Genomic DNA, 115,343 nt, shown 5'->3' with positions numbered 1-115,343 from the left:
ACTCCAAGGGTCTTTAAAAAATTCCCCCCTGTAGGCATAAATCCGTAGCAATAACTCCACGACAAATACACTCAGCAGCACCTTATCAAGACTCATCAACAAAGTACCGTATTGCGCCATCAGGCTGGCTGAGGTCTCCATACCTAACTGCACCGCGTTGATTAAAATCAATGTCAAAATAAAATGACCAAACCAGTTTTGCTCAACCAAGCTAATCACTCTTGCCTGCAAACCCGTTGGTGCGTTAAGTAAAGATGTACTCATGTCGACTCCTATAATCACAATTGCGGCGATTGTAGCGAGTGCGCTTTCAGATGCCCAGTTTTTACGGTGGGTTAAATAACAACAGGGTTAAATGCAGTGGATTGAGCAAGATTTGGATAATATGAACAGCAACTTTTATGAGGGGGTGGGTAAAACGTCATAACGTCCTCAGTAAACGATTAACACTCGCCAATAAATATAAATCTAAGGTATCGCTAAAAACTAATGGGTATCAATCAGCAACAACTTCGTTCTTCGCTTAATCCCCAACATCGCTAGGCCGAAAAAGACCGCAAATAAGCCCCAGAGTTGCAGCCATTTTGGCATCACACTCGCCCAACTTGCGCCCATTTGATTGAGCTCTAGCATACCCATAATCGCGGGTACGGCCGGAATAAACTGTGAGCCGAGTACTAAAGGCTCTGGGATCAGCGCTATCGGCCACACAAAACCTGACACGAATAGAATAGGCATAGAGATCAGCAGTAGCACTTGGGTGGGTAAATCGCGGCGGGTGAATAAGGTGCTCATGGCAACACCTGCGGCGGCGGTAGCCAGTAAAAACGGCAATAACCACAGCGCAACTAAGCCAAGGCTCGCTTGAATACTCACGTTATACCAGTGATAACAATAGCCCACATAAAAGCTGGTAAAGAAGATATAAATCAACATGAAAGCAAGAATACGACCACAGACTAATTGCACCGGTGACACCTGCTGCCAATACCCTTTATGCCGCCATTGCCCAGCCCCTAAAATGCCAGTACCTATGAGTAAGGTTTGGTGCAAAATCAGCAAGAACAGTCCAGGTACCACATAGGGCGTATAACCTAGGCTCTGGTTAAAGGCAGGCACACTGTTAAGATGAAGCGAGTTTAAACTCTCTTGGGCCTGCTTAGGATTTTGTCCTTGAGCAAGCATGCCAATCAATTGCACTTGCTTACCCGCATCCATTCCTGCGCTAACTAAGCCTTCAACAACCGCGGAATAAATCAAAAAGTAACTAGCATCACCGCCATAGCTTAGCGTCACACCTTTACCGAGCAATAAATCGCGGCGGAATCCTTCAGGGATCACGAGTAAGCCGTGGGCCTTACGCGTCTCAATAAATCGCTTCGCCTCGGTAATCGAACCGACTTGGCCTATGACTTGAATTTTTGCGCTGGCATCGGCATGACGGATCAATTGACGGCTTAGGGAAGAATGATCTAAGTCCACCACGATCAGTTGTTGCTCAGTCGGCACTTGATTCAGATAGGGCAAAGGATACAAAACCGAATAAAACAGTACACCGCCAAATAAGGTCACTGCGATCGCTTTATCGCTAATAATAGCCTTAAACTCAGTGAGGATCAGTCGCCACAGACTGAGCTGACGTGGTGTGTTTGCGTGTTCGCTATTGGATAAATTCATCCTATTGCCCCTTCGCAGATATAGCTGCGTCCGAGTCATAAACCGTCACTGAAGCATTGGTGTTAACTGTGATAGGCAGTAATTTACGCGACAGGAAATATATCAAAGGTATCAGACAGATAAAGCCCCAATAGCTAGTGATTTGGCTCGCAACACTTGGCCAAGTAGCGCCATAACTCACGATACTAACATGGGACTCAATATAATGGCTCGATGGCATGATAAGTCGCCACCACTGGGCTAATTGCGGCATTTCGTGAGTCGGAAAAGTAATGCCCATAAAGGCAAACGCTGGCGCAAATAAAGCGGTACAAAAGCTGATGACCCGCGCACTGTCACGCATCACTACAAATATTAATAACACTAAGCTCCAGACTGCCAATAACATGACTAATTGCGCGAGCAATAATAGGGCTAAACTCCCCCCCATCGGCAGAGCAAGATACAAATACAGCCAAGCTAAAATAAAGCCGCCCTGCAGCATCAATATCGGCGTAAACAGCACCATTTTCGCCCACACTTTAGGCCAAAAATGTTCAGTTAAGATATTCGACATGCCATCGGCCTGAGTGGTAGGCGCTAAATGCAGCTCTCGATTTAAACTGTTTGCCATCACTAACATAGATAACAACTGCCACAGCGCAATCAGCACTGGCGGTACTAAGAAACCTATGTAGTTGTTATTTCGGTTAAACAGGGCTGTAGTTTGGCTTTTGACTGGGCTTAAATTCACTGCAACTTGGGATTTTGGTGTACCATTTGCGAGCTGCTTTAAACCCGCGACTTGCTGTAATCCGTCGCCTAAACTCAGCTGAATTTGGCTTGAGAGTAACTTACCCACCAGCAAAAATTGACTGTTGTAGCGCACATCAATTGTAGGCTTATGGCCTGTAAGTAAATCCTTTTTCATATCATAGGGAAAAACCACAATCGCGTAGACTTTCGCCTGTTGCATCGCGCTTATCGCCGAGGATAAGTCGGTAAAACTTTGCGGATCGGTAACTGGGTTTGCCTTAAGCTGACGGGTCAACATGCGGCTCAATTGACTATGATCTTGGTCAACAATCGCCACGGGCAGTTGCCTTGGCAGACCTGCACTGAACAACCACCATAAGCATAAAATCCCCAGTAGTGGAATATAACTTATCAGCGCTAACTGCCAAGGGTCATGCCATAGGGCACGCAGCTCACGACGAACTAACGCTGTGAGCAACGCCATAAAGCTTATGCTCGATGGCTGTGATTCGCCCTTAATCTTGTCCGCCGCGTTGGCGTGAGGCGTACGTTCAGTCACGACTTTTACTCACTACGCAGCAGCACAGACATGCCGACACGCAGATCGGTAATCGGCTGGTTTGGACGCAATTCCACTTCAAAGGTTCGCATATCAAAATCATGGCCACTTTCGGTCGAACGCCAAGTGGCAAACTCACCCATCACACTGATATGGGACACAGTAAAATCCACATCCTGCCCAAGTGCCGGAATCGTTAATTGAATTGTTTGACCTTTTTTGAAACGTTTAAGTTGGTCTTCTCGCACTTGGAACACGGCCCAAGCATCCTGCATATCAATCAGGCTCACAATCGGAAAACCACTGGGAGCCAATTCACCCGCCTGTAACAGCACGTCGCTGATCTCACCCGATTTAGGTGCGCGCATTTGGCTATCTTCCATAATGGCGCTAACTTCTTTCACTGCACCTTCAGCCTTACGGGCATTACCTGCAGCAGCCACTTTGGTTTCCGCCCGCGCACCTTCCTCGGCCATTTGGTACATGGCTAAGGCCGCTTGTTCTGTGTATTTTGCCGCTTGCCATTGGGTAAAGGCTTCATCGCGTTTTTGTCTTGCCGCCACACCTTCGTTAAATAAGTTTTCGACTCGGGTATAGGTGGTTTTAGCGAGCGTTGCCGCCGCCTGCGCCTTGAGCCATTGCTCCTTGGCTGCCATCACTTCTTGACTGCGAGCACCGTTGTTGGCTTCTAGCTGCATCGCCTTAGCGGCATCACGGCCACCTTCGGCCTGCATTAACTTTGCATCTAGCTCAGGACTGCGGATCGCAAATAATAAATCCCCTTGGGCAACACTATCACCGCGGCGCACGAGCACTTGCTCGACTCTGCCTGGCACCTTGGACGAAACATTGTACTCACGGGCTTCAATCTGGCCCTGCAACAAACTCGGCTGCGGGCTATAAGCGAGCTTGAGTCCATAGGCTAAGATAAGGCCTAATGCGACCAACGCCACAAGGGCAAGTATTCTGTTAGCGCGCATTGTTTGTCTCCTGCACTTGGGTAGGGGCTGTGGTACGACCGATAAATTCATCTAGTTGACCACTGATGGCCATTAATCTGGCATAGGCTTGCACGTAACGATAACGGGCAGCCAATTGCTGAGTTTTCACTGCGCTCAGTTTCAGCTCCGCATCGACTCTGTCGATAGAGGTTGAAAGCCCTTGATTAAAGGCGATGTCACGTAGGCGCAGGTTTTCAATAGCAAGTTCGAGCGAAGTATCGAGCGCCGTCACTTCTTCCTCGGCCTGTAATAATTGGCGATAGCTTTGATCCACCAGCAGGCTCAAGTCTTGTTTAGTTTGTGCCTTGGTATAACGAGCTTGTAAGAGTGCACTTTTCGCCGCTTCGACCTTACCGCTACGACCATCGCGACTGATCAGTGGCACATTGACCCCAACCCCAACCATCCAGTCAGGTGTGATGCTCGTCAAGAGTGTGTCTTCTTCATACAAGGTGTAGTTACCGAAGAGGAAAACCGTTGGATGGTATTTACCTTTTTCCAACGCTATTAAACCGTTCGCTTGCGTTTCTTTCGCTTCGAGCAATTTGAGCGCCGGATGTTGGCTCAGGGTAATTTGGCTGAGTTGAGCGAATGAAGGAGCCTGTGGCAGTACAAATAAGGGAGAATTTGTGCTCACCTGACTTTGCTGTAGCATACGTGCCAGCGCAATCACTGCCATTTCGTGTTGCCGACGAGCACTGCCTAAATTGACTTTAGCATTGTCTAGGGCGACCTGCGCATTGAGGCGCTCGACCTTAGCAATTTGCCCTTCGCGCTCTAGTGCTAAAGCATGATCAACATGCTTAGCTAACGAGCCAACCAGATCAGTCTGAGTATTCACCAATGCCAACGTCACATCGACAGCGTAATATCTATCCACCAGCAGGGTAAATAAATCACGCGTTGCCAATTGTAATTCTTGTTGCTTCTCGGCCACCATAGCCGCGTGTATACCTTGAGCCGCAGTGATCTGTCCGCCCGTATAAATCGGCCACATTGCCTGTAAGCTGGCGCTAAAAATATCTTGCTCACTTAAGGGCAGCGGCGGAATACCCGCAATAATGCCGCCAAGCGATGGCGGGATAGAAACCACAGAATTTAATTCTTTCAGATCAAACTCAATCGGTTTATCCAAATGAATATAGTTACCGCGAATGTCTAATGAGGGAAAATTTAAGCTCTCGCCCGCCTCTTGTTCACCCTTAGCGCGGTTAACTTCCTGCGATTGCGCTTGCAACTTGTCGCTCACCTTCAGCACTTGCTGCCAAGCATCAGTAAAGCTAATCGGCTGGGCATAGCCAGCCAAAGGCAATGATAATAGGCACAGCCATACCACACGTGATAGTTTCATTAACACCTCTAGAGTAGTTACTCTAATTTCCTTTGCGAATGATAACATTCATGATGGGTAGCGACTAGAACCCATAGACGTAAGGTTCTAGGTTTTATGCTGTTCCGCCCACGGTGAGCTTATCGAGTTTTAGGGTCGGTTGACCCACACCCACAGGCACACTTTGACCATCTTTACCACAAACGCCCACACCTTGATCTAAAGCCATATCGTTACCGACCATAGAAATCTGGCTCATAGCCTCAGGGCCATTACCGATTAAAGTAGCACCCTTAATGGCTTGAGTAACTTCACCATTTTCAATCAAATAGGCTTCGGATGCTGAGAACACAAACTTACCCGAAGTGATATCAACTTGACCACCGCCAAAGTTAGGGGCGTAAATACCCTTCTTCACTGACTTAATAATCTCACTGGGATCTGACTCACCGGCCGTCATATAAGTATTGGTCATACGTGGCATAGGCAAATGCGCGTAGGATTCACGGCGGCCGTTACCCGTTGGCGCAACACCCATTAAGCGAGCATTGAGTTTGTCTTGGATGTAACCCTTTAAAATACCGTCTTCAATCAATACGGTTCTTTGGGTTTGTACACCTTCATCGTCGATACTCAGTGAACCACGACGATTAGGCAAGGTGCCATCGTCGACCACAGTCACTAACTTAGACGCAACTTGCTGACCAACCTTGCCGCTAAAGGCACTGCTGCCTTTACGGTTAAAGTCGCCTTCCAAACCATGTCCAACCGCTTCGTGGAGCAATACACCGGGCCAGCCATTACCTAACACCACTGGCATTTCACCCGCTGGTGCATCGATGGCGTTAAGGTTAACTTGCGCTTGACGCACGGCTTCGCGGGCAAAGGCGAAACACATAGGTAAACCCGTGTCATCGCTTGCCATTAAAACACCGTAGTCATGACGACCACCACCACCGGCGCCACCACGTTCACGTTTACCGTTTTCTTCCAAAATCACGCTACAGTTAAAACGCACCAGAGGACGGATATCGGCCGCAAGAGTGCCATCACTCGCAGCAACGAGGATTTCTTCGTGCACACCAGCAAGGCTAACCACCACTTGAATAATCCGGCTATCTAGACTGCGAATAAAAGCATCGGCTTCTTTCAGCAGGTTGATTTTTTTGACTTCTTCCATCGCCGCAATCGGATCTAAGCTGTCGTATAACGCCAATGCTTTTTGACGTTTAAAGGCTTGTACCTGAGTCTGCTCACCCGCACTAGCAATGCCACGGGCAGCCTGTACTGCAGCGCTTAAGGCGGCAGGAGTGATATCGTCGGCATAGGCAAAACCCGTTTTCTCACCGCTGATAGCCCGCACGCCCACACCGCGTTCAATATGGAAACTACCGTCTTTGATGATGCCGTCTTCCAGCACCCAAGATTCGTGGCGACTACCTTGAAAATAGAGATCGGAATAATCGATTTTGTGCTGATGTATGGTGTTTAGATAGGTTTGCAGGCCCTCTAACGCTAACCCATTCTTCAATAAACTTTGCTCTACTTGTGCTAAAAATGGCATCTATGCTCTCTTTGACCCCAAGGGATCTTGATATTCTGAGTGTAAATTCGGTGTACTAATTCTATGTGTTAATGCTGCGTATCGACTCAAGCGCAAATTCAGCATTTCAACTCGTCTGCTGGCTACTGGCTACTGGAACATTATTTCAAGCTTGGTTCAAGGAAACGATTATGCTGCATGACGGGCATTTTACTGCGAATACTGTGCAGTTCGGTTAAGTCGACCTCAGCCTGTACCCAACCTGTACCGGTTTTGAGTTCAGCCAAAATATTCCCCCAAGGACCGACTATCATGCTCTGCCCCCAGGTTTCTCGACTGCCTTCGTTATGCTGTCCCCACTGAGCTGCAGCAAGAATAACGCATTGGGTTTCAATCGCTCTGGCCTGTAGCAATACTTGCCAATGGGATTCCCCCGTCACCTTGGTGAAGGCAGAAGGGACTGCAATAATCTCGGCACCCGCAAGACGCATCGCCCTAAACAAGTCGGGAAAGCGTAAATCATAACAGACGGTTAAGCCAATTTTGCCAAAAGGTGTATCGATAACGCTAATGTGATCACCGGGGCAGAAGGTTTCGCTCTCGCGATATTGTTTTGTACCATCGGCAACATCCACATCAAAAAGGTGCAGTTTATCGTAATGCCCTAAAGTATCACCTTTATCATCAAACAGATAACTGCGACTATAGACACGACCATCCTCAGCCAACACCGGAATAGTCCCCGCGACCATAAACACCCGATACTTGGCGGCCAGTGCACTTAACGCCGATTTGAGCGGACTCTGATGAACATCGCCCGCATAGGCAAGTTGCTGACTTTCATGGCCACCAAACAGTAAGCTGCATTCGGGTAACACGACTAAATGGGGCGCATCGGCATCCCGTCTGAGTTCGTTAAGCTGCGATTCGATAAACAGCAGATTGGCGCTGACGTCGCGACTGCTCTGACATTGCAACAGGCTGATGTGCATTCTGATCTCCCTGAATTTGCTTAATCGGTTCTACTGCTGGCTGATTCTCTGGTGTGGCAGGCGTGTTCGGCGCTTCAGGCGAAGGCGTCGCTTGAGGTTGCTCCCGCTTTAAATCGGGCGCTTTAATTTGATCTGTTGCTGGCTTTAGCTCTTCTGACTTTGATTCTTCAGATCTGGCCTCTTCAGGCTTAACGTCTTGTGGCTCGAGCGCTTCTGGTTGTGTTGCTTGAAACTGTGGCTCAGATTTAGTGTTGCTTGGTTTGACTTCAGTTGACTGAGCTTCAGTTAACTTAGCTTCAGTTAACTTAGCTTCAGTTGGCTTAGCTTCTGTTAATTGAGCCTCGGTCGATTTAGTCTCTACCGGCTGAGTGATATCGGCGTTATGACTCGCGGCTTCAGTCGGCACCGCTGGGCGCTCAACGCCAACCACAGGTAAAATAGATTCTGGAATTTCAATCTCTTTACTCTTTCGCTCTAACTCTTCGACCACAGGCTCTGCCATAGTCCCAGTCACCCGAAAACGAATTTCTGAAATCACTTCAATCACAGGCTCAAGCACTTTTGTCAGGGCAAAGGCCCCCAGACCCAGTGTCCAAGCGCTGGTACTGAGCAATACGACAGTCGGCACACTTGAGGCCAACTGCGGCACAAAGCGGATATCGTAATTCAAACTTTCAGTGGTGAGATCCGTATAGCCACGCACCTTCATATTACCCGCGATGGCATCCATTTCAGTGTCAGTGGTTTTCACCACGCCATTATCAATCTGCAAATTGCCATTGAAAGAATTGAAATACATGCCCTGACCGAAGACATCGGTGAAATCCAGCGACAGTTTACGCACCAAAGAATCTAAACTGAACAGGGAGAAAATCCGCGCGCCCTTGTCACTCACCTGAGATAAGTGGCCTTTGCCTAAGTTGAATTTCACCTTGCCATTTAAGGTTTCGAGGGAGAAGGCATAGGGAGCACCTTGCCAAGATAAGTCCGCATTCACCTTCAAGGGGGCTTCATTAACGCCAGGCTCTATACCCAATTGAGCAGATAGATAACTAAACTGAGTGGCATTTAACTCAACACTGAGGTCAGTTTTATTCTGTCCAGCCTGTTGCTGCCAAATGCCACTGCCCTGCAAATTGACATTGGGCGTAGTCAAAGACAATGTTTGAATCTTATATCCTGCCGCTTGTGGGCTCGCCTGCAAAACAAGCTTTCCAAAGGATTTATCGAAGAAACGAAAATCTTCCACATTCACTGCAACTGGCGGCAAGTTAGTGAGCACTTGATCACTGGCAAAATCGGCATCCGAGTTCGGCTTTACCTCAGGTGAAAAATAGAATTTATTCGCCACAACTTTGAGACCTTGAGTTTTCCAATTTGGATAGAAATCGATCCAACCGTCAAATTCGTTGGCAACGGTATTAAAACGCCATCCCGTCTCGTTAGGCTTAGCATTAAGCCTAAGCTCCGTCAGTTCTTGCCCTAAAAGATCGAGCCGACCGATATGAGAATCGATACTCGCCACCGCGGGAAATAAACTTTTATGTGGAATATCATCAACTAAAATGCCCGTTTTCGGTATTTTCTCTTGACCAACAAAGGCATTAATCACAGGTAACCATTCGGCTAATTTGGCCTTACCGAGATCGATTTGAATATGACCTTGTTCCGTATTTCTGGCTTCATCCTCACCAAATAAACGCCCCAATAACAAGTCAAAATAACTAAAATTTGCGCCTTTATCGGCATCGAAACCACCGATAAACTCGGCATGACTGGCAAGTTTGACATCGAGCGTCGCATCATCTTGATCGCCAACAAACTCAGCGACTAAAGGTCGTGGTTCATTTTCGGGTTTAGCAAAGTATCCTGGGAGTAACAGTTGCGTCCCCAGCATATCCGAAGTTACTTTGGCTTGGATTTGATAACCTTGCTCAGTAAATAGCATAGTCATAGCACCGTCCCAACTGATTTTTCCCTGATAAAAATCACTCAAGGGATTGTGCAATTCATCGGGGAGACGGCTGAGCTCCCAACGACTTTTCAGCGAAAGATTAAGGCCAAAATCTTTACCTTTAGGCTGAGTGTCGAAAGTTAAACTGAGCGGTTGTTCGAACAAGCGCGCTTTAATGCCTTTTCCTGTCACAACCTCATTCGCAAAGTCGACTACACCAGTCACGCCATGAAGTTGAAGCCCTGGCTGAGCAATATATACCGGTGTATTATCAAAACGGATTTGACCACGAATATCTTCAGCTTCAGCTTCACCTTCATACAGTGGAATGCTGATGTCTAAAGTGCCAGTAACAGCACCTTGCACTTGCACGACATCTAAGGTTTTGCCTACTGAGCTCGCCAAAGGTGAGGCTTGTAACACCTTAGTCGCCGCACTGCCTTGAGTAGCAAGTTCGGCTTCAATCCTTAGCAGCGTCTGTTCACCAATGGCGGGAATAAATACATGGGCACCTGTGGCATCCACATTCATCAGCTTGCCTTGGTTTAACCAAAGATCCATGCGGGTATTTTCAAACAAAGCGTTAAGGGACAGATCTGTTACCGCAGGCCAGTCGGGTTGAAACTGAAATTTAGCATCTGTTAAGGTAAATGCTGCCTGAAATACGCCGCTATTATCATCGAAGGGAAAACCACTTAACGGACCACGCCAAACAACTTGCGCATCTTGGGTCTGACCCGCTTTAAGCCCAGTATCCAAATACTCGGCCAGTGATTCACCCATCGCCTTATTAGGGAAATACTTGTCGGCATTGGCCACATTGTTGATACGAACATTGGCCGCCAGCGCCATGTGTGCAGCACCGCTAAAGTCCAAATTCAATGCCGCATCAACGCCGATATCTTCGTTTTCAAACTGCAACTGAGGCACATTTAAACTCAGATGTTCAGTATCGAATTGACCATTAATTGGCGCCCCATTGAACACTAATGGCGCCGAAAATTCATCACCAAAATCGAGGGTGTACACTTGTTCAGGTAAAGAGAAATACAGCGTCTTATCTTGCCAGCGCAGGTTTACATCTACAGGATGAGTATTGGGAATACCGTCAACCTTCTGCCAATGCAACTGCTTCACTTCGGTACTGGCGAGCAAAGGCTGGTCGGCTTTTTGATACAGGCGGATTGGTCCAATACTAGCCTCGGGAGCTAACGCATGCCATTGACGTAATACGGCTCTATCGACTCCAGGAAATAGCGGCAACAGCGGCAATAGACTCTGAGTATTAACTTGATTCACATAGGCAAATAATTCATCGTTTTGACGCTTCGCGGCCAGCGTTAATGCAGGCCAATGCTCACCATTGGTGACAAAATCCAGTCCTGAACTTTGCACTTCCCAACCCGTCGCCTTTGGCTGCCAAACAATGTCACCCGCTTGAATTTCAAATCTCTGCGGCTCTTGCTTTAATGTCCATTGCAGCCAGCTCGGCTCAAAATGAACCATAGCAGAACTGATGCTGCGGTCGGCAAACGTAAGCCAAGCCTTAAGATTGACAACCCCTTCTAAGGGTAACTTTTGAGTGGAATCATAGGGATTAGGCTGACGTGAAGCCCATTCACCTAAATCCAAAGAGTTAGCCGCCAAATAAATCTGCCCAGTCAAACTGTCGGGATTTGCACCATCGCCCTTGATATCTAACTGTAATCCGAGAGACTCATGCTTAGAGGCATCACTATCAAGATACAACTCTCCCGCACCGCGGTGACGTTCACCCTGATTGCGCCAGTTCAAATGACGAATATGGATCGGGCGAAACTCTTGGCGCATGCTCAGCAATTGCACTGTGGCATTAGTTAAGGAGAATCTATCGAGTTGTTTGAGTAACAGGGCATAAAGCCAATCGAGTTGCGGGGCTTTATTAATTGTGGCGGGATCGTTTTCAGTAAGCTTATCCATGTCTAAAGCGACATGGACACCCTCAAAATTGACATCTTCGATTCGTGGGGTGAGCGTGAGCAGCGATTGCCAAAAATCTAACTTCACTTGTACGTTCTTGATCATCAAGGTCACAGGCAGTTGTTCCTGTGGCGGGATCACTAAGTCATCGATGTTAAGTGCAGGACCAAATGCCTGCCAATGGGCGGATAACTCCCCCACTTGCACATCGACTTTATATTCGCTTTTTACGTAATTCACCAGTTGCTGGCGAACTTCATCAACCTGCGGTAATAAACCACGGATCAAACTGACGGCAAGCGCAAACAAGACCAAAATAAGCGCCAGAAATTGCCAACAAAAACGGCTAAATTTTTTTGCAGTAAAAAGCGTAGCCACTACATCATCACCACATCGTATTTGTACTGTGAGTACATAGGCTCATTTTGCAAACGGATGCGCTTACCTATGTAAACCTCAAGTTCAGCAATAAGATGATTATCATCGGTATGCAGACTTTGATACACGGCAGGCGAACAATACAACAGGAACTCATCAGCATCGTAGGCACGGTTTAAACGGATTATTTCACGAAAGACCTCATAGGAAACCGTCTCGACTGTCTTCATGCTCCCCGTGCCATGACAGGCCGGACACTCGCCGCAGACGACATGCTCTAAACTTTCGCGGGTACGCTTACGGGTCATTTCGACTAGACCTAACCCCGAAAAACCACTCACATTGGTTTTCACCCTGTCTTTAGACAAAGCGCTAGTTAAGCTGCTAAGAACACGAGCCTTATGATCCGCCGTCATCATGTCGATAAAATCGATAATAATGATACCGCCGAGATTACGCAGACGTAACTGCCTCGCTATCGCTTGGGTCGCTTCGAGGTTGGTATTAAAAATGGTTTCTTCAAGATTCCTGTGCCCCACAAAGGCGCCGGTATTGATATCCACAGTCGTCATGGCTTCGGTTTGATCTATGATCAAATAGCCACCAGACTTGAGCTCGACTTTACGGCCGAGTGCACGTTGAATTTCGTTCTCCACATCGTAGAGATCAAAAATAGGCGCAGGTCCTGAATAGTGCTCAATCTTATCGGCAATCTCTGGCATAAACTCCTGCGCAAAAGACTGCAACTCGGCAAAAGTGCGGCGAGAATCCACTTGAATACGGTCCAGCTCAGTACCGACAAAATCACGCACAATGCGCACAGGTAAGGCTAAATCTTGATACAGGAGCGACACACCACCGCGTTTACGTCGCTCACTCACCTTTGACCAAACTCGGCGTAAAAATGCCGCATCTTGGGATAACTCATCTTCCCCTACGCCTTCGGCGGCAGTGCGGATAATAAAACCACCGTCATCATCAACATAGGGCAAAGTAATTTGTTTGAGGCGACTGCGTTCTTCTTCTAGTTCAATACGCTGGGAAACACCAACATGGCTAGAACCTGGCATAAAGACTAAATAACGGGAAGGCAGCGTGATATCGGTCGTTAGGCGTGCGCCCTTAGTGCCCAGCGGATCTTTAACCACTTGCACCATAATGTCTTGCCCTTGACGGACTAACTCGGCGATATCACGAACAACGAAATGACCTTTCTCAACATCGGCGACACACTCAGTGTGCGGTACTATGTCGGACGCATGTAAAAAAGCCGCTTTATCTAAGCCAATATCGACAAAGGCGGCTTGCATACCGGGTAACACACGGCTGATTTTACCTTTATAAATATTACCCACTAAACCCCGTTTCATCCGGCGTTCAATATGGACTTCTTGCAGCACACCATGCTCAACTAAAGCAACGCGCGCCTCAGATGGAGTTACGTTGATCAGTAATTCTGAACCCATCTTGCGCTGTATTTTATTTGGATTTAAGCGACTGGTATTCACGACTCACCCCATTCGGGAAACTAGATTAATTAATCGAAGTTACAAACTCTCTAAGCATGAAAACCGAATAAAGGAACAAGGTCAACGTCATTGGAGTACTCGATTCAGAGCCCTAAACGCCAATAAGGTTCATTCTAACCTCAAGCCAAAATCGCAATATAAGCAACCAGCAGCAGTTAAATAAAACCAACTTCGGCTAACAACTCACGCGTTTCAACCAGAGGTAAACCTACAACGCCAGAATAACTGCCTTCAATTGCAGCCACAAAGCAACCGCCGAGCCCTTGAATGCCATAACTGCCCGCCTTATCCATGGGCTCTTTTGAAGCCACATAAGCCTCAATGTCAGCTGTCGATAAAGCGCAAAAACGCACTTGTGTTTCGACTAAGCGCACTGAAGTTTTTAAGGTTGAGTCAGACTCGCCTGCTTTGTAGGTCAGTGCCACAGCCGTCATCACAGTATGCGTTCGGCCAGACAGTTCACTGAGCGTTTGCTTAGCATCGGCCACATCTAGCGGTTTGCCTAATATTTGATTTTCAAGCACCACGATAGTATCAGAACCTAATACAGCAGGCTGTGACATATCTGCGCATAATGCCAGTCCAGCTTGGGCTTTTTCAGCGGCTAAACGTCGTACATAATCCCTTGGTGCTTCGCCCTGTTGCACAGTTTCATCAATATCCGGTGCCACTTGCATGAAACTAAACTCAGGACGACCGAATCCAATCTGTGCCAATAATTCTTTGCGACGTGGCGAAGTTGAAGCTAAAACTAAATCCACAGTTAACGAACCTTATAATGACGTCGAACCCGACGTAAAATCCAAAATATCCAAGGCCAGATCACTAATCCTGAAATCGCAGGTAAAAATAGATCCGTTTTGAAAACAGCCTCTTGCATCACAAATTCCACCCAGTAAATCACTAAGTGATAAATACAAATCAGTAGCATGATCACTAACGACTGCTGCCATTGAGGGAAGTTTCGCAAACGCTGGCAATGCAAGATAGCGATATAAATAACCAAAGACATGGCTAAAGAGCGCACACCTAAGGTGGCTCCCAATAAAATATCTAATACTAGGCCTAAAACCCATGCGGTTAAGATGTTGTATCTGTGGGGTAATGCGATAGACCAATAGAGAACAATCATTAATAGCCAGTCTGGACGCCAAGCATCAACAGCACTTGGTAAAGGCATGATCTGGCTGATCACGCCGATAAATAATGTCACCCAAACAATAAAGCGCCCATTGGCGGCCTGAAAACTCATTAATGCACCTCAGCCACAGGAGGAGTGGTTTCCGTTGACGGTTTGGTCGCAGGCGCGGTCACAGGTTTAGAAGCCTCTGCTGGCGTGACACTTCCGCCAGCAGGAACAGCGCTATCTGCTTTTGATACATTATCGCTCGATGAATGATCCGCAGCAGGCACGGTAGGCTGACTCGGTAAAGTCACACCAGAATCGGGAGATGGCCAAATCAACAATAAATAACGAATACGATCTAACGCCGCTAAAGGCTGGGCGGTGACTCGAGCGTAACTTTGACCATCTTCAGTCAACACTTCCATAACCCGCGCGACCGGATAACCTTCCGGGAAACGATTCCCTAAACCTGAGGTGACCAGCAAATCGCCGACACGAATGTCAGTACTCTTGGCCACATGGCGCAGCTCTATTTCATCTAACTCACCCGTACCATTGGCAACAAGGCGCACATCATTACGGGTGATACGCACAGGTAATCCGTGTGATACATCGGAGAGCAATAACACCCTACTGGTCATTTCACTGACTTGTACCACTTGGCCAACAACCCCTTGGGCGTCGACCACAGGCTGCCCAACAAATACACCACTGCGTGAACCATGGTTTAACACCGCATAGTGATGGAAAGGATCGCTAGCCACCTCCAATACTTCAGCCACCATTTTGCGCGAATCAAGGTAGGCTGGTGAGCCCAACAGTGCGCGTAAACGTTCATTTTCTTGGCGTAAGTGTTCGAAACGCTGTAAGCGTTCACTCATCAGCAATTGCTGCCTGAGCAGCTCTTTATTCTGCAACGCTAACATATTGCGGGTGGCAAAACTTTCAGACGACCAGTCAAGCGCAACACCGGGCACGCTCGCTAAATACTGCAATGGACTAAAAAAAGAGGATAACGATTGCCGTACAGGATCGAGGCGATGATTAGCCACGAGCAAAGCCACCGACAAAATAATTGCCAGTGTCAGACGGAATTGGTTTGAAATACCACGAACAAAAATTGGCTTCATAGGAAAGCTAAGGCGGTGATTAACCGCCCCATACCGAAGTTAAATTAGGTTTCTTCGGAGAACAGATCGCCGCCGTGCATATCAATCATTTCGAGGGCTTTACCACCGCCACGTGCTACGCAGGTCAATGGATCGTCCGCCACCATTACAGGAATTCCGGTTTCTTGCATTAATAAACGGTCTAAATCACGCAATAAAGCGCCGCCGCCAGTTAACACCATACCGCGCTCAGAAATATCTGAAGCTAATTCTGGTGGAGATTGTTCTAACGCCACCATCACAGCACTTACGATGCCAGATAATGGCTCTTGTAAGGCTTCTAAAATTTCATTGCTGTTCAGTGTAAAGCTACGAGGTACACCTTCTGCCAAATTACGGCCGCGGACTTCGATCTCGAGCACTTCATCGCCAGGATAAGCAGTGCCGATAGTGTGCTTGATACGCTCAGCCGTAGCTTCACCAATCAAACTCCCGTAATTACGGCGGACGTAGTTGATGATCGCATCATCAAACTTATCACCGCCGATACGGACTGAAGACGAATACACTACACCATTAAGTGAAATAATCGCGACTTCAGTGGTACCACCACCGATATCCACCACCATAGAGCCGGTCGCTTCAGATACGGGTAAACCCGCACCAATCGCAGCTGCCATTGGCTCTTCAATTAAATACACTTCGCGAGCACCAGCGCCCATGGCTGATTCACGAATAGCACGGCGTTCTACTTGAGTGGCACCAACGGGCACACACACAAGCACGCGTGGACTTGGACGAAAAAAACTATTGTTGTGCACTTGTTTAATAAAGTGCTGCAACATTTTCTCCGTCACATAAAAATCTGCAATGACACCGTCCTTCATTGGGCGGATAGCTTGGATATTGCCAGGCGTTCTGCCTAGCATTTGTTTAGCTTCTGTGCCGACCGCGGCAACAGATTTCTGACCGGAGCCACTACGCTCACCACGTATAGCAACAACAGAAGGCTCATTGAGGACTATGCCTTCGCCACGAACATAAATTAATGTGTTAGCTGTACCCAAATCGATCGATAGATCATTAGAAAAAATGCCGCGTAGCTTCTTAAACATGTAACTAGCCTGTATTCTGTGGAGTCAGAAGAAAAGAAAAATCAGCTAACTTTATCAATGCCACCCTGATTCCACAAGACCGAGGAGGTTAACAATCGCTAATGAAGTGATTTTTTTTCAAATCGCCACGTAAAAAACAGTATTTAAGCGGAAAATACTGTTTATTGACGAAAATATCAGCAACAAAAAACGAGTAAACATACAATTCAGCAACAAATATCAAACTAAGGCATTGCATTTAGAATCTGTTACAAGCGTTTTCGTCGACTTCCAATAAGTAAAATGGCAGCCCATTTCAAGGGAAAGCCTGAGTTCAATTTAATAAGAGAAATAACTCAGATTAGTTTACCTCACGCCAATAGATTATTTTGTCATGCCCTCGATAACGACCAAAATACGCACTTGCCCGCGGTTCAGTGACCGCTGTTGGCGATACGCCATTCCAATTCCAGTACCATTCTAGCCATGTCGGCACATCCAAGGGCGCCGTCACTTGGCCGCGGTATGGCAACCCACTTGTTGTAACGGCTTGCCAGAGCAACTCAAATTGGCCAGCTCGGAATGCTGCAGTCCCGCCAGAACGCACAACACTTTGTCCCGCCACTAAGTCGGGATCAAAATTATAACCCAGAGCGGAATGATCAACCTGCGAACCCAAAGCATACACTGCCGTTGTGCAGTTATCGGCAGTATTTAAGGCCCAGCTGCTGCCATTCCAATATTCGGATCGAGTCGGCATACGCAGTATTTCTGTCTCAGGACCATAGGTGTTATCCATCACCACACGGCCATGACGAAGGGTTTGAGTGCTGATTTTCTTAGCATTACAGTTAGTGCAAGTGCCTGTAGATGCCGCATCCATGTCTGGTGAGGCCACATAGCTGTAAAGCCCATTCGGCCGAGGATCGTTATCCATCAATTGCACGCCAATATCGAGCAGCTCGAAGGGGCCATCCTGATACAGATTCGTCGCCACATTTGGGGTCACCCGACTAAAGTTAGCTTGGTAAGAAGCATCGACCGTCGCCACACCTTGATTCCAACTATCAGCCTTTATACGTAAGTCACTTAAGCGACTCTGTAAATCGACACCATTATTGTTGTTTTCTCCCACCAGTTTTGCCGTGGCGAGGGAAAATGGCGGGAAATAGTTTTTCGTTATATCCCCCGCGATATTTAAAGCACTGAGCTCCATCGACATAGGGAACAACTGATCCATATAGCTAAAGCCGCCGCAGGCGGGTATGACCGATACGTTACTGACTAAAAATCTATCGGGCACAAAACGGCCAATATTAGCAGAATAGCCAATTGGAATATTTAAGCTGCTTGCCGTCCCTAAATAGTTAGGACTCGCCTGCGCCGCAATTTGGAATACCCCCACTTCGCTAATCGTCTGATTAGTTAAGGTATTGAGATTATTGGCCTGTGCCGAGTGGCTATAGGATGCCACGCCTAACGCCCCATCATGGCCGCCACTGGCAATGCTTGGCGCAACGACTTTACTGGCAAGCTTCATCTGCGCATCGCTAAAGTTAGGCGTGGGTAAGTTGCCCGAACAAAAGTCCTTATCGTCGTCTTTTTCCCATGCCATTGCTTGTACTGTCATACCGAAACTTTGTCCGGCTTTACGGTAAGCATTGCAGTTCATATTCGCACTTGGGCAACTGGCACTGGCATCCATGGGTTTGACGCACAAACCCGCAGGCACACTGACAAATTGATTCGAGCCTGTCATCACTAAGCCTTGCTCGTTGCCACTGCCGATATATTGGGCATCGAGTTGTAATTTGCCCGCATCGGGGTAATTCACTGAAATACTTGCCTGTCCGTTAGTATCAAACACCAGATTCAGCGCCGTAGGCGAGTCGCTTGAAGTGCCAATGGCCGTATTGTTGATAGTGACGGCTTTTGGCGAAATAGGCGCACTCGGAGTGTGATAACTGCTCCAGAAATTCAATGTCTTGGTCTGGCTTTGGAAGCTTGGAACACACTGCTGAGTCTCATCAGATTTATTCACCGCTTTGACCAACACATTAATAGGTTTATTGGCCAATTTATCGGGCACGTCGAAGATAAAACCACTGTCGGCGAACTTGAGTGAACAGTTATTTTCACTCAGTCCCCCATTCCCAATACGGCAAAGGGTTTTACTTAAAGGTTTGGTTGTCGGGCTCGAACCTTTTACACCTAAAGTCACAGTGCCAGCAGTATTGCGCCGTAATTGTAATTGTGCAGTACCACCACTAAAGCTCACCTGATTACCGCCAACCCATATTCCTTCTGAGGCGGATTCGGGTAACAAGGTCGCCGTCAAAGGATCGGTAAAGAGCTGGCTACAACTGGCGTTGGCACAGGCTCGAATCGTCACGGTTTCAGGATTACAGGTTAATCCCTGCCCGGTATGATCAAACTCAAAATGATCGATTTGGGCGCCAATAGGGTTAGATTTCAAGGCACAAATTTGCACGTTATCGATTTCGTGGTTGTTATTTGAGCCGCCCGTTGAGCCCGTCAAAGACAATAAAAAATCACTTGGAATGGCAGCCTGACCATTTTGTGCAGCGTTAAATGCGGGAACTAAAGTCACAAACCCAGACCCCGTATTACGTTCAATCTTCACCATCGACTGGCCTGATACCTGCGAGTCAATGGTGATTTTATATTTGTGCGCGGGAGTAACATTATTGCGATCTACCGCGGGCGATAAGCAACTACCGTTCGTATTAGTAGTGCCATTACTACAAGCGCCGCGTAAATAATTATACCCTGACGTGCCGACACCCGAACCGCGAACCGCAACGGACTGGCGTCGCTGGCCGATATTGTAAGTACCGCCTTCACCGGAGAAGTTACCGAATTCATCAATACCCACCCCAAGCCAACCACCCGCAAACCCATTTATACCAGGTTTATAGCCATAACCTAACGGCCCACCGAAGGCACCGGGCTGCGGCGTTATAGAAGCATCCGATAGCACTACCGCAATGCCGTCAGCACCATTGCCACCATAGGCATAGTGATCGAACTGGATCTCTACTAGGTTAGACTTCCCAGGAAAGAGTCTTTGAAAGGTCGATGCCGTAGATTGGTTAGATCTCGCTTCAGTTAAGCGTAAACGATTACCTACAATCGATGGAGTAAAAGTGCCACTGCTTCGGGAAACGACCCAATCACTGCTTAGTGTAGTTTGGGAGAAATTGTCATTAAAACACTGTAATACCGGTACATAATCATTAATACTGCCACTATTCATCACTAAATAGCGACTAGTGACACGCCCATTGATACTAGAATTATTATTCAGAATTAATCTTGCATCGCTATACACCCGTCCATTAAGCAAGGCACCACTATTAAGCTGAATATCGCTATAACCAATAATGAGTGCTGAAGCGGTATTGCCTTCGTTAAATATACTGCCATTTAAGTCAAATTTCTGCTTAGTAAAAATACGCACGTTGCCTTGCAAAATCACCCTAGCATCTTGATTCAAAGTAAAACTATCTACCCAATAGTCCCCTTCAGGTAAAACGAGTGTCGCGCCGCCCCCAATAGCGATAGTGTTAAATCGATACTCATTTTGAGTTGCCGATAGAGTCAGAGTACAAGCAGAATAAAGCGAAACATTGCTAAACTGACTTTGCCCATTACCACCAAGCGTTAATTGCTCGCCAGTATTACAAGAACCATAACCGCCACCAGCGCCGCTACTCGATAAAAAAGCGTTGTTCCCAGTTAAATTTAACCCTCGAATATCACTGCCATCAATAGTACATTTTCGCACTCCGCCAGACCCGTTATCACAACTGTTATCAGCAAGCCCGCTGCCATCGTTACTCGAACAATAATCTAATCTAGCACCACCAGTACCATTAATGATGCCATTACCGTTTATCATCAGCTGTGCCGATGATATTTGATGGCATACATTAGAATTATCACCATGGTGCCCTTGAGCAACTTTGGCAAAAATAACACTCTGGTCAATAGGGTCGAATGCCATCACTGACGAGGGAAAACTCAAAATAAGTACTGCCAATATGGCACGATAAAAAAGATTAATTCCCACGAGCTTCTACCTCAACTTGTCGGCTAACACGGGTCTCGCCGCTTTCACATACTGCTTTACTGTTGATTCGATATTGGGTGGTGGTACCTACCGTATAGGCTTTGCATGTCAAGGTCACAGTGCAGGCATGGAAACCAGTTACATTAGGTGGATTCCAAGTGCTCGTTGCTGGGCAAATGCCAACTAAACCATTTAATGGGAATAATGTTGCCAATGCGGCATCGGCGCCACTGTTCGCGGCGGCAAAGGCACGAGTCCCCCACACCTCTTGGGTTAATCCAGTATCCCCATCCTGCACAATATTGATCAGGGCAGACGCCAGTAGAAACATCACTGTGATCACAAACACGCCAATAATCAATGCACTGCCGCGTTGACGCGCAGGTAAAGCAGTTCGTTGCAACCTTGCTAGTGATGTTCTGGGTAAGATTCGCATTACCGAGTGATGACCTGTCGATTGACGATATAAATTAAGGGACATTGATCACCTGCACTTGATGTCGATATTGGAACGTCTCACCATTAACATTAAACCGCGGTTGTAAATGCACCATGGCATTATTCACTAGGCTAGATGGCGTTAAAATCAGCGGTAAATCAGCACCATTATTTAAAACATTTGCCACACTTTGCGCCATTAGCACGCCCGTGCCCATAGTGACAGGCATAGCGGCAGGATTTGGCTGAATGGCATTAAAGCTATAACCAGCATAACGCAATAATTGTAATTCATTGCCGCTTGGCCCCTTTTCAAAGCAATAGCTCACTGGACTCGAACCAAAATAGATCCTTTGTCGTGGTGATGCTTCTGCAAAACGTGTTGGCGCAGTAAAAGTCAGCGTCACTTGATGCTCCAAAGGGGAAGGCGCAGTAGCAATCGTTTTAACCTGTGCCCGCTTTTGTCTCGCGCTGCTATACACATCGGCATCAATCAAGGGATAGATCCAAGCGAATTGATTCACACGAATCGCACTCACCGTATTATCTAGAATAACTATCCCAGTGCTCGCGGCGGCAGCTGGCACTATTGGCATGGTTAGATAAGTCGTGCTGGCTTCGATAGGCACAAACTCAATACATTGATAGGTCAGCGAATCGGTATTAACTCGCACACTATTAGGCAAAGCACTACGCAACTCACGGGTCATTCGCTCAACGGCAAAACGGCTCTGACTGAGCACTTGATCGACTGAACTCGACTCAACAAAAATCCGCGTACCAAAAATAATAAAACTACTCACCCCGACCACGAGAATCCCCAGAATCAAGATAACAGTGACCATCTCGACCAAGGTAAAACCTAGTGTGGATTTTTTATTAACCGCAGATAAAGGTGAGGCCATCAGTAATTACTCCTCACCATATTGTAAGTAATCACTTCGTTGTCGGGCGTAGTCACATTAATCGTCACTAGCTTAGTATTGGACACTGCGCCATAGGCAACTGTGACACTTAAGCGATAGTTAGGATAAGCATTTGCATAGGTTTGGGTCGAATTGAGCATAGTCGCGGTTTCATTTAAGCCGTTGTAATCATCCACATCGTTAAAGTTGTTACGACTCTCACCGAACTCAGGGCCTAATAACGTTGAACAATTACTCCCTAGCGGACTACCACAGGCTGGCGTGCCACCATTGGCATTGGTGTTTTGATCGTAACGTTTACCCCAGATTTCATTCATCACCGAATGTGCAAGCTCAGCACTGCGTACTCTATGTAAGGTACTGGCCGCACGATCAGCTTGGGGGAGTAACATGCTGGTTAGCATCACTATTGCAATGCCAATCACTAACATACCAATGACTAATTCGATAAGGGTAAAACCCTGCTGTGGTTTGGCTTTTTTGGATGCTTTTACTGATGCTTTGCCCAATAGCAACCGAGGATTAATTCGCATAAATATAGCCCTCGGAGGAGACGTTAATCATCACAGTGTCATTAGCAATCACATTAATGCATGGCCCATTACAAGCCAACGAAGTGCTACCATCAATATCGAAATCGAGGCTGAAGTTGCTGATATTAGTACTGTTAGGGCCTACTAGCACTAATTGAGCACCACCTTGAAAAGCTTGGGTATAAAGCGGGTTTGGCGATAATGCTGTACCAGAACAAACCGCCCCATTTCGGGCAGAGAATTGACTCACTTGATAACCAGTGGCTGAGACGGTTACACGAAAACACCTGTCAGTATTATTGAGCGCTTTTTGCTGTACTTGACGCAGCTCGCTAATGAACTCGTTACGTAAACTATAGGCACTGTAGGAAGACTGAGTAAACAGGCGTGGCAGTACAACCACAGCAAGAATTGAAATCAAGATGATGGTCGTTACTAATTCTACTAAAGTAAATCCGGCCTGTTTTGACATAGAGAATTTAAGCATCACTCGTGTTAATTGCTGATTTCATGTACTAGGTTCAGTTTCTGCCAACGATATGATTAACGCAAATAAATGTCGGAAAACTCTTGGCGGACTCATTTATTTAACATCATGTAAGAACCGTATTTTATCTAAAAAAAAGGCCTGCTAGGCAGGCCTTTTCACATAAATTAAATTAACAACCATTATCGGTTAGAGTAATAGTCGGCAAAGCACCTGCACTTGCTGCTTGTGTATAAACAATTTTACAACTTGCAGCTGGAGTAGCAACATCAGCTGGGGCTCCACGAGGCCAAATTGTAGCGCTATTGCCTACCACATTAATAATCCAATCATTACTGCCTGCTTCAGTAGGTGAAGTACCTGCATCAAAAGCCACATCCATTCCCGCTTCTAAAGCTGCTTCTGTCGCAGCCATATAACCAAAGACAACTGGAACATCGTCAGCAGTACCTGTCGCAGGAGTCCCTGCAACAGTATTACCGAGCACATCAACACTACCTGTTGCTGCACGTTCAATTCCGAGTAATGCAGCTTTTGAATAAATTAAGCTATTCGCTCCTTGAATAGCCCCTTTCATACCTTGAATAGTTGAAGCTCTTGCATCACCTTGCAGATTAATAAACTTAGGTGCCGCTGTGACAGCAAGAATACCTAAGATAATGATCACTACGACTAATTCAATTAAGGTAAAACCTTGTTGTCTTTTCATATAAAACTACCTTTCTTTCTAAGTGAGTACTCGTGTGAGTACTAATTAAGTTAAGTCACTTTTAGACTCTATTACTTTTAAACTAAGCTACTTAAAACATGAACAAAATAAAACTATTAATTACTGTCTATGGTACAAATGGCGTTTGGGTGAAACTTAATACTCTGCCTGTGCCTGGGTTATACACTATTCCCTTAGCACCTACCGTTGTTAAATCAGGGGCAGGAGTGGGTACACCATTCGTTTGATTTAGCACTAGTGAAGCCACTTGGTGATAAACACATAAATCTAAACCTGCAACGACTGCGCCAGTAATTGAGTTAGCACTGCCGCCTGCGGCGTTAATAACACGAGCGGTATAACGTTGATTACGTGCATCTTGGTTAAATAATACGTTACGTGGAGCACTCTGCAACACAGTGTTAAACACTTCTTGGCAACTGGCATTTGTCATAGCTGTCGCACTGGTTACTGAAGTTCCCGTTGGATAGCCAAAACGTGTATCGACATTTACTGTGTTACCGTCGAGGATAACGCTGCTATTTTGACGCCCATCGACTTCCCATTGAGAACGCACAAAGCTAACTGCAGTCGATAAACCACCCGCCACACCGTCAACACTGGCATCTTCAGCATCATCGGTGACATTTAAGAATCGTGGGATCGCCGTTGCGGCGAGTAAACCCAAAATCACAATCACAATCACAAGTTCGATTAATGAGAACCCTGTTTGCTTAGTTTTCATATATATGTCCCCAGACCTCAGAAATTTTATTCTAACAGTTAAATCAATTTTAAAAAGCCATTGAGTTAACAATATTTTACGGAGCAGTCAAAAAAATGACCCTGCCAGAGTTCAGTTGATAGCCTAAACTATCGCCATTTTTAGACCGATAGTGGCAGCTATTATCCTTAACCAAATAATCCGCCTCTAGACCTAAATTATCAGTTTCAGCGCCCATTAACTGTTGCCACAAATCTTGGCAGCCTTGATCATTTAAGTGCTTAGGTTGTGGCCATCCTAATTCATTGATATCGACAACACTCGACTCAGTTTCTGGGGAGGGATTATCAAATACCTCCCAGTTCAACTGCAATTGCGCCGGCTTACCCAAAGACAACCACTGGGAACGCACCATCACCAGCACATTTAAAAAACGAGCGTGTTCCACTTCCAATCCACGAGCCGCTATTTGCGGTAGCATAAAAAAGTACTTAGCTCCGATCACCGCCATGATAACCAACACAATTCCAATGGCGATCATACGTCCATAGATACGTAATAGATCGCTTTCAGCCTTTTGCTGAGTCTGCATTTAACCTCAGTCCCACGTATAAGATAGGAAATAAATATTATCCATATCGCTTACTTACCACCTTTGACCACATTGAGCATATCCCACATTGGCAGGTATATCCCCAAGGCCAACACTAAGACAATCACGGCCACAAAACCGATCAAAATTGGCTCCAATTTCGCGGTGAGGTTCTTTAAATCATAGTCTACTTCGCCCTCATAGAAATCTGCCGCATCATTAAGTAATTGATCGATTTGCCCCGTTTCTTCGCCCACAGCCACCATTTGCAGCACTAGTGGCGTAAATAACTTGCTCTGATTCGATACCCTCAGCATAGAGTCACCAGACTCTATGCCACGGCGCATACCGACTATCTTGTCGTGCATGTAGGCATTATCTACCGCGTCGGCCACTAAACTTAAGGCCTGCGTCATCGGCACGCCCGCGCTGAGCATCATAGAGAAACTGCGACAATAACGAGCTAACGTCGAGCGCTCGATAATCGATCCCACGGCGGGGATGTGTAACTTCCACTTATCCCACTGCTTCTCGCCCTTTTCCGTATGGTGCCAGTAACGAATGCCGATAATAGTGCCAATCAACACCACCAACATCAGCGCCCAATAATTCACAAACAGATTCGATGTACCTATCAGCACTTTTGTCGCCCAAGGTAAGTCGGCGCCAAAGCGGGAAAACATCTCGGCGAACTTAGGGATCACCATGATATTGAGGATCACCATAGCGAGCGCAATCGCAATCAATACAAACATGGGATAACGCATGGCCGATTTAATTCGTCGCCGCGTCTCTTGCTCACGCTCGATATAACCTGAAAGTTGAATGAAGGCATCTTCTAACTTACCCGTGTTCTCCCCCACGTGCACCATAGAAACAAACAAAGAATCAAACACATCGGGATGTTGATTCATGGATGATGACAAGGGTCGCCCTGCGGTGAGCTGCTCAGAAATATCATTAAGCGCATCTTTCATTCGCTGGGAATGCGCCGTTTCAGATAAGCCTGCAATCGCCCGCAAAATAGGAATGCCAGAACGGGTCAAGGAGTACATTTGTCGGGTAAAAATCTGTAATTCTTCTAACGCGACTTTGCCACCAAATAACTTAGTCAGTGAGAACGACTTAGCCACTTTGGCGACTTTGACTTCAAGGGGGATAATGCCACGCGCCAATAGCATGTCAGCAGCGGCACTTTCCGACGCGGCATCCAATTGTCCCGTAACGGATTGACCTTGACCACTGCGTCCACGGTATTGATAAATTGGCATAATTACGCCTCAGCGCCTTGTTGGCTGATAATATCCTTCGACAAAGGTATCTGAGATTCACTCACGTCTTCCACCAACTTAGCGACCTCTTCAATCGTCGTCATGCCTTCGCTCAGATATTGCAAAGCTGACTCTGCGAGTGGGGTGAAGTTAGGACTCTGCAACGCGGCTCTGGCAAAATCCTGCGGATTACCAGTACGCATAGCATCGATCATCTTTTCGTCTAGCTCGAGGATCTCAAAAATACCGATCCGACCGCGATAACCACTGCCATTACAACTCTGGCAACCTGTACCGATTCTAAAGTTTGCATGGGTAAAATCTTTGCGGCTCACACTACTCAGCCAGGCTTTTTCCTGCGGTGTCGGTTGATACTCTACCCCACAGTTATGGCAGACACGGCGCACTAAACGCTGGGCAATAATCACCCTTAAGGCACTAGCAACTAAATAACTCGCAGCGCCCATATCGAGTAAACGCAGCGCACTGGTGACCGCATCGTTAGTATGCAGGGTCGATAGCACAAAGTGACCCGTTAATGCCCCCCTAAGACCAATCTCCACGGTTTCTTGGTCACGCATTTCCCCCACCATGATGATATCGGGGTCTTGACGTAAGGTGGTGCGTAATACATTTGAAAAGTTTAAGCCAATCTTATGGTTAACTTGTACTTGGTTGATCCGCGGCAATTGATACTCAACCGGATCTTCGACCGTGATGATCTTACGGTCGGCGGTATTGAGCTCGCTCAAAATACCGTACAAGGTGGTCGTTTTGCCGCTACCCGTTGGACCTGTGACCAGTAGCATGCCGTGGGGACGTTTAATCTGTTTACGAATACGCGCCAAAATAGCAGGCGGCATACCGGTTTCGTTTAAGGTCAATAAACCCGCCGATTGATCGAGCAAACGCATCACCACAGATTCGCCGTGGTAAATCGGCATAGTCGACATACGCACATCGATATGATGACCTTTGATTTCCATATGGAAACGACCATCCTGCGGCAAACGTTTCTCGGAAATATCGAGACCCGCCATCAACTTAAGTCGTAATACTAAAGCCGCGGCAATATTAACTTCATTCAGAATCGTTTCATGTAGCTGACCATCGATACGCTGGCGAATACGTAAGGCTTTATCACCGGGTTCGATATGGATATCCGAGGCGCGCATTTGCACCGCATCTTCAAAAATCGACTGCAGCAACTTAACCACTGTGGTTTCATTGTCACTGTCACCCGACGTGAGGCTGGCTAAATCGAACATCTCATCGGCGGCGTATTCTTCTTCGAGCTTACCGGCAATCTGGGCAATTTGGTCTGTACGGCGATATAAGTTATCAAACGCTTGCAGCAGTTGCTGCTCGGGCGCTACCGCTAACTTCAAACGCTTAGGTGCGATAAGCATTTCGAGGTGATCGAGCGCCTGCAAATCCGCGGGGTCGCTCATTGCAACTAATACGCTATCGCCCCTGTCTTCAACCGCTAAAGCGCGGAAACGTCGTGCTTGCACCTCAGGAATAAGATGCACCACTTCCGCTGGGATTGGCATTTTACTGATATCCAGCAAAGGCACATTCAATTGTTGCGACAAGAACTGCAGTAACTGATGTTCAGTAATCGATTGCAAATCAATCAGAGTACGACCCAGTTTTTTGCCCGTATTGCGCTGCTCAGCCAACGCCTGTTGCAACTGCGCTTCAGTAATAATGGCTTCTTGAACTAACAGATCGCCCAAACGCATTTTTAATCTGGGTTTCATTGGCTATCTCCTAGCTGAGTCAAACGTTGTTCGATAAAGGCACTCGCTTGCGCCGATAAGCCTCTATGGCCTAAAGCAGTCCGATAGGCTTGGCGTGCTTGAGGAAATTGTTGCTGCGAATCGAGCGCATAGGCCAGCCCCATCCACCATTTAGCCTGTTGAGGTTCTTGTTGCAATAATTGTCTATAGGCTTGTTCTGACAACGAAAACTGTCCTAACTTTTGCGCCAAATCCGATTGTGCCATCCACTTTTGTCTCGCCAGTGAATGCGTGTCAGGTATGTTGGCTAACGTCACTAATGCGAGATCAGCCTGACCAGAGGCTTGCTGAACCCGAGCAAGCAATAAGGCAAAGTCTAACTGCTGTGGGAATAACAGCATGCCTTGCTGTAACACTTCACTGGCTTTGGCTAATTGACCTTGCCCATAATGCAGCGCAGCTAACTGCTTGCGCGCTTCATGCATGCTGGGATCAAAGCCTAATGTTTGCTCATAATAACTAATGGCATCTTTGAGTTTGCCATCCCTTTCAGCCTCATTCGCTAATGTGAACCGCTTCTGCGCCAACTGCTTTGGGGTCAACTTCACCTCAGTAATCGCCATTTGCCCTTGCTCTTGGGGCGTGAGTCGATTAGTGCCAGCATCAGCTTTAACTTCTTGTACTTTAAGCTCATTGCTCGCGTTAAGTTCATTATCGGCGGCAACACTAGCACGTTCTGACATCATTAATGCAGAGGGTGCGGCAGCAGTGACCTCGGCGCTTCGCACACTCGATGTCACACGATTTGACTGTGAATGGCTTGGCTCGCTTGACGTATCGACTAGGTCATCTGCGAGTGCTGAGCTCTCATCTTGTTGCCGTTGTGACTCTTGTTCAACATCATGTTCTGATTCAAATTCTTGCGGCTGATTAAGTACAACGTCGTCGACACTGGGTTCAAGCTCTTCACTCTTAGTCGTAAACTCCTGCGTAGTCGCAACGTTAAGCGGTTCTTCGACGACAACGACGCTTACTGGAGACTGCACAGGCTCGATTTGAGTCTGAGTAGATTCATTTTGCCCATTTGTTTGAGCCAAAATAGTCGCTTCTGCAGGCTTTGCTGTGAATAATTGCCAGCCATAAACCAGAGCGCCACCGAATAGCAATGACACACCACAGAGCAGCAGCCCGTTAAACGGAGTCCGCCTGCGAGCTAAATATTGCACCTGTGGCTGAGCCACGTTGCTGAGCTCATGCCCCTGCTGACGCTTGTCGAGATCCTGCAGCATCTTGTTGATCACACTCATACAACACCCCTGAAAAAGTGTTGTAATCCCAAACCGAAAGCCACTGTCATCAAAGTGAAAAAAGGCAACCATTTCCACGATAATAATCGGCGAACACTTGCATCTTCGGTGTCTTGAATTGCGGCTTTAACGTGGGAGGTTTGCACACGAGTAGCGCCTTCGCCGAAACTCAATAACAAGGCTTTATGGGCAAGAATATTGATCAATCTGGGGATCCCCCGGGACGCATAGGCTATCTGACGTGTTTCCCGTGATGTAAAGAGTGGTTCGCCCGCACGCCCAGCGATAGCTAATCGGTGGCGAAGATAAGCGTCGGTTTCATCCCATGTCAGTGGGCGAAGGTTGTAGCTAAAAGTAATCCGCTGTCTTAATTGCCTAAATTCTTGGCGTTTAAGCCTGTCATCGAGCTCGGGTTGCCCAAATAACACTACCTGTAATAATTTGCGTGTCTCGGTTTCCAGATTAGTGAATAACCGCAGCGCCTCAAGACTGTCGTCCGGCAATGCCTGCGCTTCATCGAGTACCAATACGATGGCGTGCCCGTGGACGCTCAAAGCTAAAAGCTGCTGTTGAATAAGTCCAGTGAGTTGCTGCTGGTCGATATTGCTGGTGTATTTAAGGCCCAGCTCACTCGCTACCGCCCAACGTAATTCAGTAGGAGTGAGATAAGGATTAGGCAAATATGCGCAATGAAACTGACTCGGCAATTCGTTGATAAGCTTGCGGCAAATCAACGTTTTACCAGTCCCCACCTCCCCTGTCACCTTGATAAAGCCTTCGCCCGTTTGCAGCGCGGTTTGCAACACTTGCAAGGCTTCCACATGTGGCGACAGGCCGAAAAAAAATCCGGTATTGGGTGTCAGTGAAAATGGAGGTTGGCTTAGGCCAAAATGCTTCTGATACATAGAAGCTTACTTTGTCTCCGGATACCAACGATCTAATAAGGTCTTAGAACGTTGTAGCTCAGTTTTCCAGGTATCAACACCAACTACCGTAGGTTTTAACAGAATAATAAGCTCGGTTTTCTTCTTCTGCTTACTACGGTTTTTAAACAATTCACCGAGGAAAGGAATATCACCCAACAAAGGCACTTGCGATACCACTTCAATGTTTTCACTCTTCATCAAGCCACCGATGATGACTACGTCACCGGAGGCGGCGCGGATGACAGTATCAGACTCACGAATTTCACTCTGCGCTAACGGTAGCTCCAACGAAGCGTCACTCACTTTGATGTCTTTAGTCTGCTCTTTCACATCGATAACGGATGGATGCACGTGCAATAACACATTACCGTCACTATCAATTTGCGGCGTAACGTCTAAGGCAATGCCCGAGAAAAATGGCGTAAGCTCGACTTGTGGAGTGGTCACAGGCGTTGTACCCGCAACTGTGGTCGATGAAACGTCGGTGACAAAGTACTCATCAGTACCGACTTTGATCACCGCTTTTTGGTTATTCGATGCAGTCACCCTTGGGCTAGACAATACATCCACATCGCCTTGGGTATCTAACAGATTGATCATGGTCGTAAAGTCAGAACCTTTAATACTCAGCGAGGTCACACCACCAATCGCCGAGGTGATTTTATCGTTTAAACCAGGGCCCGCTGATGTACCAAAATTCACATTAGTATTGCCAACATGTCCCAGCACATTGTCCCATTGAATACCCTGCTGATAACCATCGGATAATGTGACTTCAAGGATCTTCGCTTCTAAAATTACTTGGCGTTGCAAATGACTTTCTGCGGAATTTAAGAAAGTACGCACTTGGCGTAATTCACTAGGAAAAGCACGAATGGTCACTAAACCCGCCTGCGGCGTAACAACAACCTGACGACCGCCACCCGTTTCGCCGATTATCGAGGATAATGTCTCTTTCAACTCTCCCCAAAAATCTGTCTTAGTACGCGAACGGATAAAAGTACCGTTGCTACTATCGCTACCGCCATTACTGCTCGAGTTATTGCCATTACTGCTGTTCGAGTTATTGTTATTATTCGAGCCGCTATTGTTTGAATTGTTATTGTTCGAATTACTATTGGAATTATTGCTATCCGAAATCCGTCCTGAACTCACTGACGTCACAGATAAGCCATCGCGTTCCATGTAGAGATAATTCAGCGGAAACGTCTCGGTACGCATTCCAGCAGGAAACACTCTTAGGATGCGCCCTTCGCGACTGACTTCGTAGCCGTAGATATCTTCAACCACTTGAATTGCTTCAGTTAATGTCACACCTTTAAGGGATAATGAAATCGTACCTTGCACGTCAGGATGTACGGCAACACTCAGCGGTGTACCTTGAACTAAGCTTGGAAAAAATACTTTAGCATCAACATCGTGGGCTGATACATCGAAACGACGCTCAGTTTCCAATGTGGGGGTCAAACCTGATAGCAATGCGCCTGAATTCAATTCCCGCTGAACCGCATCCGGCATAGTCGCAGGCGGTGGCGTCGTTGATGCCGTTGCCGTCGCCATTGAGGCCGCTAATTCCGCCTTACTCGCCTCCGGCTGTGGCCTATTTGTGGTCTGACACGCCACAAGGCAAAGTGAGAGCAGAGGTGTAAAGTATTTAATCGCTTTCATCTGAGGTGTATTCCCTATCTCTCTGTTATTGCTTGAAACAATGTCAATTTCCGTCCATCGGACAGCGATACATAAGTGGGGGTGATTTTAACGATACTCAGCCCCTGAACGCTGTCGCCAACAGACAATATCTTGTTATTTATCACAGCATAAGCCGTGTTTCCTGAGCTTACTATGCTGTTAAGTACAAGCGCCTGATCCTGCATTTGACTCGCATGACTCTGCACAGCAAAGCCTTTACCGGGCAAAGTCGGGTCGCGCAGCGATTCAGCAGACACCATAGGGCTACTAACTAATAACAACACACTGATAATATAAGACTTATTTAGAAACACTGATAAAGTCCTTATTAATACTCAAGGTATAAAGTTCAATCTCAACGGTCGCTTTTGGATATTCCGCGACTTTATAGTCGAGACGTTTCCAATAAAGTTTATCTGGCATGGCCTCAACGGCTTCCACAAAGCGCAACACAGAAAAATAATCGCCCTCTAGACTTAAGCGAATACCATGGCTATATAGATTGAGTTTTTTCTCTTCACCCACAGGTAACAAAGGGATGGGCGCTATCGACATAAACTTAATTAATTTAATCCCTTGCACTTGTCCTAGTAAATTACCCAGCAACTGCGGCATATAGTCTGCCGGCACCATATCCACCATCTGCTCATCGAGCTGGGCATCTAGGGCTTGATTCTGTTGCTGCAACAGCACTAAACGCTGTTGGTAATCTTGATTGGGATCTAACGCTAAACGTTGCTGATACAAGTCAATCTGCTGAGCCGAAATCACGTTTTCCTGCTCTAAGGCTTTTAGCTGTTGTGAAACAGCCACATGGGTTTTCCACAGGGACTCTAAGGGTAAATAACTCAGCATGCCGACCACGGCCAGAATGGCGACTAAGATCAACACTCGCTCACGGCGACTTAGCGCATCAAACTGTTGTCCTAATTGGGCTAACTTTTGCTTCATTGCGCGGCTTCCTCCTTGTTATCGCTTTTCAAGGTAAAGGCCAAAGGTTTATCTTCACCGCGATCCATGCTCATCGACGAGAAAGCTTGCCCCTTTAAAGTCTGCGTAGTTTTAAGTTTGCCAATCCACTGCGGAATGCTTTGAGGATGGTCGGCAAAACCTTCGAACATAAAATCTTGCTCATTAATGACGATATGACTAAGCCAAACACTCGCATCCGACACGACGGCTAAATCTTTAAGAACTGGCGCAAAACCACGGCTGGTTAAGGAAGTCCTAAGACTCAATTCTCCCATGAGTAATTGCTTAAGCTCTAACTGTTGTTCCGCTAAATCGACTCGCGCAACAAGATCGGCATCGGGTTTACGCGCAGCAATTTGTGCTTCTAATGCCTGTTTTTGGGTATCGAATTGCTGCTTTTGTTGGGCAGCCAACTGCTGGGCCTGTTGTAACTCACTGACTTGCCAGTAGCTATAACCACCTAAAACCGCAAATAAGATCGCAAAAACCAAGGCGTAAGCACTTAAACGCGCAAAGGTTAATCTTTGCTTCGGGGGCAATAATGAAGGAGTGTAAAGATTGACTCGGTATTTAATCACTCAGTACCTCGATAAAATTCAGCAAAGGCTAATCCCGCCATTCGCGCGCCAACACAGCTTTTATCAATGACATTCACAGCTTGATTGAAGTTTGCCGAGACTAACTTAGCTAAAGTATCCACGGCACCATCGGCGAGGAGTTCGATAGAAGATACCGGAGCCTGTCTCAATTGACTTTCAAAATAATCCATAGAACGCTGAATTTCTAAGCTTAAATTGTCTGCCATGCCATAACTTAACTCATCCGCTTGAGTCTTATCCAATTGAGTAAATCCGCGCACGCGACGCTGCATATACAGCTGACCTTGCTTAACCACAGTCAGTAGCAATTCTTGACCGGGATTATGGCTTACCACCAGACGCGCTTGGTTGTCATCATTAAATAGGTTAGTCACGGCTAACTCTTCGATACTAATACCGAAAAGTTGTAAATCTTGTTCATGAATGGCCTGCACCATGCTCACTAACTTAGCTTTATCCACCACCACAACATTGATTTTATTACTCGGAATGGGTGACTCAAAGTAATCCAAATGGATTTGCGGTACAGGTAGCGTGACCATGTCTTTAATTGACCACAGCAAAGCTTGGGATAACTCGACAGTATCGACATTCGGTTTATCGGTCAGCAGTAATTGATAAAGGCCTGAAGCCAAAATCAGCTGTAAATGTGCATTGGGAAAGGATTTAGCCACAGCAGCAAACGCCAATGACCAGTGCTCATCTTTCAGCTCAAAGGGTAACCACTGCTCAGCATTTTCTTTTTGGGCAGGTGCGTAAACCCATAATTTATCGGCGCAGACATAGACACCAAGGCTAGTCGGTTCTGTTCTCTTCTGCCAAAAGGCTAATCGACCTATAAGACTTTTTTCCATAAAGATGCCTATAACCAACTGAATTTAAAAGCTTGAGTAGTCTCTTTTGCACAAACTTCCTGTCACTCCACTCTCCAGTGCTCCTTGACCTATGACCTGCTCGATACAGAATAAAAAACGCAAACGTCATCTTTTTGGCACTGGCTAGTTTAGCCGCAAATGCTCGTATTTTATAGATAAATACGTGAATAATAGGATCTATTTGTCTCTAAGACGATATTAATCACCCAAACACTGAACTTCCCTTACTTAGCCTCTATGGGTTCACTGAAATACATTCCCTGCGCTGCGCCAACACCGAGGATTTGCAGTGTCTGCCACTCTTCAAAGACTTCTACCCCTTCGGCGCAGACTTGTACTTCCGTTCGATATAAACCGCCAATCAAACTGCGGATAAATAATTGGTTTTCTGGCCGTAAATGAATATGACGCACGATGGATCTGTGTAACTTAATTAAATCAAAATGGCATTCGCGAATGTAATAAGTACCGACAACCTGCTGACCCACATGATCGACACATAATCTCGCGCCCATTTTACGGATCATATCTAATTTAGGCTGCAACTTTTCTTGATGTTGAATAACGATATCTTCAGACACTTCGAAAATCAGTCGCGTAGTTAGATGGCGATATTCTAATAGCGTCGTTTTTAGCCATTGAGTGAAGGCTCGGCTCATTAGCGAATCCAAACTCAGATTAATACTGTATATCTGCGGCGCTGATGTCTTAATTGTTTGAGCATTCGATATGCCGTCTGCTAATTCATTCGACAATAATAACAATACCCGCTCAATAATTTGCCGTTCGACCTGTGGCATTAAGCCACATTTATTCGCCATTGGAATAAACAGTGTGGCACGGATTAACGCCCCCTGATTATCCCGAGCCCGCGTAAATATCTCTTTATGGTGCTCATTACCATCAGAGTCGATTATGGGTTGGCTAAAGGGAAAAAAGCGCCGCTGCACTAACGCGTTTTCTAAAAAGCTTCGCCAACGCACTGAGCCTTTGGCAAATTCTTCATCAATCGCGCCTTTGTCGTACATAAACCAATTACTATTACCCTGTAATTGTGCCGCCCTCAAAGCCATATCGGCTTCTTCAATTAACTGAGCCGCATTATCGCCTGCGGTAAAATAAGCGCATCCGAGGTGGAAAAAGTTATCGCGATTCTCAACATCAGGCAAAGGCTGGCTTAGACATATCTTGAGTAACTTGCTGGCAAATTGATCCGCTTCAATTAAGGAAATTTGCGGCACGACTATGGCAAATTGATTATGGGAGCGACGGGCAAAAATACTATTAGCTTGAGTTTGCAGCAATTGACTTATTGCATTAACAGTCGAGTTTAATAGCTCTTTCGTCACTGCTTCACCTTGGGATTGCTGCAATAAATCCAGATCATCCATTTCTAATAAATAGATTACCCCATGGGCAAGCATAGCCTGATTATGACTAAGGGCGTCGAGACGATTATTCAAAAAGAGTCGGTTACCAATGCGCGTTTCCGCATCAAGAAAGGTATTAGAACGGATGAACTTGTCGAAACGCCCACGCTCCTTTTGTGCGTCCTGTAACTCTTCTAACAACTTAGTCAAAGCACGGTTAATCAGCCTTGGTTTACCATTTCCGGGAGTCGCGAGTGCTTGCTCATGCTTACCTTGCAGAATCAATCGACTGCGTAAGGCTAATTCTTCAATGCCATCGAGCTGCTGTGAAAACCATAAATAACCAAAACGCACTAAGGCAGCCACGGCTAAGATACCGACCAACAAAATCAGAATTTCATACCAACTGAAAGTGTAATGTTCAAAGGGCTGAGTCAAGGTTAACTGCATACGCAAGCCTGATGTCGGCTCTAGCACATGGTCATACACCATCGCATTTTGCGTAGAAAGGTTGCCTTCATAGGCAAATAACACTTCATCTTTCAAGGTCAACCGAAAATTAACGGCATTGTAAGCAAGCAGCATGGGCGGTAGCCAAGCCTCTAGCTCCCAATCAGGTTGGTGTTGGAACTGATCGACTAACATAGTTTCGAGTTCAGCTACTTTTTGCTGCTGAAATTTATAGGTCATCTGCACGAAACTCATCATAGCGCTCAGCAAAAATACGAAGGCGATAGCGGCTAATGACATTAACCAAAAGCTGGTTAATTTTGTAGTTAACATTCGGGTGAATTTCATCTATCCGCTATCCTGCAGGATTATTATAATTATTTGTGCGATTTTAACAGAAGTTCAACAAAAGTTGTCCGTTGATTATTCAGTAGCATAACCTAAAAGGCAACTAAGACGCTGTGACTTTAATGTTCACTTAAAAACAAAAAAGAGGCTAATTAGCCTCTTTTTAATGTTTTTACCACTTTTAGCCTAGTCGGCGTATTTAGGTAAAGTGGTGATCGCAGCCACACCAGAGTCGATAGCCGCTTGTGCAACAGCACGGGCAACATTTGGCAATAAACGTGGGTCCATAGGTTTTGGCAGCACGTATTCTGGGCCAAAACTCAGCGACGTCACATTAGGGTAAGCCTTCAATACACTCGCAGGCACTGACTCTTTTGCCAGTGATGCAATTGCATGAACTGCCGCAATTTTCATCTCATCATTAATGCAAGACGCACGCACATCCAATGCACCACGGAAAATAAATGGGAAACACAATACGTTATTCACTTGGTTTGGATAGTCGCTACGACCCGTACCCATGATCAAATCACTACGCGTTGCATGAGCAAGTGCAGGTTTGATTTCAGGATCTGGGTTAGAACACGCAAAAATCACTGGCTTATCGGCCATCAGCGCGACTTCTTCTGCACCAATGACGTCAGGACCTGATAGACCTAAAAATACGTCTGCGCCTTTAATAACATCAAGAAGCGTGCGTTTTTCGGTATCATTCGCAAATAGTGCTTTATATTCATTAAGATCTGTACGGCCAGAATGAATAACACCTTTAGTGTCTAGCATGTAAATGTTGGCGCGATTCGCACCGCATTTTACCAGCATAGTCATACAAGCGATGGCAGCAGCACCCGCACCCATACACACAAAAGTCGCGTCGCTTATCAACTTGCCTTGAATTTCCAGCGCATTGATCATACCCGCCGCAGTCACGATTGCGGTGCCGTGTTGATCGTCATGGAATACTGGCACTTTACAACGAGCAATCAATTCACGTTCGATAACAAAGCATTCGGGCGCTTTAATATCTTCAAGATTGATACCACCAAAGGTGTCAGCAATCGCAGCAACAGTATTGATAAATTCCTCAGGCGTATTATGCGTAATCTCAATATCTGTCGAATCGATATTCGCAAAATGCTTGAACAATAATGCTTTACCTTCCATTACAGGTTTAGAAGCCAAAGGGCCCAAATTCCCTAAACCTAAGATAGCCGTACCATTGGTAATCACGGCAACCGTATTACCTTTATTGGTATAACGATACGCATTGTCAGGATCTGCAGCGATTTCGCGTACTGGCTCAGCCACACCTGGGCTATAAGCTAGGGCGAGATCGTGACTCGTTTCGGCGGGTTTGGTAAGGCAAACTGCGGTTTTGCCTGGTATGGGAAATTCATGATAATCGAGTGCTTGTTGACGAATATCTGACATTTTAAAATCCTGAAATGCGACATTTATAATTTATGAGAGTAAGACTACCAACACACATCTAGTCTCACCAAAGGGTGATGTTAATAGTCTGGCTGGTCGGGGTAAGATACGCCAATAAGGGGAATTTATAAATAAGAGATTCATAAATTTCACTTTAGCCGCCAAATAGACCCTCTAAGCTTAGTTTTATAAACTTATCTCCTATAATAAAGCTGCATTTCTTAATATGTTTTGTAGGAAACAAACATATATTTTGTAGTTACTGCGCTAGTTGTAGCGACTTAATCTCAAAAATGTTGGTTAAATTACAATATATGGCGACTAGCATATTTATCTTATAGTTAATTGCTATAAATAAGTCGAATTATACACTTGAACTCTCAATACAGAATAAGTTGACGATTTATTGAGTGAAGTCGTACCAGCTAGATATGTAGAATAAGCGGAATAAAGAAAATTGACGAATAACAAAAAGCAAAAAGGCGCCATAGGCGCCTTTTCTAGAAACATTGCAATCGCAATTATTTCTTTGCAAGCACTGCGAAGCGCTTGTTGAATTTGTCGATACGACCGCCGGTATCAACAACTTTTTGTGTACCAGTGTAGAATGGGTGACAAGCACCACATACGTCTAAATGCAGATCTTTACCAGCAGTAGAGTTTACTTTGATAACGTTACCACAAGTACAGTTTGCAGTGATGATAGCGTATGTTGGGTGGATACCTGGTTTCATTGGGGTTACCTCAAAAGTGTAAGGCCATGTCGCTCTTCCAACCCGTAGTCGGACACCACATGCATGTTAATAACAATATGTTTAGGGCGCAGAATGGTACAGCATACCTACAAGGGATACAAGTAGATTATCTGAGCGTTTGCCGGTTAATCTGTGTCTATTTTGACTTTAGTTAAGCGGCTTATTTTCCCGCTTCTTTAGCCTCAAATACCGCCCGCGCGCCTTTAGCATCAGAATGCTGATCCAAAATCATTTTCGAAGGACAAGATAGCACCGCATTGCTCTTGAGTGCATTGATTCTATTCTTCGAGAAAGCCACAGGATTTGCCTCGTAAATCGCCAACATAGCGCCATATACACTCACATCCCAATCCTTGGCATATCGATTAGCGATACGCCACAACGTCTCGCCAGCAAGATATGTTAACTGGCAATGTTCGGGCGTCTGTGAGGCCGTTTCAGCAATATTCTGTTTTTGCTCATTATTTGCCGTTTTCACTATTTCTGGAACCACAGTTTCAGTTGCAGCGTTTTCAACGACCACTTTTTCAACAGCAATCGTCTCAGAGGTTTTAGCGAAGGCGTTTATCTCAGTAGCCGACGTATTTTGTTTATCCGCGGCTTCAGGAAATCTAAAGCCAGTCACCACTTCTACCGTTGGCACTTTGGATTGGGAATTTGCAGCAGTAGCAACAGTCACTGCGGGCATTACCTCTTCAAGTTGCTTTGATTCTGCCACCACTTTTACAGGCTTAATGCCCACTTTATCCGTACTTTTGGGGGCGCCCGCTATGATGGTATTTTTAGTGTCCGAAACCGCTTTTGTCGTTAACGCGGCAGAGGCCGGTTTAGCCGCACCGAATAAATTAATACTTTTGACGTCATACCATCGGTCAAGGCGATACTCTCTCACTAAGAGTTTAGCGCTGCTATCCTTCACATCTTCAACGCCAGTGAGTAAAACTAAAAAGCGATTAATCTCCTCAACCATTAACCTTTCTTCGCCGCTAGCTTGCTGCACGACAAACTCTAAGCGCGACATATCTTGATTGTCTGCGATCACATTCACCCTGAGTTTAGGGTAAGCGCCTAATTCAAACATCCGGCTATTAATGCTCACATGGGAGACTTGTGCCATGCTAGGTGCGCTGCACACCAAAGCAAGTAGACCTAATGATTTCACTATATTAGCCATTTATTTACTCTCAACTATCCTTGGTAAACCATCATTAGGGCTAGCCCTAGCCAGCCGCGCTGAGTACACTAAACCACATTCTTGTCTAAGACTTGCCTGCATATGTCATTGTTTGTCGAAGTTGCGTTACCTGTGCCTATGCGGCAAACCTTTAGCTACCGCGTACCCGAATCCTATCCTAGTACACCGCAAATAGGTGTGCGCGTTAAAGTTCCCTTCGGTCGTCAACAATTGATCGGGTTAGTCACAGGTATCACTGAGTCTTGCAGCTTAGCCCCAAAGCAAATTAAGTCTGTGCTCGAGTTTATCGACGATAAACCTTTACTGCCTGAATCACTTTATAAATTAACTCTTTGGGCTGCGAGATACTATTTTTGCAGCCAAGGGCAGATGCTAACCCAAGCCTTACCTGTGGCCCTGCGTAAAGGGCTAGATGCCGCGCCACAAAAGATCCAATTCTGGCAATTAACTGAAATAGGCCAAAATATTGCGCCCGAAGTGGTTAAACGCGCACCCGCACAGAAAAAACTACTCGAGTTACTCAAAACCGCCAGCTTAACCCAAGAAGAGGTTATCAGCTTAGACATCAGTAAAGCGGCGCTTAAAGCCCTAGAAGATAAAGGCTGGGTGGCACGCCATGAAAAAATTGCCGAGCTTAACCTCGACTGGCGCACCACACTCGAAATGGACGAAACGCCACATAAACTCAATAAAGAACAAGCCGTCGCCGTTGCCACTTTAAATCTGCAACAAGGATATCACTGTACTTTATTAGAAGGCATTACCGGTTCGGGTAAAACGGAAGTCTATCTTGCTGTACTCGAAGAAATCCTCAAGCAAGGCAAACAAGCGTTAATTTTAGTGCCTGAAATCGGCTTAACACCCCAGACAATCAATCGCTTTAAGCGCCGCTTCAAAGTCAATGTTGCCATTTTGCATTCAGGGTTAACCGACAATCAGAGACTCGAAGCATGGCGCCAAGCCCGCTGTGGTCAGGCTGCAATCATTATTGGCACGCGTTCAGCCTTGTTCACACCTATGGCGTATCCCGGCATCATCATACTCGATGAAGAACACGACAGTAGCTTCAAACAACAGGAAGGCGTTGGTTATCATGCCCGCGACTTGGCAGTCATGCGTGGCCATTTAGAAGCGATTCCGGTGATTTTGGGCACAGCGACGCCCTCACTCGAAAGTCTACAAAATGCCTTAAGCGGCCGTTACCATCATTTACAACTGGGTGAACGCGCAGGTGCGGCTAAAAAAGTGCGCCAAGGCATTATCGATATTAAAAATATGCCGCTGAAAGCCGGTATGTCAGTGCCGTTACTGAACGAAATCCGCCTGCATTTAGACGCAGGCAACCAAGTCTTGTTGTTTCTCAATCGCCGCGGCTTCGCACCAGCCCTGCTTTGCCACGAGTGTGGGCACTTACACGAATGCGACCGCTGCGACGCGTTTTTCACAGTACATCAATCCCTTGGCGAAATTTGCTGTCACCATTGTGGCAATCAATACGCTATCCCCAAGCAGTGTCACAAATGTGGCAGCACTATGTTGATGGGCCAAGGCATAGGCACAGAACAGCTCGCCGAAGCGCTGCAACAAGAGTTTCCTAAACATCCAGTAGTGCGCATCGACCGTGATACGACCCGCCTTAAAGGTTCATTAGAAACCCACTTAAATGCGATTCATAAGGGAGAATATAAAATCCTCGTCGGCACGCAAATGCTGGCTAAGGGCCACCACTTCCCTGATGTCACGCTTGTTGGGCTACTCGATGTCGATGGTGCTTTATTTAGCGCCGACTTCCGCGCACCTGAGCGCTTTGGGCAACTCTATACCCAAGTTGCAGGGCGCGCAGGGCGCGCCAGTAAACCCGGCACGGTATTATTGCAAACTCACCAGAGCGACAATCCCATTTTGCGGGATTTGCTGCACCGCGGTTATGGCGAGTTTGCTCGCAGCCAGCTCAAAGAACGTCAACAGGCACTGCTGCCACCAGCATGGCACATGGTGTTGGTACGCGCCGAAGCGCATTTAGCCAGTGATGCCGATAATTTTCTCAACGCCTTCGCCGCGCTCTTGCCCCAAGATAAAGAATTTGAGGTGATTGGTCCTATGCCCGCGCCCTTAGATAAAAAAGCTGGCAAGTTCCGTCGCCAACTCTTATTCCAAGCTAAAAACCGCAACCGTCTGCAGCAAGAGTTTGAACGTATTCATCCGCTTGTAGAACAACTTATCGAAGCTAAACGCTGCCGATGGAGCTTAGACAGAGATCCGCAGGATCTCCTCTGAGTCGAGTATTTGATAAGTATTTAAGCGCCATTTGATAAAAAATCATCGGGAAGATAGCAATTGTTAACCACAAACGGCTAAAATATGCGGTTATTCCCTGTATTCACTCTTAAAGTTAGTGCCGATTAGAACCCATGAAATCACATATCCAATCATTACTTGAACAAACTCTAGAATCCTTTAAACAACAAGGTATTGTGCCTGCTGACTTTGAAGCACGCATTCAGGTAGATCGAACCAAGGATAAGAGTCATGGCGACTTGGCAACCAACTTAGCCATGATGCTAACCAAGGTCGCAGGCAAGAATCCACGCGAATTAGCCCAACTGATCATAGATACCTTACCGGCTTCGGCTTTTGTGGCTAAGGTTGAAATTGCAGGACCAGGCTTTATCAATTTTTTCATCAACGACAGCGCCTTAGCAGATCAACTGCAAAATGCCGTCAACGATGAGCATTTAGGCATTAAGTTACCGACACCACAAACCGTTGTTGTCGATTACTCTTCACCCAACCTCGCCAAAGAAATGCATGTAGGCCATCTGCGTTCAACCATCATTGGTGACAGTGTTGTGCGTGCGTTAGAATTTTTAGGCCACAAGGTTATCCGTCAAAACCATGTGGGCGACTGGGGCACACAATTTGGTATGTTGCTGGCCTATATGGAAGAGCTGCGTGCCAAAAATGGTGAAGAAGCTCAACTTGAACTGTCTGATTTAGAAAACTTTTATCGTGCCGCTAAACTGCGTTTCGACGAATCAGCAGAATTCGCTACCCGCGCTCGTCAGTTAGTGGTTGAACTGCAATCTGGCGACGAGTATTGCAACAAACTGTGGCGCGAATTTAACGACATTTCGTTAAGCCACTGCCATGAAGTCTACGCCCGTTTAGGTGTGAGCCTGACCCGCGCCGATGTACACGGTGAAAGTGCTTATAACGCCGATCTCGAGCAAGTGGTTAAAGATTTAGATGCCCAAGGTTTATTAACTGAAAGTAACGGCGCTAAAGTCGTATTCCAAGAAGCCTTCCGCAACAAAGAAGGTGAGCCACTGCCTGTTATCATCCAAAAAGCCGATGGCGGCTATTTGTATGCCACCTCAGATCTTGCGGCAATGCGCTACCGCTCGAACGTGTTAAAGGCCGATCGCGTCCTGTATTTTGTTGACCTACGTCAGGCACTGCATTTCCAACAAGTCTTTAGCCTAGCGAAACTAGCTAAGTTTGTCCGTGAAGATATGTCATTAGAACACTTAGGTTTTGGCACTATGAACGGCGAAGATGGCCGTCCATTCAAAACCCGTAGCGGCGGTGTCGTTAAGTTAGTTGACCTGTTAGAAGAAGCCAATGTGCGCGCGCTAGAACTCGTTCGTAGCAAAAATCCTGATATGGATGAGGCCACGCTGACTGAAATCGCCCGTGTCGTTGGGATCAGCGCCGTTAAATATGCTGACTTGTCGAAAAACCGCACCAGCGATTACATTTTCAGCTTTGAACAAATGCTCAGCTTCGAAGGCAATACCGCACCTTACCTGCTGTACGCTTACACCCGTGTTGCGGGCATATTCAAGCGAGTAACCGATCTGGATCTCAGCCAAGCGAAAATCGTGCTTGAGCATGAAAAAGAGAAAGATCTCGGTAATAAGTTGGCGCAGTTCGGTGAGATCCTCAATCGTGTTGTCGATAAAGGTCAGCCGCACGTACTGTGTGCTTATTTATATGAATTAGCGGGTGCTTTCTCTAGCTTTTACGAAGCTTGTCCAGTGCTTGCCGCCGATAATGACGCACAAAAGAACAGCCGTTTATTACTCGCGCAACTGACGGCTCGTACGTTACAAAAAGGCCTAAATCTACTCGGTATTGAAACCTTAGAGCGGATGTAAGCCATGAGTAATCGCGATTATGCCAATAGAAGGCCGCAGTCGGGCGCTAAACCGCGCCCAATCCGCGCGACTCGCCCAACTCGAGCAAAGCCTTCACAATCTAAATCGGCGCCGCGTAAGAAGCTGCCGCTGACCTTGATAGGCTTTGTCATACTCGCTGTGGGTTGTTTCGTCTATTTCCTGTCAAGCATTAAAGATAATGCTAAGCAAGAAGTGAAGCCGATACCCGCTCCAGCCAAGAAAACGGAAGTACAAGTTAAGCCTCAAGAGACAGCAGTGCTCACTCCTAAGGTCAAAGAACCTGAACGCCAAGCGGTCGTTATCCCAGTAGAGACAACTGAAACTGCTGAGCTTATTGTTCCGCCAAAGAAAGATCCAAATGCTCTGCCACCACAACCAAAGGAAGAATGGACCTATCTCAACGAGCTTGAAAATAAGCATGTTGAGGTCGATATTCCCGATATTGTTGCGAGCAGAACACCGATGCAATATCAGTTGCAGTGTGCTTCTTTCCGCCAAGAATCACAGGCGAACGAGATGAAAGCTGTCATCGCTTTCCAAGGTTTAGAGGCGCAAGTGAGACAAGTCGAAGGTACGACTGGCGTATGGTACAAGGTTGCTTTAGGCCCCTTCGAGCGTAAACGTGATGCAGAGCGTAAACGTCATACACTGCAAAAAGCGGGGATTAATGGTTGCCAGATTCTAGCGATTCCTAAATAAGGCTTTAGCCTACTCCTGATAGACTATTAAGAATAAATAGCGGCCAGCGTTTTATCGCTCGTCGCTATTTTTTTATCCGTATAACATGACTTACTTATTGATTCTGCCTACCCATAAAAACTCAGTTTTAAACAACAACTCATTTCAAATTTTCTGATCTACTAAATTTATAACCCATTATTTGTAAACAACAAAATCCTTTATTAAGAAAGATTAATATGCAGTTTAATTGACCTAGATCAAACTTAGGCGTATCTCTTAATTAACAGCAAGACCGCTGTATCTGTGTCAAATCCAACCTCAGGGTGAAGTATTATGAATGCATTAATCGAGATAGAAGCCACCGAATTCAGCCAATTGTTCAAGAGTGGCGACATGCTGGGAATTAGGATGTTTATGGAACATGTGCGCATGCCACTGGATGTTCAAGACAAGATTTATGACGAAATTTCTGCGCTTCAGCAATTAGAACAAAACCAAATTGCCAAGCTCATTGAAACCCACGCCCATTCCCAAATTCATGAACGCCTAGCTTATTAGCCTTCCATTCAATGAAAAATTTAACTATGCCCAACTGCAGCTTCTGGCGGTTCATTCAACAGAAGCTGTCTAACCCACCCACTCTCCATCACACAGAATCAAATTTCAGCCAAAAAATAAGGCCAAACACCTGAGTATTTGACCTTAATGAACTAGCTAGTTTCAGATTTTAACCACAGCCTTAGCTCGGTTTTTCTTCCGTTAAGCCTATGCTATTCATCCAGTAATCGAAATCCACCATATTACCCGGCAATACGACTCGACTATTCTTCTGGCTTAAGCCATCGAGCTGTTTAAAGTATTGCTCACCGAGTTGCATCCGCAGGGCATTGTGACCACCCGGCGCGGCAATAACAGAGGCGAGACGTTCAATCGATTCTGCCGTTGCGCGGGAAATGGTTAAAATTTCCTCAGCCTTACCTTCGGCTTCGTTAATCCGGCGCTGCATCTCACCTTCAGAACGGTTTACCGTTTCAGCTTTAACCCCTTCAGAACGGTTAATTTTACTCTGTTTGTCACCTTCACTCTTAGCCAATAATGCACGGCGCTCACGCTCGGCATTTACTTGCATTTCCATGGCATTTTTAACGGTTTCAGGTGGTGTGATATTTTTTATTTCATAACGATGCACACGTATTCCCCACATGGCACCCGCTTGATCTAAGACTTGCACTACCTTGGCTGAAATCACATCACGCTCTTCAAACGTACGATCAAGATCAAGTGTCCCAATGACAGAGCGCGTCGTCGTTTGCGCCAACTGAATTGCTGCATAACGATAATCGGTAATACCATAGCTGGCCTTCACTGGGTCAGTCACAGAGATATAAATCACCCCATCCACTTCAACGTTTACTTCGTCGCTCGAGAAACATTCCTGCGGTGGTACGTCAATGGTTTCTTCTTTCAAATCATGAATAAAAGCCACTTTATCCACAAAGGGGATCAAAGTATGGAACCCCGCATCTAACGTACTGTGATACTTACCTAAACGCTCAACAATAAAAGCCGATTTAGTGGGTACTAGGCGGATCGATTGAAATAGTTTAATCACAAAAATGGCAAATATCAGGCCCCAAATCGCCATCACAATCAAATCTGTATCTACTGGAATATTCATTATCGCGCTCCTTTGCCAAGATTATTCTGGCCACTCATAGTCTGAGTGACTTGCTCCATGCCTTCGAAGAAACCTTCAAGTTTTGCCATTTCAGCGGGAACAACAGAGACTTGTGCATCATTGAGGATCTTACCAACTTGAGCAATAAACTGTTCTTTTAATAGCATATTCATCGCATCTGTACCGCCATTGACGGCTAATGCTTGCGAGATCATTGCCATACCTTCGGATTTTGCTTTGGCTATGATAGCGATCTCCTGACCTGTACCTTTAGCTTCATTAATCCGTTTCTGTTTTTGACCTTCTGACAGGTTAATGGCCTCTTGGCGCTCACCTTCAGACATATTGATCATCGCGGCTTTTTCGGCATTCGCTAAGGTAATTTCGGCACGTTTACGGCGTTCAGCTTCCATCTGCTTCTCAAGAGTGTGGATCACATGGCGTGAAGGCGTGATATTACGAATTTCATAGCGCAATACCTTGATTCCCCATGGCTCGGAAGCCTTATCTATTTCCCGCACTATTGATTCATTTAAGCTATCACGCTCAGAGAAAGTCTCACTCAAACTCAGCTTACCGATTTCAGATCGCATAGTGGTCTGGGCTAAATTCACCGCTGCTTTACGGTAGTTTTCAATGCCATAACTCGCCAATTTGCCATCCATCACTTTTAGGTAGACCAAGCCGTCCACTTCAAGTTGAGTGTTATCTTTGGAGATACAACTCTGTGGCGGCACATCTAATACTTGCTCACGGGTATCGTGACGGTAGGAGACGCGATCGAAAAAAGGGATCAAAAAATGAAATCCAGGGCTTAATACTGCGCGGAATTTGCCAAGACGCTCAATGACATGCACTTCACGCATCGGCACAATTAACATCAACTTATAAAGAATAAAAAAGATAAATAAAATGACTAAGGTAAATACAAACATAGATTCCATCCTTTAGTTTTTGGAAGCTTCTATTGAAATAGGCTCAACGACTAGAGCGATATTTTCACGACAAATAATTCTGACTTCGGTACCCGCCTCAATAATGCTGCCATCGCCAAGCGCTGGCCATTCACTACCTTGAAACTCCACCCGCCCGGGTATTTGCCCAGGACCTATGGTCTGCTTTACGCGAACAATTTGATTGTATAGTTCGATTGCTTCATCCGTGTTATCCACATGGGAATCACCACCAACGAGCCTCTGAGTGACTTGTCTGAAAGCCAATAACAACACAATGGCAGAGATAAACCACAGGGTCATGCTCTGCACGACACCTTCGACCAGTCCTATGCCTAACGCACCTGCCACGACTAAACAAGCCGCACCCAGCAACACTATTATGCCACCTGGAACCACTATTTCGGCGAGCATTAACACTAAACCAATCACTGCCCACACTAAAATCGGATTTGAAAACTCCATATTTCCCCCTGAAATGAGAGTGTCCTTTACTGCACTATAACAGCAGAGTTTCGGATAATCGACATAATATGTCAAAATTTACCCTGTCAAAACGCACACTCAATCACCGATGACTTAATCCTCATTCTCCCATATCCGCCCACGAAAGCCGTCAGGTTGTTTTAAAATTAAGCATAATCAATTCAAAAAGATAGCAAGCCCCAATCCACAAACAGTGCAATAACAACAAAAAACATTAAAAATCAATTATCTAAAAATAAAATTCCTCACTAATGATTATGTGATTTTGACAACAACATTCGATAAAAACTTTGAATAAATGTAAATTTTTGCATATATTGCCCCCACTTTTGAGCAAGTCCTTTGACGTACACTCGCGCTAGGTTTGAACTTACCCATCAAACCATGCCATAGGTCAGAGAGCGGATTGAGTAAGACACGAATTAACTTCGACCTATACAACAGGAAATAACAATGAAAAAAACATGCCTATGCCTAGCACTAATGCTTTCTCCTCAAGCATTTGCGGGTGACTTAGTACAGTGGTGGGATTTCAGTGCAACAGCCCTCTATGGCGAAGACTACGATTTAGCGCCATCGGATAAACAAGCCACTATCACCCTAGAAACGGCTGGCGGCTGGAAATACGGTGATTGGTTTGCCTTCCAAGATTTTATCTATTTCAAAGGTAACGATACAGGCATGGAAAGCACTACCTATGGTGAAATTTCGCCACGTTTCAGTGCCAGTAAAATTCTTGGCGAGAAAATCGCCTTTGGCCCAATAACAGACTTGTCTCTAGCGTTAACCTATGAAGAAGGTGAAGGCCCAGTCCACAGCTTACTTTACGGTTTAGGGGTTGACGTAGCAGTACCATACTTCACTTATCTTAACTTTAATACCTATCGCCGCGATGGTATGAGCACTGGTAACAATAGTGACGGCTGGCAGTTCACTCCTGTATTTCGTATCGATATCCCAGTTGGATCTGCCAACATAGTACTCGATGGCTTTATCGACTGGGTATTTGCCACCGACGATAACGGCTACGAGGAGAACTTCCACTTCAACCCACAGCTGAAATACGATCTTGGTAAGAGTCTGTTCGGGGATCATCAAGCCAATAAATTATTGGTGGGTATCGAATATGATTTGTGGACCAACAAATACGGTGTGAAAGGCGTCGATCAAGACACTTACTCTGTGATTGCCCAGTACCACTTCTAATCGGTATAGACACTATTTTGAAGTAACAAAAAAGGTGCCATTGGCACCTTTTTTAGTTTGTTCACTCACTTTGCAGGGGAGTGTCGCTTAGCGTAATAAAAATTAGGCTAACAGTTTTTTCGCTGCAGCAACCACGATAGAAACCGCGCTTACTTCGGTTTTCTTCATTGTGGCTTCATCAGGAATTTCTTGTTGGGTGCGGTTTACAATCACACCAGCAACACAGGCTGCACGCCAGCCTTGAGTGGCACACATAGTGAATAAGGTGGAAGACTCCATCTCATAGTTCAGTACGCCCATATCTTGCCATTCTTTCATTGAACCCGCGAAACGACGCGTTACACGGCCTGTGACAGTGTCATAACGCTCTTGGCCTGGGTAGAAAGTATCAGAAGAAGCTGTTACGCCAATGTGTGGCTCAACACCAGCATCGCGACACGCTGCAACCATAGCAGTGGTACATTCAAAGTTTGCAACCGCTGGATATTCCATAGGTGCAAAATGTAAGCTTGCGCCATCTAAACGCACTGAAGCTTGAGTCACAATCACATCACCCACATTAACATGAGGTTGGATTGCGCCTGTAGTCCCTACACGCAGGAAGGTATTCACACCTAATTGTGCAAGTTCTTCTACTGCGATAGAAGTAGATGGACCACCGATACCAGTTGAACACACTACTACTGGCTTGCCATCGGCATACGCTAAATAGCTTGTATACTCGCGGTGGCTAGCAAGAAACGTCGCATTATCCATTAGTTCGGCAATACGTTTTACACGCTCTGGATCACCAGGAACGATTGCTAAGGTTGCACCATCGAGCATCGCTTTGGTCAAACCTAAATGAAATACATCAGCCATTGTGAAAACCCCTTTCATTTTTGATAATTAAATTCTTATAAAATCGACTTTAACCTAGTATCGAAGCGGTGAAGGTTAACTTGATCACAGAATTATCGGCAAGAAGTAATTGTTTAGTCGTAATGAAATTACCAACTACACCAGCATCTGCTCACAAGATAGCAAATTTGCCCATATTTCGAATGTCAGTCTGATTTATACCAAACAAAGTGTGAACCAGATCCTGAACTCATGCCAGAGTCTGTGGCAACAAATGCCTAAGACACTGATTTAAAATAGATTAAAATAAATCATCCATTAGTATTAATCTAAGTGACCGCTAAAAGTGATCTAAGTCACGTTTAACGACTTGGTATAAGGTTAGGGTTAAGGCGTAACCTGAAGTGTAGTAAATGACGACAAGGAGAATGCCGATGTTTCCAGAGTACAGAGAATTAATTTCCACCCTGAAAACCCAAGATGCTCATTTTCAACGTAAGTTTAATGAGCATAATCAGTTAGACGAGGAAATCAAACAACTGGAAAAACGTGTCGCCAGTGATTTCAATCCCACTGTGAAAGAACTCAAAAGCAGAAAGTTACATTTAAAAGAGGAAATTTATCAGATCCTCAAATCCCACGAGTAATCCCGCTACTACTCTAAAGACAAATAAGGGCGCCTAAGCGCCCTTATTAATGTCACCACAATCGCTTACAGATAGTAATCCTTCAGCGGTGGGAAACCATTAAAGCATACTGCTGAATACGTCGTCGTATAAGCACCTGCGGTTAACCAATACATACGATCGCCAATGGCTAAGTCATTTGGTAAGCCATAGCTATATTGCTCATACATGATATCTGCACTGTCACAGGTTGGGCCGGCAATCACGCATTTATCCAGCTCGCCTTGACGCTCAGTATAAATCGGGAACTTAATCGCCTCGTCCATCGTTTCAATCAAGCCAGAGAATTTACCCACATCGGTAAACACCCAACGCTCTAACGCTGTGTAAGATTTTTTGCTGATCAGTACCACTTCAGACACTAAAATCCCCGCGTTAGAGATCAACGAACGACCTGGTTCCAAAATAATTTGTGGTAAATCATCACCAAAATCTTCCTTCAGGAAGTGAGTGATTTGCTCGGCATAAACACCCAATTGATTGGTTTTATCAATATAGTTAGCAGGGAAACCGCCGCCCATATTGATCATCTTCAGGGTGATATTGTGCTCATCACGCAGACGGTCAAAAATACTTTTCACTTTACCAATAGCGGAATCCCAAGCACCTATGTCACGTTGCTGAGAACCCACATGGAAAGAAATACCGAAAGGTTCTAAGCCTAATTCCTGTGCCAATACTAATAGCTCATAGGCCATTTCGTTTTGGCAGCCGAATTTACGGGATAACGGCCAATCAGCGGTATCTGTACCTTCGGTCAGAATGCGCACATAAATACGTGAACCCGGCGCTTCTTCAGCGATCATTCGCAAATCGGCTTCTGAGTCAGATGCATACATACGCACGCCACGCTCATAAAATGCACGCACATCTTGGCGCTTTTTAATGGTATTACCATAGCTGACTCGATCGGTTGTCACACCGACATTCATGACCATATCTAGCTCATAAATCGAGGCAATATCAAAGTTTGACCCTTTATCTTTTAGTAAAGATAAGATCTCGGCCGCAGGGTTTGCCTTAACTGCATAATAAACGTTGGCGTAAGGAAAACTATTAACCATGTCATCGTATTGTTTCGCTATGATACTGGTATCGATCACAACGAACGGGGTTGCTTTGTCTTTGGCAAACGCTTCAATACGCTTGAATGTGTCCATATCATAATAGTCAGCAACATCAATAGATTGAAATTGGCTCATTGGGCCAGAGTCTCCTTTGGGTCAGATAGATAACAGTAAGTGTGATGTATTAAAAACGTGCGCAGTAAACGATATTTTTTCGCTTTACGCAACGAATTTTTATGCTGAATTAATAACTTTTTATTCTCTATTTCTTTAAGGAACTGAACCATCAGAAAAAGGCGCTATAAAACAAATAATTATGCACACAAACCCTAAGGTAAATTTGTGTGCATTATCAGAATAAAAAGTGAATTATTTACGACGTTATCGGAAGGGAGATGGATAGACTGGCTGGAGCCAAAATATCCATCTAAAAACAGTTATCTTGAAGTAACAATCACACAGTGAAAAGAAGACTAATGGATGCCTTAAAATACGTCCGTTAAATCGAGTCGTTACTGCGGCTGATTGAGTTTTGCGAGAGCTTGGTTCAAGGCTTCACTGGAATCAAAATAGGCAATGTCCAAAATGTTACGCTGCTTGAGCAATATCATAGTGGCCATATCTTTGTTATCAGGTAATAAACGACTGATCTCACCATCCCTATCTAACCCAATCGCAAAAGGTAAATCTTGCATCTGTGGCACAGCCACAAATTTAGCGATCAAAGAAGGCATACCACTGATATCGGCAACATAAACTAAACCCGTTGGCATTTGAGTCGCGCTCAAGGGGGTAAGTGCATCCTTAATCACATCACCGCCTTTCATGCTGCGACTAAAGAGCAGCACTTGAGTCTCATCAGTCACATTAATGGTTTTATCATTTTGGTCGAGAAGTGAAATGGGATTTATCGCATCTCCGGCAATATAACTCGCAGCATACGCCCAGATTGGGGTTAACAGACAAGACAAACATAACAACAGCGTTTTCATAAACACTCGACTCCATTATTGGATAGGCGAACAGCATACCTGACTCCCCCTATCGACTCATTAAACCAACCACGATTACATGATACGCTTCACACATGAAGGGCGAAAAGTATTTGGTGAAATTTCTACGCTATAATCGCACAGTTAATTTTATTACAAGGATATCATAATGATAACACCTGGACTCGATCAAGAATTGCAGCAACTACAAGGCGTTTATCAACTCATCACCGAGTTTCTAGTCACCTACAGCTTTCAACTCGTAGGTGCTTTGCTGATCTTTTTGTTAGGTTTATGGGTAGCCAGTAAAGTATCACGCTTAGTCGCTAAGCAATTCGACAAACACAATATCGATATCACCCTAAGCAATTTTGTCAGCAATCTTATCCGCATTCTGATCATAGTCATGGTCGGGATTATCGCCCTCGGCAAAATCGGCATCAGTATTACCCCTATGGTTGCAGCAATTGGTGCCGCCTCCCTCGGCGCAGGTTTAGCCTTACAAGGTATGCTAGCGAACTATGCCGCAGGCGTGACTATTATCGTCACCCGCCCTTTTGTGGTAGGCAATACTATTGAAATTAAAGGGGAAAGCGGCGTTGTTAAACGTATCCACTTAGGCATGACCATACTGACCAATGAGGAAGGTGAGCAAATCAGCATTCCTAATAAGCATATCGTCGGCGAAATTCTGCACAACTCCTTCAGCAATAAGCTAGTCGAAACCCAGTTCAATCTCAGTTACAACACAGATCCCGAACGAGCCATTAGTGTGATTACTGAGTTATTGAGCAATAATCCCTATGTTTATCAAGAGACCACACCTAATATTGGCATCAATGGTTTTAATGCTAATGGAATTGAAATGGGGGTTCGTTACTGGGTGCCCACACAAAGCTATTTTCAGCATAAATATAAGGTGAACCTCGCTCTTTATAACACCCTTAAGCAGGCGGGAATCGAGATTGCCTGCCCCATTAGGGAGATCCATCTGCAAGATAAATAACGCTAATACCCATGGGATTGGTAGGCTTAGTCGATCAGCCTAGCCCAAATTGTAAACTTGCATTCTTGTAAAAATTTACGTTTACTATACTCCCAAATATCGATAGTGATGGACTACTATGTTGTTGATACTCATAATTATTGCTTTTATTGTACTGTTTATTTTTTTCGCTAAATATCAAAAAAAACAAGTGCAAGCTAAAGCACTTGCCGCAGGTGATCCTACTGCGCTACTCAATCATGGCTTAACACTGATTAACCAAGGCGAAGTCAACTCTGGCCTAGATTATATTCAGCAGGCAGTCGATAAAGGCTTAGCCGTTGCCGCCATTGCTATGGCCGAACTTTATTCCGGTCGATTCCCACAAGTTCCCGCCGATCCCAAAGCATCTAACGATTGGTATAAAAAAGCCGCGGAAATAGAGCCTCAATATTTACCCATGCTCACACTACCTAATTTGCTCTCTTCTGAGTCGCAAACACTCGATGAGTTAATCGCACAGGCAGAACAGCTCAAACCTAATGCCGAAGCGGGGCAAGCCGAGTTTCAATATGAGCTTGCTTACTTGTATCTAAGCCAGCCCTTTCTCGATCCCGATGCTAGCCAAGCAATTTACTGGTTCGAAAAAGCCGCCGCACAAGAAAACCAAAGAGCCTATTACCATTTAGCCACACTCTACTGGCATGATGAGCGCGTCACTTCGGACTATATCAAAGCACGGGAATACTTTGAGAAATCCGCCGCCGCTGGTGATGAATTAGCAAAAGATGATCTAGGACATATGCTTGCTGCTGGCCAAGGTGGACCTAAAGATTTAGCGCGTGCAGAGGCATTACTTAGCGAGCGCGCCGCAGACGATGATTTCCGCCAGTATTATCTTGGTAAACGTTTCCTCTACGGTGAAGATTTGGCTGTCGACTATGACAAGGCGCGCCATTGGTTAAGCCAATCTGTCGCTAGAGGTAATGACTTCGCTAAGATTGAATTTGCTCATCTTTTACTGAAAGCGCCACAAAATGAGAGTGATTACCAACAGGCTAAAATTGACTTTGAAGAATTCGCACTTAAGTGGAATGAAGACGCACTGCTAGGCTTAGGCAAGATTTATGAGCAAGGTTTAGGCGTGAGTCGCCAACCGATTAAAGCGTTAATGTATTACCAGCTCGCGGCCATGAGCAATAGAGCCGATCATCTAAAAGAATTAGCCAGATTCAGTCAGCAACTAGGTACCTTAGAGATAAGAGAGGCTGAGCGTCTACGTGACAGTTTCTTGCATCAGCATCCAATCCCCGCTGAGCAACAACAATATTTTTATTTCTATAAGGCTGAATCATTTTTAAGTGATGAAAAACCCACTCAAGAGGCTCTACAAGCGGCAGAAGCTTGGTACGTCAAATCGGCAGAGCTAGGTCATGAAATTGCTATGCGGGAACTGGTCAATATTTACGGCGCAGAACAATTAAATAAACCTATACAAATGTTTATTTGGTCTAGTTTATTGCTACGTCATTTTGGTAAATACGGGATGAATAGCGCTCAACGACTCCATCAAAACACCGCAAAATCATGTTTAACCGAATCCGAACTTGCCTACGCCGAAACTCAAATTGAGGCTATTGAAACCCAATTAACGCCCTATCTTGAGTCGGATAGGTAAGTTTCCTAGCAGCGAATGAGCCCCAGAAAAGGTTTGGTCAGATTTAACAGACCAAACCGTTTGGTTACAAAATAGAGTGAATTTTTAATTACTTAAAAAGCACAGTGGATGTATAAGCACTACAATCAATTATTGACCAAACCTGCGCAGCTACACGACTCAAAAATAAAACCTAGTCGAATTAACTGTCCAGCCCGATAATTAAAACTGACCATTTTAATAGGCAAGATGTATGAGGCTGATACTGATCATTGTCATTTCATGCTTATTTCTGCCCCAAGCAAGGGCAGAAACCTCTGCCGTTGTCTGGCAAGCACACTGCCGCGATAGGCATCCTGTTATTTATGTCGAAAATGGTGAGTGCAAAGGCCCAGGTGCAGCTGTCATCAATGAAGTCATCGCCCGCCTAGGTCACAAGATAAATTGGAGTAATGTGCCTTGGGCACGCACAATTAAAGTGGCAGAAATGGGACAAGTCGACCTAATCCCTGTCCATTCGATGACACCAGAGCGCAACGATTTTCTAGACCCTATGCTACTGGGATACGACAAGCGCTACGTCTATTACTTTGCCCTTGCGAATAGACAACTTGAAGTCAAACATTTCGATGAACTAAAACCTCATATCATTGGCGCACTTAGAGGCGCTTTTTACTGTCCGCAGTTCAATGACAATCAAAACCAACTAAAAGTGTCTTTTGTTAATGATAACGGTCAGTTAATCAATATGTTGAAGGCTGAGCGTATCGATTTAGCCATCACCTCCGAACAGCATGAGATGCAATTTTTTGCTAAAGATCCCCAGCTTAAGCAGATGGCATACGTAGATATCAGCAAAAATGGCCGCTATTTCAGTATTCCGCTCATGTCGCCGCAGCATCAATATGCCAAGCAAGTTCACCAGATAGTCGACGACATGCGTACCTCAGGTGAAATTACTCAACTATTTAAATCCTACGGCGTCGAGCCTCCACTTAATCTCACTGAATCGCCCTTAGCGACTCACTAATCTGAATGCTGATAACCCAAAACTAACTTGGAATTAATTCGATCGAGCGGCTAAATGCCGTAACAAGGTCGCCAATGTTGGCGCAACTGCCTGATGGGAGGGATAACACAAACCAATACGACGGAACATTCTCGGACCATCAAATTTCACTTGCTTGAGCCTAGGCTCATCTTCAATCAAACCATCGGGTAAAAAACTCACGCCAAATCCGGCTAACACTAGCGACATCACTAGAGATTTTGACTCAGCCTTAGCGACCAAATTAAGCGACATATTGCTGCACGCCAATAAACCTATCGTTTGCTGATGGGCTTCACAGGGTGGGCACTCAATAAAGTCAAAGCCATTGAGCTGCTCGGGGCGTAGGTTATCTACTTGGGCGAGGGTATGATCCTTGGGGACGCAGAGCACATAATCCTCCTCCCACAGCGGAAAAAATACCTCATCTTCATGGCGCAAGCTGTCGATGCTTAAACGGCAATCTGCAGGGCTTTGATAGTCCACCAGTTCAAGATCTAGCTTATCAATGGCTTGATTCACCTGTTGTAAAAATCCTGCCAAACGCCGCTGGCTTAAATCTGGCATCACAGCCAAACGTAGCTTTTGCCGGCTTGCCTTCGCCATAAACAAGCTTGGTAACTTACTCGCCTCCTCGACTAATTTAACCGCCAAAGGGTATAGATAGTGCGCGCTGTCCAAGGGTTTAACGCCTTTTTTGCTGCGCTCAAATAACTGACCACCAAGCTCTTCTTCGAGTTGCTTTAACCCAGCAGACAGTGAAGGCTGGCTCACAAAGCAACGGTTAGCCGCCGAGGTAATATTGTTCTCTTCAAAAATTGCGATAAAGAAACGCAGCAAACGCAAATCGACCATTTAATCTTCTCCGACAACCGACGAGTTCAGCACAAATTTCAACAATAGTGCCATAGGCTGAGCCTATCATATCCAGCTGGAATAAGTATTTTTCGACTGAAAATCCCCAGCCTATACTGGTCAACAAGTTCAAGACGCCGAACAACAGTTTGTTTACGGCTTACATTGGCTCCAATTAATAGGAAATACTAATGAATCAAGTTACTAAATCACTGGTTGTCATCACAGGCGCTTCATCGGGTATTGGCGCCGCTATGGCTAAAAGCTTTAGCGCTGCAGGCCATCCGCTGCTATTACTGGCACGCCGAGTTGAAGCAATGCAAGCGCTTGAATTACCAAACAGCCTTTCTATCAGCGTCGATGTCACCGACGGCGCAGCTATTAAAACAGCCATAACCCAAGCAGAAGCGCAATTTGGCCCGGTCGGCTGTCTTATCAATAACGCGGGAATCATGCTACTGGGCCAAATCGATGTGCAAGATCCCAAGGAATGGAGCCGCATGCTCAATATCAATGTGATGGGCGTGCTTAATGGTATTCATGCGGTATTAGCCGACATGAAAGCTCGCAAAACTGGCACTATCATTAATGTCAGCTCTGTGGCGGGGCGTAAAACCTTTCCAAACCACGCCGCTTACTGCGCCACTAAATTTGCCGTGCACGCCTTAACAGAAAACATTCGTGAAGAAGTCGCCATGGATGACGTACGCCTTATCACTATCGCCCCCGGCGCAGTAGAAACCGAGTTGTTGAGCCATACCACCAGCGATGACATTAAAGCGGGTTACCATGACTGGAAAGAAGAAATGGGCGGCGTTATCGCCCCTGAAAACGTCGCCGCTGCTGCACTGTTTGCATGGCAACAACCGCAAAATGTGTGCGTACGCGAAATCGTTCTAGCACCAACTCGCCAGCAACCTTAATCCGTTCTGAGTCTACTTTTATCTAAGTTATCTTGCTTCGAAAGACAACCAAACCTATCCCCAAAATCAATAATGCCAGAGTCAACTCTGGCATTATTTACTTCCCAATAATGCCTGCCAAACAGCTGCTAAGTTTCAACATCACTACTTTAGTGAGTGCATATTTTACAAAGTGTTAGCTTAATCACAGTCCATTTTTTGTGCTTTAGGCGCAAAACTCGAAACTCAAAGTTATCAGAGCTAATTTAGCACGTAGACTAGTTGATTGTTTTTAAATAAGAAAAAAATAATCATACCGCTCTATAACATCATCAATTAGATTTTTATCAATGAACTTTTTATCAATTAGATTTTTTTAATGAAAGTGATATACCTCAAATTTACACACCGTAGGATTTGATAAATTAATTTACAAAGTGGAATCAATAAAAACACTTAACCAACAAATAAATGTAAATGATCACAAAAAGTAAGGAATGAGATGATGAAAACGTCAACTAAGATAGCAATTGCCATGGCAGTGATCGGCAGCTTGAGTATTAATGCGTATGCCGCAGAGGGAGGTAATCCAAAGAAAGGTAAACATTTGTACAAAAAAGAATGCAAAGCCTGCCATAGCCAAGGCGGTGAAGGTGGTGAACTCACGCCAATGGCCAAAACGATGAGCCAGTGGGATCGCTTCTTTGATAAAGATAAGCACAAATTCAAACCAGAGGTATTCAATGGCCTCTCGGAGCAAGACCTCAAGGATATACAGCAATTTTTGTATGACCACGCCGCCGACTCGGACCAACCCCAAACCTGCGGTTGATCTCTGCCAACGTTATGGCCTAAGACAATGGTAGAGAGCCCCCTGCAACTGCTCACTAAAACATTGAATTAAAAATTAAAAACCCAATTCGAGAAAAATGGGGAACACACCTCAGGGACTCCTATTGGGTAAATTTGGCGAAATGCACTTAGCGCAATCATGCCAACAGAACAACTCTGGGAGAAACCTTATGCGTACTCTTATCTCAATCCTCGTTGCCAATGCCTTGTTTATGTCAGGCCAATCTTTTGCTACACCTAATGATGTGCAACAGGAAAATCAAAAAATTACCGAGTTAAAACAGAAGCTTGCCGATATTACCGAGCAATTGGATGATCTCAATAATCGCGTCGACAAAACCGAGCGGCACACATCGTTAGACCGCCTTGAAATTACAGGTGATTTCCGCACTAAAGCTCATTCACTACATTACCGCGATGTTGTCTGGAATCCTGCCATCAAAGTCAATTTCAACGACTTTGGTGCCAAAGCCATGTCCGGCGCTTTCGGTATGCCCAACGATCTCAACTCCCCACTAGGGAAAATGATGCAAGCTAATCCAGACCTTGCTGCAGCCTTCCAAAATGGCATGTTACAGGGCGTGATGCCCTATGTGCTCGCGCCCAAAAGTGTACAGGACATAGATAACGATATTTTTTACACCACTCGCCTGCGGTTAAATCTGAAAGCTAAGGTATGGGATAACGTCAGTTTTGCTGGCCGCCTCAGTATGTATAAAAACTGGGGTGATTCTACCGGAGTTCAAGTATTTGATTCTTGGCGGTCTTTCACTATGGATGGTACCAGTAGCGGCAATACCAGTGGTGACTGGTTGCGGGTTGAACGCGCCTATTTCGATTGGAAAAACATTAATGGATCAGAGTTTTATCTTTCCATAGGTCGTCGCCCTTCCACCTATGGTCCACCCAGTCACTACCGCGAGAATGAAATGCGTGGCGGCACACCTTCAGGACATTTAGTCAACTTCAACTTCGATGGCGCCACCTTAGGCTACAACCTAGGCGAAATCACAGGTATCGAAGGCCAAGTCGTCCGTTTCTGTTACGGCCAAGGCTTTGAATCACAATGGGGAAATGGCGAGATGTTTGGTGATATTGTCACCAAGGATACTCACCTTGGTGGCTTTAATATCGATGCGATCAACGATGGCACCAACTTCCTCCAGTTCACCCTGTTTGGCGCCAAAGACGTGAACGACGGCTTTAAAGGCACCATGGCCTTCCCTACCCAACTGGCAGGGATTTTTGCCCCCACCATGTACCAAGATATGCAAAAGTTCGACAACTTTAACTTTGTCACCCGAGTGCAACCTAGCGGCGTAATTGGTGATATGTACCTCGGCGGTATTGGCTTTGCGCGTGAAGAAGCTAACGATATCAAATGGTTTGCCTCACTAGGCTGGACACGCGCCGAGCCTAATGGCAATGCTGGCATGTTTGGCGGCATGTTATCCGATGCCATATTTGAAGCCGAGCTAAACAGCACCGGCACTGAGATTATTATGGTGCCTAAAACCAGTGACGATACCGAAACCAAAGACGGTTATGGTATTTATGTCGGCGTACAAATTCCAGCTCCATACGGCAAATTGGGTCTGGAATATAACTATGGCTCCGAATATTGGACGCCTTTTACCCAGGCACAGGATGACCCTATTGGTAGTAAGTTAGCTACCCGAGGACATGTAGCAGAAGCCTATTACATCTTTGATATTAACCCCAAAATGTTTATCAAACTTGCTGGCCTCTATTACGACTACGAGTACACAGGCAGCGGTACACCTGTGGGTGCTCCACAAAAAATCGACGATGTGCTAGCTGGCTCTGCTTATTCCATGTTGCCAGTGGTTGATACCGCGTTTGATGTCAACGCCTCACTCACCATCAACTTCTAATCCGTCATTGATAACAACGATCAGCCCTCGGTTACATCGAGGGCGGGAGTACAAAATGAATAAGCTCATCCTCATTGCCTTAGCGGGCATGACATTAAATGCCTACGCCGCTAATCCCCATAAAGAGGCACTTAAAGGCCCGTTTACCACAGGCTCACAGGTGACCACACAATGTTTAGTCTGCCATGAAAATCAAGCGACTGACGTGATGAAAACCTCCCATTGGACTTGGGAGTTAGAACAAAAACTTCCCGATAGGACAGTCGTAAGAGGTAAGAAAAACAGCATTAATAACTTCTGCGTTGCCATTTCCAGCAATGAACCCCGCTGTACCAGTTGTCACGCGGGTTATGGTTGGAAAGACAGTAACTTTGACTTTAAAGATAAAACCAAAGTCGACTGCCTAGTTTGTCACGACACTACAGGAACTTATGTTAAAGATCCCGCTGGCGCAGGTGAACCTATGGCAAAGCTCGATCTGACTAAAATAGCTCAAAACGTTGGCGAACCTGTACGGGATAACTGCGGTAGTTGCCACTTCTATGGTGGCGGTGGTGACGCGGTAAAACATGGGGACTTAGACTCATCCATGTCTTATCCAGACAAAGCGACGGATGTGCATATGGATAGCGACGGTAATGACTTTCAATGTCAGAACTGCCACACCACTGAGAAACACATGATCTCAGGTAATGCTATGGGGGTTTCACCCGGTGGTGTCGACCATATTGGCTGTGAAAACTGCCACGAATCAGCGCCGCACGCGAACAAAAAACTCAATACTCATACAGCGGCAGTTGCCTGTCAAACCTGTCATATTCCGTATTTTGCTAAAAACGAACCGACAAAAATGCGCTGGGACTGGTCAACGGCTGGAGATGATAAAAAAGAAGCACTCGACCAATACGGTAAGCATACCTACCAAAAGAAAAAAGGAGATTTTGTTTGGGAAAAAATGGTCAAGCCCCAATACGCTTGGTACAACGGCACAGCCAATGCTTATATGGCTGGTGATAAAATGGATCCGAGTACAGTCACTAAATTGACCTATCCCATTGGCGACATAAATGATGTCAAAGCAAAAATCTATCCTTTCAAGGTGCACACGGGTAAACAGATTTACGATAAAAAACTCAATATTTTTATCACACCGAAAACCTATGGCAAAGGGGGATTCTGGAGCGAGTTTGATTGGAACTTAGCGGCAAAACTAGGAATGGAAGCGAACACGACTATGCTTGAGAAAGGTATCAAATACAGTGGTGAATATGACTTTGCAGCCACTGAAATGTGGTGGCGGATAAACCATATGGTGTCACCAAAGGAGCAAGCATTAAATTGTAACGACTGCCATAACAAAGGCACAAGACTCGATTGGCAAGCCCTAGGTTATCAAGGTGACCCGATGAAAAGTAAACAAGGGCCAAAACACAAACAGCCTTGATTAAATCGTTCACTGATTTGAGCATCACAGATATCTTACTTTTAGTAAGGCATCGAAGTGAACACAGCTGATTAACCAAATCGAGTTCCCAGTAATACCCTTTGAGATCTTAGTTTTTACTAAGATCTCTTTTTTTATTATCTTGTTACTCTCACCCAAAAAGACAATTAGACTCAGCCATTCTTCGGCCTTGCCCCAGTTTGTCTCATTGAGTGACTCAATACGGTAGTTTGACTCTGTTTACCCCCCAAATCATCTGATTTTTATGGCATTTATTTTGCGTAGTCATAGCGTGTTCAATTACGGCAATCAGTATGACCTCGGGCAAAATTTCCCAAACAGTATCTAATCCTTCATTCAACCGTTTACTCGGTGAAACCAGTGGCGCTTTTGCCGACTTAGGCACTTTTTTACCTTTAGTGCTAGGGCTAATTGCCCTCAATCAATTTTCGCCCCAAGGGATATTTTTGGGGTTTGGTCTATTCGCTATTCTCAGCGCGCTGTTTTACCGTCGCCCGATTCCGGTACAACCGATGAAAGTCATCGCTGCACTGGTGATCGCTCAGGGCTTAACCCCAGGCATGTTGCAGGCAAGCGCCATGTTAATGGGCATTATCCTGTTAATTCTCGCCTTTAGCGGCGCCATCACTTGGTTAGCCAAACAGTTATCACAAGCTGTGAGTGTTGGCATTCAACTCGCCATAGGTCTGCAACTGATGTGGATGGGCACTAAGATGATGAGTGAATTTTGGCTGGTTGGCGTGGGGGCATTTGTACTGTTATTTATCAGTAAATTTTTGCCGCTGCGCTACCTTGCCATGCCCTTAGTCATAGCAGCGGGGATGATTTGGCAAGCAAGTACACAAACTAATTTAGCCACTAACTTTGATATTCAAGCAATGACAGCGCCATTTCAATTAGCGTGGCCGACATCAGTTGAATGGACCTCTGCCGCCGTTTTGTTGGTTTTGCCACAACTGGCTCTCACCTTAACCAATGCAGTGATTGCTACATCTGTAATGGCGCAGGAGAAATTCCCTGAAGATGCCGCCAAACTCACGCCCAAAAACTTCGCCATTAGCTCAGGTCTTGCCAACTTATTGCTCGCGCCCTTTGGTGCCTCGGCCATGTGCCACGGTGCGGGCGGACTCGCGGTGCAATACCATTTTGGCGCCCGCACTTATCTGGCGCCGTTAATTTTTGGCAGTACGTGCTTAATGATAGCCCTGTGCTGGGGTACTAATATCGCTTGGCTATTAAGCCTTATTCCTATGGCAATCCTCGGCAGTTTACTGACCACTGCGGGGCTACAATTAGCATGGTCGAAACGCTTAATCGATGGTAAGCCCTTCTGTATCTTTGTGATTTTATCAACCGCTGTGACTTGCCTCGCTATCAACGCCGCTGCGGGACTTGCCGTGGGGATAATTCTGGAGCAAGGTCGCCGCACTTGGGCCATGCTGGCCATGCGTTAATCACTTCCGACTTGCTGTAATAAGGGTTCCCAAAAACAAAAAGCGCGTTATACAACGCGCTTTTTGTTAACCATTCAAACCTCTTCTAACAAAGCTACAGCAGGCTAAAATGTTCTTGCAGGATTGGTCGGTGTGTCCTTTTGCGCCAGCGCCCATTTAGCAATGGCATCTTTACGCATAAAGCCTACGTTAGTGTGACCTTTAGCGTACTGAATAAACTTATCTAAAGCGGTCACAAGTCCAGGAGCGCCACCAATACGGTCGTGCACACTGATCGACATCATCCGTCGCTGCGTCGAACCTTCTTGATAGAGCATATCGAACTCATCCTTTAGTTCCTGTAAAAAGGCCGCGGCCGTCATAGCTGTGTTGCCACCAAAACGTCCGATATCATTGTTACGTAAAGTGTAAGGCACAACCGCAAAAGGCTTATTTCCTACAGGGATAATTGAAGGCTCGTCCCGCGATAGGTCATCGATATGATAAATAAAACCTAAGTCCTGCAAAATATTGAGGGTTTGAGTGCTGTGGCGCATCCAAAAGGCATTAAAACCTAAGGGGCGCTGACCTGTGATCCTTTGCAGCGTCTCAATACTCGCCACATAGGAGGCGCGTTCCTCTGCTGGCGACATGCTGTATTGTGGCGTCCACGTTTGTCCGTGACCCGAAATCTCATGCCCCTCATCTGCAACTTGTTTGGCAAGTTGAGGATGTAGCTCGGCGGCGCGCCCAACCATGTGAGAAGTCACCTTGATATTGTGCTTACGCCACAAGCGCAGCAGCCTTGGAATGCCTTCGTTCATACCGTAATCGTACCAAGTCGGGGTGATGGTATCTGGGTAGCCCTTTTCCATCGGCGGAAACGGCCCTTCGGCATTTTTATCTTGAGCACCTGCTTCAAACTGCATTGAGATTGAAATCACTAACTGCTCACCACTTGGCCAAAATATTTTGTTCATCCCACTGCCACCTGAACTTTTGGAGTCATTTTCTAAGGTATCTAATGATGGTAAACCAATAGCAAGCGCCGTTTGGCTTAGGCCGAACCCAGCAGCGATGGCGCCACCTGCCATTAAAAATCGTCGACGTTGATTCATGATTGAGTCCCTGCAGCTAATTGAGAAAATAGCGTTTGATAATCTTCGAGGTGCCAGTTATCTGTGATGAAACCATCCCGTACTCGATACATGTCAACAGCACGAAAATCGATTTTCTGCCCTTGGCCTTTTTGCTCACCAAAGACACCAGTAAAGCGGCCATTAAAACGCAGACGTACCACTGCACGATCGCCAACTATTAGCAAATGCTCAACTGAAACAGAGAGATCGGGGACCGCCGCCCTAAATGCCTTTGAGGCTTCGAGTGACCCCGTGATTCCCTGTGCGCGGCCAGCGGGCAGAGTACGGTCGATAAAACCAGTCGCCAATGCGCCGTGGGCAAAACTTGCATCGCCCGTGTGCCAAAAACTGGCATATAACAAAGTGGCGCGGGCGATAGCTTGTGCCTGCGGTGATTCATCAGAAATCGTTTCCATTGCCGCTACTTTTGGCACTAACGCCGCTCGCACTTTAGCACTATCCTGTGTTGTTGCCCCTTGAGCGGCTAACGCATCCATGCTCAGACTTGCTAAGCTAAAACCCACAATAGCGATACCTATAAAGCCTGAAAACCATAGACTTAAGCTGAGCCAAGCGGGTAAGCGTTGAACATACAAAGTGTTAACCCGATCCATTATGCCACCTCATCGTCAGCGGATCGGATGACGGCTCTCAATGCTTCGTTGTGTGTAGGATAATCGGTATAACCCGCCGCACTACCGCCAAACAAGGGCCCTTTGTCGAATGCAGATAAAGGCAATTGATGCATTAAACGGTAAGGCAAATCAGGATTCGCAATAAAAGGTCGACCGAAGGCAACTAAGTCAGCATAACCGTTATCAATCACTTCATTGGCACGCGCCACATCATAGCGACCCGCAACAATAATGCTGCCCTTAAAGACTTTGCGCAACTCGACTCTAAAGGACTCTGGCACCTGCGGCGCATCATCCCAATCCGCCTCTGAAAGATGTAAATATGCCACGCCCAATGCCGATAAATGCTTAGCCGCTAACAGAATAGTGTCTACAATTTCAGGACACGCCATATCTTTAAACGTCACGTAAGGGGCGAGGCGAACCCCGACTTTATCGGCACCAATTTTCGCACTCACGGCTTGGACAATTTCGAGTAAAAAACGAATGCGATTTTCCTGAGAACCGCCGTAGGCATCAGTTCTGTGGTTTGAATTGGTGCGTAAAAACTGGTCAATCAGATAACCATTGCCGCCGTGAATTTCGATGCCATCAAAACCTGCCGCAACCGCATTCACTCCCGCCTGTGCAAAATCGGCCACAACGCGGTCGATATCGGCTTGCACCATAGCCCTAGGTTCTGAGCAATCCACCATTTGCCCTTCAGGATGCGCTTCATCCACAATCCATACTTTAGTGCCAACGGGCGCAATAGCTGATGGCGCAATCGGGGCATTACCCTGCTGAAAAATCGGGTGCGATACACGGCCAACATGCCAAATTTGATTGAAGATTTTACCACCAGCCTGATGCACTGCCGCTGTGACTTTTTTCCAGCCCTCAATTTGCTCAGCGGTATACACGCCCGGCGTAAATGAATAACCTTGGCTGTCATCGGAGATTTGTGTCGCTTCTGTGATGATTAACCCCGCCGAGGCGCGCTGGGCATAATATTGCGCCATCAGATCATTCGGAATATTGCCTGGCTGCGTAGTACGCGCCCGAGTCATAGGGGCCATCACAATGCGATTGTTTAATGCCAGTGACGCTAATTTATAAGACATGAATAGACTCATACACACTCCGAACCAGAAATTAAGATGAAACATCAGTGGTGCAATTGTGCATTAGTTAATCTATATTGATAATCAGGCTATTATTAAAATCATTTTCAAAAATAATTTGATATGTATCATTTAAACGATCTGCAATTAGCGCTGCGTATCGCAGCCTTAGAGAGTCTCTCGGCAGCCAGTAAAGAAATAGGCATGACGCCGGCAGCGGCAAGTGCCGCGCTGCAAAGATTAGAGAAAAAGCTAGGATGTCAGCTATTTGCTCGCTCGACGCGGCGCTTACAGCTCACAGAAGAAGGGCGGATCTTTCTCGATTCGGCGAAACCCGCACTGGCGATTCTCGAAACTGCCAGCGCCAATTTAGCAGAACACAGGGGTGAGCTTAAGGGCGAAGTACGCCTCGCGTTACCTTCGGATATTGGTCGCAGCCAGATCCGTGCTTGGCTCGATGAATTGATGGACAGCGCCCCAGAACTGACAGTGCAGCTGTATTTTGGCGATCATATGACAGACTTAATCGACCAAAATATCCATTTGGCTTTGCGCTATGGTCAGCTTGACGACTCAAACCTTAAAAGGCGTCAGCTCGCCATGACCCCAAGGGTACTGGTCGCCTCACCCGCTTATCTGGCACAACACGGCACACCAAGCACGCTAAATGAACTTAGCCAACACGCAGTACTGATCTTAAATCGCGGCGGTGAGCCGTGGCAGAAATGGAAGTTAAGTCATAACGGCGCACCCGTTGAAATCGAAGTCAGGGGCCAACGTTTCTGTAACGATGGCGCAGTGATCCGCGACTGGGCACTCTCAGGTCGTGGAATTGCCTATAAGAGTTGGCTCGATGTGGCGCAAGATGTGACCGAAGGCAGACTCCACTTAGTGCTAGCCGATAAAATAGCCCCGCCGATCCCACTGCAATTGGTATACCTACAAACCGATTATCCCAGCCATAAGATCCGTCGCACCATAGAGTTTTTAGTAGAAAAGCTTGGTCAGTTCGCCCAAAACTATCCACTGCCCTAAATTGCAAACGTCCAAAGTATCCGAATAGAAAACCACGATAAACAAGTGGTCATGTGAAGAAAATAACCACCATCAAGTCGTTGCTAGATGATAGAAAACTAAAAGTAAATATGCCTTATAGGTTTAATGTCGTTGAGATGATGTAGTACCTGTGTCAACCAAAATGTAAGGCCAGAACACTCGAAATCAACGTCACTAATAATGCAAACGTAATGATAAAGCTAAAACGATATCAAGCAATTACCACCAAAGTTGTATAAAAACCACTACCCTGTCAAAACAAATTCCTATAGCATCATTCACACCAATTAACATCGTCGTAGCAGCCAAGTCGAACAAGTGATTTATGTCTCGCAAACAACGCTACACATTAATACTCAGACGTTAAGTGAAAGCATTAATTCGAATATGGATAAGAAAGCGAAGAAAATATTATTCTCCACCTACTGGAAAAATGGATGGATAGACTCAAAAGATAGACTTTTATCTGATGGAGATTTTGAGTACGCAAAGTCACAAGGATTGATGTTTGATCCGATTTCGATTTCTCATGATGACTGCATAGATACCATTGCAAAAGTAGTAAAAACAATATCCAGAGCACAAATTGCTAAAGGTTTTTTAAGTAGCCTGACAACTCGCCGCTTAGACTTAAGATCTTCTTTATCATCCTATTCAATTGCCAAAAATATCCCAGAGCATAAATATACACCCGTTATATCCGGCACTTCATATTCCGACGGAAAACCAACTTCACACTCCTACACCTGCGGTGTATGCCGAGACAGCAAATACGGGATAAGGGGCAGTCACAACTATAACAACACAGATATAAACGTATTGAATTTCGAGCGTATCAAATGGGGTGGTGTCCGTCATGGCGATATTTTATATACATATTTTGACTTAAACCAATTTATAAATACGGATATCCCTGACCCAACTGATGAAGACTTAAATTGTTTCAAAGAAATATTAAGCACTATCGAAAGTTCGGAACCTACTGATTATCCCAGTGCCCTTGAAAAAAGATTGGCTAAGGTCGTAAAGTCCAGTAAAGCAGAAAGGCAGGTATTAATAGAAATTTTAGCCAGTATTGGAGTGTTACGACCAAGGAACTACGATCGCCCTTCTAAAGGCAAAAATGACTGGGTGTTCGCTGAGTATTGGCGAGGTGAAGATAAATACTGCCATAAAACTGTCGATGAATATTTTGGTAAATATCTACAGTTATGAATGAAGTGGATCAGAGATCAAGCGAAGGCTTTTCCATCCCAAAACTAACCGCAAATAAGGCGCGGGAATGACTCGCTGTATCACAAAAGGTGCGTAATGCGTTTAGAATTAACTCTCAAGAACATGTTGGATAAAATTGAATCTTTAGATTGGAAGTGGGATGTATATATACCTTCTAATAAAGAAATTAATGACTCGATATTATGTCTTGTACTTGACGATGACACTGAAGAAGATCGTGGTAGTGATGATGAACCAATTTACCCAACATCTATTGGTTATAAAAGCTTCTTAAGTGTGTCAGATTTGCAAAGTATTAAGAGTAATTTGCTGCAACAAAATTCTGAAGCTAGGCTAAATGAATTAATTAGTGCAGCAAAATATTATTATGAAAATGATGCTTTTATTAATATTAACCGCTAACCAATAAAAGCTGTCGGATGCTCCGCTAATGCGCACATTAAGGGTTACTCATAAGTGTATAACCCTATCCCTTGGGAAGCACGACTGTCACCACACAGCCCTGTTGCCAAGGCAGTAAAGCTTGCGTGGATTGCTGACAGTTTTCGATTTGAATGCTGCCGTGATGGCGGGTGACCACATCCTTACAGATGGCTAAGCCAAGCCCTAATCCCGCATCTTTGGTTGAGGCAAAAGATGCCATCAACTCACTCGCCTGCCCCTGTAGCCCTTCGCCATTATCAATAACTAACACTTTGATTTCATTTGGATGATAATAGATATCGATCCATAATTGACGCACACGATTATCGCCGCAGGTTTCTAACGCATCTAAGCTATTTTTTACTAAATTGACCCACATTTGGCTTAAACCAACGCTATCGCCCATCAGTTCAAAGGGCTCACCCTGCACTCGCACATTCACTTGCACATTGGCGCGGTCTAGCTCGCGCCGCAACAGAGCTAAAGCTTCTTTCACCACTGGCACTATATCTAAAGGTTCGGCCTTGGCCTGACGCCGCTTGAGTAAACCGCGAATACGATGCACAACCGCTCCAGCGCGAATCGACTGCGCATTAATTTTACCGAGTACATCATAGAGTTCCGGATTATCTTGCCCAAGCCTTTCCAATTGCAGCATGGCGCCTTCGCTGTATTGGGTAATCGCCGCTATGGGTTGATTGAGTTCGTGCGCAAGACCCGCGCCAATTTCCCCCAGAATTGCCGCACTTTGCAGCCGCTCAAGCTGCAATGCCTTGTCCTTTAATTGGCGCTCAGTGCTGACTAAAAACTCACTTTTCTGGCGAAATTTATATTCAAGCCACAGGTGATAAATGGTGGAAATAATGAAAATTAACAACAGTGCGCCGCCCCACTCTTTATTTTTTGCCATCCATTTATATACGGTTTGATAGAGTGGCGGCGATGCACCTTGCAGTTGCAACTCCTTAAATAACTCAATCACTTTCAACTGACTCACGGGTGCAGTCCAGCCCAAGGTATCGGCGGTAATTGCTGCAATATGATCGGCGGGTAAATCGAATAAGGCACGGGTAATCGCCATCGTCAACTTAGGAGAAACCGTATCCGCCGCAGCGAATGACCAGTTTGGGTATAACTGAGTGCTCACCTCGCAATCATATCCTGCAGGCGTGGCAGGATGGATAACCCGATAATCACCCTGATTAACAAGACCCGTTGCGATCATTTCCTCTAAGGTACAAAAAGGCGCTATTGCGGCGTCGGCACTGCCGTCTCTGACTTGATAGATAAGCGGTTCTAACGGGAAACCGAGGAAGCGCACTTGCCCAAAAAACTGTTCGGGTAAAAACCCCATTTTATGCAGTAACCCCATGGCCGCTTGATACCCTCCCAAAGCCTGCGGATCACTGGCGACCACATTGCGCCCGCGCAAATCCTGCAAGGTACGGATAGGGCTGTCGGCGCGGACAATAATGGTCGCGCCTATGGTAAAAGTGCTGCCTTGATGCTTACGGCTCTTCATTGTCGCAAGCCAAGACAGCGGGAAATTGTTACTTAGATGTAGATATTGCCCAGGGTTAGTGACGATAAACTGCAAATCATGCTCAAGTAACTGACTACGCATGCCATTAAAATCCACAGGCACGACTTCAAAATGACTATTAGGCACTTGCTCACTGAGGTAATCCATCATGGGTTGCCAACGCTGCTTGGCCTGTAACACGCCATGATTTGCCAGCACTCCGACTCTAAAATGGTTCAATTCTGTCGCTTCGTTGGCATAGGACGGATTAAGCCCAATAACACTCAGCAAGAATCCCATCAATATCGCTTTACACCAAGAGTCAATCGTCATCGCCTCTATTACCCACTCTTATATGCCATTGTCATGGAACGACTTTAGCTCGCAGATAAAAATCAAGCTGTGAAATGCCGCCAAACTCTGGTTTATGCCCAGAGGGAATCGGCTAATTTAGTGATGTATCTCCCAAGACCTAGGCTTAAAATTGAGCCCACTCTGCACCCAGCTTAAGCTGATAGCATGCTTACCGCCCTACAAGGAACACCATGTCGATAAAATTGCCACTCTATCTAGTCGATGACGATGAAGCGATTCTGGATTCACTGGGCTTTATGCTCGGACAATTTGGCTATCAAGTGCAAACCTTCAACAGCGGCCGCGACTTCCTTGAGCACTGTGCATTATCACAGGCGGGCTGCGTGATTTTAGATAGTCGAATGCCAGAAATCACCGGCCAAGAAGTGCAGCAAAAATTACTGGAAACCCACAGCCCGCTAGGCGTGATATTTCTCACTGGCCACGGTGATTTACCTATGGCGTTAAGCGCCTTTCGTAAGGGGGCCTGCGATTTTTTTCAAAAACCAGTGTCCGGCAAGGCATTAGTACAAGCGATTGAAAAGGCGCAGCGTGAAAGCCAAGCGGCCTTCGAGCAGCAAAGTCTGCAGCATAAGTTTGACCAACTGACTGAGCGCGAACAGCAAGTGTTAGCCCATGTGATCCAAGGCATGACTAACAAGCAAATCTCGGAGGCGATGTTTTTGTCCCTGCGCACGATTGAAGTGCACCGCGCAAAAATCATGAAAAAGCTCGAAGTGAACAATATGGCAGAGCTAGTGCAACACTTAGGCAATCTGAATTCTGTCTTATAAGTCAATCACCCGTGGTCACTATAAAATCGTTAAGCCTTCTCGCCACGCATAAGGATTTAACCGTTAAACCCTTTTTACCCCGACCATTCAAGATACCGTAACTACACAGTTTTCATCCAGCCTGCGACAAGCTGTCGCAGTTTGCGCATTTGGCTTTGTTAAATATCGTATCAACCCGCACAATCAAGCCATAGGTTCCTTCCTTTGTGCCCCGCAGGCGCTCAAGAAATCCACTGCTTTTTGAACCTCCACCCGAGGGTAACTATGCCCTCGGGGATTTTTTTCTTCCATCCGCGAATACCTTCCTCCAAGATAATAACTAGAGTAGAAATGGAACGATCCAATTCTAGTTCCGTCTGCAAAGCAGTTATATACTTACCAACCGTCTCAAATAATAAGAATCATGGAAGAGCGAATGTTCAAACCTTTAATATTACTCAGCTTTAGCACCTTAGTCTTGGCCAGTATGAGTGGCTGCGTTGGGCCGCTTAATTCAAAATGTGATACAAATTCCCCCTACAGCAAACAAGAATGCAATGCAGCCGACGCCGCAGTTTATGTTGCGGCGGCCATATTGGAAGGCCCAGATAAAGGTCAAACGTGTAACGATATGTCGGGCAAAGCAAAACAAGACTGCCTAGCTCAACAACAAGCACTGAAAGAATCATTAGAGAAACACGCTCGAAAATAGCATTAAGGAAGATGAATGAAAGCCTCCGTTTTTATTGCCGCGACCCTCGACGGTTATATCGCAACGCCCAATGGGGATATCGACTTTTTAAATCAGCACCCCAGTACTAATCCCGATGAAGACTTTGGTTATCATGCCTTTATCGACACTATCGATGCGATTGTAATGGGACGAAAAAGTTTTGAAAAAGTCCTCTCCTTCGATTGTGATTGGCCCTATATGAATATCCCAGTGTTTGTATTAAGTCGCAGCGGTGTAACAGTACCGTCGGCGTTAAGTGAGCACGTGCAAGTGCTAAATGGCGATGCAGCAAGCATTAGCGAGCAACTCAAAACCCGTGGCTTTAAGCATCTCTATATCGATGGCGGCCAAACAATCCAAGGCTTTTTAGCGGCAGGGCTAATTCAGGAACTCACGCTCACTCGCATCCCCACTTTACTGGGTAAAGGTATTCCACTCTTTGGCGACTTAGCTCAAGCGATTCAATTAATGCCAATTCACACGCAGCAGTACGACAATGGCTACGTACAAACCCGCTATCGTGTTATAGACAAAATGGCTTTATAAGCCGTTTACATTCGGCTGATTGTATTGAAGGGTGAAGTGATGGCTTACCATCTTGCTGCATAACCATGTAACAGCAATGTTAAACAACTAAATATTATCAATGGCTTACTGATTGCAAATCAAAGTTCCGTTAGAATATTGTCCTCTAACAAATAGGTGAGCAATATGAGTCGTTTGCAGTCATCGAAGGGTTTTACATTAATTGAGCTGGTTGTGGTCATTATCATCCTTGGGATCTTGGCCGTCGTCGCAGCACCACGGTTTTTAAACCTAGGCCAAGATGCTCACGATGCCAGAGCCAAAACCACATTTGCGGCCTTTACCTCTGGTGTTAAGCTTTATCACAGTTGCTGGCTTGCGGGCGGTCACTCAGGTTATACCCAAGATCTCGCCTGTTATGGTGATGGAAAACTCGACTCGACCACCACTGGATTTCCACTGGGAATAGAGACTGCAACCGCTGATGCCGGTGCTAAATTGCAGGGCGATTATTGTGGTCAGTTATGGCAAGGTCTTTTGGCTAATAATGAATTTGTCATTGCCGATCAATACTCTTGGCGCACAGTTCCCAATGTCGACATTGTTTACTGGTATGGTGCCGTCGACATAAAAGATCCCAATGCTTACTGCATTTTCAATTATGTCTCGGACGATCGCAGCTTCGGCAGTGAAAACTGGGATCTTAAATACTATCCCTTCGATGGCCGCACTATTGTAGGTCGATCCACCCTTTCCCAATAAGCGCTTATTTTTATTGCTAAAGGAGCGCGAAAGATCGCAAACTCCTTTGGCATTTGCCGCGATTACTTGAATTATTGTCATCCATCCCCATATATATCCCATCATCCACCGCAACTTTTGCTGCGGGCCAGAAGAGGATTCATTGTGACCACTATCGTATCAGTACGCCGTAATAATCAAGTTGTCATCGCCGGCGATGGCCAAGTCTCCCTAGGCAATACCGTCATGAAAGGTAACGCCAAAAAAGTGCGTCGCTTATATCACAACAAGGTACTGGCAGGTTTTGCAGGCGGCACCGCCGATGCTTTCACCCTATTCGAGCGTTTCGAAGCAAAACTCGAAATGCACCAAGGCCATTTATTGCGCTCGGCCGTTGAGCTCGCCAAAGATTGGCGTACCGACCGTATGCTGCGTAAACTCGAAGCCCTGTTAGTCGTGGCCGATGCGGAAACCTCGCTGATCATCACAGGTAATGGTGATGTCGTTCAGCCAGAACACGACTTAGTCGCCATTGGTTCAGGCGGCAACTATGCCCAAGCGGCGGCCCTTGCACTATTGCAAAATACTGAGCTGTCAGCCCTAGAAATCGCCGAAAAATCCCTGACTATTGCTGCGGATATCTGCGTATTCACCAATCAATTCAAAACGATTGAAGAACTCAATTACTAAACAGCCCGTGAGGAATATTATGTCTGAAATGACCCCCCGTGAGATTGTCCACGAGCTGGATGCACACATTATTGGCCAACAAAAGGCCAAACGTTCTGTTGCTGTCGCCCTGCGCAACCGCTGGCGCCGGATGCAACTTGACGCGGATTTCCGTCAAGAAGTCACCCCAAAAAATATTCTGATGATTGGCCCAACGGGCGTTGGTAAAACTGAAATTGCCCGCCGTTTAGCCAAACTGGCGAACGCGCCTTTTATCAAGGTCGAAGCCACTAAATACACTGAAGTGGGTTATGTCGGTAAGGAAGTCGAGCAAATCATCCGCGACTTGACCGATATCGCCATCAAGCTGACCCGCGAGCAGCAAATGGGCAAATGTCGCCAACGCGCCGAAGAAAATGCCGAAGAGCGCATTCTGGATGCCCTGTTGCCTAAGCCAAAAAACGACTGGGAAAGCACTGAAACCGATTCCAACTCAAATACCCGTCAAGTCTTCCGCAAAAAACTACGCGAAGGCCAATTAGACGATAAAGAAATCGATATCGATGTGGCCCAACCGCAAATTGGTGTTGAAATCATGTCGCCTCCAGGCATGGAAGAAATGACCAACCAGCTGCAAAGTCTGTTTAAAAACATGGGCCAAGCACCAGCAAAACGTCGCAAGATGAAGATCAAAGAAGCCTTTAAGCTATTGATCGAAGAAGAAGCCGCCAAACTGGTCAATCAAGAAGATTTAAAAGAACAAGCCATTGAAATGGTTGAGCAACACGGCATAGTGTTCCTCGACGAAATCGACAAAATCTGTAAGCGCGGCGAAACCTCAGGCCCCGACGTTTCCCGTGAAGGCGTGCAACGTGACTTACTGCCGCTCATCGAAGGCTGCACTGTTACCACAAAACACGGCATGGTAAAAACCGACCACATACTGTTTATCGCCTCTGGCGCATTCCAGATGTCTAAACCGTCTGATTTAATTCCTGAATTACAGGGTCGTTTACCGATCCGTGTCGAGTTAGATGCATTATCAGCCAATGATTTTAAACGCATTCTAACCGAGCCACACGCCTCGCTCACCGAGCAATATATCGCGCTGATGGGCACAGAAGGCGTGAAAGTTGAATTCAGCGAATCGGGTATCGACAGCATTGCGAAAGCCGCATGGCAAGTGAACGAGCGCACCGAAAACATCGGCGCCCGTCGTTTACACACTGTGATGGAAAGGCTGATGGAAGATATCTCCTACGAGGCATCGGAAAAATCGGGCTCCGCCTTTGTTATCGACGCCGACTATGTCAGCGCCCACTTAGACAACTTAGTCCAAGACGAAGATCTCAGCCGCTTTATCCTCTAGTACTAAACCGTTCACCGCCAAGCTCAAACGACTTGGCGGTGAACGACTCAACTGCAAAAGTGTGACTTAAACGAAAAAGCCTGACCAAGGCTCTCGCTTACCCTTTGTATCCTTGGCCGCGAGTGGTTACATTAGTCAGGTGTTATTTTAATGAGTCGTTATCCTATCCTTAGCATTTTCTTGGTAGCCAACCTATGACCACAGCAACGCCCAATGTCACCGATCTTAAACTGAAACGTAAATCGCGCATTCTAGAAATCAGTTTCGATAATGGTGAGCAATATCAGCTCAGCTGCGAGATGCTCAGAGTCTACTCGCCCTCGGCCGAAGTGCATGGTCACGGTAATCCAAAGCTGGTCACCCACAAGAAAAACGTCAACATCAGCGCCATAGAACCCGTCGGTAATTACGCAGTGAAAATCGTCTTCGATGACGGCCACGACACAGGCCTATTCTCGTGGAAAGTACTCTACGATCTCGCCACCCACCAAGTGGATCTATGGGAAAAATACCTCGCCCGCCTACGCGCCGAAAAAGCCTCACGCGAACCGCTGATTGCGATGAATATAAAGTACAACTAGTACGTTAGGTAAATAGACGCTTAATTGTGGGATGTAAACTCTAGAAACAGAGAATTTAACAATGGGTAGCTTGTGAAGCTGTGACTTCTCTTACTGACTTGAGTATCAAAGGAAAGACCATGTCGGAAAAAATCCCCTGCCAAGAATGTAAAACCTTAATCCTTCCGAGTACCGCCGAGAAAAATGAGGGTTTATGCATGCCCTGCAAAAATGGCATACGTGCAAATCTCGAGCGTGCGAAGGAATACTACCAACAAGAGCGTGAACTCGATAAAACCTGTCCCTTTCGAGCCTTTTGGCGAGATCTTGTTGTAAGGGTACATAACAAAGAACAAGGTTTTTATACGCTTAGACCAGAGGAACAAAACTACTATGCGGTGAACTGCTTATCTGGCGAAGTCTATAATGGTGGATTTATTCAATATTTCGACAACTCTTCAGGTGAGCATTACGCCTTCGCTGAGCGTGGACTTATCCAAATGGGAGCAAGCCACTCGTTAAACTTATTGCACCAAGCAAAACAGGCCGTGTTTGGCGAAAAGCCAGTACCAATAGACAGAGATCGTCGTTTAGCCGCAACCGATAACCAAGACCTGTACAGCGTACTCGATAAGCTCGATGACGAGTTTTATAAAGATCTAGATGATCTCGATGCCAAGCTTGAAAGCTACGCCCTTGATTACGGACTGGTAAATAACACTTAACTGGCGATTGTCGGTAATCACTTAAAGATAAAGGCTATCCTTGGCAGAAATAAGCATAATTGAGCCTATCTTGCTGACCCCATACCGCAGTCCAGCCATTCACATCACTCATGTAAGCGAAATAAATGGATTGCGTTTTAAGACAAACATCTTGAAATGGCGCTTTATTCTGATTAATAAAATGCGCCGACCTAACCAACACATCGGTACAAACGTCTTCATCCTCCACTAACCAAATAAAATCATCACGCCATTCATCCAACGCTATCGCCGCCTCTGGGGAATAGAGTCTCAACTTATCTTGCGCGAGTTCCATTTGCTCGGGAGTCACAGAACATGAAACCGCCAACTTATCGAATACACCTGAGCCGCCAGCCCAAAAAGACAAATCAAATTCCAACCTATCCTCTAGCGGCGTAAAACCCAATAAATTTTCGATAATCATCAAACTTTTAGCTAAATCGGCATCAGGTCTTTGATAACGCTTTTCAATCCCATCATATTCCCGCATACAAACTAAGCTCCTGCTGCGTTAAGTGACACATTAAAATTGAGTAACATACTATAAAATAATAACTTTTTTAACAATGTACCCAACGATTAAGACTATTACGCCAGTGACTCGCCGACTTTGATTTAAAAATAAGTTATCCCTAAACGCTCGATGACGCCATTTGCAGCATAAGTAAGCGCGAACACCGCGATCACATGGTCAAGGATAATAGAATGAAAATTATCAGGCCTACCATTTTAAATCAGCAACTTCATCAAGTAAGGTCTGTGATTTAAACCGTCCCTGCTAAAAGCGGCCTGTACAGTTATCTTCTTGATTTGCTTGTCTTGCTATTAGCTCATTCAAACATCGCACTCTTTTGAAAACTTAGGCATGAAATATCGCATAATCGGCTGACCTCATGCGCCTCAACTAGCTCTCCTTAAACGGATTTTTGCGTTAACTCATCGCCTTTAAACAACTTATGCCACTGCTCAAGTACTTCGCGGTCAGTCCAACGATTGGCACTGTCGATATCGGCTGGCAACACCACATGCAGATAATTCGACATCACCGCAAAGGCTGCAACATTGATAGAAAAAACGGCTTCAAGTTCAAACAGTAGTGACTCAACCCAACTACGGCGATGGTCATAATTTTTCCCAGAATAGGCATCATCGCCACATAAAAAAGCACGCCGCACAACGCGGCTATAGCAATGGTAATAGGGAATGTCTTCAAGGCTTATTGAGTTCTGAGAGGACGCGGCATATAAACCTCCTTGTTTAATGCTTATAGTCGGAGGTTAACTACCACGCCATTTAAGCTGGGTGTCTTGAAAACAGCTTCTTTGTAGGCAACCTGAAAGTGCATTATATTGTTGCTCTAAAATGGATGGCCAGATTTATTATTTGCCCTGCATATGTGATAAAACAGTTAAACCTTCGCTGGAAACAAATCTTAGAAATGGAGTATTGTCAGTGACAACGAGAACGGAATTACTCAATAAATTAAGCGCCTTATCGACCGCCGATCCAGAGCACTGTCCTGTAGTGACATTAAATGAGTACTTTTTAGAAAACGAAGATGAAGAGTCTATCGCACCCAATAATTGGGGTTATGGTCGACCATCCATCAAAGAAATCTATCGTTGCTTGAAAGAAATCGAACATAGGTCAGATGTGCAAGGTGTTTATGTTGGGATGCACGATGAATGGTCCGAAGCACTTGAGGATGATGAGCTATGGCCTGCAGCTGAGAACATTCATATTCTTACCTGTGCGCCTCTGGCGGAAGTGGAAGAATGGATTGAAGGAATCGCGGCAGATGGAATGGGGACAGGCTGGCCCTATGGCGAGCATCAACTATCTCCTAAGCCGTATGCTGGCTATCATGTCTATACTGTATATTGGGATTAGTGGTTAGCTATCTCACTGTTTATGTGAATTTTATTGCATCAGACAACCCCAAAACATCGGTCTAGGCCGATGTTTTTATATCTAAGGATACCAACCTCATTTTTGTATTATAAAACGTGCTCCACCAGCCTTATTATATGAATTAGCTCGTGTTATTTAGACTCCCATTGTTAAATTTTAAAAATGGAGTGTTAGTACTCTTTTTAAATACTAACAAACAACACTAAAACTTCAGAAGTTCACCTTCACCTGCGAAGTTGCTGAAGGGCGTTGAAGAAAATCGCATGAGCGAGGCATGGATGCCGAGTTAGCTTTCGGATTCTTTATTTAATTAATAGGGATGTACCACCGTAAGCGTTAGCGATTTTGAATAAGCACGAAGCCCTGCTTATAAATAAAGAGTTAATGCATGTAACTTCGCTAGGGTGAGTGCTGCGAAACAGCGGTACAAACGAGAGCCAAGGATGACGAACTGGCAGTTAGACATGGACGTTGTTCGGCAAGGGCTCTTGATTGAAAATCAATGGGGAAGCCCCACGACTTTGACTTTGCTTTAAAAGCTATCAAACCAAGCTTAGATAAACCTCCTTGTCGAAATCACGACAAATACCCAGCCTTGTGATCCTCACAGCAACCCAATTCGTAATGTCAGGCAATATCCCATCGCGAAATGCTTAACCGCGAAAGTCATTCAACGAGTCCACTTAATGCAATTACAGCAATTCCATACAGTTAGACTAATTTTAGGCGATCAACTCAATGCCCAGCATTCTTGGTTTAACCGTGTTGATGATCAAGTGCTGTATGTGATTGCAGAATTGCACCAAGAAAACACTTATGTGACCCATCATGTGCAAAAGATATGTGCCTTCTTTGCGGCAATGGCGCAATTTGCCAAAGAGCTGCGTGCGCAAGGGCATCAAGTGCTTTATTTGAATCTAGATGACACTCATGATGGCACCCAAGGCTATAGCGATCTACTGACTCTAATTCAACATCAAGTGACACAGGTTGGCGCGATCAAGTTTGAATACCAAAGGCCTGATGAATACCGCCTACTTGAGCAATTAAGTCAGCTTAAACTCAACACAGCCGTGGTGAACTGTGTCGATACTGAGCACTTTATCTTGCCCTTTGACGAAATCGATGCGCAGTTCCCCGTCGGCAAACACATTATGATGGAGCACTTTTATCGCCGCATGCGTAAGCGTTACAACATCTTGATGCATGACGGGAAACCACTCGGCGGGCAATGGAACTTTGATGTCAGCAACCGTCAGAAACTTAAAATTCAAGATATAAAAGTCTTGCCAGCGCCATTGATGTTTAGCTTCGATGTAACTGAAATTCTCGCTCGGCTTGAGCGTCATCAAATTCCGACCATGGGTCGCATTGATGCACCATTGCTGTGGCCGATAAACCGTGCGCAAAGCCTCGAATTATTAGCGTATTTTTGTCAGGTTTGCTTGCCTTCCTTTGGCCGTTTTCAAGATGCCATGACAGCGCAACATCCTGCCAAGTGGAGCTTGTACCATAGTCGGCTATCATTCAGCCTTAACAGTAAATTAATCAGCCCGTTAGAAGTCATCAATGCGGCCATCGACAGTTATCAAACGAATGCTGAGATTGATATCGCTCAAGTCGAAGGATTTGTGCGGCAAATATTAGGTTGGCGAGAATATGTTCGCGGCATTTACTGGGCGAATATGCCGCAGTACGCCAGCACTAATGCGCTCGATGCCCATGGGACGCTGCCCGATTATTTTTGGCATGGCAACACTAAAATGAACTGCATGCGACAAGCCTTATCTCAATCATTAGATTTTGCCTACGCCCATCATATTCAGCGCTTAATGGTGATCGGCAATTTCTGTTTATTAACCGAAATCGAGCCAAATCAAGTCGATGAGTGGTATTTAGGCGTGTATGTTGACGCCATCGAATGGGTTGAAATGCCCAACACCCGCGGCATGGCCTTGTTTGCCGACGGCGGCATTGTCGGCACTAAACCCTACGCCGCCAGCGGCTCTTACATTAATAAAATGAGTGACTACTGCAGCGGGTGTCATTACAAGATAAAAGAGCGCAGCGGCGCACTTGCCTGCCCGTTCAATAGCTTTTATTGGCGCTTTATGGACAAACACCGCGCGCGATTGTCACAAAATCCTAGGATCGGCATGCTATACCAGACTTGGGACAAAATGGACGAGTCCGTAAGGAGTGCCATATTAGCCACAGCGGAACACAACCTCGTTCACCTAAACCGTTTGTAGCTGAGTAATGCTAAGCGTGACTCATTGATATAAAGAGTTTGATATAAAGAGTTTGATATAAAGAATTTGATATAGATATTTGGATAGGGAGAGTTTGCTATGAAAGTACTTATCGTCGGCGGGAGTGGGGGTATTGGCAAAGCCATAGTTAAGCAAATTCAAGAGTCATATCCCGACGCCACTGTGCACGCCACCTACTGGCATCATCTTCCCCAAGACAGGCAGGAGAAAATCCAATGGCATGCCTTAGATGTGACCAATGAAGCTGAGATTAGACAGCTAAGTAAACAACTCACTGAATTAGATTGGATTATTAACTGTGTCGGCATCTTACACACCCAAGATAAAGGACCAGAAAAAAGCCTACAGTCACTGGATATCGACTTTCTTCAGCACAATTTAACGCTCAATACCCTGCCCAGCATCATGTTGGCGAAGCACTTTGCTAAGGCATTAACACAAAGCCACTCGGCAAGATTTGCGGTGATATCGGCGAGAGTCGGCAGTATTACCGATAATAAATTAGGGGGCTGGTACAGCTATCGCGCCTCAAAAGCCGCGCTGAATATGTTTCTCAAAACACTGTCGATTGAGTGGCAACGCACCATGAAACACGGCGTAGTGTTGTCTCTGCATCCGGGCACGACAGACACGCCATTATCTCAGCCATTTCAACAGAGTGTCCCCAAAGGCAAACTGTTTACACCTGAGTATGTCGCCAACTGCTTACTGCCCATCATTGCCAATGCTACACCCGCACAAACAGGGCGTTTTTTTGCCTACGATGGCACAGAGTTACCTTGGTGAAATAAGCTGAATAGCAAGTCAAGCAGCGGCAACTCCGATGGAGTCTTTCTAAGTGAATAAATCAAAGCAGAGGGTCTCAACACCTTGATAGGATGATGACCCCAACGCACAACCCATCCTTAATCAAACCTTTTCAAGAACACTGAAAAAATAAACAATTGAAATAAATCATTAAATTACTGCAAAACACTCAAGTGCATCACCCTTCCGCTTGGCTAAATCGCTATTACCCAAAAGTCCTAATTCAGATTTAAAAGCGTCTAAATGAACGTTGAAGATAGTTCCTTTGTACGATTGTTAACACTTTTACATTTAAATAACATCTAAGGTCATGCGGTCATTCACGCTTTGCGCAGAATAAAACCCTGAGAATTTCCGCCTGAGCAACAGCTCATTCTATGCGGCCATGGCAGAGGGATGCCGACGACCCTGTAGAAATCACAATAAAAAAACGCTCGCCCGAGCCAGTTAAGCTGTATGGCATTCCAACGTTATTTACAAAACGGAAAAAGGATTTCAAGCATGATGCTAAACAAAAAACTGTCGCTACTCTTCATTGCTGTGTCGGCCACTTTAGGCACATCCGCATTTGCTGCCGATGTTGTCGATGTCGGCACTCTTAGAAGCGCGTCTTCAAGCAATAACTTAGTGTCTCAGTTCAACTTAGACGCAGGTAGCCAACTCAAAGTCGAGAAAAAACTCAACCTAGGTCAAGGCAAGCAAAAACAACGTTTACAACAATATTTCCATGGCGTACCTGTTTATGGTTTCTCTGTTGCGACGTCACAATCGAGCATGGGCTTTTACAGCGACATGTCTGGCCGCGTATTAAAAAATATTGAAAAGTCGGCTGATTTTGTCAAACCCACTCTAACGGCTAACAAAGCGTTAGATATTGCGATCCGTGGCAAGTCTGACAAAGCCGTTGCAGGCCTAAAAGCTGAAAATAAACAAGCAAAATTATGGCTTTACCTCGATGATGCCGCTAAAACTCGCCTCGTTTATGTGACTTCATTTGTAGTATATGGCGATGAGCCAAGCCGCCCATTCACTATGGTTGACGCGCACTCAGGTGAAGTGATTAAGCGTTGGGAAGGGATTAACCATGCTGCAACCGGCACAGGTCCAGGCGGTAACATTAAGACTGGCCAATACGAATACGGTACTGATTTTTCTAGCTTAGACGTTGAAGTGAGCGGTGACACTTGCACCATGAACTCACCTAACGTGAAAACCGTTAACCTAAACGGTGCCACATCAGGCGCCACACCCTTCTCTTATACTTGTCCGCGCAATACAGTCAAAGAGATCAACGGTGCTTACTCGCCATTAAACGATGCGCACTACTTCGGCAACGTGATCTACAACATGTATAGCGAGTGGTACAACACTGCACCGTTAACCTTTCAGTTAACGATGCGAGTTCACTACAGCAACAACTACGAAAACGCTTTCTGGGACGGCAGTGCTATGACCTTCGGTGATGGCGCAACAACCTTCCACCCATTAGTGAGCTTAGATGTCTCGGCACACGAAGTGAGTCACGGTTTCACTGAACAAAACTCAGGGCTGGTTTACGCAGATCAATCTGGCGGCATGAACGAAGCCTTCTCAGATATGGCGGGTGAAGCCGCTGAATTTTACATGCACGGCACAAACGACTGGTTAGTCGGCGCCGATATCTTTAAAGGCAGTGGTGCACTGCGCTACATGGCAGATCCAACCTTAGACGGTATCTCAATCGGTCATATCGACGATTACTATGATGGCATCGACGTGCACCACAGTTCAGGTGTATTCAATAAAGCTTTCTACACTTTAGCTAACTTACCAGGTTGGGATACGCGCAAAGCATTCCAAACATTCGTAGTCGCTAACCAATTATATTGGACGGCGGACAGCTTATTCTGGCAAGGCGCTTGTGGTGTTAAATCGGCCGCAACTGACTTAGGCTTAAGTGCTGACGATGTGGTTACTGCGTTTGCCGCTGTGGGTATCACCCCTTGTGAAACGCCACCACCACCGCCACCACCAGAAGCTACTGAACTCGCCAACGGTGTTGCTGTGACAGGTTTAGCGGGTGCATCAGGTAGCAAAAAATACTACAAACTCGATGTCGCTAGCGGTGCAACTAACCTGAGCTTCAATATGTCAGGCGGCACAGGTGATGCGGACATGTATGTTAAATTTGGTCAAGCGCCGACGTCTAGCAGCTATGACTGTCGTCCATACAAGTCAGGTAATGCCGAAAGCTGTGCTATTGATCCTGCTCAAACGGGAACTTATTGGGTGATGGTCAGCGGCTATAGCAGTTACACAGGTGTAAGCCTAGTGGGTGCTTATGATGGCGATGACACTCCAAACCAAGCTCCAACCGCAGGCTTTACTGCAAGCTTTGCTAACGGTAACGGCAGCTTCACAAGCACCAGTACTGACAGCGATGGCGACCTGACATCATGGAACTGGGATTTTGGTGATGGTACAAATGCCGCAGGTGCGAGTGTCAATCATCAGTATGCCCAGTCAGGCAGCTACACAGTCACACTGACTGTAACTGACAACGATGGCGCAACAGCAAGCACTTCGGCAGAATTTGCGGTTGAAGTGCCAGAAGTGGCGTTAGAAATGGCAGTAAAAAATGCGAACAAATCTCGTCGCGGTAGCATACGTGTTGCACTCGAATGGGAAGGTCACAACGCTGATGAGTATACTATCTTCCGTAACGGTGTTGCGGTGGGTACTTCAAGCAGCTCATCGTTTATTGACCGTTTCACCGACCTAGCTGGCGCAAGCTTCACCTATAAAGTATGTGAAACTAACGGCCCTTGCTCAAACGAAGAAACCGTTAATTTTTAATCGCATAACCTAATCGTGCAGTGGCGCTAGCGTAAAATCCTAGCGCTAATTCATCGATTCACTTCTCGTTTTCTTGTTAATGCCACTCAGCCCTTTTGAGTGGCATTTTTTATGGTCAAACGGCTCAGCCTCAGTACCTCATAAGGTTTGCCTTAAGCTGTTGCCTGTTGCTCCTTGCCCCTTGCCCCTTGCCCACACGTGGATGAATCGTTACTTCAAATGTCCACTTTCACCCACTGGTTTCTTCAGCAATTTACGTTGTAACGTCCGACGATGCATTCCCAATTGGCGAGCCGTGGCGGACACATTGCCTTGGTTAGCATTGAGCACTTGCTGAATATGCTCCCACTCCAAACGCTTAGGATTAAGTGGCGAATCGTCGACTTCATCTTCTTGAAGAGTATGGGAATGCCCATCCATTTCCAGTGCGGCGAGCAAGGTTTGGGTATCCACAGGTTTAGCTAAATAATTATCGGCGCCGAGACGAATCGCTTCCACCGCAGTGGCGATACTGGCGTAGCCGGTGAGTAACACCATAGTCACCTTGGGCAGCAGATGACGCAGCGGCACAATTAACCCTAGGCCATTGGCTTCGGCAAGCTTCATATCTAAAAGAATATGGCTAGGACGAAACTCCCGCGCCACCAGCAGCGCATCACTGGCATCATGGGTTAATCGGCATTCAAAGCCATGGCGTGTTAATCGGCGGCCTAAAATACTCGCAAGGGAAAGGTCATCCTCTACAATCAACAAACGTTTCATGAACTTACCTCGTCACTAGCCTTAGTCTTGTGTGATACAGACGGCGCCGGCGCCCTTAATATAGTGAAACGAATTTGTGCCACAGTGCCACCTTGGGGATGATTAGCCAAAATCAACTCTGCACCCAAACGCTCTAAACTGGCATGACTGAGTAGCAAAGCAACCCCTAAACCCTTGGGACTTTCTATGAGTAAGGTGCCCAACTGTGGCAATAAATCGGGCGCGATACCAGTGCCATAATCGCGGATCTGCAAGTAGATCTGCTCTTCGTTTGGCGCTATATCTAAACTGATATCCACCTGCGGCGCACCTAGGGTTTCGGCGCTGGCGCGGGCAGCATTTTCAATCAAGGCCATGAGGGCTGGCGTTAAACTCATATCAGTCAGAATACTTTGCTCTGCCAGTTGTTCAGGCATACAAGTGATCAACCAATTCAGTTCAGTTTGCGGCATTAACAGCAAGGTTTTTTGCTTTAAACTGTCCACCAGCTCAATGATCTTTAGTGGGCGCTGGCGGCGATCGCGGATCGACTCCGTCGCTAATCTCAGCTCGGCAAGCGTATGTTCACAGCGACCTAATGCAGTTTCCATCTCGACAATCGTTATCGAGGTATCGCTCATGTCTTCTTTTACTTCATCAAGTAATAACCTCAGACTCGAGAGCGGCGTGGCCAGTTGATGTGCCATCTGCGCCGATACTGTACCTAGGGCTAAGAGTTGCTCCTGACGCAATTGCCCTTCGCGCATATAGGCTAACTGCGCATCTTGGCGGCGCATACGCTTAGTGATTAACGCCACGCTGGTTGTCATCACCAATGCTGAAATCACAAAGTTGAACCACATGCCTAAATAGTGGGAACTCATGTCCATACCGTGATGCTGCATGGGGGATTCGGGCACAGTAAAGATCATCAGGCTGTAGGCAAAGGTTGAAATTGCCGTCAGTGCCCAAGGCGCCCAGATTGGCAAAGTCACAGCCGCAAGTGCAATCGGCAACAGTAATAACGAGATAAACGCATTGGTCGCGCCGCCGGAAAAGTGCAACCAAGATATCCAAAATAATGTGTCTAAGCTGAGCGCAATAAAGAGGCCGCGCTCCTTAGCAAATAAGGGTTTACGTAGCGCCAATGTGAGCGAAAGGTATAACACCTCCAGCACTAACACATGCACTAACGGCTCCATTTGCAGGCTAAGACCAAAAGTATCGGCGGCAAACGTGGTTAAGCCTATTTGCAGCAACAAACCTAAGGTTCGCAGTAATGCGACTTGGTCGGCAGCCTGTAGACTGGTCCCTAAGATCTTAGCCATGGCGATTCCTACAGAGTGAGTCCGAGCGTGGCAAGTGCACCACTCGATTGTGCTAATGCTTGGCGCACGCCAGTGGCAAAATTGATTTCAGAACTAATCCCGAGCGCAGCTAAACGTGCACAACTCAAGCTACAGTCTCTTGGCCGCTTGGCATTATCCGTCGGCGTAGACTCAGGCGTTAAGTGCGCGGTACTGAGTTGTAAAATCTCCCCTAAGGTCAACAACATCTGATATTTAGTCATAGTCTCTGCGGCGCTAAAATGATAAATCCCCTGCACGGTAGAATGTTCCATATGCTGTGCAATCATCTTGTCTATGGCTTGGGCAATATCGGCGGTCGAGGTTGGACTGCGTATCGCCCAATGATCAACACCCTGAGCGCGACGCTCAATCAATTGGTTAACCAGCACTAGCACTGCAGATTCACTCAGCTTTTCTACTTGGCCGTAAAGAATTGGCAAGCGTAGCAAGGCAAAATCAGCGCGAGTGTCTAGCACTATCTCTTCGCCCTTTAGCTTAGATTCACCATAAAAATTAACCGGATGAGTGGCTGCATCTTCGGCGTACTTAGGTTGAGTGCCGTCGAACACATAGTCAGTGGAAATATAGATAAGCCAAGCGTTATTGGCCTTAGCTGCCATAGCTAAGGCTTGGCTGGCGGTTAAATTAAGCGCCAATGCCGCCTGCGGATTTTGCTCGGAGACATCGGGACGACGCTCGGCGGCGCAGTGCACTATTACTTGCGGTTGCTCGCGAGCGATAAATGCCTCGACATCCAAAGGGGCGGTAAGATCGAGTTTATGCACTCGTTCACTTGCGCGGCTAAAACCCGTGGCGATAACCTCATGTCCTGTTAATTCAAGCTGTTTTACGACAGCTCTGCCGAGTAGCCCAGTCGCCCCCGTGACCATAATCTTAGCCATATCGCCCCATTCAGTTTCAACGCATATTTATGGCGAACAATTCTAAAAGCTTTTCATATTCAACGCACTTGTTTACTCTTCTAAACCAAACTTACTTAGGGTTAACTCATGCAAGATTAACCCAAATACCCATAGGCAGAATTTGAGTACGACACTTCCTCTGATATTAGCTGGCCCCATGCTGCGCCACTGCGATGCCTCACACTTTACCCTGTGGTTTGTAAGTCGTGAGCCATTAACTGAACTTAAGCTGCGTCTTGGTGAGCAAGAGTACCTATTGCAGGATGCCGATTTACACTATGTGCCACTTGGGCAACATGCCCATCAATATCTAATAATACTGTCGCGCCCAGAGTTGCTCGCGCCCAATATCGTCACACCTTACCAAGTGTCTGCCGCTCAGCATGGTGATATTTTTGCCACGATAAGCCAGCTAAACTACGGCGATGCGTCAACGCCAAGTGTACGTTTTACCCCTGAATTAACCCAAGTATTCCACGGTTCCTGCCGCAATCCGCATCACCACAGTGACGATGCACTGGTCGCCGCCGATACCCATTTAGCCAAGATAATCAACAGGGGTGCGGAGGATGATCGCCCTGCACTTATCATAATGAGTGGTGATCAGGTCTATATTGATGATGTTGCGGGACCTATGTTAAGCGCCATAGGGCAAGTCATCAATTTACTTGGTCTTAAACATGAGCAATTTGAAGGCGCGAGCATCACCACTAGTGAAGACATTCATTATCAGCCCGCATATTTGTATCAACGGCATAAAAACCTGTTGCCTCATACCCAATATCCGGCCAAAACCGCACTGTGGCGTTGGTATCGCAATCACCCCATTTTTACCTCCTCCATCGCCGTAAATCATTTGGTCAGCCTAAATGAAATCATCGCCCTGTATTTACTCACTTGGTCACCTGAACTGTGGGAATTAGTGAATATCTCGAAGGATGTCGACGGCTTATCACCCGCCAATACCGCCCGCTGGCAAAATGAGTGGCAACACTTGCTTGGCTTTAAAGCTGGGTTGGGGCAAGTCAGGCGCTTTATGGCGCACATTCCCGTTTATATGATGTTTGATGACCACGACGTCACCGATGATTGGAACCTGACGGCTAAATGGGAACAAGCGGCCTACGAACACGCATTTTCGAAACGCATCATTGGTAATGCCTTAATCGGCTACACCTTATTCCAAGGACTTGGCAACGCGCCTGATAAATTTACCGCCGATATCCGCCCGCTGCTCGATGCGTTTTTTGCGCGACAAGAAAGCGAAAGTCAGGATCTGCTCATCGACGAATTACTTAAATTTGAGCAGTGGCATTACACCTTAGAGTCCTCGCCCAAACTGGTCGTGCTCGACACGCGTACCCGCCGCTGGCGCAGTGAATCCAATCTCGCAAAACCTTCCGGCTTGATGGATTGGGAGGCGTTAATGGATTTGCAGCAAGAGTTACTCGGCCAGTCGAAGGTCATTATCGTCTCACCTGCGCCCATGTTTGGGGTCAAGTTGATTGAAGCTGTGCAGCGTACAGCCACTCTGATCGGCGGTTCCCTGTTAGTCGACGCCGAAAACTGGATGGCCCACCCGGGCGCCGCCAATGCACTGCTGAGTATTTTTATGCACCGTAAAACCCCAGAGGAGTTTGTGATCCTCTCCGGCGATGTGCATTACTCCTTTAGTTACGACATCAGTATTCGTTTTAGACGCAGTAGCCCTAACATCTACCAAATCACCTGCAGCGGTATTAAAAATCACTTCCCCGAGAAGCTGTTACCGATTTTCGATAAACTCAATGGCTGGTTTTATGGCCACTTTTCACCACTTAACTTGCTGACAAAACGTAAACGTATGTTGCTGCGCGGCAGGCGACCAAATGGTGAGCCGAGTAAACGTCTAGTGAATAAAAGCGGAATAGGTATGTTGGAATTAGCTGATGATGGTGCACCAACAAAAATTGCGGTTTTACATGGCGATATGAGCGAAACCCTGTTCGAACCACCCAAACAGGAATAACAGATTAAACGGGTTTATTATGTTTAACCGTTTCAGGCTGAGTGGCACCAGAGCCAGAATCCATCAAAGGCGTATTTTTGGATAACGCCTCATCGGTTTTGGCAGGTTTTGGCTGAGCCTGATTGAAAATCAGTGCTTCTGGCTGCGACTTATTCGATGGTTTTTCATGCGCCATTTGATCCCAAATGATCTTAGGGCTTTGATCCCGCTCGGCATCGGCTTCTGCTGTCGATGTGCCAGACGAACTTGGTTTCTTCGGTTCAATCACCGCACTCGCCTTACGGATCTCGGCGGCAATGTCATTCAGATAAGGCTGCTTAGTCCAGTCACCAAAATACATGGCCCCCACTAATACTGCAGCGCAAAGCAAGATAGAGAAGATCGCAGATTTGGTCATAATGGACTTCCTTTAAACAATCGTAATATGGCTCCCTATGGCAGAGACTCAGATACTGCAGATTGTATTCATACCATCACAGAGCCAAGCACACAATTGCACCCGATTATTTCCTTTAAACAGACTGGAAATAATGCTTTCCGCTGACTAAAACTCAAAACCTTGACATTGCATGTCGTGGTGCATCCCGCTCACTGGGTCAATAAAACGTAACCGCTGTGCCATCAATTTTAGGGGTGCCTCAAATTTATCCGGTCCTTTGGGTAATAAGCTTGGATAAAATCGGTCGTTTAACAATGGCATACCTAAGCTTTGCATATGCACCCGCAACTGGTGGGTTTTGCCGGTAATCGGGCCCAGGTGGAACAAACCAAGATCGCCTTTTATGGCCACCAAACTGATTTCGGAATGGGTATTCGCCTCGCCTTCAACGATTTTCATGGTAAAACTCGGGTCGCTCGGCTGCATGCGGTTTGTTACCGTCCAGTGCAATGGCAAAGTTAAGCAGCCCTGTTGATATTGTTCAATAATCTCAGGAGTCAACTTGGCAATCGCTTGATAGTCTTTACGAATAGCATCGTCGATAAAGAGTTGATGATAGAGTGCGCGGGTTTCAGGCGCGACCGTCATCAGGATCACTCCAGCGGTTTCACGATCAAGCCTATGAGCGGGCGCGATAGTATCAATGCCAGTACGCAATCTTAGTCTATGCACCAAACATTCGTTCACATAGTTGCCACTTGGCGTCACAGGCAAAAAGTGCGGCTTGTAGGCCAAAATGACATTGTCATCTTGGAATAGGATCTGTTCTTCGAAGGGAATTTTCGCTTCAACCAGCACTTCACGGTAGTAATACACCCGCGCCGCTGGACGATATTCAGTGTCCAAGGCGATCAAACTGCCATCCCGCCAATGCACTTTCCCATCGAGGATCCGCTGACGCCATACATCTTCACCTATACGGGCAAAATGTTGTGCAAGAAAGGCAAACACTGTGGGTTTATCTGTGACATTCACAGGAAGCACTATGTAAGAAGGTTGGGCGGCGCGGGCAGATGCAGTCATATCACAAAAAAAGCGGCTATAGAAAGCCGCTATTCTAGCCTTTTTGTGGTTTTTCAGTCCACATGGGACTTGATGAGTTGCAGCACGAAGTCCAAGGTTTTATGGCAATCTGGCTGATTCACTAACACTAATTTATCTTTGTTATACATAGGCAAAACCTCGAGCCAGCGTTGGCTCACCCAAGCGGCGTCTTCCAAATGCACTTGAGAATAGAGCTCAAACAGATCGGGATTCACTTCATAAAATTGCTCTAATGCGGCGCTTATCAACTCAAATTCACCTTTAATCGGCTCTTCTTGCCAGTTACGGCAAGGTAAAGTACGCGCCATCCACAGCTTATCTTTGGCCTGCGCCGCCGAGAGGATGCTGACGCGTTGACGCCCTTCGAGCACTATGCTGAGTGAATCATCTTCTAGCTGATTAAAATCGATAATGTCACATTGGGTGGCAGTGGGATAACAGGGCGGACTACCACTGGGTCTAATGGTGGCAAAGGCGAGCACATACTTTCCCTTGAATACATCGGCCACCATGCGCAGATGACCGGGGTCAACCACACGAACCTCCACCCGTCCCTGTGGCAGTAACAAGGCATCGCGCATGAGTAACGCCATTTCTCGTGTTTGCATAGCAACCTCCTGCCCCAAATAGAAGGAAACGAACTCAATGCATTCGTATTTCCTATTATTGTAGAGTGTAGCAGGTGAAAGAATTTCCTTCCTGAAGCCGCTGAGCGCACAAAGAAATTTGCGACCCCGCTATTTTGAATCAGGGCATTTCAACTACGTCATGTCAAACCCAGTTTTCTAGACCAAATCACTTCAACCTAAAAGTGTTCTAGCCGATCCAGCACATTTCCCCTCGCAACAACCGAGGCAAACTCCTCTGCAAGACGTTCACTCAAAGCCACAGACGTACGCCAATATTGCATCCGCTGCGCAGTGTCCAGTTGCTTAAAATCTTCACGGTCGGGGATTTTGCCAAAGGGCAATGAAGCGACAAATTCGGCCGATGGCGCCAACACTAGCGCATTGTGATAATTAGCGCGACCTTGGCGCCACTTCAAGGATTTATCGAACCATCCTGGGCTGATGGTCGGATAAAAATGCGGATACAACGTCAGCCCCTTAGCACGGGATAAAGGCAAATCAAAATGATAGTCGGTAATGCCGCCATCGTAATACTGCCCATCGGCAACGCCTTCAATTTGGGACACTGGGGCAAGCAACAAAGGAATCGACCCCGTAGCTAACATCACAGCATCGACATTAGCCTCAGTTAATTCGACCTGCTGACTGGGTAAATCGTTGAGTTGCAAAAAGGGAGAGGCTTCAGCTTGTTGGCTAAAGACCACACGTTCAAAATGCCAGCCTAAACTCCGACGGCTCACTAAGTTGGTCGCCGCCGTCATCGCCAGCCCCGCCGCAAGCGGAAGCTTTGCCGTTAAACGATTTAAATGTTTAGCACGGCACACGACGAAATGACTGTGAATATGAGCGTTATTAACGATTTCCCTGCCACCATTGCCCCCTAAAATGCCCTGCACTACGCCTTTAACTTGCGCACTGACTTCCTGCGGTGTTGGCATATTGTCGTAACGCTGACCAATATAAAAATCCTCTAAGCGGCCATAGGCTATGAGGGGATCTTGCTGCGCCAAACACGCTAAACGCCAAGCCCCAGAGGAAGCGCCTAATGTATATAAAGGTGTTTGCCTGTCTTTGAAAAATTCAGCAAACAAATACTTATCTAGCCCTGCGATACCAAGCCACTTAGGTCCACCAGAGGCGGCAAGCAACTGGGTAAAATGCTCAGCTTTAAGGCCTTGTTCTACCAAGGTGTTAAATGTAGTTGGTCCTGCAAGAAATCGTAACGCTGACAATTCTATGTACCTTAAAACCAATGCCATTAGAGCAAAATAAAATAGTAAACCACGAAGGTATACGTCAATAAACAATTCATATCATCGAGTTAACTCAGCCGCAATGTGCATGCGACAACCTGTATTGTGCCGTACGAAGCCTCAAAAGCACGCAGGTCGATAGGGAGGTTTTCATCAATATATTCAACTGCATTTTAAATATTATTTAGAACACTAGGCTCTGAGTTAGCACATTTACGTCTAAATATAACAATTGTTACAATGATAACCTTCTCGGCATCAGATTGTTATTTTATCTGCACACCTAAGTTCGAGTATTGGGTCGCAAACATCATTGAGAGGTTTTTATGCGTCTAGCCGTTATCGCATTGGCAGTGTCATCCACACTGGTTATTCCAGCAGTCCAAGCCGAAGAGCAACAAACAGGCTTCGAAAAAATCGAGATCATAGGCTCACGCATAGCACTACGCACGGCAACTGACAGTGTTGCCCCGGTCGATATCATTACTGCCGAACAACTCGAATCAACAGGTATGACGGAAACCGCTAAAGCGCTGCAATTTGCGGCGCCAAGCTATAGCTTTCCATTCTCCTCGGTGACTGACGGTTCAGATGCGGTGCGCCCCGCGAGCTTACGCGGCCTGTCGCCAGACCACACCTTAGTACTCGTAAATGGCAAGCGTCGCCATGGTTCTGCCCTAGTACATTTAAGCGGCACCATGGGAAAAGGCTCCTCTAACGTCGATTTAAATGCGATTCCAATGACAGCGATAAAACGCATTGAAATTCTCCGAGATGGAGCCTCGGCACAATACGGTTCAGATGCGATTGCTGGCGTGATTAACGTGGTACTCAAGGACAGCGATCAAGGGGGAAGCGTCTCGGCGCAAGCCGGACAAACCTACCAAGGTGACGGTGAGCAATGGCGTGTAGGCGTTAACCATGGGATCAGTTTAAGCAATGATGGCTTTGTGAATGTAGCCCTAGAAGCGCATCACAAAGACAGCACAAACCGCGCAGGATTGGACCCTCGTCAACAGTATGAAAAATTACCCGATGGCTCAGCCGAGCCCCGCGAAGCCACATTTAACCGTAAGAGCCACCACGTTGGTGATGCCGAATATGATAATGTCGGTTTATTTATCAATGCGGCTCAGCCTATATCTACCGACGGAAAACTGTATGCCTTTGGTGGTATTAGCCAACGTGAAACTAAATCGGGTGCTTTTTACCGTTTAGCTCTCGATGCCCGTAACTTACCCGAAGTGTATCCTGACGGTTTTTTACCGCAAATTAACCCCAAAATTATCGATTCATCTCTTACCCTAGGCTATGAATTCAACCTGAGTGACTGGGATATTGATGCCTCAGTGGGATATGGCAAGAATTCATTTAACTATAATATCGTCAATACCTTAAATGCTTCCTTAGGCCCTGAAACTCCTACCGAGTTCGACGCAGGAACGTTATCGACCCGTGAAGCCAATATCAATTTGGATATTTCCCGTTATTTTGCCTTTATAAACGATTCTGAAATTCTGTTTGCGACCGGTGTTTCATGGCGCCAAAACGGCTATGAAATTGAAGCCGGAGAAGAGGATTCATATATCAATGGTGGCTATAATGGCAAAGCGGCGGGTAGCCAAGGCTTCACCGGTTTTACCCCTGAGTCTGAGGTTGATGAAACGCGCGATAACACAGGCATTTATGCCGAACTTGAAAACCAATTAACCAACGAGTTTTACTGGGCGGCAGCGCTACGCTACGAAAACTACTCTGACTTTGGCGGCAACACGAGCTGGAAACTCGCGGGTCGTTACGATTTTACCGACAACTTAGCCCTGCGTGGCACTATCAATACAGGCTTTAGAGCGCCGAGCGTACAACAGCTGTACTTCAGCAATATCTCGACGTTATTTAATCCCGATCCAGTGACGGGGCAACTGGTTCCTATTGAATCAGGTACTTTCAACACCTTATCACCAGTAACAAAGGCACTTGGGATTAACGAGCTAGAACCTGAAATATCTCAATCATTTAGTCTCGGTCTTGTTTATACCAATAACGCTGGCCTCGCGGTAACGCTCGACACTTACCAAATAGAGATTGATGACCGCATCATTTTATCTGGCGCTCTAAGACCCGCTGATAGCCCCGCGGTTGCGACCGCACTAGCAGGTACCAATGCTGATTCAGCACGCTTCTTCGTCAATGCCGTCGATAGCCGAACTCGCGGGGTCGATCTTGTTGTTAGCCAAGACTTTGATATTGGCACTTGGGGCGATTTACGGGCGAACTTAGCCTATGCCTATAATAAAACAGAGATCCAAGACATCAATCTACCCTCTATTTTAGGCGGATTAGACAAGAAACTCTTTGATGGTATAGAAAGAACCCGCATGACGTCTGCTACGCCGCATAACACGGGTAGCATTGGGCTGACCCATGAACTCGGGGATTTTAAAACCAATATCCGCTTAAACTACTTTGGTGACTACAGTGAAGGTTATTCAACGGGTGATGTGAACTATAGCGATCAGTGGGTGATGGATCTGTCGGTAAGATACGCCGCCACTGATGCGCTAAGCTTTACCGCTGGGGTGCAAAACTTGTTTGATATGTATCCAGAAAAACGACCAGATAACAATAACTTCAATGGTATCTTCGTATACCCATTAACCAATACCCCCTTTGGCTTTAATGGTGGCTACTACTTCTTAGAAGCCAAATACACTTACTAAACTCGTTTTAGCTAAGTTTAATAATACTTGATGTAGAAACAGGTCATTCAATGGCCTGTTTTTTATGCCGACATGTTTAGACCTGCTTCCAATCGACAAAGCTTATGTCCTAACTGTGGTGATCGGATTATAATCTTTACCATTCGCCCATTTCACTTCCACCATGTCGAGTAGCCGATGATCGTCGATACCTTAAAAAACCGCCATATTTATCAATCCTTAAGCCCTCGGCTTGCGACTGCATTAGAACATCTAGCGACGACCGACTTTAGTCAGCTACCAGTAGGCAATTATCCCCTCGATGGCGACAATATTTTTGTGATAGTGAATGACTATCAAACCAAGCATAAGTCAACAGAACCCTTTGAAGTTCATCAAAAATATATCGATGTGCAATATGTTTTCAGCGGTGAAGAAGAGTTTGGTTACTTGCCACTAGCGGAGCAAACACCCTCGAAACCCTATTTTGAAAAACACGATTACGCCGAGTTTGATTACGAGGCAAACCAAGCCAATGCCTCTTATATCAAACTCAAAGCAGGCATGTTTGCGTTATTTTTCCCCGGTGACATGCATATGCCCGGCACAGGCGATATCGCCACGGCGGTGCGTAAAGTCGTGATAAAAGTGAAGATCTAAACCTTAAGCCATCTTTGTCGAACCTGAGCGTTCGATTTTTAGAGAAATAGCAACTGAAGAGCGCAGTGATATGCGCTTTGGCTATTTCCGATTAAAGCCAAATATTGCTAAAATTGTCACAAATTTAAAGGAGAGTCCCTGAAATGCCCATTTACGTTGTCGGTCACAAGATCCCCGATTCAGATTCAATCTGCGGTGCTATCGCGTTAGCCTATTTAAAAAACCAAATCGGTGAAGAAGCCATTGCCGCACGTTTAGGTGAATTGTCACCCGAAACTGCTTTTATTTTGGAACGTTTCGGCTTCGAAGCACCGGAATACAAAACCAGCTACGCTGGCGAGCAAGTGTATATCGTTGACCATTCAGAACTGACTCAAGCACCGGATGATATCGCCCAAGCGACTATCGTCGGGATTGTCGATCACCACAAGCTAGGCGATCTGACCACAGATACCCCGTTAGAATGCTGGATCCGCCCAGTAGGTTGCAGCAACACAGTGATCAAGATGATGTTCGACTTTTACCAAGTCGCTATCCCTAAAAATATCGCTGGCATCATGATGTGCGCCATTTTGAGCGATACCGTGATTTTCAAATCACCCACTTGCACCACTGCCGACATTCGCTGCGTTGAAGCATTAGCTGAGATCGCCGGCGTTGAAGATTTCAAAGAACTGGGCATGGAAATGTTCAAAGTGAAATCCGCCGTACAAGGCACACCAGCACGCGACCTCGTTATGCGTGACTTTAAAGACTTCAACATGAACGGTAACTTGGTCGGTATCGGCCAGTTAGAAGTGATCGACCTGTCAGTATTTGACGATATCAAGGCCGAGCTAGAAGCCGATATCAAAGCGCTCAAAGTGGAAGGTAACCGCCACAGCGTTTTATTGCTGCTGACTGACATCATGAAAGAAGGTTCAGAGTTGTTGATTGTGTCTGACGATGCGCAGCTGACCCAACGTGCCTACGGTAAAGATACCGTCGATGGCAAAGTGTGGTTAGACGGCGTATTAAGCCGTAAGAAACAAGTAGTACCACAGCTACAAGCGGCATTCGCATAGTCGTTTTATCGTCGCGACAGTACTGACATTAAGGCCGAACTGAGTTCGGCCTTTTTTATATTTCAGGTAAAAGCTAATAACCCCTGCGTTACACTTATTCACCGCCGCTAACTAAAACTGGCATGAAACTTTGCTCATAAATCTATCCAACCAGAGAAATTGGCGAGTATGATGGCCCAATCATCCCATTGATTGAAGCACTTTCATCTATGCCAGAAGCGCTACAACATATCATCACCGAACTCACGCCTTGGCTGCAGCAATATGGTTATGTTCTGCTATTTGTCGCTATTGCTATCGAGGGTTTTGGCATTCCGGCGCCAGGACAATCCTTATTAATTGTCGCCAGTTTATTAGCCGCTACAGGGCAAATGTCACTGCCATTGGTATTAATCGTTGCAGCTTGCGCTGCACTCTGCGGTAACAGTTTGGGATATTTTATCGGTTGGCACTTTGGTGATGTGTTGCTTAAGAAGGGCTGGATAAAACCGCAATTAGAAGAAAAAATTCATGGCGTTATCGGCCAATATGGCATTGCCGCTTTAGTGCTGAGTCGTTTTGTTGAGGGATTAAAACAATTTATGTTTATCGGCTGCGGTCTCGCTAAAATGCCATTAAAACAATTTGTGATTGGCAATGCTCTCGCCACCAGCATTTGGGTAGCACTCTTTGGATTAGGCCCAGTGTTAATCCGCGATGAAATCGCTCCCATGCTGGCGTTTTACCACCAGCATAAGTACCCCACATGGGCCATGGTCAGCCTAATACTCGCCGCGCTAATCACCTACACTTGGCGCAGGTGGCAAACCAAAAATCCGCAGTAAGCGATTTGGCTTTGTTTGCAACTTGAAATGGTTAAGTTAACGTTAGCCACATACTAATTGCGTTTGTTGCTTACAGGTATTTTGAGATTGCTCCGTCGACTCATCACCTATACAAAAATCTAACCTTATGGTTCTTTTTTCAGAAGTTATTACGTTCGTAGCGGAAGCGGGGACCCAGTTCCATTTTTTTAAGATCTGACTTGAGTATTTTCCCAGTGATTTTTGAGGGACAGATTTAACGACTTCGATATTTTCGGCCTTACCCGACTCTGAAATATCAAAAGACATGACAGCGCAACCAACAATGCCCGAGCGAGCGAGTTCCATTGGATATTGAGGAGCACTTTTATTTTCACGCTCCCAAATAAAATCACTCTTTGGTTTTATATCTGTAACTTGCACATCCGCGTACACATTATGACTTTTTGCAAAACTATAGTTTGATACCGCAAAAATAACCAAAGCGGATAAAATTGAACACTTCATATACACTCCATTGTTTTATGAATTAAAATAATGCCTTATCACTAATTATTTTTTGATTAACAACCACTAACACTGACAGTACTTAAGTTGTAAATAACATCAATATACCTGATACTTATTCACTCAAACCAATAACTCTAAATAAATAGTAAGCCAATATTGATTTCGGTTTATAAAATAACCTACCGAAATTAACACGCCATCGCAAGACTTAACGATGCATGTCAAAATATTTATTTGTATTTTTATGAGTAAAATAAATTTACTCATTAACCACTTTATTAAAAAAAGCGCTTTCGCATTGTTTGGAACACACATTAAAAGCACTTCCAAAACAAGGTTAAGCTATTTAGCATGCCATCACTTTATACTTTCAGTCTCAACCTTAAGTTGAGGCTTCGCGCCGTCGTTTGGCTTAGCATCAGGCTTTGATTCCGGCGCTTTAATTGGTGCGGGTGGCGCCTCAGTCGCAGCAGGCTTATCTTGTTCCTGTGATACGTTTGGCTCCTGCAATGGTGCATTAACCTTAGGTGTCGGTGAACTCTGCTCTTCAGGTAAAGGCTCGACAATAATCACTGGCTCTTGTGGCACAGGCGTTTCACCTTCGGTAGATGTTGCAGCTTCTGACTCTGGTGCTAAGGTGCCGAGATCTTGGTTTGCAGGGCTTTCCACCGCATGTTTAGGTAATTGATTTCGATATAAATCAATCATACGCATCACCTCAGACAAGGCTTTACCATGCTCTGGAGTGAGAATGCCATTGTGCCCAGAGACGATTTCGTCAGACACGGCCAGTACCCATACGGCTTGCATATTGGCATCGGGGCAGGTTTGCACGGTACGACGAGCCTGCAGGCGAGCACGAATTTTCCAGCCCGATTGAGGCAGCGTCATCATACAGCCAGGGATTTGATCGTGCGCCATCAAGGCCGAAGGCATCTTCATTGGCGTAGTGCAATTGCCACCAGAGCATTTGTCAATATCGTGGGTAATCGCCCAAGAGTTCCCGACAGCGCGCTCGCCGTCCTTGATGTAATTGAAGGCTTCTTTCACTGCAAAATCCCCCTTCGATTGCAACACCACCATACTCGGTTTTTGTCTATCTAAGCTCACCAACGTATCTAATGGCTGATACTCTTTAGCAGGTACGGCGGGATTTAACAGTAAGAATAAATTAGGATTATCCTGCTGATTATCAATGGCGGCTTTGATGCGATCTTTACTCGCATGCAAAACAACAGCACCGCCAAGACTATGGCCAATCACAGTGTAACGCAGCAGTTTATGCTGTGTGACTAAGCTATCAAGCTTATCCAGCAGTTGTGATAGACCTAACTGCCCGATACGTTTAGCAACCCGTTTACGCTGTAAAATAGTGGGAAAATCTAAGGGTTCAATCCAACTTTTTGCATCATCTGAGCCATCGATCCAAAAAGGATCATATTTATCGCCCCGCCAGCCAATATACAAACCCAACAAGTTACGCTGGGTATCGGACGCGGCCATTTGCTGATAAAACTGCTCAAAGGCAATAAAGTTTTCATCCTTAGGCTCGGCGCTATGATGCCAGCCATGGACAAAAATCAATAATTCAGGGATCTGTGCAGGCTCTGGGTGTAAAATTCGCGTCTCTAAACCTTGCCATTGCCTTTCGTCGTGGGGCTGACCTTTATCATTAAACTCAATCACATGAAAATTTTGCTTAGCGATATCAGGGCCGGGGATGTGGTAAGCCCGATCTGGAATAAAAGGAAGTAGGACACAAAGTAATAACAACATTAAAAACAGTAACTTGTACTGAGTAAACTTTTTCAGGCTCATTTATAACAACATAATTAACGGCCAGGCTAGGCCAAAATAGACGTGCTGAAAGGGACTAACAGCAAAATTGACGAAATTATACGCTAACGCCATTAACCCATCTAGTGCCTAAGTTGCTTTTCATCTAAACAGCAATGCTGTTTAACGCCAAGTATCGGGAAGCGTGACTTGGCTCCATAACTCTTGGCACAGCGGCTGACTATTGTGCCAGTCGCCGCCGTTAATCCATTTAACCAGCGTATCCCCCACCTTTGGATATGCAATTGGATTAGGCGATGCCGTTTTAAGCCAGCGCTTAACTATGTTCACATCGAGACTCATCATGCTATCTGCAGCCGCTAAAAGTTGTAACGCCGCCACATTCGATAACTGCTCAAACTGGCCAATCAGTGGTTTGACTAAGAGTTTTTTACCTAAGGTTAATGCTTCGCTGGCAAGCTCAAAGCCCGCATTGCCTATCACACCACCGCAGCTGGCAAGATGTTGCTTAAACCCCTCACGATTAAAACCGTGCCATTTAATGTGCTCAGCAACTTGGCCTTTAGGTTGTTGGCTGTGATATACCAAAAACTGATAATCACTAAAGTGAGACAGAAAATGAGCAATCATATCCGCATCTTCAAAAGGCAAATAAACTAAAATCTGATGCGTGTGTTCGAATGGGCTGGCATCCACTTCGACAAAAGGCGGCAAAATAGGGAAGCCAAAATGATGCCAATGACACCCCAGCGCCACATCCACTGGAGCAAAATAATTGAGCAGCATCTCATTAAACCAAGTGCTACCGAGTTTTGGCACCGGATGAGTTAACGCTGCCTGATGGCTAATCCCAATGGATGGCACGCCTTGGCGCCGCGCAGCCCAAGCCGACACAGGTTCAAAGTCGTTGAGTACTAAATCGTAGCAACTGAGATCTAAGGCTTTAATATCTTTAAATAACGACAAGGACAAATTTTGCCGGACAGTTTGTGGCACATTAACGCGCCCAGAGTGCGTCGCAAACGTCATTCCCGCTTGAACGCGATAATCACCAAAGCACTCCATATCGAAAAACTGATCAGACTTACGCCCCGAAAATAGAAAGTCCACTTCAATATCTTGTTTCATCAATGCTTTAGCCATGACGCGTGCACGACTTAAGTGGCCATTCCCTGTGCCTTGAACTCCGTAGAGTATTCGCATTACGTATCCTTAAACTGATGAGTGAAGGAGAATTCCCACTAATGAAATGATTAACAGGCGCATATTTGAATTAAATCACTGGATGAACCAGCAATACCGACCCAATCCCCAATGAGGCTCCCGCCAGAATATCTAAGGGATAATGCACGCCAAGTGCAATACGTGAGCCCCCTATGCTAAAAGCCCATAAATACGCAACAGGAGCTGCCGCTGGATAGATTTGCGCCACGCTCGTTGCCATCACAAAGGCCGCGGCTGTATGACCAGACGGTAAGCTGAAGCGATCCGATGGTTCAAAACCACTCTCAAATCCCACTAATGAATGGCATGGCCGTATGCGACGAATACTATTTTTCAATAGTAAATACAGAGGTAACTCAACCAAAAAACTCGCTAACATCAAATTAAATAGAGCCTGTCCTTGAGCGTGCGTCAGCATCAAACCCACAGACAAATATAAATACACATGCCCATCGCCACTCGCTGATACCCGCTTTGCATGGGCATATAAACCATGGTGCTGGGTGAAGCTCACGATATGGCAAAACATTCGCTTATCTAAGTCTGCAACGTAACTCAACATAAAACAGGCTCCTTGCTGGCATACCAGCGAGTTTTACTGCGATGTTAATCTGTGCATTCTCTCGACGACGCTTAGAGTGCTGAGTCTGAAACCAACCGACTCACCAAGGCTCTATTCACGATTGAATTCGTTATTGACTGCTCACGGCTAATTTACTGTTTGCTAATAGTTAAACCTAAATCACATTAGCTAAAGCACTATTAGATAGCTTGAGACTAAGAAAGACCTGTGACGGCTAAGTGACATCTGCTCGAAGGTTTTATGACAAGAAGCATGGCTGAGGTTTTGATCTAGAAGGATTCTAGGGACGTTATGCTGGGGCTAAGGGATTTATTTAGGAATAGCGATAGGACTGAGACAGGATATTGTGTTGCTCTAAACGTTAATCTCAAGAGCAACACAATCCAATAAAACTTAGGCTGCGGCGGGAGTATTTGCCTTAGCACGGTAAATTTTTGTTAAATGGTAAATATTAATACAAGCAACAAACGCATTCATGCCGGCCACAGGCCAAGCAGAAATAAACACCCCATAAACCACAAACAGAGTGCATCCTACAAAATTCAACCATCGCAACCAAATGATATTCTTCATCATTAGAGAGATCGCCACCATTATAGAGGCAAAATAACCAATAATTTCAATCGTATTTACAGCTTCCATAGGCACCTCTCGAAGGCCCTCTACCGTCCATAAGCGTAACGGGGGGTCCATGCCCCTAAAGCAAATTAAGTTAAGTAAGTTAATTTAAACTTGGGATATAATACCAAAGCGCGCAACAGAGTTGTAATAAAAAACCGTTATTTAATGACCAATATCAAGTTTTACCGAATAAATTCTATAGTGTGACGAAAATTTACTACAGATGTGTTAACAGCCAAGTGGCAACAATACCGTGATTGATAACACTTTTCTTTTCAAGAATCCCTTTTATACTGGCGTAAACTCGCTAAACTGTACGCAACGCGGATCAATAGGAGTGTAAATATGGAATACAACACCTCAGAACTATGTGACATGTACTTAGATGTCGTAGATGTAGTCGAGCCCATGTTCAGTAACTACGGTGGTTGTAGCTCTTTTGGCGGTTCTATTAGCACCATCAAGTGCTTTGAAGACAACGGCCTAATTACCGAAGTCCTACAAGAGGATGGCCAAGGTAAAGTCTTACTCATTGATGGCGGTGGCTCATTACGCCGTGCGCTGATCGATGGCGCTATCGCTGAACTTGCGGTTAGCAACAACTGGGAAGGCATTATCGTTTACGGTTCTGTACGCGATGTGGATGCATTGGAAGAATTAGACATTGGTATTCAAGCCCTTGCCTCAATTCCAGTGGGTGCTGATGGCAATTCAGTGGGCGAAGTGGAAATTCCAGTCAATTTTGGCGGTGTGACTTTCTTACCCGGCGATCACATTTATGCTGATAACACAGGTGTAATTTTATCACCTGAACCACTCGACATTGAGTAATCTCACTGTTCAGTCAAGAAAGCCAGCTAAGCTGGCTTTTTTATTCACTATTTTCAGCGCTTCCCCATTGAATCCTCGCCCTACTCTGGCCACAATAGCTCGACTCTGGCCGAATAAGAATATCAATCTATGCCTGAATTTATCCCCTTTACCCATACCGATATCGCCTCACTCGTCAGCCCAAGAACTGGCGAAACTAAGCTAGGCCAATGCGTCCATCTGGCCAATCACGAACACACGTTAGAGACCATACTTGCGACTGCAAAAGCCCACGGTGCATACTTTGCCATTATCGGCGTTGGCGAAGATATAGGCCCACGTGCCAATTTAGGCCGCGGCGGTGCAACCGATGCGTTCACAACCAGTATGCGCCAATGGCTCAATTTACAATCGAATCGTTTTCTTTCTGGCGCCGAATGCCTAGTGTTAGGCCAAGTGAACACCACCGATCTGCAGCAACAAACTACGAACAATACAACAGATAACACTAACGTCACCCTAGATGAATTACGTGATGCGGTGGAGCAACTCGATGAGCGCGTTATCCGTGTCGTCAGTGCGATTTTAAAAGCGGGTTTAGAACCCATACTCATCGGCGGCGGCCACAACAATGCCTATGGTTTGTTGATGGCAACCTACGGCCACTACCAACGCCAAGTCGCCGCGGTGAATCTCGATCCTCATTCGGATTTTCGTCTGCTCGAAGGTCGTCACAGCGGCAATGGTTTTAGTTATGCAGCCGACCGCGGCGCCTTAGGTTGCTACCATGTACTGGGTTTACACGAGTTAAAAAACAGCGAAGCAAACCTAAGCCAACTCAGCGAATTTGGGGGAACTTGGCATAGCTTGCAACAAATTTGGATTCGCCGTGAAATCAGCCTTAGCCAAGCTTTACTTGAAATCGCCGCCAAACTAAATGACACAGGTTTACCCGTAGGATTAGAACTTGACGTAGATGCTATCGCTAAAATGCCCAGTAGCGCTTCAACCGCTGCAGGTGTGCCATTGCTCGATGCGGCGCATTATGTCAGCTATATCGCCCGCCACTGCCCATGCGCTTATTTGCATTTAGCCGAGGCTGCACCAAGTTGCCACGAAGCGGGAATTGAAGCCGGATTCAGGGATGTAGGCCAAAGCCTAAGCGAGCTTATCTACGCTTATGTGCAGGCTCGCATGCAATTTTTGGCACAATGAATATAACCAGTTGCACCCAACTGGGCGCTAAGCTATTCACCAAATCCTGATATTGTGGTCTAATGCCTGTCCATTTTACGTGGTCGCTAAGCACTTAATCCTACGACTGTTCAGGAGTGCCTCAAGCTAAGGCATTGCAGTTAGTTTACTAGCTCGATCACAGAGTGATAGATCAAAGATTCAGCAAATGCAGGCGATGGCTTACACTCGCAACTAATACATTGCAAAACAATAGGAACACATTGATGTCTGAGGGCGAATCTAAAAGTACCCACTTTGGTTACAAAACCGTAGAGGCCGATAAAAAGGCTGAACTCGTTGCCGGCGTGTTTCATTCTGTTGCCGCTAAGTACGACATAATGAACGATGTGATGTCCTTCGGCATTCACCGTTTTTGGAAACGTTACACCATTGAAGTCTCTGGCGCCCGCCCTGGCATGAAAGTGCTCGATTTGGCCGGCGGTACAGGCGACTTAACCGCAAAATTCTCTCATTTAGTGGGCGATAAAGGTGAAGTGGTTTTAGCTGACATTAACGATTCCATGTTAAAAGTCGGGCGCACTAAGTTGCGCGACAAGGGCATAGTCAACAATGTCAGTTATGTGCAAGCCAACGCCGAAGCATTGCCGTTTCCCGATAACCACTTCGACATCATTACCATCGCCTTTGGTCTGCGTAACGTGACCGATAAAGATGCGGCGCTGCGTTCAATGAATCGCGTACTTAAGCCCGGTGGCAAGTTATTAGTGCTGGAGTTCTCTAAGCCTCAGCATGAAATCATGCGTAAAGTGTATGATTTATATAGCTTCAAAGTCTTACCTAAGATGGGCGAGCTCATCACTAAAGATGCCGACAGCTACGAGTATCTGGCTGAATCGATCCGCATGCACCCAGATCAAGACACATTAAAACAAATGATGGTTGATGCAGGCTTTGAACAAGTCGACTACACCAACATGACCGACGGCATTGTCGCATTGCACCGTGGTTATAAATTCTAATGATGCCGCAAGAAGTTGTGCTGCTTGCCTGCGCCGCAATTGAAACGGGTCTGAAAAAACTTCAGGCCCAAGCGGGCGACGATTATTCGCGCCAGCGCCAGTTGCATGGCAAAGTGTTTCGTATCCAATTATCGCAGCTCAGCTGGCCATTCTATTTAGTGTTTGCCAAAGAGATCCAAGTACTGAGCCGCTATGAAGGCGATGTCGATGTCAGTCTACATGCCGATGCGACGACGCTTTATCGCGTATCCGAAGGCGTAAACCTGACTGAACTAATCAAGCAAGATAAACTCAAGCTTGAGGGCGATCTCAATTTATTACAAAGCTTTAGCCAATATCTACGCAGTATCGAGTTTGACTTTGCCGAGCCAGTTTCCCGTTATTTAGGTGATGGCCCCACTCACAAACTCATCTGTTCTAGCCATCAGGCAAAAGACTTTGCACTCGAAGTGTTGCGTAAAACCCGCTCCCACTTAGGGCAACTCGCAGTTGAAGAGTATCGCCTCGCACCGCACCCAATTGAGTTAATGCACTTTCGCGATCAAATGGATGATTTAGTTGCCGACACTCGCGCGATTGAACAACGGATTGCCCAATTAAGAGACCAAATTAAGCCATGACCTTTGCCAGTATCCGCCGCGGTTACCACGTCATCAAGACCTTACTTCAGTACGGGTTAGATGACGTATTGCCGCCAAAGATGACACCTTGGTACTTTAAGCTCGCCCGTAACAGCCTATTCTGGATCCGCAATAAGCATAAAAATAAGCCCGGTGGCGAACGCTTAAAACTGGCGATGCAGGAACTCGGTCCCGTTTATATCAAGCTTGGGCAAATGCTCTCAACCCGCCGCGATTTACTCAGCGATGAATGGGCCAGTGAATTGGCCATGCTACAGGACAAGGTGCCGCCCTTTGATGGTACACTTGCCCGCCAAGCGATTGAAGCTGAGCTAAAAGCGCCGATTGAATCCCTATTCGATGACTTTAATGAAACACCACTGGCCTCAGCCTCTATTTCTCAGGTGCATACCGCGACCCTCAAATCTAACGGCAAAGACGTCGTACTTAAGGTGCTACGCCCGAATGTAGAAGCCAAGATTCAAGCCGATCTGCAGTTGATGTCGCAAACGGCCAAACTGATTGAATACCTCCTCGGTGAAGGTAACCGCCTGCGCCCTGCTGAAGTGATCGAAGATTACCGCGTGACCATTTTAGGCGAGTTAAACCTTAAGCTCGAAGCCTTAAACGCAGTCAAGCTACGCAACAACTTCCTCAACTCAGATGCGCTCTATGTGCCTTATGTGTATGAAGAGTTTTGCTATCCACGCCTGATGGTGATGGAACGTATTTACGGTATTTCTGTCTCGGATATTGCCGCCCTTAAAGCGCAAGGTACCAACTTTAAGTTATTGGCCGAGCGGGGTGTTGAACTATTTTTTACCCAAGTATTCCGCGATAACTTTTTCCACGCCGACATGCATCCGGGCAATATCTTTATTTCCCGCGATCATCCTGAGAACCCATACTACATTGGGCTCGACTGCGGCATCATGGGCACACTCAGCGAAGTCGATAAGCGCTATCTCGCCGAAAATTTCCTCGCCTTCTTTAATCGCGATTATCATAGAATCGCCCAGCTCTATATTGAGTCTGGCTGGGTATCGGAAAAAACCGATCTACAAGCTTTCGAACAGGCCATCAAAGTGGTGTGTGAACCTATGTTCAACAAGCCGCTCGACGAGATCTCCTTTGGTCATGTGTTGCTGGAATTATTCCGCACTGCGCGCCACTTTGATATCGTGGTGCAACCGCAATTGGTATTGTTGGAAAAAACCTTACTCTACATCGAAGGTTTAGGCCGTCAGCTGTATCCGCAGTTGGATTTATGGCAAACCGCCAAACCCTTTTTAGAGCAGTGGATGGCCGACCAAGTCGGTCCTAAAGCTATGTTTAAAAAGGTATCCACAAAACTGCCATATTGGGCTGATAAACTACCTGAATTCCCTGAACTAATTTACGATAATCTTAAGTTAGGCAGGAAATTGCTGAGTTCTCAGCAACAAATGCTAGATAAGTATTTGAAATATCAGCAGCAGGCACACAAGAGTAACTACTTGCTTATCACTTCTGCCGTTTTATTGATCTGTGGCACGTTATTGATTAATAGAGACGCTACACTATGGACCCCTTATGTTTGTCTAATTTCAGGCATGATATTGTGGTTTGTAGGATGGCGATCTAGGCCAAAGAATCGCAAATTTTAGCTAGCACTAATTAATCAGAGGTTCATAATAGAACCGATATCAATTAAGAGGATACCTTCATGGGTGGTATTAGTATTTGGCAACTGCTTATCGTTGCGTTAATCGTTGTCTTGTTGTTTGGAACTAAGAAATTACGCTCTTTGGGTGGTGATTTAGGTGGTGCGGTTAAAGGCTTCAAAAACGCCATGTCTTCAGAAGAAGACAAGAAGGCATTAGAAGACACCGAAGCGGCTAAAACAGCGCAAACAACTCAACAGGCGACTGAAAAGAAACCTGAGTCTAACAAAGAACAGGCGTAACTCTTTATGTTTGACGGTATCGGCTTTATGGAGCTGCTGCTGATCGGTGTTTTGGGGCTAGTGGTTCTTGGCCCCGAACGTCTACCGGTTGCGGTGCGTTCGGTAACGAGTTGGATCCGTGCGATGAAACGCATGGCGAACTCGGTAAAAGAAGAGCTTGAGCAGGAGCTGAAGATCGAGCAGTTGCATGCCGATCTTAAAAAAGCCGAGAGCAAAGGTTTATCTAACCTCTCACCTGAACTCAAAGAGTCTATTGAGCAACTAAAGCAAGCGGCACAGTCAGTGAACCGCCCTTATCAGGTTCAGGATCCATCAAAAGACACCCCTGCGCCTGAGAATCAAATTCACACTCCTGCTCAAGTGAATCCAGTTCAAGCTAGCCAAACTAATCCAACAGCCACTGTAGAGGCGAGTCAAACATCGGCTTCTTCCGCTACTTCAAGTGAGCCATCTCAGGGCGTGGATACCAGTTCTAACCCGAAAGCCAACGGATAATTCATGTCGCAACAGCAGCCACTTATCAGCCATTTGCTTGAACTTAGGTCCAAGCTGCTAAAATCCATTGCCAGTGTGTTATTAGTGTTCATTTGTAGTGTGTACTGGGCAAATGATATCTACCACTACATGGCAATACCTTTAATGCAGTCTTTACCTCTTGGTGGCAGCATGATTGCGACGGATGTCGCTGCACCATTTTTTGCACCTTTCAAACTAACCCTCGTTTTATCATTTTTTGTGGCAGTGCCCTACGTGTTATTTCAAATTTGGTCCTTCGTGGCACCGGGTTTATATAAACATGAAAAACGCTTAGTGATGCCACTGCTATTCAGCAGTACCTTATTGTTTTATCTCGGCATTGCATTTGCTTATTATCTTGTATTCCCTGTTGTTTTTGGTTTTTTTGCTAACAATGCGCCAGAGGGAGTTCAAGTTGCGACAGATATTACCAGTTACCTTAACTTTATTCTGAAGCTGTTCTTTGCCTTTGGTCTATCCTTTGAAATCCCCATTGCCGTTGTTTTACTCTGCTGGTCAGGTGTCACTACACCTGAAGATCTCAAGCAAAAACGTCCTTATATCATAGTGGGCGCCTTTGTCGTCGGCATGCTATTAACCCCACCAGATGTGATTTCCCAGACTATGCTTGCTGTACCAATGCTGTTATTGTTCGAAGGCGGTTTATTAGCGGCTCGTTTCTACAGCAAACCAGATGACGAGTCAGACGAAGATACTGAACAAACAAACGACTAACGTCCTCGAAGGCGTTAGGGGAATAATATAATAAGGAACATTCTCATGCGCTTAACCCTTATCACGGCAGCGATCATGCTTGTATCTGTCCAAGCAAATGCCAGCATTGAACAACAGTTAACCCAATGTGCAGCAACCTCCGATAAACTCGACCGCTTGATTTGCTATGACAAGCTAGCAGAAAGCGTAAAAGCTGACACCATTAGCACTCAAGCGATACCGGCTACAGTAGCAATAGTTGCAGTCCCTACGACTGCAGCAGCGATAGTGGCAACCGCCCCCCAAGCACCAGCGGCAAAAATTGCCGATAACTTTGGGATGGAAGCCAAGCGTGTTCAAGAAAATACTGTCGATAAGATTTATTTAGAGATTCAATCTATAGCCGAAGATGCCTACGGAGACATTAAAGTGACTTTCACTAACGGTCAGGTATGGAAACAAACTGATGGCCGTAAGTACAATGTTAAGCAAGGTGAAACTGTCTATATTGAAAAAGCCGCTTTAGGTTCTTTTTTAATGGGTACCGATGATCGCAATGCCAAGGTACGGGTAAAACGCCTAAAATAATGCCCTCATACATAGATATCGCTGTCAATTTACTTGGCAGCGCACTCGAACAAGATACTGTATCGATAATACAAGCAGCGGCGGACCAAGGGGTTTCGCCGTTAATTGTTATTGGCAGCGATTTAACTGAAAGTGCGGCAGCTATTGCTGTATGCGAGCAATATCCTAACCAACTTTATTGCACTGCTGGTGTACATCCCCACCATGCCAGTGGTTGGCATGCCGACTCAAACGCTCAACAAGCTGAACTCTGTCACGCACCGCAAGTGGTTGCCGTTGGCGAATGTGGTTTAGACTACAATCGTGATTTCTCCCCGAGACCTATCCAGCGCCAAGCTTTTATCGCGCAACTGGAATTGGCGATTGAACTTCAAATGCCCGTACTGATGCACGAACGCGATGCCCACGAAGACTTTATCGCAATCCTGCGTGAATATCGCCCCCAGCTTAATGGTGCGCTTTTACATTGTTTCACAGGCACTCACGCACAGATGGAAGCCTATATTGACCTCGATTTACACTTAGGCATAACAGGTTGGGTCTGTGATGAAAGACGCGGCCAAGAACTAGCGCAACTCGTCCCCTTTATTCCGCAGAATCGCATTTTAATCGAGACAGATAGCCCTTACCTACTCCCCCGTAGTATGCGACCTAAGCCTAAATCGAGCAAAAACAAGCCCGAATACCTTCCTTATATCGCAAATTATATTGCAAACCTACGCGGAGAGGATGCGGATGAGTTTGCAAAACGTTGCTACCAAAATAGCTTAGCGTTTTTTAATTTGGATCGAATCCATGCTTAACAAAAACATGCCACTCATATTCTTGATGTGGCTATGGATATGCCCAACACAGGCCTTGGCAACCCTATTGAGCATTGACGAGTCAACCACGACGCCTTTAAACCTTACGCCTTGGTTAATGGTCAGCCACCCTACACCAGCAAAAGAACTGGCCGAAATACAAGCTTTGCCAAAAACTGATTGGCATAACTTTACCAATAAAGACATTCAAAAACTCAGCGGCCATGATTTTTGGCTCAGTTTCAGCTTAACCAGCCCTGACGAAACACTTTCGTGCATTTTAGCGCTAGATAACCCTTTGTTAGACAAGGTAACTATCTACCATTTAGTCAATAATAAACTCATGAATACTGTGCTGATGGGTGATATATTCCCCTATGAGGATCGACCATTCTTGAGTAATATTTTCCTATATCCTTTCAAGATCAACACAGATGACTCCCATACTTTCTATCTGCATATTCAAACTGAAGGTAGTGCTGCAGTACCATTAAACCTATGGTCTTCTAATGACTTAGCTCAAATTGCCGAATCTACCGCCGTTGAGCATGGATTCCAACTCGGTGTACTTGCCGCAATCGGCATTTTTAGTCTTTTTATCGCCATAGCATCGGGCTCATTCAGCTACAGCTATTACTCTGGCTATGTACTTAGCATGACCTTACTCGTCGCCACGATTAACGGTTTTGCCTTCCGATTCCTCTGGCCAGACTGGCCGCTATTACAGCAAGTTATGGTGCCGTTTTTACTGCCAATCGTTATGGCATTTGCGTTAATGTTTACTGAAAAAATATTACAGCTCAAATATTTAAACCGCCGTATGTTACTCACTTGTCGCTATAGTGCTGTGTATATTCTATGTGTGGGACTTACCACACCTTTCATCCAATATGGTACAGCGTTATATATTGAGATCATTTCAGTTGCAGTGCTCAGCCTAGTCCTGATGGTCTTTGCCATTACTCAGGCTATCAATGGCCATAAACTGGCACGTATGTACACTATTGGCTGGGTGAGTATGCTGACAGGCGCTTGCATCAGTAGCTTGCTATATCTCAGCGTGATTGACCTCAATTTAAAACCGCAAACCCCTGTCATGCTCGGCCTGACATTTGAAATCATCTTTATGTCTCTGGTGCTCGCCATCCGCTATAACGATGAGCGCAAAGCTAAACTACGTATCCAGCAAGAAGCCTTAAAGCAAGCACAGAAAATTCGTAGTGCGCGGGAAGAAGCCCTAAAAGCGGAAGCCGAGAGCAATGAGAAACTCGAACAAATGGTGCAAGAGCGTACTTTAGAACTGGAAATCACCCTCAGAGAATTGCATGAGGTGAATCAAAAGCTCACCGAACAAAGCACTATCGACAGTTTAACTGGGGTCAAAAACCGCAGTGCCTTTGATAAACGTTTAATCGCTGAAAGCCGGATCAGTCGCAGGCAAGAAACACCCATAGCACTGTTAATGCTTGATATTGATCGCTTCAAGCTGATCAACGACAGATTCGGTCATCTTGCAGGCGATCAAGCATTACGTACAATAGCTCAAACATTACAGCAGCATTTAAAACGGCCAACGGATCTAGTGTCACGTTTTGGGGGGGAGGAATTTGCTATCATCCTTCCTAATACAACTGCAGAAGGCGCACTCCAAGTTGCTGAAACAATAAGAGACGCTGTTGCCTCTATTCATTTTGAATGGGAAGGTGAAGCGATACCTTTGACTATCAGTATCGGAGTCAGTGCCGATATAGTGACCCACGATCAACACAGTACTAAATTACTAGAACAAGCAGATAAAGCCCTCTACCAAGCAAAAAACGGTGGGCGTAATCAAGTCAGCTTGTATTTATCGGATCAAGCAAGACCAGTACATAATTAGGAGTCAAATGTGAATATCATTACCAGTGCCTTCCCTCAGCGTAGAATGCGCCGCATGCGTAAACATGATTTTAGCCGTCGCCTCATGGCCGAAAATCATCTAACGGTCAATGACTTGATTTACCCAATGTTTATTCTAGAAGGCACTAATCGCAGTGAGAAAATAGCCTCTATGCCCGGTGTTGAACGCTACTCGATAGACTTGCTACTGAAAGAAGCTGAAGAACTGGTTGAGTTAGGTATCCCATTGATCGCACTTTTCCCTGTGACACCTGCAGAGAAAAAAACATTAATGGCAGAAGAAGCCTATAACGCAGATGCCCTAGTGCAACGTGCAGTACGCGAGCTCAAAAAAGCCTTTCCACAGCTAGGCATCATGACTGACGTGGCACTAGATCCTTTCACCACTCACGGTCAAGACGGCATCATAGACGAAACGGGCTATATCCTTAACGATATCACCACCGAGATTTTAGTGAAGCAAGCACTGTCACACGCCGATGCTGGAGCTGACATCATTGCACCATCGGACATGATGGATGGCCGCATTGGCGCGATTCGCCAAGCATTAGAAGCGGCAGGCCACGTCAACACCCAAATCATGGCTTACTCGGCAAAATACTCTTCAAACTACTACGGCCCATTCCGTGATGCCGTAGGCTCAGCGGGTAACCTCAAAGGTGGCAATAAGCATAGCTATCAAATGGATCCAGCGAACAGTGACGAAGCTTTGCATGAAGTCGCACTCGATATCCAAGAAGGAGCCGATATGGTGATGGTTAAGCCAGGTATGCCGTATTTAGATATAGTGCATCGCGTTAAAACTGAACTTGCAGTGCCAACATTCGCCTATCAAGTCAGTGGTGAATACGCCATGCATATGGCTGCAATCCAGAATGGATGGTTAGCCGAAAAGGCCATCGTCATGGAGTCCCTACTCTGCTTTAAACGCGCAGGCGCAGACGGTATTTTAACTTACTTCGCTAAACGTGCTGCCCAGTGGCTTAAAAAAGAAGCTTAAGCAACCTAATGCGAAACTAATGCAAAAGCACCACCTCAAAGCAGCCTTCTGGCTGCTTTTTTTATCGATGAATAGTGAAAAAATCTGGAAGTAAAACTTGTGTATTGAGGGGAAGAAAAGACTCGTCAACAAAGCTAATAGCAATACTTACAGTCGGCAGCATTGCTATTAGTGCAAATAATGTTACAGATTATAAAA

General features: G+C 45.9%; 104 protein-coding genes and 1 pseudogene (1 of these 105 running past the window's edge). 46 read left to right on the top strand and 59 right to left on the bottom strand.

The features are described from left to right. The 34 genes from AAA952_RS11330 to AAA952_RS11165 all read right to left on the bottom strand — a co-directional run. Nucleotides 1-264 carry the 5' portion of an ion transporter gene (locus AAA952_RS11330; RefSeq protein ID WP_338257082.1) on the bottom strand. The gene continues 624 nt to the left of window position 1, outside the view, so the window shows 264 of its 888 coding nt (coding positions 1-264); it begins with the start codon at nucleotides 262-264; the stop codon falls past the left edge of the window. A 222-nt stretch (nucleotides 265-486) separates the two neighbouring features. Next, nucleotides 487-1,677 carry an ABC transporter permease gene (locus AAA952_RS11325; protein WP_219253730.1) on the bottom strand — a complete coding sequence of 397 codons (1,191 nt, stop codon included), beginning with the start codon at nucleotides 1,675-1,677 and terminating at the stop codon, nucleotides 487-489. A gap of 1 nt (nucleotide 1,678) precedes the next feature. After that, nucleotides 1,679-2,896, bottom strand: a complete 1,218-nt coding sequence (locus AAA952_RS11320) for an ABC transporter permease (protein WP_338257139.1) — start codon at nucleotides 2,894-2,896, stop codon at nucleotides 1,679-1,681. Between the two features lie 80 nt (nucleotides 2,897-2,976). Continuing rightward, complete coding sequence (locus tag AAA952_RS11315) at nucleotides 2,977-3,951, bottom strand: HlyD family secretion protein (RefSeq protein ID WP_173247150.1); 975 nt, start codon at nucleotides 3,949-3,951, stop codon at nucleotides 2,977-2,979. Beyond that, complete coding sequence (locus tag AAA952_RS11310; RefSeq protein WP_338257076.1) at nucleotides 3,941-5,323, bottom strand: TolC family protein; 1,383 nt, start codon at nucleotides 5,321-5,323, stop codon at nucleotides 3,941-3,943. The genes AAA952_RS11315 and AAA952_RS11310 overlap by 11 nt, the downstream gene beginning before the upstream one ends. A 94-nt stretch (nucleotides 5,324-5,417) precedes the next feature. Then, nucleotides 5,418-6,866 carry a metalloprotease TldD gene (gene tldD, locus AAA952_RS11305; RefSeq protein WP_105251291.1) on the bottom strand — a complete coding sequence of 483 codons (1,449 nt, stop codon included), beginning with the start codon at nucleotides 6,864-6,866 and terminating at the stop codon, nucleotides 5,418-5,420. Between the two features lie 140 nt (nucleotides 6,867-7,006). Next, entirely contained in the window at nucleotides 7,007-7,837 is an 831-nt protein-coding gene (locus AAA952_RS11300) for a carbon-nitrogen hydrolase family protein (RefSeq protein WP_338257074.1), read from the bottom strand. Next, nucleotides 7,761-12,128: a YhdP family protein gene (locus tag AAA952_RS11295; protein ID WP_338257072.1), complete on the bottom strand. Its 4,368-nt coding sequence runs from the start codon at nucleotides 12,126-12,128 to the stop codon at nucleotides 7,761-7,763. Before AAA952_RS11295 ends, AAA952_RS11300 begins: the two co-directional genes overlap by 77 nt. Continuing rightward, a complete protein-coding gene (gene rng, locus AAA952_RS11290) occupies nucleotides 12,128-13,594 on the bottom strand; it encodes a ribonuclease G (protein WP_263238431.1) in 1,467 nt (488 codons plus the stop codon). The genes AAA952_RS11295 and rng overlap by 1 nt, the downstream gene beginning before the upstream one ends. 218 nt (nucleotides 13,595-13,812) lie before the next feature. After that, on the bottom strand, nucleotides 13,813-14,418 hold the full coding sequence (locus AAA952_RS11285) for a Maf family protein (protein WP_338257070.1): 606 nt from the start codon (nucleotides 14,416-14,418) through the stop codon (nucleotides 13,813-13,815). A gap of 2 nt (nucleotides 14,419-14,420) precedes the next feature. Further along, nucleotides 14,421-14,909, bottom strand: coding sequence for a rod shape-determining protein MreD (gene mreD / locus AAA952_RS11280; RefSeq protein WP_105251286.1), 489 nt, complete (start codon nucleotides 14,907-14,909; stop codon nucleotides 14,421-14,423). Next, nucleotides 14,909-15,913 (bottom strand): rod shape-determining protein MreC, encoded by a 1,005-nt coding sequence (gene mreC, locus AAA952_RS11275; protein WP_263148058.1) that lies wholly within the window; start codon nucleotides 15,911-15,913, stop codon nucleotides 14,909-14,911. Before mreC ends, mreD begins: the two co-directional genes overlap by 1 nt. A 44-nt stretch (nucleotides 15,914-15,957) precedes the next feature. Continuing rightward, entirely contained in the window at nucleotides 15,958-17,007 is a 1,050-nt protein-coding gene (locus AAA952_RS11270; protein ID WP_105251284.1) for a rod shape-determining protein, read from the bottom strand. Nucleotides 17,008-17,347: 340 nt separating this feature from the next. After that, the gene (locus tag AAA952_RS11265) at nucleotides 17,348-21,079 is read right to left on the bottom strand and encodes a DUF6701 domain-containing protein (RefSeq protein ID WP_338257064.1); all 3,732 of its coding nucleotides are present in this window, start codon (nucleotides 21,077-21,079) and stop codon (nucleotides 17,348-17,350) included. Continuing rightward, complete coding sequence (locus AAA952_RS11260) at nucleotides 21,069-21,560, bottom strand: MSHA biogenesis protein MshP (RefSeq protein WP_338257062.1); 492 nt, start codon at nucleotides 21,558-21,560, stop codon at nucleotides 21,069-21,071. Before AAA952_RS11260 ends, AAA952_RS11265 begins: the two co-directional genes overlap by 11 nt. Further along, nucleotides 21,550-22,422 (bottom strand): PilW family protein, encoded by an 873-nt coding sequence (locus tag AAA952_RS11255; RefSeq protein WP_338257060.1) that lies wholly within the window; start codon nucleotides 22,420-22,422, stop codon nucleotides 21,550-21,552. The genes AAA952_RS11260 and AAA952_RS11255 overlap by 11 nt, the downstream gene beginning before the upstream one ends. Then, nucleotides 22,422-22,976, bottom strand: a complete 555-nt coding sequence (locus AAA952_RS11250) for a prepilin-type N-terminal cleavage/methylation domain-containing protein (RefSeq protein WP_338257058.1) — start codon at nucleotides 22,974-22,976, stop codon at nucleotides 22,422-22,424. Before AAA952_RS11250 ends, AAA952_RS11255 begins: the two co-directional genes overlap by 1 nt. Then, nucleotides 22,966-23,463 carry a type II secretion system protein gene (locus AAA952_RS11245; RefSeq protein WP_338257134.1) on the bottom strand — a complete coding sequence of 166 codons (498 nt, stop codon included), beginning with the start codon at nucleotides 23,461-23,463 and terminating at the stop codon, nucleotides 22,966-22,968. The genes AAA952_RS11250 and AAA952_RS11245 overlap by 11 nt, the downstream gene beginning before the upstream one ends. A 172-nt stretch (nucleotides 23,464-23,635) precedes the next feature. Further along, a complete protein-coding gene (locus AAA952_RS11240) occupies nucleotides 23,636-24,172 on the bottom strand; it encodes a type II secretion system protein (RefSeq protein ID WP_338257056.1) in 537 nt (178 codons plus the stop codon). A 127-nt stretch (nucleotides 24,173-24,299) separates the two neighbouring features. After that, nucleotides 24,300-24,917 carry a pilin gene (locus AAA952_RS11235; protein ID WP_105251278.1) on the bottom strand — a complete coding sequence of 206 codons (618 nt, stop codon included), beginning with the start codon at nucleotides 24,915-24,917 and terminating at the stop codon, nucleotides 24,300-24,302. Nucleotides 24,918-24,993: 76 nt separating this feature from the next. Further along, nucleotides 24,994-25,488: an MSHA biogenesis protein MshF gene (locus AAA952_RS11230; protein ID WP_338257053.1), complete on the bottom strand. Its 495-nt coding sequence runs from the start codon at nucleotides 25,486-25,488 to the stop codon at nucleotides 24,994-24,996. Nucleotides 25,489-25,538: 50 nt separating this feature from the next. Beyond that, the gene (locus AAA952_RS11225; RefSeq protein WP_338257051.1) at nucleotides 25,539-26,759 is read right to left on the bottom strand and encodes a type II secretion system F family protein; all 1,221 of its coding nucleotides are present in this window, start codon (nucleotides 26,757-26,759) and stop codon (nucleotides 25,539-25,541) included. A 2-nt stretch (nucleotides 26,760-26,761) separates the two neighbouring features. Further along, nucleotides 26,762-28,522, bottom strand: a complete 1,761-nt coding sequence (locus AAA952_RS11220) for a GspE/PulE family protein (RefSeq protein WP_263172923.1) — start codon at nucleotides 28,520-28,522, stop codon at nucleotides 26,762-26,764. Further along, the gene (locus AAA952_RS11215; protein WP_338257048.1) at nucleotides 28,519-29,808 is read right to left on the bottom strand and encodes a tetratricopeptide repeat protein; all 1,290 of its coding nucleotides are present in this window, start codon (nucleotides 29,806-29,808) and stop codon (nucleotides 28,519-28,521) included. The genes AAA952_RS11220 and AAA952_RS11215 overlap by 4 nt, the downstream gene beginning before the upstream one ends. Then, complete coding sequence (locus tag AAA952_RS11210; protein ID WP_338257046.1) at nucleotides 29,805-30,713, bottom strand: ExeA family protein; 909 nt, start codon at nucleotides 30,711-30,713, stop codon at nucleotides 29,805-29,807. The genes AAA952_RS11215 and AAA952_RS11210 overlap by 4 nt, the downstream gene beginning before the upstream one ends. Before the next feature lie 6 nt (nucleotides 30,714-30,719). Next, the gene (gene mshL / locus AAA952_RS11205) at nucleotides 30,720-32,402 is read right to left on the bottom strand and encodes a pilus (MSHA type) biogenesis protein MshL (protein ID WP_263167673.1); all 1,683 of its coding nucleotides are present in this window, start codon (nucleotides 32,400-32,402) and stop codon (nucleotides 30,720-30,722) included. A gap of 14 nt (nucleotides 32,403-32,416) precedes the next feature. Then, complete coding sequence (locus AAA952_RS11200) at nucleotides 32,417-32,737, bottom strand: MSHA biogenesis protein MshK (RefSeq protein ID WP_263256617.1); 321 nt, start codon at nucleotides 32,735-32,737, stop codon at nucleotides 32,417-32,419. Beyond that, a complete protein-coding gene (locus AAA952_RS11195; protein WP_338257042.1) occupies nucleotides 32,724-33,374 on the bottom strand; it encodes an MSHA biogenesis protein MshJ in 651 nt (216 codons plus the stop codon). The genes AAA952_RS11200 and AAA952_RS11195 overlap by 14 nt, the downstream gene beginning before the upstream one ends. Next, nucleotides 33,371-33,973: a fimbrial assembly protein gene (locus AAA952_RS11190; protein ID WP_113940089.1), complete on the bottom strand. Its 603-nt coding sequence runs from the start codon at nucleotides 33,971-33,973 to the stop codon at nucleotides 33,371-33,373. Before AAA952_RS11190 ends, AAA952_RS11195 begins: the two co-directional genes overlap by 4 nt. Further along, nucleotides 33,970-34,848, bottom strand: a complete 879-nt coding sequence (locus AAA952_RS11185; protein ID WP_338257040.1) for an MSHA biogenesis protein MshI — start codon at nucleotides 34,846-34,848, stop codon at nucleotides 33,970-33,972. The genes AAA952_RS11190 and AAA952_RS11185 overlap by 4 nt, the downstream gene beginning before the upstream one ends. Before the next feature lie 245 nt (nucleotides 34,849-35,093). Next, entirely contained in the window at nucleotides 35,094-37,037 is a 1,944-nt protein-coding gene (gene csrD, locus AAA952_RS11180) for an RNase E specificity factor CsrD (RefSeq protein ID WP_338257038.1), read from the bottom strand. A 186-nt stretch (nucleotides 37,038-37,223) separates the two neighbouring features. Next, entirely contained in the window at nucleotides 37,224-38,468 is a 1,245-nt protein-coding gene (locus AAA952_RS11175; RefSeq protein WP_113940091.1) for a malic enzyme-like NAD(P)-binding protein, read from the bottom strand. A 521-nt stretch (nucleotides 38,469-38,989) separates the two neighbouring features. Beyond that, nucleotides 38,990-39,202, bottom strand: a complete 213-nt coding sequence (rpmE, locus tag AAA952_RS11170) for a 50S ribosomal protein L31 (protein ID WP_063883331.1) — start codon at nucleotides 39,200-39,202, stop codon at nucleotides 38,990-38,992. Nucleotides 39,203-39,383: 181 nt separating this feature from the next. Then, a complete protein-coding gene (locus AAA952_RS11165) occupies nucleotides 39,384-40,397 on the bottom strand; it encodes a FimV/HubP family polar landmark protein (protein WP_338257034.1) in 1,014 nt (337 codons plus the stop codon). Between the two features lie 102 nt (nucleotides 40,398-40,499). Here AAA952_RS11165 and priA point away from each other — a divergent pair, with 102 nt between their 5' ends. The 4 genes from priA to AAA952_RS11145 all read left to right on the top strand — a co-directional run bounded on the left by priA (nucleotide 40,500) and on the right by AAA952_RS11145 (nucleotide 45,835). Beyond that, the gene (gene priA / locus AAA952_RS11160) at nucleotides 40,500-42,695 is read left to right on the top strand and encodes a primosomal protein N' (RefSeq protein WP_105251264.1); all 2,196 of its coding nucleotides are present in this window, start codon (nucleotides 40,500-40,502) and stop codon (nucleotides 42,693-42,695) included. Between the two features lie 134 nt (nucleotides 42,696-42,829). Next, nucleotides 42,830-44,575 carry an arginine--tRNA ligase gene (gene argS, locus AAA952_RS11155; protein WP_105251263.1) on the top strand — a complete coding sequence of 582 codons (1,746 nt, stop codon included), beginning with the start codon at nucleotides 42,830-42,832 and terminating at the stop codon, nucleotides 44,573-44,575. A gap of 3 nt (nucleotides 44,576-44,578) precedes the next feature. After that, a complete protein-coding gene (locus AAA952_RS11150; protein WP_168825699.1) occupies nucleotides 44,579-45,295 on the top strand; it encodes an SPOR domain-containing protein in 717 nt (238 codons plus the stop codon). Nucleotides 45,296-45,610: 315 nt separating this feature from the next. Further along, a complete protein-coding gene (locus AAA952_RS11145; RefSeq protein WP_006083282.1) occupies nucleotides 45,611-45,835 on the top strand; it encodes a hypothetical protein in 225 nt (74 codons plus the stop codon). A 181-nt stretch (nucleotides 45,836-46,016) separates the two neighbouring features. Here AAA952_RS11145 and AAA952_RS11140 read toward each other — a convergent pair whose 3' ends face one another. Genes AAA952_RS11140 through AAA952_RS11130 form a run of 3 tightly spaced genes read right to left on the bottom strand, consistent with a single transcriptional unit; the run spans nucleotide 46,017 to nucleotide 48,373 of the window. Continuing rightward, nucleotides 46,017-46,955 carry an SPFH domain-containing protein gene (locus AAA952_RS11140; protein ID WP_181800857.1) on the bottom strand — a complete coding sequence of 313 codons (939 nt, stop codon included), beginning with the start codon at nucleotides 46,953-46,955 and terminating at the stop codon, nucleotides 46,017-46,019. Continuing rightward, nucleotides 46,955-47,890 carry an SPFH domain-containing protein gene (locus AAA952_RS11135; protein ID WP_105251260.1) on the bottom strand — a complete coding sequence of 312 codons (936 nt, stop codon included), beginning with the start codon at nucleotides 47,888-47,890 and terminating at the stop codon, nucleotides 46,955-46,957. The genes AAA952_RS11140 and AAA952_RS11135 overlap by 1 nt, the downstream gene beginning before the upstream one ends. A gap of 12 nt (nucleotides 47,891-47,902) precedes the next feature. Beyond that, the gene (locus AAA952_RS11130; protein ID WP_338257025.1) at nucleotides 47,903-48,373 is read right to left on the bottom strand and encodes an NfeD family protein; all 471 of its coding nucleotides are present in this window, start codon (nucleotides 48,371-48,373) and stop codon (nucleotides 47,903-47,905) included. A gap of 474 nt (nucleotides 48,374-48,847) precedes the next feature. Here AAA952_RS11130 and AAA952_RS11125 point away from each other — a divergent pair, with 474 nt between their 5' ends. Continuing rightward, on the top strand, nucleotides 48,848-49,600 hold the full coding sequence (locus tag AAA952_RS11125) for an outer membrane protein OmpK (RefSeq protein ID WP_028759442.1): 753 nt from the start codon (nucleotides 48,848-48,850) through the stop codon (nucleotides 49,598-49,600). A gap of 102 nt (nucleotides 49,601-49,702) precedes the next feature. On the opposite strand, the gene udp is transcribed toward AAA952_RS11125, so the two are convergent. Next, the gene (gene udp / locus AAA952_RS11120; protein ID WP_338257022.1) at nucleotides 49,703-50,461 is read right to left on the bottom strand and encodes a uridine phosphorylase; all 759 of its coding nucleotides are present in this window, start codon (nucleotides 50,459-50,461) and stop codon (nucleotides 49,703-49,705) included. Between the two features lie 413 nt (nucleotides 50,462-50,874). Here udp and AAA952_RS11115 point away from each other — a divergent pair, with 413 nt between their 5' ends. After that, on the top strand, nucleotides 50,875-51,087 hold the full coding sequence (locus AAA952_RS11115) for a YdcH family protein (protein WP_006083288.1): 213 nt from the start codon (nucleotides 50,875-50,877) through the stop codon (nucleotides 51,085-51,087). 65 nt (nucleotides 51,088-51,152) lie between these two features. Here AAA952_RS11115 and AAA952_RS11110 read toward each other — a convergent pair whose 3' ends face one another. Both AAA952_RS11110 and AAA952_RS11105 read right to left on the bottom strand, forming a co-directional pair. Then, on the bottom strand, nucleotides 51,153-52,328 hold the full coding sequence (locus AAA952_RS11110; RefSeq protein ID WP_338257020.1) for a type III PLP-dependent enzyme: 1,176 nt from the start codon (nucleotides 52,326-52,328) through the stop codon (nucleotides 51,153-51,155). A gap of 377 nt (nucleotides 52,329-52,705) precedes the next feature. Continuing rightward, on the bottom strand, nucleotides 52,706-53,185 hold the full coding sequence (locus AAA952_RS11105; protein WP_338257018.1) for a hypothetical protein: 480 nt from the start codon (nucleotides 53,183-53,185) through the stop codon (nucleotides 52,706-52,708). Nucleotides 53,186-53,354: 169 nt separating this feature from the next. On the opposite strand from AAA952_RS11105, the gene AAA952_RS11100 reads away from it, so the two are divergent. From AAA952_RS11100 to AAA952_RS11090, 3 genes are all read left to right on the top strand, one after another. Further along, entirely contained in the window at nucleotides 53,355-54,191 is an 837-nt protein-coding gene (locus tag AAA952_RS11100; RefSeq protein ID WP_105251254.1) for a mechanosensitive ion channel family protein, read from the top strand. Nucleotides 54,192-54,309: 118 nt separating this feature from the next. After that, on the top strand, nucleotides 54,310-55,848 hold the full coding sequence (locus AAA952_RS11095; protein WP_263178687.1) for a tetratricopeptide repeat protein: 1,539 nt from the start codon (nucleotides 54,310-54,312) through the stop codon (nucleotides 55,846-55,848). A gap of 232 nt (nucleotides 55,849-56,080) precedes the next feature. After that, nucleotides 56,081-56,857: a substrate-binding periplasmic protein gene (locus tag AAA952_RS11090; RefSeq protein WP_173247210.1), complete on the top strand. Its 777-nt coding sequence runs from the start codon at nucleotides 56,081-56,083 to the stop codon at nucleotides 56,855-56,857. A 33-nt stretch (nucleotides 56,858-56,890) separates the two neighbouring features. Here AAA952_RS11090 and AAA952_RS11085 read toward each other — a convergent pair whose 3' ends face one another. Beyond that, nucleotides 56,891-57,730 carry a LysR family transcriptional regulator gene (locus AAA952_RS11085; protein ID WP_263142569.1) on the bottom strand — a complete coding sequence of 280 codons (840 nt, stop codon included), beginning with the start codon at nucleotides 57,728-57,730 and terminating at the stop codon, nucleotides 56,891-56,893. A 191-nt stretch (nucleotides 57,731-57,921) separates the two neighbouring features. On the opposite strand from AAA952_RS11085, the gene AAA952_RS11080 reads away from it, so the two are divergent. From AAA952_RS11080 to AAA952_RS11060, 5 genes are all read left to right on the top strand, one after another. After that, nucleotides 57,922-58,653, top strand: coding sequence for an SDR family oxidoreductase (locus AAA952_RS11080; protein WP_263178689.1), 732 nt, complete (start codon nucleotides 57,922-57,924; stop codon nucleotides 58,651-58,653). Between the two features lie 481 nt (nucleotides 58,654-59,134). Further along, complete coding sequence (locus tag AAA952_RS11075) at nucleotides 59,135-59,464, top strand: c-type cytochrome (RefSeq protein ID WP_105251249.1); 330 nt, start codon at nucleotides 59,135-59,137, stop codon at nucleotides 59,462-59,464. A gap of 190 nt (nucleotides 59,465-59,654) precedes the next feature. Further along, a complete protein-coding gene (locus AAA952_RS11070; protein ID WP_338257009.1) occupies nucleotides 59,655-61,379 on the top strand; it encodes a DUF3373 family protein in 1,725 nt (574 codons plus the stop codon). 55 nt (nucleotides 61,380-61,434) lie between these two features. Then, nucleotides 61,435-62,823: a tetrathionate reductase family octaheme c-type cytochrome gene (locus AAA952_RS11065; RefSeq protein ID WP_338257007.1), complete on the top strand. Its 1,389-nt coding sequence runs from the start codon at nucleotides 61,435-61,437 to the stop codon at nucleotides 62,821-62,823. A 314-nt stretch (nucleotides 62,824-63,137) separates the two neighbouring features. Next, a complete protein-coding gene (locus AAA952_RS11060; protein WP_263167648.1) occupies nucleotides 63,138-64,298 on the top strand; it encodes a putative sulfate/molybdate transporter in 1,161 nt (386 codons plus the stop codon). 104 nt (nucleotides 64,299-64,402) lie between these two features. Here AAA952_RS11060 and AAA952_RS11055 read toward each other — a convergent pair whose 3' ends face one another. Genes AAA952_RS11055 through AAA952_RS11045 form a run of 3 tightly spaced genes read right to left on the bottom strand, consistent with a single transcriptional unit; the run spans nucleotide 64,403 to nucleotide 67,166 of the window. After that, nucleotides 64,403-65,395 (bottom strand): polysaccharide deacetylase family protein, encoded by a 993-nt coding sequence (locus AAA952_RS11055; protein WP_006087074.1) that lies wholly within the window; start codon nucleotides 65,393-65,395, stop codon nucleotides 64,403-64,405. Then, nucleotides 65,392-66,030, bottom strand: a complete 639-nt coding sequence (locus tag AAA952_RS11050; RefSeq protein WP_338257003.1) for an ester cyclase — start codon at nucleotides 66,028-66,030, stop codon at nucleotides 65,392-65,394. Before AAA952_RS11050 ends, AAA952_RS11055 begins: the two co-directional genes overlap by 4 nt. Next, nucleotides 66,030-67,166 carry an alkene reductase gene (locus AAA952_RS11045; protein WP_338257001.1) on the bottom strand — a complete coding sequence of 379 codons (1,137 nt, stop codon included), beginning with the start codon at nucleotides 67,164-67,166 and terminating at the stop codon, nucleotides 66,030-66,032. Before AAA952_RS11045 ends, AAA952_RS11050 begins: the two co-directional genes overlap by 1 nt. 111 nt (nucleotides 67,167-67,277) lie before the next feature. On the opposite strand from AAA952_RS11045, the gene AAA952_RS11040 reads away from it, so the two are divergent. The 3 genes from AAA952_RS11040 (at nucleotide 67,278) to AAA952_RS11030 (ending at nucleotide 69,848) form a co-directional block, all read left to right on the top strand. After that, nucleotides 67,278-68,189 (top strand): LysR family transcriptional regulator, encoded by a 912-nt coding sequence (locus AAA952_RS11040; protein ID WP_006087077.1) that lies wholly within the window; start codon nucleotides 67,278-67,280, stop codon nucleotides 68,187-68,189. A 408-nt stretch (nucleotides 68,190-68,597) separates the two neighbouring features. Beyond that, on the top strand, nucleotides 68,598-69,425 hold the full coding sequence (locus tag AAA952_RS11035; RefSeq protein WP_338256997.1) for a hypothetical protein: 828 nt from the start codon (nucleotides 68,598-68,600) through the stop codon (nucleotides 69,423-69,425). Between the two features lie 96 nt (nucleotides 69,426-69,521). Further along, a complete protein-coding gene (locus AAA952_RS11030; RefSeq protein ID WP_263147989.1) occupies nucleotides 69,522-69,848 on the top strand; it encodes a DUF7716 domain-containing protein in 327 nt (108 codons plus the stop codon). A 64-nt stretch (nucleotides 69,849-69,912) separates the two neighbouring features. On the opposite strand, the gene AAA952_RS11025 is transcribed toward AAA952_RS11030, so the two are convergent. Continuing rightward, entirely contained in the window at nucleotides 69,913-71,724 is a 1,812-nt protein-coding gene (locus tag AAA952_RS11025; protein WP_338256994.1) for a sensor histidine kinase, read from the bottom strand. 212 nt (nucleotides 71,725-71,936) lie between these two features. Here AAA952_RS11025 and AAA952_RS11020 point away from each other — a divergent pair, with 212 nt between their 5' ends. From AAA952_RS11020 to AAA952_RS10985, 8 genes are all read left to right on the top strand, one after another. Continuing rightward, the gene (locus tag AAA952_RS11020) at nucleotides 71,937-72,539 is read left to right on the top strand and encodes a response regulator transcription factor (RefSeq protein WP_105251242.1); all 603 of its coding nucleotides are present in this window, start codon (nucleotides 71,937-71,939) and stop codon (nucleotides 72,537-72,539) included. A gap of 415 nt (nucleotides 72,540-72,954) precedes the next feature. Continuing rightward, nucleotides 72,955-73,230, top strand: a complete 276-nt coding sequence (locus AAA952_RS11015) for a hypothetical protein (protein ID WP_105251241.1) — start codon at nucleotides 72,955-72,957, stop codon at nucleotides 73,228-73,230. Between the two features lie 15 nt (nucleotides 73,231-73,245). Continuing rightward, nucleotides 73,246-73,797, top strand: coding sequence for a dihydrofolate reductase family protein (locus tag AAA952_RS11010; RefSeq protein ID WP_338256989.1), 552 nt, complete (start codon nucleotides 73,246-73,248; stop codon nucleotides 73,795-73,797). Nucleotides 73,798-73,962: 165 nt separating this feature from the next. Further along, on the top strand, nucleotides 73,963-74,538 hold the full coding sequence (locus tag AAA952_RS11005; RefSeq protein WP_219234484.1) for a type II secretion system protein: 576 nt from the start codon (nucleotides 73,963-73,965) through the stop codon (nucleotides 74,536-74,538). A gap of 144 nt (nucleotides 74,539-74,682) precedes the next feature. Further along, the gene (gene hslV / locus AAA952_RS11000; RefSeq protein ID WP_006083300.1) at nucleotides 74,683-75,207 is read left to right on the top strand and encodes an ATP-dependent protease subunit HslV; all 525 of its coding nucleotides are present in this window, start codon (nucleotides 74,683-74,685) and stop codon (nucleotides 75,205-75,207) included. 19 nt (nucleotides 75,208-75,226) lie between these two features. Next, on the top strand, nucleotides 75,227-76,555 hold the full coding sequence (hslU, locus tag AAA952_RS10995; RefSeq protein ID WP_105251238.1) for an HslU--HslV peptidase ATPase subunit: 1,329 nt from the start codon (nucleotides 75,227-75,229) through the stop codon (nucleotides 76,553-76,555). Nucleotides 76,556-76,749: 194 nt separating this feature from the next. After that, nucleotides 76,750-77,136 (top strand): gamma-butyrobetaine hydroxylase-like domain-containing protein, encoded by a 387-nt coding sequence (locus AAA952_RS10990; protein WP_063883307.1) that lies wholly within the window; start codon nucleotides 76,750-76,752, stop codon nucleotides 77,134-77,136. A 119-nt stretch (nucleotides 77,137-77,255) separates the two neighbouring features. Further along, on the top strand, nucleotides 77,256-77,840 hold the full coding sequence (locus AAA952_RS10985) for a DMP19 family protein (RefSeq protein WP_263164294.1): 585 nt from the start codon (nucleotides 77,256-77,258) through the stop codon (nucleotides 77,838-77,840). 34 nt (nucleotides 77,841-77,874) lie between these two features. Here AAA952_RS10985 and AAA952_RS10980 read toward each other — a convergent pair whose 3' ends face one another. Together AAA952_RS10980 and AAA952_RS10975 are read right to left on the bottom strand one after the other, a co-directional pair. Beyond that, nucleotides 77,875-78,351, bottom strand: a complete 477-nt coding sequence (locus tag AAA952_RS10980; RefSeq protein WP_131523477.1) for a hypothetical protein — start codon at nucleotides 78,349-78,351, stop codon at nucleotides 77,875-77,877. A gap of 291 nt (nucleotides 78,352-78,642) precedes the next feature. Next, nucleotides 78,643-79,104 (bottom strand): annotated as a pseudogene (locus tag AAA952_RS10975) (transposase); the annotation flags it as partial. Between the two features lie 209 nt (nucleotides 79,105-79,313). Here AAA952_RS10975 and AAA952_RS10970 point away from each other — a divergent pair. The 4 genes from AAA952_RS10970 to AAA952_RS10955 all read left to right on the top strand — a co-directional run bounded on the left by AAA952_RS10970 (nucleotide 79,314) and on the right by AAA952_RS10955 (nucleotide 85,687). Further along, a complete protein-coding gene (locus AAA952_RS10970) occupies nucleotides 79,314-79,751 on the top strand; it encodes a hypothetical protein (RefSeq protein ID WP_113940113.1) in 438 nt (145 codons plus the stop codon). A gap of 707 nt (nucleotides 79,752-80,458) precedes the next feature. Next, nucleotides 80,459-82,024, top strand: coding sequence for a cryptochrome/photolyase family protein (locus tag AAA952_RS10965; protein WP_338256979.1), 1,566 nt, complete (start codon nucleotides 80,459-80,461; stop codon nucleotides 82,022-82,024). Nucleotides 82,025-82,123: 99 nt separating this feature from the next. Then, a complete protein-coding gene (locus AAA952_RS10960; RefSeq protein ID WP_338256977.1) occupies nucleotides 82,124-82,831 on the top strand; it encodes an SDR family oxidoreductase in 708 nt (235 codons plus the stop codon). Nucleotides 82,832-83,353: 522 nt separating this feature from the next. Next, nucleotides 83,354-85,687 (top strand): M4 family metallopeptidase, encoded by a 2,334-nt coding sequence (locus AAA952_RS10955; RefSeq protein ID WP_338256975.1) that lies wholly within the window; start codon nucleotides 83,354-83,356, stop codon nucleotides 85,685-85,687. Nucleotides 85,688-85,897: 210 nt separating this feature from the next. Here the strand turns inward: AAA952_RS10955 and AAA952_RS10950 are convergent, their stop codons facing one another. The 3 genes from AAA952_RS10950 to AAA952_RS10940 are packed head-to-tail and all read right to left on the bottom strand — an operon-like array spanning nucleotide 85,898 to nucleotide 88,679. Beyond that, nucleotides 85,898-86,449, bottom strand: coding sequence for a response regulator transcription factor (locus AAA952_RS10950; protein ID WP_105251231.1), 552 nt, complete (start codon nucleotides 86,447-86,449; stop codon nucleotides 85,898-85,900). After that, nucleotides 86,446-87,756 (bottom strand): sensor histidine kinase, encoded by a 1,311-nt coding sequence (locus AAA952_RS10945; protein ID WP_338256972.1) that lies wholly within the window; start codon nucleotides 87,754-87,756, stop codon nucleotides 86,446-86,448. The genes AAA952_RS10950 and AAA952_RS10945 overlap by 4 nt, the downstream gene beginning before the upstream one ends. Before the next feature lie 8 nt (nucleotides 87,757-87,764). After that, entirely contained in the window at nucleotides 87,765-88,679 is a 915-nt protein-coding gene (locus tag AAA952_RS10940; protein WP_338256970.1) for a dTDP-4-dehydrorhamnose reductase family protein, read from the bottom strand. A 178-nt stretch (nucleotides 88,680-88,857) separates the two neighbouring features. Here AAA952_RS10940 and AAA952_RS10935 point away from each other — a divergent pair, with 178 nt between their 5' ends. Beyond that, the gene (locus AAA952_RS10935; RefSeq protein ID WP_338257132.1) at nucleotides 88,858-90,708 is read left to right on the top strand and encodes an alkaline phosphatase family protein; all 1,851 of its coding nucleotides are present in this window, start codon (nucleotides 88,858-88,860) and stop codon (nucleotides 90,706-90,708) included. A gap of 4 nt (nucleotides 90,709-90,712) precedes the next feature. On the opposite strand, the gene AAA952_RS10930 is transcribed toward AAA952_RS10935, so the two are convergent. The 4 genes from AAA952_RS10930 to AAA952_RS10915 all read right to left on the bottom strand — a co-directional run bounded on the left by AAA952_RS10930 (nucleotide 90,713) and on the right by AAA952_RS10915 (nucleotide 94,052). Further along, the gene (locus AAA952_RS10930) at nucleotides 90,713-91,105 is read right to left on the bottom strand and encodes a hypothetical protein (protein WP_212600493.1); all 393 of its coding nucleotides are present in this window, start codon (nucleotides 91,103-91,105) and stop codon (nucleotides 90,713-90,715) included. Between the two features lie 147 nt (nucleotides 91,106-91,252). Then, nucleotides 91,253-92,170 (bottom strand): pseudouridine synthase, encoded by a 918-nt coding sequence (locus tag AAA952_RS10925; RefSeq protein ID WP_338256968.1) that lies wholly within the window; start codon nucleotides 92,168-92,170, stop codon nucleotides 91,253-91,255. Between the two features lie 53 nt (nucleotides 92,171-92,223). Next, nucleotides 92,224-92,799, bottom strand: a complete 576-nt coding sequence (locus AAA952_RS10920; protein ID WP_105251225.1) for an LON peptidase substrate-binding domain-containing protein — start codon at nucleotides 92,797-92,799, stop codon at nucleotides 92,224-92,226. A gap of 197 nt (nucleotides 92,800-92,996) precedes the next feature. Then, nucleotides 92,997-94,052 (bottom strand): alpha/beta hydrolase, encoded by a 1,056-nt coding sequence (locus AAA952_RS10915; protein WP_338256965.1) that lies wholly within the window; start codon nucleotides 94,050-94,052, stop codon nucleotides 92,997-92,999. A gap of 347 nt (nucleotides 94,053-94,399) precedes the next feature. Here AAA952_RS10915 and AAA952_RS10910 point away from each other — a divergent pair, with 347 nt between their 5' ends. From AAA952_RS10910 to AAA952_RS10895, 4 genes are all read left to right on the top strand, one after another. Continuing rightward, nucleotides 94,400-96,793, top strand: coding sequence for a TonB-dependent receptor plug domain-containing protein (locus AAA952_RS10910; RefSeq protein ID WP_338256964.1), 2,394 nt, complete (start codon nucleotides 94,400-94,402; stop codon nucleotides 96,791-96,793). Nucleotides 96,794-96,970: 177 nt separating this feature from the next. Beyond that, complete coding sequence (locus tag AAA952_RS10905; RefSeq protein ID WP_105251222.1) at nucleotides 96,971-97,432, top strand: YhcH/YjgK/YiaL family protein; 462 nt, start codon at nucleotides 96,971-96,973, stop codon at nucleotides 97,430-97,432. Nucleotides 97,433-97,575: 143 nt separating this feature from the next. Beyond that, nucleotides 97,576-98,496 (top strand): manganese-dependent inorganic pyrophosphatase, encoded by a 921-nt coding sequence (locus AAA952_RS10900; RefSeq protein WP_173496421.1) that lies wholly within the window; start codon nucleotides 97,576-97,578, stop codon nucleotides 98,494-98,496. A 209-nt stretch (nucleotides 98,497-98,705) separates the two neighbouring features. Further along, nucleotides 98,706-99,320 (top strand): DedA family protein, encoded by a 615-nt coding sequence (locus AAA952_RS10895; RefSeq protein ID WP_338256961.1) that lies wholly within the window; start codon nucleotides 98,706-98,708, stop codon nucleotides 99,318-99,320. Nucleotides 99,321-99,362: 42 nt separating this feature from the next. Here AAA952_RS10895 and AAA952_RS10890 read toward each other — a convergent pair whose 3' ends face one another. The 5 genes from AAA952_RS10890 to AAA952_RS10870 all read right to left on the bottom strand — a co-directional run bounded on the left by AAA952_RS10890 (nucleotide 99,363) and on the right by AAA952_RS10870 (nucleotide 104,055). Next, nucleotides 99,363-99,806, bottom strand: a complete 444-nt coding sequence (locus AAA952_RS10890) for an energy transducer TonB (protein WP_338256959.1) — start codon at nucleotides 99,804-99,806, stop codon at nucleotides 99,363-99,365. 360 nt (nucleotides 99,807-100,166) lie between these two features. Then, nucleotides 100,167-101,627 carry a thioesterase gene (locus AAA952_RS10885; protein ID WP_338256957.1) on the bottom strand — a complete coding sequence of 487 codons (1,461 nt, stop codon included), beginning with the start codon at nucleotides 101,625-101,627 and terminating at the stop codon, nucleotides 100,167-100,169. Between the two features lie 141 nt (nucleotides 101,628-101,768). After that, complete coding sequence (locus tag AAA952_RS10880; protein ID WP_263196615.1) at nucleotides 101,769-102,809, bottom strand: MJ1255/VC2487 family glycosyltransferase; 1,041 nt, start codon at nucleotides 102,807-102,809, stop codon at nucleotides 101,769-101,771. 70 nt (nucleotides 102,810-102,879) lie between these two features. Further along, on the bottom strand, nucleotides 102,880-103,392 hold the full coding sequence (locus AAA952_RS10875; protein ID WP_263170146.1) for a phosphatase PAP2 family protein: 513 nt from the start codon (nucleotides 103,390-103,392) through the stop codon (nucleotides 102,880-102,882). Nucleotides 103,393-103,806: 414 nt separating this feature from the next. Continuing rightward, on the bottom strand, nucleotides 103,807-104,055 hold the full coding sequence (locus AAA952_RS10870; RefSeq protein WP_113940145.1) for a YgjV family protein: 249 nt from the start codon (nucleotides 104,053-104,055) through the stop codon (nucleotides 103,807-103,809). A 324-nt stretch (nucleotides 104,056-104,379) separates the two neighbouring features. Here AAA952_RS10870 and rraA point away from each other — a divergent pair, with 324 nt between their 5' ends. The 12 genes from rraA to hemB all read left to right on the top strand — a co-directional run bounded on the left by rraA (nucleotide 104,380) and on the right by hemB (nucleotide 115,145). Beyond that, on the top strand, nucleotides 104,380-104,865 hold the full coding sequence (gene rraA, locus AAA952_RS10865; protein ID WP_105251214.1) for a ribonuclease E activity regulator RraA: 486 nt from the start codon (nucleotides 104,380-104,382) through the stop codon (nucleotides 104,863-104,865). A gap of 129 nt (nucleotides 104,866-104,994) precedes the next feature. Then, nucleotides 104,995-106,059 (top strand): formimidoylglutamase, encoded by a 1,065-nt coding sequence (locus tag AAA952_RS10860; protein WP_338256949.1) that lies wholly within the window; start codon nucleotides 104,995-104,997, stop codon nucleotides 106,057-106,059. Between the two features lie 245 nt (nucleotides 106,060-106,304). Next, the gene (gene ubiE / locus AAA952_RS10855) at nucleotides 106,305-107,060 is read left to right on the top strand and encodes a bifunctional demethylmenaquinone methyltransferase/2-methoxy-6-polyprenyl-1,4-benzoquinol methylase UbiE (protein ID WP_006083326.1); all 756 of its coding nucleotides are present in this window, start codon (nucleotides 106,305-106,307) and stop codon (nucleotides 107,058-107,060) included. Beyond that, nucleotides 107,060-107,680, top strand: coding sequence for a ubiquinone biosynthesis accessory factor UbiJ (locus AAA952_RS10850; RefSeq protein ID WP_338256947.1), 621 nt, complete (start codon nucleotides 107,060-107,062; stop codon nucleotides 107,678-107,680). Before ubiE ends, AAA952_RS10850 begins: the two co-directional genes overlap by 1 nt. After that, nucleotides 107,677-109,326, top strand: a complete 1,650-nt coding sequence (gene ubiB, locus AAA952_RS10845; protein WP_263206934.1) for a ubiquinone biosynthesis regulatory protein kinase UbiB — start codon at nucleotides 107,677-107,679, stop codon at nucleotides 109,324-109,326. The genes AAA952_RS10850 and ubiB overlap by 4 nt, the downstream gene beginning before the upstream one ends. 59 nt (nucleotides 109,327-109,385) lie before the next feature. After that, nucleotides 109,386-109,625, top strand: coding sequence for a Sec-independent protein translocase subunit TatA (tatA, locus tag AAA952_RS10840; RefSeq protein ID WP_006083329.1), 240 nt, complete (start codon nucleotides 109,386-109,388; stop codon nucleotides 109,623-109,625). Between the two features lie 6 nt (nucleotides 109,626-109,631). After that, nucleotides 109,632-110,120, top strand: coding sequence for a Sec-independent protein translocase protein TatB (tatB, locus tag AAA952_RS10835; protein WP_263206937.1), 489 nt, complete (start codon nucleotides 109,632-109,634; stop codon nucleotides 110,118-110,120). A 3-nt stretch (nucleotides 110,121-110,123) separates the two neighbouring features. After that, a complete protein-coding gene (gene tatC, locus AAA952_RS10830; protein WP_113940134.1) occupies nucleotides 110,124-110,876 on the top strand; it encodes a twin-arginine translocase subunit TatC in 753 nt (250 codons plus the stop codon). 45 nt (nucleotides 110,877-110,921) lie between these two features. Beyond that, complete coding sequence (locus tag AAA952_RS10825; protein WP_338256936.1) at nucleotides 110,922-111,443, top strand: hypothetical protein; 522 nt, start codon at nucleotides 110,922-110,924, stop codon at nucleotides 111,441-111,443. Continuing rightward, nucleotides 111,443-112,246: a TatD family hydrolase gene (locus tag AAA952_RS10820; protein ID WP_338256934.1), complete on the top strand. Its 804-nt coding sequence runs from the start codon at nucleotides 111,443-111,445 to the stop codon at nucleotides 112,244-112,246. The genes AAA952_RS10825 and AAA952_RS10820 overlap by 1 nt, the downstream gene beginning before the upstream one ends. Beyond that, nucleotides 112,239-114,125, top strand: a complete 1,887-nt coding sequence (locus tag AAA952_RS10815; RefSeq protein WP_338256932.1) for a sensor domain-containing diguanylate cyclase — start codon at nucleotides 112,239-112,241, stop codon at nucleotides 114,123-114,125. The genes AAA952_RS10820 and AAA952_RS10815 overlap by 8 nt, the downstream gene beginning before the upstream one ends. Nucleotides 114,126-114,134: 9 nt before the next feature. Further along, a complete protein-coding gene (gene hemB, locus AAA952_RS10810; protein ID WP_198573018.1) occupies nucleotides 114,135-115,145 on the top strand; it encodes a porphobilinogen synthase in 1,011 nt (336 codons plus the stop codon). Nucleotides 115,146-115,343: the final 198 nt, after the last annotated feature.

Origin of the sequence: Shewanella sp. M-Br (genome assembly GCF_036245925.1) — a bacterium.
GTDB classification, from domain to species: domain Bacteria; phylum Pseudomonadota; class Gammaproteobacteria; order Enterobacterales; family Shewanellaceae; genus Shewanella; species Shewanella oncorhynchi.
Note: the sequence above shows the minus strand (reverse complement) of the source record. Positions and strands in the feature narration are given on the sequence as shown.

Coding starts and splice junctions, on each gene's coding strand:
- rng (WP_263238431.1), bottom strand. CDS start 13,594: ATGGGTTCAGAATTACTGATCAACGTAACTCCATCTGAGGCGCGCGTT.
- AAA952_RS10910 (WP_338256964.1), top strand. CDS start 94,400: ATGCGTCTAGCCGTTATCGCATTGGCAGTGTCATCCACACTGGTTATT.
- AAA952_RS11315 (WP_173247150.1), bottom strand. CDS start 3,951: ATGCGCGCTAACAGAATACTTGCCCTTGTGGCGTTGGTCGCATTAGGC.
- AAA952_RS11060 (WP_263167648.1), top strand. CDS start 63,138: ATGACCTCGGGCAAAATTTCCCAAACAGTATCTAATCCTTCATTCAAC.
- AAA952_RS11095 (WP_263178687.1), top strand. CDS start 54,310: ATGTTGTTGATACTCATAATTATTGCTTTTATTGTACTGTTTATTTTT.
- AAA952_RS11135 (WP_105251260.1), bottom strand. CDS start 47,890: ATGTTTGTATTTACCTTAGTCATTTTATTTATCTTTTTTATTCTTTAT.
- AAA952_RS11050 (WP_338257003.1), bottom strand. CDS start 66,030: ATGGATCGGGTTAACACTTTGTATGTTCAACGCTTACCCGCTTGGCTC.
- AAA952_RS11110 (WP_338257020.1), bottom strand. CDS start 52,328: ATGAGCCAATTTCAATCTATTGATGTTGCTGACTATTATGATATGGAC.
- AAA952_RS11015 (WP_105251241.1), top strand. CDS start 72,955: ATGTTCAAACCTTTAATATTACTCAGCTTTAGCACCTTAGTCTTGGCC.
- AAA952_RS10930 (WP_212600493.1), bottom strand. CDS start 91,105: ATGACCAAATCTGCGATCTTCTCTATCTTGCTTTGCGCTGCAGTATTA.
- AAA952_RS11140 (WP_181800857.1), bottom strand. CDS start 46,955: ATGAATATTCCAGTAGATACAGATTTGATTGTGATGGCGATTTGGGGC.
- AAA952_RS11270 (WP_105251284.1), bottom strand. CDS start 17,007: ATGTTTAAGAAGCTACGCGGCATTTTTTCTAATGATCTATCGATCGAT.
- AAA952_RS10875 (WP_263170146.1), bottom strand. CDS start 103,392: ATGTTGAGTTACGTTGCAGACTTAGATAAGCGAATGTTTTGCCATATC.
- AAA952_RS10885 (WP_338256957.1), bottom strand. CDS start 101,627: ATGAGCCTGAAAAAGTTTACTCAGTACAAGTTACTGTTTTTAATGTTG.
- AAA952_RS10850 (WP_338256947.1), top strand. CDS start 107,060: ATGATGCCGCAAGAAGTTGTGCTGCTTGCCTGCGCCGCAATTGAAACG.
- AAA952_RS11065 (WP_338257007.1), top strand. CDS start 61,435: ATGAATAAGCTCATCCTCATTGCCTTAGCGGGCATGACATTAAATGCC.
- AAA952_RS11215 (WP_338257048.1), bottom strand. CDS start 29,808: ATGAGTGTGATCAACAAGATGCTGCAGGATCTCGACAAGCGTCAGCAG.
- tatC (WP_113940134.1), top strand. CDS start 110,124: ATGTCGCAACAGCAGCCACTTATCAGCCATTTGCTTGAACTTAGGTCC.
- csrD (WP_338257038.1), bottom strand. CDS start 37,037: ATGAAATTCACCCGAATGTTAACTACAAAATTAACCAGCTTTTGGTTA.
- AAA952_RS11245 (WP_338257134.1), bottom strand. CDS start 23,463: ATGCTTAAATTCTCTATGTCAAAACAGGCCGGATTTACTTTAGTAGAA.
- rraA (WP_105251214.1), top strand. CDS start 104,380: ATGGAATACAACACCTCAGAACTATGTGACATGTACTTAGATGTCGTA.
- AAA952_RS11210 (WP_338257046.1), bottom strand. CDS start 30,713: ATGTATCAGAAGCATTTTGGCCTAAGCCAACCTCCATTTTCACTGACA.
- AAA952_RS11025 (WP_338256994.1), bottom strand. CDS start 71,724: ATGACGATTGACTCTTGGTGTAAAGCGATATTGATGGGATTCTTGCTG.
- AAA952_RS11040 (WP_006087077.1), top strand. CDS start 67,278: ATGTATCATTTAAACGATCTGCAATTAGCGCTGCGTATCGCAGCCTTA.
- udp (WP_338257022.1), bottom strand. CDS start 50,461: ATGGCTGATGTATTTCATTTAGGTTTGACCAAAGCGATGCTCGATGGT.
- AAA952_RS10935 (WP_338257132.1), top strand. CDS start 88,858: ATGCTGCGCCACTGCGATGCCTCACACTTTACCCTGTGGTTTGTAAGT.
- AAA952_RS10825 (WP_338256936.1), top strand. CDS start 110,922: ATGCGCTTAACCCTTATCACGGCAGCGATCATGCTTGTATCTGTCCAA.
- AAA952_RS10900 (WP_173496421.1), top strand. CDS start 97,576: ATGCCCATTTACGTTGTCGGTCACAAGATCCCCGATTCAGATTCAATC.
- AAA952_RS10955 (WP_338256975.1), top strand. CDS start 83,354: ATGATGCTAAACAAAAAACTGTCGCTACTCTTCATTGCTGTGTCGGCC.
- AAA952_RS11130 (WP_338257025.1), bottom strand. CDS start 48,373: ATGGAGTTTTCAAATCCGATTTTAGTGTGGGCAGTGATTGGTTTAGTG.
- AAA952_RS11230 (WP_338257053.1), bottom strand. CDS start 25,488: ATGCAGACTCAGCAAAAGGCTGAAAGCGATCTATTACGTATCTATGGA.
- AAA952_RS10990 (WP_063883307.1), top strand. CDS start 76,750: ATGACCACAGCAACGCCCAATGTCACCGATCTTAAACTGAAACGTAAA.
- AAA952_RS11055 (WP_006087074.1), bottom strand. CDS start 65,395: ATGAATCAACGTCGACGATTTTTAATGGCAGGTGGCGCCATCGCTGCT.
- AAA952_RS10965 (WP_338256979.1), top strand. CDS start 80,459: ATGCAATTACAGCAATTCCATACAGTTAGACTAATTTTAGGCGATCAA.
- tldD (WP_105251291.1), bottom strand. CDS start 6,866: ATGCCATTTTTAGCACAAGTAGAGCAAAGTTTATTGAAGAATGGGTTA.
- AAA952_RS11030 (WP_263147989.1), top strand. CDS start 69,522: ATGCGTTTAGAATTAACTCTCAAGAACATGTTGGATAAAATTGAATCT.
- mshL (WP_263167673.1), bottom strand. CDS start 32,402: ATGAAAGCGATTAAATACTTTACACCTCTGCTCTCACTTTGCCTTGTG.
- AAA952_RS11005 (WP_219234484.1), top strand. CDS start 73,963: ATGAGTCGTTTGCAGTCATCGAAGGGTTTTACATTAATTGAGCTGGTT.
- AAA952_RS10820 (WP_338256934.1), top strand. CDS start 111,443: ATGCCCTCATACATAGATATCGCTGTCAATTTACTTGGCAGCGCACTC.
- AAA952_RS11080 (WP_263178689.1), top strand. CDS start 57,922: ATGAATCAAGTTACTAAATCACTGGTTGTCATCACAGGCGCTTCATCG.
- AAA952_RS11260 (WP_338257062.1), bottom strand. CDS start 21,560: ATGTCCCTTAATTTATATCGTCAATCGACAGGTCATCACTCGGTAATG.
- AAA952_RS10960 (WP_338256977.1), top strand. CDS start 82,124: ATGAAAGTACTTATCGTCGGCGGGAGTGGGGGTATTGGCAAAGCCATA.
- AAA952_RS11085 (WP_263142569.1), bottom strand. CDS start 57,730: ATGGTCGATTTGCGTTTGCTGCGTTTCTTTATCGCAATTTTTGAAGAG.
- AAA952_RS11325 (WP_219253730.1), bottom strand. CDS start 1,677: ATGAATTTATCCAATAGCGAACACGCAAACACACCACGTCAGCTCAGT.
- AAA952_RS10890 (WP_338256959.1), bottom strand. CDS start 99,806: ATGAAGTGTTCAATTTTATCCGCTTTGGTTATTTTTGCGGTATCAAAC.
- AAA952_RS11100 (WP_105251254.1), top strand. CDS start 53,355: ATGATAACACCTGGACTCGATCAAGAATTGCAGCAACTACAAGGCGTT.
- AAA952_RS10905 (WP_105251222.1), top strand. CDS start 96,971: ATGATCGTCGATACCTTAAAAAACCGCCATATTTATCAATCCTTAAGC.
- AAA952_RS10870 (WP_113940145.1), bottom strand. CDS start 104,055: ATGGAAGCTGTAAATACGATTGAAATTATTGGTTATTTTGCCTCTATA.
- AAA952_RS10980 (WP_131523477.1), bottom strand. CDS start 78,351: ATGCGGGAATATGATGGGATTGAAAAGCGTTATCAAAGACCTGATGCC.
- AAA952_RS11220 (WP_263172923.1), bottom strand. CDS start 28,522: ATGAAACCCAGATTAAAAATGCGTTTGGGCGATCTGTTAGTTCAAGAA.
- AAA952_RS11075 (WP_105251249.1), top strand. CDS start 59,135: ATGATGAAAACGTCAACTAAGATAGCAATTGCCATGGCAGTGATCGGC.
- AAA952_RS11105 (WP_338257018.1), bottom strand. CDS start 53,185: ATGAAAACGCTGTTGTTATGTTTGTCTTGTCTGTTAACCCCAATCTGG.
- ubiB (WP_263206934.1), top strand. CDS start 107,677: ATGACCTTTGCCAGTATCCGCCGCGGTTACCACGTCATCAAGACCTTA.
- AAA952_RS10940 (WP_338256970.1), bottom strand. CDS start 88,679: ATGGCTAAGATTATGGTCACGGGGGCGACTGGGCTACTCGGCAGAGCT.
- AAA952_RS11145 (WP_006083282.1), top strand. CDS start 45,611: ATGAATGCATTAATCGAGATAGAAGCCACCGAATTCAGCCAATTGTTC.
- AAA952_RS11225 (WP_338257051.1), bottom strand. CDS start 26,759: ATGCCAATTTATCAATACCGTGGACGCAGTGGTCAAGGTCAATCCGTT.
- AAA952_RS10950 (WP_105251231.1), bottom strand. CDS start 86,449: ATGAAACGTTTGTTGATTGTAGAGGATGACCTTTCCCTTGCGAGTATT.
- AAA952_RS11310 (WP_338257076.1), bottom strand. CDS start 5,323: ATGAAACTATCACGTGTGGTATGGCTGTGCCTATTATCATTGCCTTTG.
- AAA952_RS10860 (WP_338256949.1), top strand. CDS start 104,995: ATGCCTGAATTTATCCCCTTTACCCATACCGATATCGCCTCACTCGTC.
- AAA952_RS11175 (WP_113940091.1), bottom strand. CDS start 38,468: ATGTCAGATATTCGTCAACAAGCACTCGATTATCATGAATTTCCCATA.
- mreD (WP_105251286.1), bottom strand. CDS start 14,909: ATGAGTTTTCAGGCCGCCAATGGGCGCTTTATTGTTTGGGTGACATTA.
- AAA952_RS11185 (WP_338257040.1), bottom strand. CDS start 34,848: ATGGAAAAAAGTCTTATAGGTCGATTAGCCTTTTGGCAGAAGAGAACA.
- rpmE (WP_063883331.1), bottom strand. CDS start 39,202: ATGAAACCAGGTATCCACCCAACATACGCTATCATCACTGCAAACTGT.
- AAA952_RS11235 (WP_105251278.1), bottom strand. CDS start 24,917: ATGAAAACTAAGCAAACAGGGTTCTCATTAATCGAACTTGTGATTGTG.
- AAA952_RS11195 (WP_338257042.1), bottom strand. CDS start 33,374: ATGAAGCAAAAGTTAGCCCAATTAGGACAACAGTTTGATGCGCTAAGT.
- AAA952_RS11125 (WP_028759442.1), top strand. CDS start 48,848: ATGAAAAAAACATGCCTATGCCTAGCACTAATGCTTTCTCCTCAAGCA.
- AAA952_RS10895 (WP_338256961.1), top strand. CDS start 98,706: ATGCCAGAAGCGCTACAACATATCATCACCGAACTCACGCCTTGGCTG.
- AAA952_RS11070 (WP_338257009.1), top strand. CDS start 59,655: ATGCGTACTCTTATCTCAATCCTCGTTGCCAATGCCTTGTTTATGTCA.
- AAA952_RS11090 (WP_173247210.1), top strand. CDS start 56,081: ATGAGGCTGATACTGATCATTGTCATTTCATGCTTATTTCTGCCCCAA.
- argS (WP_105251263.1), top strand. CDS start 42,830: ATGAAATCACATATCCAATCATTACTTGAACAAACTCTAGAATCCTTT.
- mreC (WP_263148058.1), bottom strand. CDS start 15,913: ATGAAGCCAATTTTTGTTCGTGGTATTTCAAACCAATTCCGTCTGACA.
- AAA952_RS11300 (WP_338257074.1), bottom strand. CDS start 7,837: ATGCACATCAGCCTGTTGCAATGTCAGAGCAGTCGCGACGTCAGCGCC.
- ubiE (WP_006083326.1), top strand. CDS start 106,305: ATGTCTGAGGGCGAATCTAAAAGTACCCACTTTGGTTACAAAACCGTA.
- AAA952_RS10920 (WP_105251225.1), bottom strand. CDS start 92,799: ATGCAAACACGAGAAATGGCGTTACTCATGCGCGATGCCTTGTTACTG.
- AAA952_RS11020 (WP_105251242.1), top strand. CDS start 71,937: ATGTCGATAAAATTGCCACTCTATCTAGTCGATGACGATGAAGCGATT.
- AAA952_RS10880 (WP_263196615.1), bottom strand. CDS start 102,809: ATGCGAATACTCTACGGAGTTCAAGGCACAGGGAATGGCCACTTAAGT.
- tatB (WP_263206937.1), top strand. CDS start 109,632: ATGTTTGACGGTATCGGCTTTATGGAGCTGCTGCTGATCGGTGTTTTG.
- AAA952_RS10925 (WP_338256968.1), bottom strand. CDS start 92,170: ATGACTGCATCTGCCCGCGCCGCCCAACCTTCTTACATAGTGCTTCCT.
- AAA952_RS10815 (WP_338256932.1), top strand. CDS start 112,239: ATGCTTAACAAAAACATGCCACTCATATTCTTGATGTGGCTATGGATA.
- tatA (WP_006083329.1), top strand. CDS start 109,386: ATGGGTGGTATTAGTATTTGGCAACTGCTTATCGTTGCGTTAATCGTT.
- priA (WP_105251264.1), top strand. CDS start 40,500: ATGTCATTGTTTGTCGAAGTTGCGTTACCTGTGCCTATGCGGCAAACC.
- AAA952_RS11240 (WP_338257056.1), bottom strand. CDS start 24,172: ATGAAAAGACAACAAGGTTTTACCTTAATTGAATTAGTCGTAGTGATC.
- AAA952_RS11045 (WP_338257001.1), bottom strand. CDS start 67,166: ATGAGTCTATTCATGTCTTATAAATTAGCGTCACTGGCATTAAACAAT.
- AAA952_RS11165 (WP_338257034.1), bottom strand. CDS start 40,397: ATGGCTAATATAGTGAAATCATTAGGTCTACTTGCTTTGGTGTGCAGC.
- hslU (WP_105251238.1), top strand. CDS start 75,227: ATGTCTGAAATGACCCCCCGTGAGATTGTCCACGAGCTGGATGCACAC.
- AAA952_RS11250 (WP_338257058.1), bottom strand. CDS start 22,976: ATGCGAATTAATCCTCGGTTGCTATTGGGCAAAGCATCAGTAAAAGCA.
- AAA952_RS11255 (WP_338257060.1), bottom strand. CDS start 22,422: ATGGCCTCACCTTTATCTGCGGTTAATAAAAAATCCACACTAGGTTTT.
- AAA952_RS11150 (WP_168825699.1), top strand. CDS start 44,579: ATGAGTAATCGCGATTATGCCAATAGAAGGCCGCAGTCGGGCGCTAAA.
- AAA952_RS11115 (WP_006083288.1), top strand. CDS start 50,875: ATGTTTCCAGAGTACAGAGAATTAATTTCCACCCTGAAAACCCAAGAT.
- AAA952_RS10945 (WP_338256972.1), bottom strand. CDS start 87,756: ATGGCTAAGATCTTAGGGACCAGTCTACAGGCTGCCGACCAAGTCGCA.
- AAA952_RS10985 (WP_263164294.1), top strand. CDS start 77,256: ATGTCGGAAAAAATCCCCTGCCAAGAATGTAAAACCTTAATCCTTCCG.
- AAA952_RS11035 (WP_338256997.1), top strand. CDS start 68,598: ATGGATAAGAAAGCGAAGAAAATATTATTCTCCACCTACTGGAAAAAT.
- AAA952_RS11320 (WP_338257139.1), bottom strand. CDS start 2,896: ATGGCGTTGCTCACAGCGTTAGTTCGTCGTGAGCTGCGTGCCCTATGG.
- AAA952_RS11010 (WP_338256989.1), top strand. CDS start 73,246: ATGAAAGCCTCCGTTTTTATTGCCGCGACCCTCGACGGTTATATCGCA.